Origin of the sequence: Paraburkholderia sp. A1RI-2L (assembly GCF_048957375.1) — a bacterium.
Classification (GTDB): domain Bacteria; phylum Pseudomonadota; class Gammaproteobacteria; order Burkholderiales; family Burkholderiaceae; genus Paraburkholderia.
Genome location: NZ_JARBTA010000002.1, coordinates 858,596 through 973,938, shown reverse-complemented (window position 1 = coordinate 973,938; position 115,343 = coordinate 858,596). Strand labels below are relative to the sequence as shown.

Here is a 115,343-nt window from a genome sequence, read left to right as displayed (position 1 = left end):
AGAGTATGGCCGAGGCCCCTCCCGCACCGCCGACCTATCCCCCATTTCCCTGCGCCCGCTCATCCTCCTACCGCTTCACGGCAGCAAAAGGCCGCGAAAATTTCACTTCAATTACACAGAGATTACAATAATGCATCGCTAAATCCCCGCCCCCGCCCCGATGATCCGCTCCAGGAAACCGCCGCGCGACCCGCACGCCACGGCGACCCGCCATCCGATGCTGTCGCCGAAGCTGCCCGCGTGGCGCTCCAAGTTCATCGTGTTCGTGCTGTTCGCGGCCTTCGCCGCGCTTGCCGGCCGCGCGCTCTGGGTCCAGATCGTCAACCACGACTTCTACGTGAAGCAGGGGCAAAAGCGCTATCAGCGCACGCTCGAGCTCGACGCCATGCGCGGGCGCATCGTCGACCGCCACGGCGCGCTGCTCGCCGTGAGCCTCGAAACCTTCGAGATCTGGGCCAATCCCAAGCTGCTTGATGAAGCCGCCTACGCGCCGCTCGCGAAGCTGCTCGACATGCCGCTCGCCGAACTGCGCCGGCGCCTGCCGCACGAGCGCTCGTTCGTGCTGCTCAAGCGCCAGGTCGACGCCGAGACCGCCGCTCATATCGACGAAATGGCCACCGGCGGCATCACGCTGATTGCCGACTCGAAGCGCTTCTATCCCGAGGGCGAATCGGCGGCGCACGTGGTAGGTTTCACCGACATCGAGGACCAGGGCCAGGAAGGCGTCGAGCTCGCGGCCAACGCGCGCCTGCGCGGCACGCCCGGCCAGCGCGAGGTGATCCGCGACCGGCTCGGCCGCGTGGTTTCGGAGCCGAGCGAGCGCGTGCTGCCGAAAAACGGCGACACGGTGCAGCTCACCGTCGACCGCCGCATCCAGCAGCTCGCCTATGCGCAGTTGAAGGCGGCCGTTGCGAAGCATCACGCGGAAGCCGGCAGCGTCGTGGTGCTCGACGCGCAGAACGGCGAGATTCTCGCGCTCGCCAACTGGCCGTCGTTCGATCCCAACAATCGCGCGCGCCTCACGGGGCGCCAGTTGCGCAACCGCGCAGTGATCGACACATTCGAGCCGGGCTCGACCATCAAGCCGCTCGTCGCGGCGCTTTCGATGGATCTGCACAAGGTCAACGCCAATACGATCATCGATACAACGCCTGGCACGTATCGCATCGGTCCGGCCGTGATTCACGACACCTCGAACCATGGCCGCATCACGGTGGCGCAAGCGATCCAGATGTCGAGCAACATCGCGCTCGCGAAGATGGCGCTGAACCTGCCCGCGCAGACCATCTGGAGCAAGTATCAGGACTACGGCCTCGGCATGCGGCCCGAAGTGACGTTCCCCGGCGCAGCCGCAGGCCGCGTGCGGCCCTGGGCGCGCTGGCGGCCGATCGAGCAGGCGACCATGGCTTACGGCTACGGCCTCTCGACTTCGCTCCTGCAGATCGCGCAGGTCTACACCGCGTTTGCCGGCGACGGCACGATGTACCCCGCGAAGCTGCTGAGCGGCGAGCCTGGCTCGCCGGGCGCCGCGCCGCGCGCCGTGACGACGCCCGCCACGGCGGCGTCGATGCGCAAGATGCTGGAAATGGCCACGAGCGAAGGCGGCACCGGCCGCGCGGCCAATGTCGAGGGCTACCGGATCGGCGGCAAGACCGGCACCGCGCGCAAGCAGGTCGGCGCGGGTTATGCGAAGAACCGCTATCGCGCGCTGTTCGTCGGCATGGCGCCGATGAGCGCGCCGCGCGTGGTCGTCGCGGTGATGATCGACGATCCCGCAGGCGGCTCGTTCTACGGCGGCACGGTGGCGGGGCCCGTGTTCTCGGGCGTCATGCAGGGCACGCTGCAATTGCTGGGCGTTCCGCCGGACGCGTGATCGCCGTCGGCGGTCGCGCTTGTCAGGCGCGCTTGTCAGGCGCGCTTGCCGGGTGCGCGTCACCGAGCCCGGCAAAGCCGCGCCCGGTCGCTTCAGGCGGTGCGGCTACCGCTCGCCGCCACTCAAATCTGGTCGCGCCCAAACGCGCGCAACGCGCCGAGATCCACCACATCCACGCGGTTATACGAAAGCGTGACGAGCCCCTCTCGCTCGAGCGTCTGCAACGCCTGATTGACGCGCTGCCGCGACGCCCCCGCGAGCATGCCGATCTCCTCCTGCGAAATCTCCAGCGCGTGGCCGGTTTCCGGATACAGGTCGGGGTTGAACATCTGCGCGAGCGCCTGGGCCACGCGCGCGTCGACGTCGAGCAGCCGGCTATTCTGGATCAATGCGATGAACTCGCCCATGCGGTTGTTCAACTGATGAATCACGAAACGGTTGAACGGCAGGCTGCTGTCCATGAGCCGATGAAACGTGTCCGCCGTCACCGCCATCACGAGCGAGGGCTGCAGTGCGATCACGTCGTACTTGCGCGGCTCACGCTTGATCACGCTGCCCTCGCCGAACCAGCCGCCATGCGGCACGCCCGAGAAGGTGCAGCCGCGCCCCGACGCATTGAAGATCGCAAGCTTCACGAGCCCGCTGCTCACGCCCAGCCAGTATGCGGACGGCGCTTCGCGAGCAGCCACGATCGCGCCCGCGGCCCATGCCTGCGCGTGCGAGGTGTCGAGCACCCATGCGCGGTGCTCGGGCGCGAGCGTGCGAAACCATGCGCAGCGCTCGAACAGCGCCGCGAGCTGGACCGCATTGCGCGCGTCGATCCTGACCGGGTCGATCCTGACCGGGTCGCTCCGGCCTGCAGCAGACGTGGCAAGGGTGTCCTTAGGCGGAATGGGGTCCGGGGGGATAATGGGCTGCGTCATCGCGCTTACCTGAATTACCTGGAGGTCGGTCATCGGTGGCGCGGGGAAGGCATGCTCTGTCGCGCCGGCGACAGACTCCCCCGCACCGTCCTGCTACGGTAGCGCGAATCATACCGACAAACCAGCCGATAAACCGGAAACAGGCCCGCGCTCCGGGCCCTGTATGGATCGCATCAGGAGACAGCACCATGTCGCACCCGTACGAGGAAGGGCTCGCGCAACGCGAAGCCAATTACGTCCCGCTCACACCGATCGACTTCATTGCGCGCGCCGCCGAGGTCTATGGCGACCGTCTCGCCATGGTCCACGGCAACGTGCGCCGCAACTGGCGCGACACTTACGCGCGCACGCGGCGTCTCGCGAGCGCGCTCGAACGTTCGGGCGTCGCGCGCGGCGACACCGTCGCGGTACTGCTCCCCAACATCCCCGCCATGGTCGAGGCGCACTTCGGCGTACCGATGGCGGGCGCCGTGCTCAACACGCTCAACACGCGGCTCGATATCGCAACCATGCTGTTCATGCTGCGCCATGGCGAGGCGAAGGTGCTTATCGTCGATACCGAGTTCGCCACGCTCGCGCAACGCGCGGCGCTCGAATTTCCGGCGCTGAAGATCATCACCGTGGCCGATGTCGCGCCTGCGGACCCCGAGCATTTTCCACGCGGCATCGACTACGAGGCCTTTCTCGATCAGGGCGACCCCGAGTTCGCCTGGCAACTGCCGGCGAACGAGTGGGACGCCATCGCGCTGAACTACACCTCGGGCACCACCGGCGACCCGAAGGGCGTGGTCTATCACCACCGCGGGGCGTATCTGAATGCGGTGAGCAATATCCTCGAGTGGGATATGCCCAAGCACGCCGTGTATCTGTGGACGCTGCCGCTCTTTCATTGCAACGGCTGGTGCTTCGCGTGGACCGTGGCGGCGCGCGCGGGCGTGAACGTGTGCCTGCGCAAGTTCGACGCGAAGCTCGTATTCGAGCTGATCCGCTCCGAAGCGGTCACCCACTATTGCGGCGCGCCCATCGTCCAGGGTGCGCTCGCCGACGCCCCCGCCGAATACCGCGAGGGCATCACTCACACGGTGCGCACGATGGTGGCGGGCGCGCCGCCCGCACCCGCCGTGATCGCGAAGATGAAGACCATCGGCATCGAGCTCACGCACGTGTACGGGCTCACCGAAGTCTACGGTCCGGCTTCGGTGTGCGCGACACAGGAGAGCTGGAAAGCGCTGCCCGAAGACGAACAGGCGCGGCTCGCCGCGCGCCAGGGCGTGCGCTATCACCTGCAAAGCGGCATCAGCGTGCGCAATCCCGAAACGATGGACCCCGTGCCGAACGACGGCGAAACGCTCGGCGAAATCATGTTTCGCGGCAACATCTGCATGAAGGGCTATCTGAAGAACGAGCGCGCGACGGAAGAAGCGTTTCGCGGCGGCTGGTTCCATACCGGCGATCTCGGCGTGATGACCCCCGACGGCTATGTGCGCATCACCGACCGCAGCAAGGACATCATCATCTCGGGCGGCGAGAATATTTCGAGCATCGAGGTGGAAGACACGCTGTATCGCCATCCCGCGGTCGCGCTCGCGGCGGTCGTGGCGATGCCCGACGCGAAGTGGGGCGAAGTGCCGTGCGCATTCGTCGAACTGCGGGAAGGTGCGAGCGCAACGACCGAGGAGATCATCGCGCATTGCAGGCTCTTTCTCGCGGCTTACAAGGTTCCGCGCGTCGTGAAGTTCGGCGAGTTGCCGCGCACCGCAACGGGCAAGATCCAGAAATACGAATTGCGCGCGCAGGTGGGGTCGAAAAGCGCAATCGATATGAAGAAATAGTCCACGGCAACCGGCGGGCTTCGTGCGCCCGCCTTGCCGTCTTTATGTTACGGCTCTTGACAACCGCGTCCGTGAAATTGCTTTGGCAATCTTCAGAAACCCGCGGTAATCCGTTACGCATCAAGAGCCGATTATAAAACGCGCAGTTTTCGTGCGGCAGACCGCTCGAAATGAAACATTACAAGTGCTCACGTATTCATCGCCTTGTCCCCTATAAGCTGGGCTTCATGTCGAATGCAACGCAATGCATGACGACGTACCCAAAAAGGAGGAACGCATATGAATACGACGCGCTGGAAAACCCCCGCCCGAGTTCTCGCCGCCGCGCTGCTCGCAGGCGGTGCGCTGATGAGCGCATCGAGCGCCTTTGCCCAATACGCGCCGCATCATGATGGGCCGCGCATGGTGCCGGTGGATGCGCGAGTGTCGATCGGCTGGCACGAAGACCGTTACTGGGACGGCCACCGCTACTGGGAACGCGACGCGTGGATGCACCATCATCCGCACGACCCTGGCCCTCCGGGCTGGCATGGCGACCGTCACGAGATGCGTTACGACGATCATCGCCCGCCCCCGCCGCCGCGCTACTGATTTGATCGACGCGGAACCTGACACCCGCCCCGCATCATATTCCCCGCCATTTAATTCGACATGCGAATTAACTTAAGCGGATCTGCGCCGAAAGCCTCGCGACAGTAACGACGCGTAATGTGAGCGCGTTGCTTCGCACGCAGCCGGTAGGTAACGTTATGGGGCGTTTCGTTTCCAGGAGCGCACGGTGTATTCTCATTACCCCGGCCGTTCGCGGCTGGGGCTCTTTTTGCCCCGGCTTCAATCGATAAGCTTGTTCAAGGTGGCAAATTCGATCAGCGCCGCCAGCGACGAAACACCGAGCTTGTCGAGCACGCGCGTCTTGTAGGTGCTGACCGTCTTGTCGGAGAGCCCGAGCCGCGCCGCCACGCCCTTGTTGCTCATGCCGCGCGCGAGATATTGCAGCACTTCCACTTCGCGCGGCGAGAGCCCGTTGAGCGCCACATCGCGGCCGCCGCCGCAACTGCCTGCCGGAAAGCAGTCGTACCCGAGCAGCACCGCCTTCACCACGCCGCACAACTCCTCCACGCCACGGCTCTTGCTCACGTAACCGTTCGCGCCCGCGATGCGGGTGTGATTCGCCATGACCTGCTCGGGCTTCGCGGAGAGCACGAGAACGCGCGTGGCGGATTGCCGGGCGCGGATGCCGCGAATGACCGAAAGCCCGTCCAGTTTCGGCAATTCGAGATCGAGGATGACGAGATCAGGCTGCAATTCCTGCACGATGCGCAAACCTTCTTCCCCGTCGCTGCACTCGCCCACCAGTTCATATTCGGTGTGCAAAACGTTTGCAAGCATCTTGAGGACGATGGGGTGATCGTCGATAACCACGATGCGCTTCATTTTTTCTTCCATTTTTAGGGGCGTGATCGGATGCACCTTTCGGTACGAGAATGACAGCCTGAATGACCACCCCACCTTTGTGTATAGGAAAGGTCTGAAAGGACGTCGCCCGACTGACAATCGTTAACCCGCATCGCGCGCATTTGAATCTAACTAACGCGTGAATTAGACTGGACCAATGAATCCACGTCGCTCGATGCCGGCCTCGCCTCCCTCGCCTCCCTCGCCCGCCACGGCCGGAAGCCGCAAGCCTCGCGGGCGCCGCCGCGCCGACACCGACCTCGACGTGCGCGAGCGGCTGCTGGCCTGCGCGACGCAACTCTTCGCCGAACAAGGCATTGCCGCTACGACCATGGCGCAAATCGCCGCCGCGGCGGGCGTCACGTCGGCCATGGTTCACTACTACTTCACCAATCGGGAAAAGCTGCTCGACGCCGTCGTCGAAGAGCGCATCGCGCGCTCCATTGCCTATGTGTGGGGCAGCGCGGATAGCGAAGCCGCAGCCGACCCGCACGCGCTCGTACAGGAACTCGTCGCAAGGCTCTTCGAAGTCACCGAGCACCTGCCGTGGCTGCCGCCGCTATGGCTGCGCGAAATCGTCAACGAAGGCGGCCTGTTGCGCGAGCGCATGCTCAAGCGCCTGCCCGTCGAACAACTGCAACGATTCGTCATGCATATCGGTTCCGCGCAGCGCGAGGGCACCGTGAACCCGGCGCTGGAAGCGCCGCTGCTGTTCATGTCGATCCTCGCGCTCGTCATGCTGCCGCTCGCGACCGCGAGGCTCTGGCAAAACACGCGCGGCCTGCCAAAGGTCGAGCGCGAAGCGCTGCGCCGCCATGTCACCGCGCTGCTCGCGGGCGCCATGCGGGTGCCCGCGAATGCTGCTGGAAATACCACAGGAAGTGCGCCATGAGCGGACAGATCGAACCTGCGCGCGCCTCGCGCTGCAACCGCTTGCCGCTTCGCGCAGCCATCGTCGGCCTTGTTGGCCTCGTTGGCCTGGGCGCTCTCGGTGCGTGCTCGCGCCACGAAGCGCCGGTCTGGCAAGGCTACGTCGAAGGTGAATATGTTTATCTCGCGTCCTCGCAATCGGGCACGCTCGCGAAGCTCGCCGTGCAGCGCGGCCAGGCCGTCGCTGCCTCGGCGCCCGTATTCGCGCTCGAAGCCGTCGACGAAACTGCTGCGCGCGATGAAGCGCGCCACCGCCTCGCCGCCGCGCAGGCGCAGCTCGACGATCTGCAAACCGGCAAGCGTCCGCCCGAAGTGCGCGTGACCGAAGCGCAGCTCGCCCAGGCCGAGGCCACCGCGCGCAAGGCGGCGCTCCAGCTCGCGCGCGATGAGGCGCAGTTGCGCGCAGGCGGCATCTCGCAGGCGCAGCTCGACGACTCGCGCGCGCAGGCCGCATCGAGCGCCGCGCAGGTGCGCGAGTTGCAGAATCAGGTGCGCGTCGCGAACCTGCCCGGGCGCGTGGCGCAGATCGCGGCGCAGGCCGCCGATGTCGAGGCGGCGCAGGCCACGCTCGCCCAGGCGCAGTGGAAGCTCGATCAGAAGCGCGTGACCGCGCCCGGCGCGGGGCTCGTTTACGACACGCTCTATCGCGTGGGCGAATGGGTGCAGGCCGGCAGCCCGGTCGTGCAGATGCTGCCGCCGCAAAACGTCAAGCTGCGCTTTTTCGTGCCCGAAACCGTGGTGGGCTCGCTCGCGCCGGGGCGCAAGATTCTCGTGCACTGCGATGGCTGCGCCGCCGACGTGCCCGCCACCATCACCTGGGTTTCGAACGCCGCCGAGTACACGCCGCCCGTCATCTACAGCAACGAGCAACGCGCGAAGCTCGTGTTCATGATCGAGGCGCATCCGGCCACGCAAGACGCCGCGAAGCTCCATCCGGGCCAGCCGGTGGAGGTGCGGCTGCAATGAGCACAACCAGCGCAACGGGCGCGGACACGGGCGACGGGCCGCGCTACGCCATCGACGTGCGCAATCTCAACAAGCATTTCGGCGACAAGCACGTGGTCAACGACGTCTCGCTGCGCGTCGCGCGGGGTGAGATCTTCGGCTTTCTCGGGCCCAACGGCAGCGGCAAGACCACCTCGATCCGCCTCATGTGCGGCCTGCTCACGCCCGATTCGGGCTCGGGCACCTGCCTCGGCTACGACATCGTGCGCGAGAGCGAAGAGATCAAGCGGCGCGTGGGCTACATGACGCAGCGCTTCTCGTACTGGGACGATCTGACGATCCGCGAGAATCTCGACTTCGTCGCGCGCATCTACCGCATGCCGCGGCGGCGCGAATGCGTCGACCGCGCGATCGAATCGCTCGGCCTCGAAAGCCGCGCGAACCAGCTCACCGGCGCGCTCTCGGGCGGCTGGAAGCAGCGTCTCGCGCTTGCCGCCTGCATGCTGCACGAGCCGCGGCTGCTGCTGCTCGACGAACCCACGGCAGGGGTCGATCCCAACGCGCGGCGCGACTTCTGGGAAGAACTGCACCGCCTCGCCGCGCGCGGCATCTCCGTGCTCGTGAGCACGCACTACATGGACGAAGCCGAGCGCTGCCACAAGCTCGCGTATATCGCGTACGGAAAGCTGCTCGCGCAGGGTACCGCCGCCGAAGTGATCGCCTCGCAAGACCTCGAAACGTGGGCGATTCACGGCGATCAGCTCACTGCGCTCTCGACGCAATTGCGCACCATGCCGGGCGTCGATCAAACGGTGGTGTTCGGCTCCGTGCTGCACGCGAGCGGCCGCGACCGCGCGGCGCTCGCGGCCTCGATCGAGCACGTGAGCGCCGGCACATCGTTGCGTGCACAACGTATTGAAACCGGTTTGGAGGATGTCTTTATCCATCTGATGAGCCAGACGCGCGACAACTACGGAGGCAAGGCCTGATGCTGAAGCTGAACCTCGCATTCTCCGTGTCGCGCTGGTGGAGCATCGTGCTCAAGGAGTTCCTGCAGCTCAAGCGCGACCGCGTGACCTTCGCGATGATCGTCGGCTTGCCGATCATGCAGCTCACGCTGTTCGGCTATGCGATCAACACCGATCCGAAGCACTTGCCGACCGCCATCGTGGTGGCCGAAGACAGCCCTTTCTCGCGCAGCTTCGTGGCAGGCATGAAGAATTCGGCTTACTTCGACGTGGTCGAGACGCTGCCCGACGAGGCCTCCGCGCGGCATGCGCTCGCGCGCGGCAGCGTGCAGTTCGTGCTGAGCATTCCCGTGGATTTTTCGCGGCGCCTGCTGCGCGGCGAGCGGCCCTCGCTGCTAGTGGAAGCGGACGCCACCGATCCCACCGCCATCACCACTGCGCTGGCCGCGTTGCCCGGCCTCATCGCCCCCGTGGCCGCGAAGGACCTGACCGGCCCGCTCGCGCACCTGAACGGCGCGCCCGCTGCCTTCGACGTGCAGGTCCACCGCCTCTACAACCCCGAGGGCATCACGCAATACAACGTCGTGCCAGGCCTCATGGGCGTGATCCTCACGCTGACGATGGTGATGATGACCGGTCTCGCCATCACGCGCGAACGCGAACGGGGCACGATGGAAAACCTGCTCGCCATGCCCGTGCTGCCCATCGAGGTGATGACGGGCAAGATCGTCCCGTACGTGGCGATCGGCCTCGTGCAGGCGACCATCATCGTGCTCGCCGCGCGCTTCGTGTTCGACGTGCCATTCGAGGGCGGTCTCGTGGCGCTCTATCTCTCGGCGCTGCTGTTCATCGCAGCGAATCTCACGGTGGGCATCACGCTCTCGTCGCTCGCGCAGAACCAGTTGCAGGCCATGCAGCTCGCCGTGTTCTACTTCCTGCCGAACCTGCTGCTCTCAGGCTTCATGTTTCCCTTTGCGGGCATGCCACGCTGGGCGCAATGGATCGGCAACCTGCTGCCGCTCACCTACTTCAACCGGCTCGTGCGCGGCATTCTGCTCAAGGGCAACGGCTGGGCTGACTTGTGGCCTTCCGTGTGGCCGCTCGCCGTGTTCGCGGCAGTCGTGATGGCGATCGCGGTGCGCTTCTACCGGCGCACGCTGGACTAGGAGCGCGATGATGAAACGCCATACTCCAACGCCCTTGTCATCGCCCTTGTTATTGCCCTTGTCATCGCTTTTGTCACTGCTGCTGGCAGCCGCACTCGCGGGCTGCACGGTCGGCCCTGACTTTCACGCTCCCGCCGCACCGCAGGAGCCCGACTACACGCGCACGCCGCTGGCCGCCGCCACGGCCGGCGCGCCGGGACCCGGCGGTGCCGCGCAAACTTTCGCAGCCACCGAACACGCGCCGCGCGCCTGGTGGAAGCAATTCGGCAGCCCCGCGCTCGACAGTCTCGTGGACGAAGCGCTGCACGCCAGCCCGACGCTCGATTCCGCACGCGCGAAGCTCGTCGAGGCGCGCGAGAATTACAACGCGCAAGCGGGCGCGGCGCTGTATCCGGCCGTCGACCTGAAGCTCTCCGGCACGCGCCAGAAGATCAATCTAGCTGCCTTCGGCATCACCCAGGTGGCGAGTCCGGCACCGTTCACGCTTTACAACGCCTCGGTCAGCGTCTCGTATGTGTTCGACCTGTTCGGCGCCAACCGCCGCGCACTCGAAGCCACGCTCGCGCAAGTCAATTATCAGGAATACGAACTTGAGGCGGCACAGCTCACCGTGGCGGGCAATGTGGTGGCCACGGCAATCCGGCGGGCCGCGCTGCGTAGCGAAATCGACCTCACGCAGCGATTGATCGTCGCGCAAACGCGGCAATTATCGATCATGGAAGCACGACTCGCGGCCGGCGGCGTCGCGCGGCTCGACGTGCACAGCCAGCGCACTGTGCTCGCGCAAACGCGCGCAACACTTGCGCCGCTCACCACGCAGCTGGCCCAGACCGATCATCTGCTCGCGATCCTGCTAGGCGTGGGGCCATCGAGTTCGGCCTTCGCGCCGCAACTCGACGCGCTCACCCTCGACGCGTTGCCGCTGCCCGAAACGCTCGCGCTCACGTTGCCTTCCACGCTCGCACGCGAGCGCCCCGACATTCGCGCATCCGAGGCGCTATTGCATCACGCCAGTGCGAACGTGGGCGTGGCGACAGCCAACCTGTTTCCACAGATTTCGATTTCGGCGGGCGCGGGCTCGGAACGCACGCGCATCGAAGACGTGATAACGGGGCTCAACATCTGGAACGTGGGGCTTGGCCTCACGCAGCCGATCTTTCATGGCGGCGAGTTGCGCGCGAAGCGGCGTGCGGCGCAAGCCGCCTATGAGGCCGCGTTCGCGGACTATAAGCAGACGGTGCTGCAAGCGCTCCAGCAAGTCGCCGACACGCTGCACGCGCTGCAGGACGACGCGCTGGAACTGCAAACCCGCGACGACGCCGCGCACGAAGCGCAAGCCAGCGCCTCGATCGCGCATGATCGCTACGCTGCGGGCGGCGTGAGCGAATTCGATCTGATCGACGCGCAACGCCAGGCGCTGCAAACCGCGCTCGATCGCACGCGTGCGCAGGCCACGCGGCTCACGGATACGGCAGCGCTCTATCAGGCGCTGGGCGGCGCGGCGCTGCCCGATGAGGCCGCGCGTTAGTGCTGGCGCGAAAAGAGCTCTTCGTGGATTTGCGGGGGAAAGCGGTTGCGGACGGGCTGGGGTCGGCCATGACGCGCCCTTCACCTGAAACTCAGCAGACATCCCAGTGTCGGTTGCGCTTTGTACACGGCCGGTCAGTACGCGGCTCTGATACGAATTTAGGGGAACGTTGCGCAATTCACCTTTTCGACCCCGCCACAGCAAGTGCGGTGCCGCCCTAAGCTTGTGTCTGTCCCCACCTTATGTCTAACCTATGCGCCTTACCAGGCAACGGTGCGCAGCCCGACAGGCCGCATCGCTCGGGCTGCACAACCGACCGCCGGGTGAAACAGTTACAAGATAAGTATTGACGCTGGCAGCACCCAGCGGGTACTGTGCCCGCTGAAGTTCAAGAAGTTCGACTGCTGTTCATCAATTGCTCGCTCCTCTGCGGTATTCGTTGTCCTCTCCCTCCTTGAAGCTTCACCCACTCTTTAACAGAGTAATTCTTCGTAGTTTTCCTCAAGGATTTTTTATGGATACCGGTACCGTTAAGTGGTTCAACGACAGCAAAGGCTTTGGCTTCATCACGCCGGATAAGGGCGGCGACGACCTGTTCGCTCATTTCTCCGAAATCAGGGGTGACGGATTCAAGACGCTGGCTGAAAATCAGAAGGTGAGCTTCGAAACGAAGCGAGGCCCGAAGGGTCTGCAAGCGGCTAACATCAAGCCGATGTAAAGTTTGAAGGGCCCGGTCTCCCGCGATGGACGCCGGGTTACAGCGACATACTCGCGGAGCTTGGTCTCCTGAATCCGGCGCGATTGCGCTTAGCTGCACCTGTTCATTCAGCAGCTCGCCAAGCCCCATACGCCTCGTTGTTGATCATTCTCCCCTCAGGCTTCAACGCCATTTTTTGCTTTCCGACTTCATCAGATTCAGCTCGCCATGGCTTTGAATCGGCGTGCCCCTGCATATTTCACACGGCATGCGCGCACTCGAACATCATTAAAATTAAAATGCGTAATAACCAAATTCAACAATACAACGGCTATGCCGTCCAACCCTCGGCGCATCGTTTGCCCGACGGTAGTTTTTCATCCAACCTGCTGCTCGAGCGCATCAATAGCGCGCGCGCCGAAGGCCGCTACCAGTTTTATTCGCTCGATTACTTCGCGAGTGAAGAGCAGGCGCTGCAGCACTCGACACGCTGGGCGCACAACTGGGTCGACACGCGCGGTTAAGGGCGACACGGTTTCGCCGCATTTCGCCGTCGTTGACACGGTGCCAAGCGAACGTCGGCTGCGATACGGCGCTATGCGCATACCCGCAGTCGATCCAGGCTACCGGCTCGTAACAGTAGCGGGGGCAGGAAAACATTCACTGTACAAATCGGGCAATGGGTGTAGGATGAAAGCGTTGATTGACCCACAGCCCCTCTCTGCGCCTCTCCAGTCACCCTTTCCAACGGAATCGGGCCGCTCATTCATCACAGGCCGAACAACGCGGCCGATCATGTGAAGACTGAACTCAGTCGCTCACGCCCTTTTCCCGATTCGTCGCGTGTTGACGCGGCCTCAGAGGTATTTCATGACAACCGGATTCCGTCTCTACCGTGGACTGGAAGTTTATCCACTCGTCTATCCGCATCGTGCCACCGAGCCCGGCAATGGGCATAACTACGACGAAGGATTCGACGCTGCCGTGCGTATCCAGGCGCCGGGAAGCTCAGGGGAAGCGCCCCGCAGCCGCGTATTCCGGCTTGTGGTGACAAAGCCCTTCCAGAGCGCCGGAGACGCGCGGCGTGCTTCGACTGCCTATGCGGAACACCTCATCGATACGTGTTCCCAAGACACGAACATCCTTGATCTGGTGTTGTGATTCGCACCTCGCTACAGGCCCTGTTGAACGCGTGACACATCCCATCCATCCACGCGAAGCTGGCGCAACGATCCTGGTCGCGCGGCAACCAAACAAGGAAAGACAGTGCGCTTCAATTCGACGCGATTCATTATCGACCCGACGCCACGCAGGGCCGACGGCGAATACATGGCCCATGCCCGCATCAGCACCAGCCGTGCGGACGGGAGCAAGTACGACATTCATCTAAGTGGTGATCTCGCGGGCTTCGACATGCGCGAGGACGCCATTGCCTATGCGAAAAAATGGGCGCAGGAATGGTTGGACGTGCGCTTTGGCTGAAAGGAAACAAGGCAGCAAACTCCGTCGCGCACGTCCGGACGATTCACGGCGCGAACTCACAACCAGGAAGACAATTGACTACTGTAACCCCCAAACTGAACGAACCGGTGGAAGTCGCGCTGCGCCGCTTCCGACGCTCGATCGAGAGCACCGGCTTGATAAAGGAACTGCGGGCCAGAACGGCTTATGAAACACCGACTGCGAAACGCAAACGAAAGAAGGCCGCCGCTGTAGCCCGACTCAGAAAACAGATCAAACGGTCATTGCCACCGAGGAAGCTGTACTGAGCCAAAGTTGTCGTGCAGGCAAGCGAGCGGCGGCCCTGCTCCAGGAGCAGTCGTTGGCAGCGCTGCACACGAATGACGGCAGCGGGTCGAACAGAGCCTGGTCCGGAAATCCACGAAGCCCCCACTAAAAAAGCGGCGCATGCGCCGCTTTGCACTTCAGGCCACAATCAGGCCACCTCAAGCCGCCTCAAGCCTTCACCGCGCGCGCCGCATTCCTGCCGCGCAGCCATTCGAGCGCCAGCAACAGACCGGTCGAAAACACGATCAGGATCGTTGCGAGCGCAGCGATCGTCGGGCTGATGTTCTCGCGAATGCCCGTGAACATCTGGCGCGGCAGAGTCGTCTGATCGGCGCCCGCAAGAAAGAGCGTCACCACCACCTCGTCGAACGACGTCGCGAATGCGAACAGCGCGCCCGAAATCACGCCGGGCGCGATCACGGGCAGCGTGATGCGGAAGAACGTCGAAACGGGATTCGCACCGAGCGAAAGACTCGCGCGCACGAGGTTGTAATTGAAGCCCTGCAACGTGGCCGACACCGTCGTCACCACGAACGGCACGCCCAGCGACGCATGCGCGAGAATCAGGCCCAGATAGGTATTGGCGAGCCCGAGCGGCGCGAAAAACAGATACATGCCCACGCCCACCACCACCACGGGCACGATCATCGGCGAGATGAGCACGGCCATCAGCACGGCCTTGCCGCGAAAATCCGCCTTCGTGATGCCGATGGCCGCAAGCGTGCCGAGCACCGTCGCCACCAGCGTCGCCGCAGGCCCGACGATGAAGCTGTTCTTCGCGGCCATACGCCACTCGTCGGACATCACGAGGTTCTGATACCAGCGCATCGACCAGCCCGGAATCGGGTAGACGAGAAACGTGCTCGACGAAAACGACAGCGGCACGATTGCGAGCACCGGCAGGATCAGATAGAGCAGCGTGAGCACGGCGAGCCCGCGCAGCGTGAAATACCATACGCGTTCGATGGCCGAGGTATGCGGCGCAAACAGAGGCTTGGCGAATTTCATGTCGGTTGCCTCCGTTAGCCGAGGCTCAGTTGCGTGCGCGTGAAGCGCCCATAGACGAAATACAGCACGGTGGTCGCCGCGAGCAGGAGCGCGCCGAGCGAGCATGCCATGCCCCAGTTGATCGACACGTTCGTGAAGTACGCCACGTAATAGCTCACCATCTGGTCGGCGGGACCGCCGAGCAGCGCCGGCGTGATGTAGTAGCCGATCGAGAGGATGAAGACCAGCAGCACACCCGCGCCGATGCCCGGATAGGTCTGCGGCACGTACACGCGCCAGAACGCCGCGAACGGATGGCTGCCGAGCGAAACCGCCGCACGCTGGTAGGTGGGCGGGATCGACTTCATCACGCTATAGAGCGGCAGCACCATGAAGGGCAGCAGAATGTGCGTCATGGAGATGTACACCCCCACGCGATTGAAGAGCAGCGTGAGCGGTGTGGATATGATGCCGGTGCCGATCAGCGCCTTGTTGACAAGTCCTTCGCTCTGCAGAATGACGATCCACGCAGCCACGCGCACGAGAATCGATGTCCAGAACGGAATCAGCACGAGGATCATCACGAGATTGGCGCGCCGCTCGGGCAGCGTCGAAATCCAGTACGCGAGCGGATAGCCGAGCGCGAGCGTAAACAGCGTCACGAACACGCTGATCACGAAGGTGCGGCCGAACACGGCGAGATAGATCTGCTGGTCGGGGTCGGCGGGAACGATGCTGCCGAACGCATCCTGCTTGTGATCGAGCGAGGCCAGCAGATAGAACGGCGAGTAGCGGCCACTGTTCTTCGCAATGGCCTGCCAGTACGTCACGTCGTTCCAGCGGTCGTCGAGCTCGACGATTTTGGCGCGCGTTTGCGCTGGCGTGAGCTTGAGCGGATGGCCGTCGTCGTCGGCGAGCGGCATGGCGCGCGCCGTCTTCGCCACGAGCGAGCGATAGCCCGCGATCTCGACGTTCAGGCGGCGGGCGAGCGCGCCCATGGCGTCGCCGTCCTGCACCGCCGTGAGATCTTGCGTGAGTGCCGCGTAGGCCGCGTCGGGCGGTGCGCTCTTGCGGTCCCAGCTGCTCAGCGCCGCAACGGTATGCGGCAGCGCGGTCGCCACCTCGGGATTCTGCACGGCGCGCGTGAGCAGCGCCGCGATCGGCACGACGAAAATCAGCAGCAAGAAGATCGCCAGCGGCGCAATCAGCAAGAGCGCCATCGTGCGCTTTCTGGCCTGCGCGAGGCGCAGTTCGTGCTTCAGGCGCGCAACCGGCTCGCTTGCGTCTGCTGCGCTGCTGCTTGCGCTGTTGCGTGATTCATCGGCTGCGTGTTTCGCGGTCGTCATGGATGTCAACTCAGTCTCCTGCGGTCACCCCGGAAGCGCTCGCCCCGAGGCGCCATACCACACGCACCGCCCCTGCATGGGACGGCGCGTGCGGCCTGCCTCCGTTATCGCCTCGTCCTGGCTTACTTCGCGGCCCAAGAGCCGAAGCGCTGCTCGAGTTCGTCGCCGTGGTCGGTCCAGAACGTGAGGTTCTCCTGGATCGCGGTCTTGCCGTTCTTCGGCGAATTCGGCAGGTTTTCGAGCGTCTTTTCGTCGAGTGCCTTGATCGCCGCTGCGTTCACCGGACCGTAGGCGATGTGCTTCGCATAGTCCTGCTGCGGCTTCGACGACAGCGTGTACGCGATGTACTGCATGGCCTGCGCCTTGTTCGGCGAGCCCTTCGGAATCGCCCAGTAATCGAGGTCGTAAATGCTGCCGTTCCACACGACCTTGAGGTTCTTGCCTTCGCGCTGCGCGGCATCGATGCGCCCGTTATAGGCCGTCGACATCACCACGTCGCCCGCCACGAGGAACTGCGGCGGCTGCGCGCCCGCTTCCCACCACTGAATGTTGGGCTTGAGTTCGTCGAGCTTCTTGAACGCGCGATCCTGGCCGGCCTTCGTCGCGAGCACCTTGTAGACGTCCTGCGGCGCCACGCCGTCGGCCATCAGCGCGAATTCGAGGTTGTAGCGCGCGCCCTTGCGCATGCCGCGCTTGCCCGGGAATTTCTTCACGTCCCAAAAATCGGCCCAGCTTGCGGGTGCCGTCTTCAGCTTGTCGGCGTTATAGGCGAGCGCCGTGGACCACACGAAAAAGCCCGCGCCGCACGGCTGCACCGCCGCCTTCAGGTAATCGGCCTTGTTGCCGAGCTTCGCCCAGTCGAGCTTCTCGTAGAGGCCTTCGTCGCAGCCGCGCGCGATGTCGCCGGTCTCCACTTCGACCACGTCCCAGTTCACATGCTTCGCCTCGACCATGGCCTTGACCTTGGCCTGCTCGCCGTTGTACTCGACCACCGTGACCTTGTTGCCGGTCTGCGTCTGGAACGGCTCGTTGAAGGCCGCCTTCTGCGCATCGCCGTTCGCGCCGCCGAAATTCACGACCGTGAGTTCCGCGGCGTGCGCCACGCCACACGAGAGTGCGAACGCGGCCGCCGCCGCTGCAACGCGCAAATTGCCGATTTGCTTCATGGTGTAGTCCCCTTCTCCTGGATGGTTTGTTTTCGCGCGCTTCGGCGCTACCTGCGGTGGATGCTTCGTGCCGTCACGCGAAGATGCGCAGATGCTCCGGCGCGAACTCGAGCGCGACCGGCTGGCCGGGCGCGAAGGCTTCGAGCGCCTCGGTGCCGAGCGGCACCTTCACGAAGCACTCGTCCTGGTGAGGCAGACCGCAGCGCATGCGCACGTGGTCGCCGAAATAGATGAGGCTGCGCGCCTCGCCCGCGAGCGCGTTCGCGCCGTTGCCGCCGGCTTGGGACGAGAGCTTCATGCGTTCGGGCCGGATGCAGGCGACCGCATCCGCGCCCGCCTGCGCGCCCGCCACGTTGCGGCCTTTCAGGCGCGTGCCGTCGGCGAGATGGATTTCGCAGAATTCGCCTTCCACCGCGGCGATCTTGCCGCGCAGCCGGTTGCTGTCGCCGATGAAGTTCGCCACGAACTCGTTGCACGGCGATTCGTAGAGGCGGTCCACGGTATCGAGCTGCTGCACGATGCCCTTGTCGAACACCGCCACGCGGTCGGACATCGTGAGCGCCTCCCCCTGGTCGTGCGTGACGTAGACGAACGTGACGCCGAGCTTTTCATGGAGCGACTTCAGTTCGTATTGCATATGTTCGCGCAGCTGCTTGTCGAGCGCGCCGAGCGGCTCGTCCATGAGCACGAGCTTCGGCTGGAACACGAGCGCGCGGGCCAGCGCGATGCGCTGCTGCTGGCCGCCCGAGAGTTGGGCGGGATAGCGCTTGGCGAAGCCCTCCATGCGCACCATCTTGAGCGCATCGTTCACGCGCGCGGCGCGCTCGGCCATGGGCACCTTGCGCACGCCGAGCGGATACGCCACGTTCTGCTCGACGGTCATGTGCGGAAACAGCGCGTAGTTCTGAAACACCATGCCGATGTCGCGCTTGTGCGGCGGCACGTTGTTGAGCAGCTTGCCTTCGAGGCGGATCTCGCCGCCAGTGGGAAATTCGAAGCCCGCCAGCATCATCAGGCAGGTGGTCTTGCCGGAGCCGGACGGCCCGAGCAGCGTCAAAAACTCGCCGTGGTAGATGTCCAGATCGAGTTGCTTGACCACCAGCGTCTCGCCGTCGTACGTCTTGCGCACGCCCCGAAAGCTGACGATCGCCTCCGATGTCTTCATCGTCTTGTCTCCTATGTCGACCGGAGTGAATGCTTCAGCACTTCCGGCGCGGCTCAATTTATTCTCACACGAAAAAAATTAGCCGAATCTGACGTCGGATTACTATAGACGCTCAAGGCTCTATTGAATGGAGCCATTTCATTATTATCGATGGAACCACTTTTGCCATGGTCATCCTGTCCGACTGGCTCGCAGCACAACTCGACAAAGCCTCGGCTGAGCCGGTCTACCGCCAGTTGCTGCAACTGATGCAGCAGGCCATCCTGACCGGCCGGCTGGCGCCCGGCACGAAGCTGCCCAGCTCGCGCCTGCTCGCGGGCGACCTCGGCATCGCGCGCAACACGGTGCTGCACGTCTACGACCAACTGAGCGCAGAAGGCTACGTGCTTTCGAGCACCGGCAGCGGCACCTACGTCGCGGACACGCGCCCCGACACGGCCGCCGTGGGCGCGCGCCCTGGCACCCCGCTGCGCGATGACCGCGCCGCGCCGGAGCCCGGCCCGCGCGGCGACATGTCGATGCGCGGGAAGCGTCTCATCGACGAGGCCGGCGTCTCGGCCCGGCAATGGGGCGCGTTCATGCCTGGCGTGCCGGACGTGGCCGAGTTTCCCTCGCGCACCTGGAGCCGCCTGCAATCGCGGCTCTGGAAATCGGTGAACCCGGAGCTGCTCACCTATGCGCCGGGTGGCGGCTATCGGCCCTTGCGCCGCGCACTCTCCGACTACTTGCGCGTGGCGCGTTCGGTGCGCTGCTCGCCCGACCAGATCATCATCACGACCGGCATTCATCAGTCGATTGATCTTGCGGTGCGCCTGCTCGCCGACATCGGCGACCGCGCCTGGGTGGAGGAGCCGTGCTACTGGGGCGCGCGCAGCGTGCTGCAAGCCTCGGGCATCAAGCTCGCGCCGATTCCTGTGGATAACGAAGGACTTAATCCGCGTGAATCGGACCTGCGCCATCCGCCGCGCATCGCGCTCGTCACGCCATCGCACCAGTACCCGCTCGGCATGGTGATGAGCCTCGCGCGCCGCCGCACGCTGCTCGAATACGCGCGCCAGCACAAGGTGTGGATCATCGAGGACGACTACGACAGCGAGTTCCGCTACGGCAGCCGGCCGCTTGCCTCGCTGCAGGGGCTCGACGAATCGGACCGGGTGATCTATGTGGGCAGCCTCGGCAAGCTGCTGTTTCCGGGCTTGCGCGTGGGCTATATGGTCGTGCCCGAGCGGCTCGTGGAGGTGTTCCGCACCGGGGTGTCCGAGCTCTATCGGGAAGGCCAACTGATCCAGCAAGCCGTGCTCGCCGAATTCATCATGGACGGCTATCTCACCTCGCACGTGCGCCGCATGCGCACGCTCTACGGTGAGCGGCGGCAACTGCTGATCGACGCCGTGACGCAGCGCTTCGGCGACGCGCTGCCCGTCATGGGCGACGAAGCGGGGCTGCACTTCGTGCTGGGTCTGCCCGATCATTGCGACGACCGCGTGGTGACCGCGGCTTCGTATGAGGCAGGCGTGATCGTGCGGCCGCTAGCGTCGTATTACCTCGGCAAGCAGCAACGCAAAGGATTGCTAACAGGTTATGCGTGTGTGGCGCAGGAGCATATCGCGCCGGCGTTCGCCACGCTCGCGCGCGTGATCGAGGAACATGCGTTCGGTGCGAAGAGCAGGCCGCGCGCGCGCACGCGCGCGGCGTGACAAGCACCTGCGGGGCATGGAAAACACGCCCCGCATGCGGGCCCTCATTTCAGCCCGAAATCCACGCGCGTGGTCGCGCCCTTGTCGTTGATGCCCTTTGCGTCAAGCTTGGGCGCCACCACGAACACGCGGCTCGAGTCGACCTTGCCTTCGAAGTACTGCTGCACGGCCTGCGCGCGCCGTTGCGCGAGGTCGCGCAGCGTGACGTCGTCCACCGGCGCGTGCTCGGCGAGCGCCTGCTTCATGTCGTCGACGGGCAGCGTCTTCGTGAAGCCCACCATGTTGCGCGGCTTCTTGAAGTCGGCGTCCTTATAGGCCTTGGTGAGGTATTTCTCGTACTCCTTCGGATCGACCTGCACCTGCGAGATATCCACGCTCTCGCCATTGCCCACGGTGTCCTTCACCTTCTGCCTGCGCACGAGGCGGTCCACATACTTCTCGCGCAGCGCGGGCGTGTCCACGGCCGGGTCGACGCGGCCGATCAGGTCGATCTTGATCGAGGGTTTGTCGTCGAGCGCCTTCGCGATCGTGTCGAGCTTCTTGTTGTCGGCGTCGGAGAGCCTGGCCGAGCCCGGCTCGAATTCCACATAGCCGAGCTCTTCTCCGCCGCCGCCGAACGCGTTGGCGAGCAGCGAGAACGGCGCGGTCACGGCCTTCGCGATCAGGTTGAGCACCGCACGCCAGATCAGGCCGCCGAGGCTGAACTCGGGGTTCGAGAGCGAGCCCGACACCGGAATGTTCACGTCGATCTCGCCGCGCCGGTTCTTGAGCAGCGAAATCGCCAGACGCACGGGCAGCTTGGTGGCGGTGTCGTTCTCGACGTGGTCGCCGAACGTGAGCTGGTCGATAAACAAATGGTTGTTCGCCGTGAGCTGGTCGTTCGAGAGCTGGTAATGCAAGTCGACGTTGAGCTTGCCCTTCGTGATCGGATAGCCCGCGTACTTGGCCGAATACGGCGTGAGATTGGTGAGCTCGACGTCGTGGGCGCTCGCGGTGATGTCGAGCTCGGGCTTCGCGATGAGCGGATTCACCGAGCCCTTGATGACGATCGGTCCGTTCGCCGCGAGCTTGGCCGACACGTCGACGGGCGCGGAAGTGGTCGACTCGGTGCCGAACGCGCCCACCGTGCCCTGGATCTGCACGAGGTTGGCGCTGTAGTTCGGCTTGATGAAGTTGTCGGTATAGGTCACGCGGCCGTTTTGCAGCACGAGCTCGCCGAAATGCAGGCGCACCGGATGCTTGGGCGGCTGCGCTGCGGTGACCGTCGCGGATGCGGGTACCGGCGCGGAGGCCGACGCGGGCGCCGAAGCGGCTGCACCCGGCGCGCTGGCCGCCTCGGGCGACAGCGGCACTGGCTCGTGGCCGCTCGTGTCGCGCGTGAGCGACTGCGCCTGGCCGCTCTCGTGCGCCACCACGTCGTTGAGATTGAGCTTGCCTTGCGCGTCGAGCAGCACGCGCCCGTAGAAGCCGCTGAAGGTCACGCGGCTCGCGTCCACGTCGGTGCCGCGCGCGTCGTCGTAGCTCGCCTTCAGGTTCGAAAGCGCGAGCGAGCGCCAGCCCGCGAACGGGTCGGAGGTCGCCTTGTCGAGCATGCGCACGTCCACCAGCGCCGCGTCGCCGCGGTAGTTCGCCTTGAGCGCCTTGCCCTGCTCCACGGCAAGCTGCCCCTTCATGTTGAGCAGCGCGCTCGCGATCACCGCGTTGAGCTGGCTGCTGAAGTACGGCTCGAACGCGGCGGCATCGAGCCGGTTCGCGTCGATCTTGAACTTCGCCGTGAGCGGCGTGGGGTTCAGGTCGCCGTTGAGCGCGAGCGTGCCCTTCTTGTTGACGGTCGCCTTCAGGTCGATGGGCAGCGCGTGCTTCATGTCGTCGCTGATTTGCTGGACCTTGAGGTCGAGCGGTGCGACGGCGAGCGTGACCGGACGCGGCGTCGTGCTGTCCGTGAAGTTGATCGAGCCGCCGCTCACGTTCAGCGCATCGATCTTGTAGCGCCACGCCGGACCTTCCTTCACCGACTTCTGCGCCGCGCGAATCGCCGTGCGCTCGGGCGCGGCCTGGCGTCCTTGCGCAAGCTCCAGCAGATCGATCTTGCCGTCCTTCTTGCGCTCGACGTTGACGGCGAGACCGCTCGTATCCACCGATGCGATCTGCGCGGTGCGCGCCGCGAGATCGACCGCGCTCACCTGCACCGTGCCCTTCGCGAGCGCCACGATCGGCGCCTTCGAGCCGCGCGCGGCAAGCTTGAGCGCCTCCAGACCCAGCGTGCTCGCCTCCACCTTCACGGCGGCCGGCTCCTTCGCCCAGTCGGCCTTGATGGTCGAGTCGAGGCTCAGCTTGCCGTCGAGGATCTGCGCCGCGCTCACGCCGTCGAGATAGGGCTGCACTTGCGGCAGCGTCACGTCGTGCAGGGCGATCTTCGCGCCGGCGGTCTTCGCGGCAAGGCCGAAGCTGCCCGAGGCCTGAGCCGTGCCGCCGTCCCCCGCGCGCAGCGCAAGCGTGTAAGCAGCGGGCGTCTTCGCCACGGTCGAGAAGTTCGTGAGCGTCGCGGCGACGTTGCCAAGATCGAGTTCCACCGGCTTCGACGCCGCTTCATCGTGCACATGCACCGTGCCGTCCACGATCGCGAACTGGCGGATCGACAGATCGAGCGGCGGCGCCTTGGCCGCTGCCGCAGGCTCGGCCCGTGCGCCCGACGCCGCGGGCGGGGCCGCCGCGACGGCGCTCGCGGCGCCTTTCTGCTCGCCCTTCTCAGGAGACTGCGCAGGAGACTGCACAGGAGACTTCGCGGCGGCCTGCGCCGTGGCTTGGTCCCTGGCAGCCGCGGCCTTCGCCGCTGGTGCGCCCACGAGCTTCTCGACGCTGAGCACGCCCGCCTTGTCGCGCGCGATCCAGGCGTTGGGCGCGTCGATGCGAATCGCGTCGAAGCGATAGACGTTGCTGAACGGCTCGAGCGACGCTGCCGCCACATGCAGGCTGCGCGCGCCGAACAGCGGCGCGTTGGCGTTGTCGGTGGCGTCAATGTCGGCGAGATCGGTGGTTCCGGAAACACGCAGCGTGGGCTTCTCGCCCGACATCACGAAATCGAGCTTGAGGTTGGTGGAGAGCTTGCCGCTCTTGAGCGTCACCGGCAGTTTGGCGGGCGCATAAGTGAGCAGCCTGGGCAGATCGAGATCGGCGAGACGCAGTTCGACCTCGGACTCGCGCGACGCGGCGAACGGCTTGGTCTTGCCGTCGATGGCGAGCGTGCTGTCGCCGTCGATGCGCGCGCGCAGCATCGGCTGGACGAAGATATCTGTCTTCGAAGGCAGCGTGGCGATGAACGGAATGCCGAGCGACCAGCGGTCGATCACGTGCTTTTCATTGAGCAGGCGATCGTCGAAAGTGATCTGGCCGTTCTCGACGTGGATGTTCGACACCGCGAATTGCGCGCGCTTGCTGCTGGGCTTTTCGGCAGGCTTCGAGAACTTCTCGATGAGGTCGGAGAAGTTGAAGCGCTGCGCGTCGAGCCGCACGATGGTCGCGCGCGGCGAGTCGAGCCGCACTTCGTCGACGATGGGCGCCGCGCGGAAGATCGACGACCACGACGCCTGCACGACGAGCTTTTCGACATCGAAGAAGTTGCCCTGGCCGCCGCGCTCGCCGATGTGCACGCGGTCCGCCTCGAGCCGCAGCGTGTACGGATTGAGTCCGATACGCGCGATCGAGACGGGCCGGTCGAGCTGCTTGCTCAACTGTTGTTCGGCAATGTGCCGGATCAGCGGCGGCGCAGCGAAGAAACCGAGCAGGCCGAACACCGCGAGAAAGATCGCGATGCCGGTGAAGATGCGCCGTGTGCGCGGGGCGCGCGCCACGGCGCGCACCGATTGCAATGAAGTCGTCAGCGATGCTTTGTTGAGGCTTGCCATGCTTGCTGGCCAATGGCGCGGCGAAGAGCCCGCCGCGGATAGTGAAGAGAGTGAAACCGGACGGAATGCCGGAGAGTCCGACAGCCGGAAGTATAGGTCCGATGATGCTTCGCGCGTCGACAAAACGTCGGAAGGATGCGGAGCTGGCAGCCGCGCGGCGCGCGCCGGCGCGGCTGCTCAGTGAAGGGACGGCGGTCCGCCGCGCTGGCGCGCGCGCTGCCGCCGTTATTGCTGCTATTGCTGCCCTGGCCGCTTACCGGCGCTCGACTGCCGGCGGCTGCCAGGAGCCGTCCGTGGCCTGGGGCTTCGGCGCGTACATGCGCAGCACGAGGCGGAAGTCGCCCTTGGGCACCGGCACCCAGTTGGCGCCGCCGCGCGGCCGCTCCGCACTCACCTGCACGTCGAGCGAGCCATCGCGGTTGCGCCGCGCGCCGTTGCGGTCGCCAAACGCGACGCGCACGGACGCGTCGCTGTCGAGCGCGCCCTCGGGCGTATAGGCCGTGATCGACCAGAAGCCGCGCACCGGCGGCAACTGCTTCGCGCTGAAATGGATCACGTAACGGTTCGCACCGTTCAGCGTGTGGCCGTCGCTGTCCTGGGTCACGCGGGCGCGCACTTCGTCGCGGCTCGTGGGCAGGCCCGGCGACGCGTAGGCCGCGTAGGCGCGCAGCGCGTAATCGGTGCCGTAGTTGCCCGCATCGTCGCCCACCCACAGCCAGCCGTTGCCGGCGAGCAGATTCGAAGGCGGCGTGGCGACGCGCGCACGGCCGTCGGCGAAACCGGTGCTCACGCCGGCGGCATCCTTCGTGCCGGACGGCAACTGCACCGGATCGCCGGGATGCACGCCGATGTCGCCGAGAATCTTGAGCGCGTGCGGGTCCTCGGGCGCCGGCGCGTTGTCTTGCAGCGCGAGCGCGAGGCGGCTGAAGAAGCCGGCGGCGTCGAGCGCCCCGATCTGGGCGGCCGGCGTGCCCGCCGCCACCGGGTCGCCGGCCAGGCCCGCGCCGGTTTGCGCGTCCGCCTGCGCGACGCGCTTGCCGCTGCCGCTCCATGCGGAGAGCGGCGCCACGTGGATGCCGCGCTGCACGCGGCGCGCGGTTGCAAGATCGCCGCCGCCACGCGTCTCGATGCGCGCGAGGAACCAGACGTAGCGCGTGGTCACGTCCACGCGTTTCGCACGCGCGGGCAGCGCGCCCTTCCAGCCCGCCGGCACGAACGCAATCGTTTGCGCCTTCAGACCGTTCACGCGCTCATTGCCTTTCGCCGCCGTCGACCAGAGCACGTTGCTCCACATGTCGAGCGCGCGCGCATCTGCATAGCGGCCGTGCGTGTCGGGCAGCGCGACGAGCACGGGCTCGCGGCTCACGTCGAGCCAGCCCGACGAAGCCAGCGTGTCGAGATTGGGTTCGGGCGGTGTCGTGGCGCCAACCGGCGGCAGCGATTGCGCGTGGCGCAGCGTATTCGGCGCGGCCTGGCCGGGCGCATTTCCGGTGGCGGCCTCGCGCGAGATGTCCATCAGCACGAGCGGATAACCGAACACATAGGAGTCGGACACCTCGTCCTTGACCCAGCCATTGCCCTCCGGCCCGGCGCCCTGGGGCGCCGACGCACACCCGGCAATGAAGGCGACACCGGCTAGCGCGGTACAAGCGCGGAACAAGGGAAGAGTGCAGCGTATTTTTTTCATTTCTTGATTATGTGCGAAGCGGACGGTCCATGAATTGACGTCAACCGGCGTCTGACGCTGCGCGCCGGCCCCCCCGGGCCGCAATCCGATGCGCGCAGCATGGTGCCCATGCCGGCGAGTCGTATCGTATCGCCCGCATCCGCCCCTGAACAGTCTGCCGGTTGGAATTCTGCTTTGCCGCGAGTATTGCCCTTGACCTTCCCATCATGGGAACGTAGATACTGCATAAGGTCGAATACTTATCGCGTTTGCGCGTCATCACCATGAACGATCCCCTCGTCGCAGAAACCGGCGAGCGTGCCGGGCACCGCGTGGCCGAGCTCGAAATCCGCGGCATGACTTGCGCCTCGTGCGCCATGCGCGTCGAGAAGGCGCTCGCGAAGGTGCCGGGCGTGATGCGCGCGTCGGTCAATCTCGCCACCGAAAAGGCCACCGTCGAAGCCAGTGCCGATGCGGGTGGACACCCGCCTGAGGCGCTCTTGCCTCAACTCGTGGCGGCCGTGGAAAAGGCTGGCTATGAAGCCGAGCCCGTCGTGGACGCCAGCACCGGAGCCGCGTACGCCGAGACGAGCGCGGCACCTACCGCGAGTTTCGCCATCGGCGGCATGACCTGCGCGGCCTGCGCCAATCGCGTGGAAAAGGCGCTCGCGAAGGTGCCCGGCGTAGCCGGCGCGACCGTCAACCTCGCGACCGAGAACGCCACGGTGCGGCTCGACGCGCCGCTCGACGGGGGCATGCGCGAGCGCCTCGTCGCCGCTGTGCAGAAGGCCGGCTACGAGGCCACGCCGCTCGTCGAAGACGCACCCGCCGCCGCGACCGCCGGTTCCATCGCAACACACGCCGCAACAGGCCCGAGCGCAACCGGCGCTGCCCCTTCGCCCAGCAGTTCCTCGCGCGCCGCCGCAGCCGAGGCCGCCGCGCGCCGCGAGCTGCGCGAGGTGCTGATCGCCGCCGCGCTCACCGCGCCGCTCGTCGTGCCGATGTTCGGCCACTGGCTCGGCTGGCACTGGATGCTGCCGGCCGCCGCGCAGCTCGTGCTCGCCTCCATCGTCCAGTTCGGCTTCGGCGCGCGCTTCTACCGCGCCGCCTGGAAGGCCGTGCGCGCGGGCGCCGGCAACATGGACCTGCTGGTGGCGCTCGGCACCACCGCGGCGTGGGGCGTGAGCGTCTACGCGATGCTCGCGCACCCCGGCGACGCCGCGCATCTGTACTTCGAGGCCTCGGCGGTCGTCATCACGCTGGTGCGCTTCGGCAAGTGGCTCGAAGCACGCGCCAAGCGCCAGACCACCGACGCCATCCGCGCGCTCAACGCGCTGCGCCCCGAGCGCGCGCGCATCCGCGAAAACGGCGTGGAGCGCGAGGTGCCCCTCGCGCAAGTGCGCGTGGGCGCCGTGGTCGTGGTGCGGCCAGGCGAGCGCGTCCCGACCGACGGCGTCGTGCTCGAAGGCCGCAGCCATGTCGACGAATCGCTCATCACTGGCGAAAGCCTGCCCGTGCCGAAGGCCCCCGAGGACCGTCTCACGGCCGGCTCGATCAACGGCGAAGGGCTGATGGCCGTGCGCACCACCGCCATCGGCGCGGAAACCACGCTCGCGCGCATCATCCGCCTCGTGGAAAGCGCCCAGGCCGAGAAGGCGCCGATCCAGCGTCTCGTCGACCGCGTGAGCGCCGTATTCGTGCCCGCGATCCTCGTGATTGCGGCGATCACGCTGGGCGGCTGGCTGCTCGCGGGCGCGAGCGCCGAAACCGCGATCCTCAACGCGGTGGCCGTGCTCGTGATCGCCTGCCCTTGCGCGCTCGGGCTCGCCACTCCGGCCGCGATCATGGCCGGCACCGGCGTGGCGGCGCGCCACGGTGTGCTGATCAAGGACGCCGAAGCGCTGGAAACGGCGCACGACGTGAGCGTCGTGGCCTTCGACAAGACCGGCACGCTCACACTCGGCCAGCCCTCGCTCACCGCGTTCGAAACGGCCGGCGAAATCGCCCGCGCCGAGGCGCTCATGCTGGCCGCCGCCGTGCAGCAGCACAGCGATCATCCGCTCGCGAAGGCCGTGGTGAAGGCATTCAGCGCGGAATCCGCGGGTGCTGGGGGAGCTTCGGGCGCGCCCCTGCCCGCCGCCGTGCATGCGCGCGCGGTGCCGGGACGCGGCGTGGAAGCCGAAGTGAACGGCCGCTATCTGGCGATCGGCAGCGCGCGCTGGCTCGCGGAGCTCGAACTCGCCGTGCCGCCCGCGCTCGCGGCGCGCGCGCAGGCGCTCGAATCCGAAGGCAATACGGTGTCCTGGTTGTTGGGCGAACCCGCGCATTCAGCGGACCGCGCCGGCGCGCCGCCCGCGTCGAGCCGCGTGGTGCTCGCGCTGCTCGCCTTTGGCGATACCGTGAAGCCCACGGCGCGCGCCGCCGTGGCGCGCCTGAAATCGATGGGCATCCGCAGTGTGCTCGTGACTGGCGACAACGCGGGCAGCGCGCGCGCGGTGGCGGCGCAGCTCGGCATCGACGAGATCCACGCGCAGGTGCTGCCCGACGACAAGGCGCGCACGATTCGCGACCTGAAGATCCGCACGAGCGCGGTGGTCGCGATGGCGGGCGACGGCATCAACGACGCGCCCGCGCTGGCCGCCGCCGACATCGGCATCGCCATGGCCACCGGCACCGACGTCGCCATGCATGCGGCGGGCGTCACGCTCATGCGCGGCGACCCTGCGCTCGTGGCCGCCGCCATCGACATCTCGCGGCGCACCTGGCGCAAGATCCAGCAGAACCTGTTCTGGGCGTTCTTCTACAACCTGATCGGGATTCCGCTCGCGGCGCTCGGGCTTCTGAACCCCATGCTCGCGGGCGCCGCGATGGCGTTTTCGAGCGTGAGCGTCGTGACCAATGCGCTGCTGCTGCGCACGTGGCGCGAGCGCCGCGAGACGGACTAAACGCTGCGCGGCACCCGGGCGCGGGTCTCAGTGCGCCTGGCTGCGCAGCGCCTTTGCGGCCGCCACCATGTTGGTCAGCGCGGGAATCACTTCGGCCCACTGGCGCGTCTTCAGGCCGCAATCGGGGTTCACCCACAGCCGCTGCGCCGGAATGCGTTCGGCCGCCTTGTGCATCAGCTTCACGATGTGCTCCTGCGTCGGGATGTTCGGCGAGTGAATGTCGTACACGCCCGGTCCGATTTCGTTCGGATACTTGAAGTGGTCGAACGCGTCGAGCAGCTCCATGTCCGAGCGCGAGGTCTCGATCGTGATGACGTCGGCATCCATATCGGCGATCGACGCGATGATGTCGTTGAACTCCGAATAGCACATGTGCGTGTGGATCTGCGTTTCGTCGGCCACGCCGTTCGCGGTGATGCGGAACGATTCCACCGCCCAGCGTAGATACTCGCCCCATTGCGCGCGGCGCAGCGGCAAACCTTCGCGCAAGGCGGCTTCGTCGATCTGGATCACGCGCACGCCGGCCTTTTCGAGGTCGAGCACTTCACCGCGGATCGCCAGCGCGAGCTGGTAGCACGACACCGAACGCGGCTGGTCGTCACGCACGAACGACCAGTTCAGGATCGTCACCGGACCCGTGAGCATGCCCTTCATCGGCTTGTTCGTGAGCGATTGCGCGTAGGCGATCCACTCGACCGTCATTGCCCTGGGGCGGCTGATGTCGCCGAACAGGATGGGCGGCTTCACGCAGCGCGAACCGTACGACTGCACCCAGCCGAACTGGCTGAACGCGTAGCCGTCGAGCTGCTCGCCGAAGTATTCGACCATGTCGTTGCGCTCGGCTTCGCCATGCACCAGCACGTCGAGCCCCAGCGCTTCCTGCTCGCGCACGCTGCGCTCGATCTCCTTGCGCATCGCGGCGAAATAGCCTGCGTCGTCGAGTGCGCCGCGCTTGTACTGGCTGCGCGCCTGGCGGATTTCTCCGGTCTGCGGGAACGAGCCGATCGTCGTGGTCGGGAACGCGGGCAACTCGAGCAGCGCGGCCTGCTTCGCGGCGCGCTCGGCATACACGTGCTGCCGATTGCCGAAATTGGCGTCGATGCGCGCGATCGCCGCCTTCACCGCCGGGTTGTTCACACGCGGCGACCGGCGGCGAGCGTCGATCGCGGCGGCGTTGGCGGCAAGTTCTGCGGCCACGGCGCTGCGGCCTTCGTTGAGCGCCGTCGCCAGCACCTTCACTTCGTCGAGCTTTTGCAGCGCGAAAGCGAGCCACGAGCGGATCTCGGCGTCGAGCTCGTCCTCGCTCGCGAGATCGACCGGCACGTGCAGCAGCGAGCACGACGGCGCGATCCAGAGCCGCTCGCCCAGTTGCTGCGCGAGCGGCGCGAGCCATTCGAGCGCGGCGTTCAGGTCGGTCTTCCAGATGTTGCGGCCGTTGATCGCGCCCACCGACAGCACGCTCTGCGCCGGCAGCTTCTGCGCGGCCAGCGCGACTTCGGCACGGGCATTGATCGCGTCGATGTGCAGGCCGTCCACCGGGAGCTTGCACGCGAGGTCGAGGTTCTCCTGTAGTTGACCGAAATATGTCGCGAGCAGCAGCTTGACGCTGCGCTCTTCGAAGCCCTCGTAGGCCGTCACGAACGCCTCGCGCCACGCCGGCTCGAGTTCGGTCACGAGCACCGGCTCGTCGATCTGCACCCACTCGACCTCCATCACCTTGAAGTAGTCGAGCAGCGCGCGGTAGACGGGCATGATGCGCGGCAGCAGCGCGAGCTTGTCCGAGTCGTCCTTCGCCTTGCCCAGCCACAGGTAGGTCAGCGGGCCGATGATGACCGGCTTGGCCTTCACGCCCTGCGCCTGCGCTTCGCGCAGTTGCCCGGAGAGGCGCGAAAAGTCGAGATTGAACTGCGTGTCGGCCGTGAACTCGGGGACGATGTAGTGGTAGTTGGTGTCGAACCACTTCGTCATTTCGCCAGCGGCCACGCCGCCGCAGCATCCCGCGTGCTCTTGCGCGCCGGCTGCCGAGCGGCCGCGCGCGACGCGGAAATAGTTGTCGAGCTTGTCGCCGTGAAAGCCCTGCACGCGCTCCGGCAGGTTACCGAGCATGAAGCTCATGTCGAGCACCTGGTCGTAGAAGGCGAAGTCCCCAACCGGTACGAGGTCGAGCGCCTGCTGGCTGGCCCAGTGGCGCGCGCGCAATTCGGCGCCCAGCGCCTTCAGCTCATCGCGCGAGGACTCGCCCTTCCAGTATTTTTCGAGGCCGAATTTCAGCTCGCGTTTTGCGCCGATGCGCGGAAAGCCGAGGTTATGTGTCGTGACCATTTGCGCTGCCATCCGATGAAAAGTGCAGAGAAATTGCAGAAGTGGCAGCGATGATAGGGCTTACAGACGATGAAGAAAAATGGCATTATTTCATTCATCCATTAGTTTTTTTCATCTGAATCCCTATCATCGCTTTCCATGCTCGAGCGCGTCCATCTCGTCATCGTCCGCGAAGTCGCCCGCCAGGGCTCGCTCACCGCAGCCGCGGAGTCGCTTTTCCTCACGCAGTCGGCGTTGAGCCATACGGTCAAGAAAATCGAGCAGCAGCTCGGCACGCCGATCTGGGACCGCGAAGGCCGCAGTCTGCGGCTGACCCAGGCAGGGCGCTATCTGCTGTCGCTCGCTGAGCGGCTGCTGCCGCAATTCGAGCTTGCCGAAGAACGCATGAAGCAATATGCGGCGGGCGAGCGCGGCACGCTGCGCATCGGCATGGAATGCGCGCCGTGCTACCAGTGGCTGCTCAAGGTCGTATCGCCGTATCTGGCGCGCTGGCCCGATGTGGACGTGGATGTGAAGCAGCGGTTTCAGTTTGGCGGCATCGGCGCGCTGATCGGCTATGACATCGACGTGCTGGTCACGCCCGACCCGCTCAACCGTCCGGGGCTGCGTTTCGAGCCGGTGTTCGACTACGAGCAGGTGCTGGTGGTCGCGGAAAATCATCGGCTGGCGCGCGAGCGCCATGTGAAGCCCGAACAGCTGGTTGACGAGACGCTCATCACCTATCCCGTGGAGACCGATCGCCTCGACATCTACAACCAGTTCCTGCGCCCCGCGGGCATCGTGCCGCGCCGGCACAAGACGATCGAGACCACCGACATCATGCTGCAGATGGTCGCGAGCCAGCGCGGCGTGGCGGCGCTGCCGAGATGGCTCGCCGAGGAGTACGCGGACCGCATGCCGCTCGCGATCGTGAAGCTCGGCAAGCAGGGCATCGCCAAGCAAATTTTCCTCGGCACGCGCGAAGGCGATGCCGTGGTCGACTACCTGAGCTCATTCGTCGAATTCGCGCGCGAGTGGAACTGGCAGGCGCCGCGCGTGCGGGGCCAGTGACAGCGGGTCAGGCGCGCCGGCCTCATGCGAAAGCGCTTCGCGCGGCTTCAGCGCGCACGAGCGGCAAGGCGCGCAATCATCCGCTCCGCCATGGCGCGGTCGATGACTTCGAATGACCGGCTCGAGCGCTCATAGGCATACATGTTGCCCGTCGCGATGTCGAACCACCAGCCGCTCAACACGAGCGCCCCGGCCGTGACCTGCTGGCGCACAATCGGATAGGTCATCAGATGCTCGAGCTGCACGAGCACGTTCAGTTGGGATAACTGATCGTGTGGTTTCAGCCTGCCATCGAGCGGCCCCTCCTGTTCGAGGCGAAACGCGGCATTGTTGGCGTGGCACAGCCATTTATCGAGGTTCGGCGATTTCACCTTGGCGTTGCGCGAATACACGGATTTCATCGCGCCGCACTCGGAATGCCCGCAGACGACGATATTCGCGACTTTCAGCACCAGCACGGCGTACTCGATCGCGCTCGCCTCGGAAAGGTCGCCGGTCGAGACTCCATCCGCAGTCGCCGGCGGTATCAGGTTGCCGACGTTGCGCATCGTAAACAAATCGCCCGGATGCGTCGAAGCAAGCAGGTCCGGCACGACCCGGCTGTCGGAACACGTGACGAAGAGCGCATCGGGAGTCTGCGCGAGCGCCAGTTTGTTGAACTGCTCCGCGTAATGGGGCAGCATTTTCTCGCGGAACTCGACAATACCCAGAATGAGTTTGCGCATGGCTTGTCTCCAGACGCGCTAGCGACCTGCTATCGAAGCTATCGAGGCTGCCGAGCCACCGAGGCCTTGCGAGTCGGGAATGCGCGCCAGCGCCACGTCCTCGGGAAACTCCTGCTTCGACAAGATCGCGCGATCGAGCAATGCCAGTTCGACATACAACGCGTCATGACGATGCTCCGGCAAACTCTGGATGAGGTTTTCGATCGCCGCGCGCAGACGCCGCGCAATCTGAATGCTGCCCGCGCCGCACTGCCGTATCTCGCGAAAACTGATATGCACGAAATCTTCCCAGTTAGGCGTGCGCAAGATCACGCGCACCTGCCCCGACCCGTCCACGATTTCTTCGATGCGCAGCGACCGTTTTCCGACCAGCCGCAATAGCCGGTGCAGCTGGTCGATCGCCAGGACCGCCGTGGTTGGATCGTTGATCGCCGCCGACAGCGCCTTCAGCGCAATATCGACCAGGATACGAAAGGCGAACATGGGATCCTGCTCCATCGTGCGCTCCGTCCCGAAGGCGACCAGAGTGCGCAACCTGTTGTCATCGATTGCGCCCGCATTCCCGTACACATAAAACAGCGGCTCTTCGACCGCGACGAAATCGCCGACTTGAGGCGCCACTTCAATAACCGTGTTGGTGCGGCGCGCCTCGGCCACGAGCATTTTCAGGTTCACGGCCAGAACGATGCCGGACTTGCCCTGCCAACGCACGACGCGATCAGGGTCGGCTCGCACGGCATCGCGCTCGGGCGCGGCCACGAGGCCGCTGGACGGTGCGGGATAGACGCCGTCGACAACCGCGAGCCCTTGCTCGCCAACGCGAGCCACGAGACTGACCGGACGCAGGAATTTCGCGGCGTAGTCGATCAGGAAAAGAAACGCGACCACGGAAGCAAAGCCGAATAGCGCAGCGATGAACACCTGGAACTGATGCACTTCCTCCTCGCCCATCCAGCCCGCCGTTCTGTTGGCGAACAGCAAGGTGAAAACGAACAGCCCCGAAATGCCGCGGATGATGTTATCGCGGAGCAGCGTCGTGGCGATGATGCGCGGCGTGTATTGCCCGCCGGCTACCTGGATGGCGACGAGCAGCGAACCGAACGTAAACACCAGAAACGCCAGGTCCGCGGAAACGATGTCGCCGAGCAAGGACCGGGCTCCCGTCATGGACAGCCCGAAAAAGCCCGTTTCCGGATCGAGAATCCCTTGCCGGATCATCCATCGTCCGAGCATTTCGGTCAGCGGCTTCACCACGGCATAGATCGCCACGGCGATAAGCGGCACGGTCCACAGCGAGGACCTGACGTAGCTCTTCAAGCTGTATCGGCGATTCCAGCCCATGCCTGCTCTCCCCTGAGCATTCACGTTGCAGCGCACATCGGTCGAGTATCGCGGTCGGCGTGAAAACCGGTCGCGGACCACGACGGCGCCGTGGGGTCACGTCCCCGCAGGCTCGCGTGCGGTCAGCGCGGTTTCCGAAAAATCCACTTCCCGCATCAGCTTGCTCAACGTCTCGTCATTGATCTCGTGGGCGTTGCGCAATTCCAGCAGCGCAGTGCGCTCGGCACGTATTGCCGCCAGGCTGATTTGCATTTCCAGCGCTTCCACGCGGCGCATTTCGTCAGCGGAATTGCCTTCCCGGGTGAGCGTGGCAAGCCTCCGGCGATACAGGCCCATCACGCGTGCAGTCGCATCGGCGGCAAAAGCCGTCGACGACTCGCCCGTGTCCGCGGTGACGCTTCGATGAAGATCGTCGATGGCGCGCATTGCCGCTTGCGCGGCGACTTTGCGCGCGTGCTGCTCTTCGTGCGCATGCGCATCGTGTCCGTGGCCCGCACCGTGCAACAACTTCGGCAACGCGAACACCGCGACCAGCAGCGACGTCAGGATCACGCCGGAAGCGATAACGATGACCAGGTCGCGTCCCGGCAACGGCTCCCCGCTGGACAACGCAACCGGAATCGACAGCACCCCGGCGAGCGTCAGCGCGCCGCGCACCCCGGCGACCGTCATGATCGTGACGGTGCGCAGCCCCGGCGCCGCGTTGATCACGCCGTGCCTCGCGGCACCACGGCTGGCGAACCATTGCAGCAGCCAGACCCACGCGAAGCGCATGGCATAGAGCGCGAGCGTGACGGCCAGGACATAACCGATCAGCCGCCACACGGCGCCATTGCCGGTCTCGTGAGCATCGAGCAGCGCCCCGCCGATGATGTGTGGAAACTGCAGCCCCAGCAGGATGAACACCATGCCGTTGAAAACGAATTCGACCATGGCCCAGGTGTTGTTCGCGCTCACGCGTGCCGATACCGAGCTGGCGCTGGTGAGGGTCACGTAGTTCATCATCATCCCGGCGGCCACCGCCGCGAGAATGCCGGAGCAATGAAAATGTTCGGCGAACAGATAGGCGGCGAACGGGATCAGCAACGTCAGCACCACGCCGGACGCCGGGTCGCCCCCGCGAGTCACGTTGCGCAGGCGCCGTATCACGATGGCGAACGACCAGCTCACCGCAGCGCCTAGCGCGAGGCCGCCAGCGGCGATGATCAGGAAGCTGATCGAAGCTTCGCGCAGCGAGAACACGCCGGTCAACGCGGCCGCGATCGCGAACTTCAGTGCGACGAGGCCGGAGGCGTCATTCATCAGCGCTTCGCCCTCGAGAATATGCATCAGCTGCGCCGGAATGCGGTTCTTGCCGGCAATGCCCGCCAGCGCGACGGCGTCGGTCGGCGACAGCACCGCGGCGAGCGCAAACGCAACAGGGAGCGAAACGGCCGGCACGATCGCATGCACGAAGTAGCCGACCACGAGCACCGTCATGAACACCAGACCGAATGCCAGCGCCAGGATCGAACGGCGCCGCATGAAGAACTCGCGTTTCGGCGTGCGCCAGCCGTCCGCGAAGAGCAGCGGCGGAATGAAGAGCAGCAGGAACAGTTGAGGATCGAAGGTGACGGACAGACCGAACACCGGCCAGGCCAGGAAGGCGCCGATGGCGATCTGGACGAGCGGCAACGGCACCACGCCGTGTAGAAGCCGCACGACGACGCCCGAGACGGCGACCGCGAAGAGCAGGATCAAAACCGTGAAAACGATGTCCATCGGCGTCGTCAGCTTGAGAGTTTGAACGTGCTTGAACGGTCGGGTCGGCGCAGGAAGGGTCAACCGCCCAGCTTGATGATGGCGATCGTCAGCACAATGCCAAGCGCGATCATGGCGAAGCCGGCTTTCATCGCCCCTGCGCCGGCCGAGCGCCCCAGTGCCACGCCGGCGAAGAAAAGCATCGCGAGTGTGAGCACGCGTGAGGCGATGAGCGCCGTCGTCACGTCCTTGACGACGAGAAATGGCACCGCGACCGGAAACGTTCCGAGAACAACGAGAATAAAGATGCCCAGCGCGCCGATGAAATCATCCAGGACGAAATTGGCCCGGGACGGCAGCGTCGGGGCAGCGGCGAAGCGCGCGCGGAGGTGCTCGAGATCGGCATCGTCGACGAATTGCCCGAGCTTCCCGGGCAATGCATCGCGCAACGCCCGTACCGCGACTGCCGGGTCTTGCTCGCGCTTGACGGTCTGCGCCAGTTTCAGGCGCTGCCCTCGATCGACGAGCGTGCGCACGAGGTACATCACGGCATCGGCGAGACCCCACGCCAGATTGCATCCGAGCGCAGCGAAGAACATCTTGTGCCCTTCATCCACGCCCGCGGTCACCGCCTTGACGGCACCAACGAACGTCAGCGCCATGAACAGACCAAAGCATATTTCGCAGACCCGGTCGACCGTGTTGAGAATCGGTTGGCGCCGTTCAGGTTCAGCGTGTCCGGCCGGCATAATCGTGCTCATAGGGCCTCGGCTCAAGGTAAGGAACGAGACGTCGCGATCACTATCAACTGGGGCTGCTGGTACGAGCAGTATACGAAAAGAGCTGACAGCCCGGTTCCCTTATTTTGTCGGTTGGTGCGCGCCCGAGCAGCGCTGATGTTCGCAAGCAACCATGCAAAAAGCCGAACGGCGCGTCATGCGCCGTCCGGCTTTTTGCTGATCGGCCCGCGCGGGGCGTTACTGCACGATGGTCGCGCTCTGCACCAGCGACTTCACGAGCTTTGCGGCGCCCGCATCCATCGATTCCGCGATCATCTGGCGGCGGATCTGATCCTTCACGGTGTCGAACGACGGCACGCTCATGGCGCGCTTGTCTTCGAGCCTGACGACCACCCACGCCTGGCCCGATTGCAGCGGCTGCTGCACCACCCCGCCCACCGGCAACTTCGCGAGCGCGCGCGCCACTTCCACCGGCACGCCGCGCGTCTTGCCCTCGACCACCGGCGTCTTGAAGCTCACCCACGGCATTTCGCCGCCGTTTTCCTTCGAGGGGACGATGCTGAACTGGCGCGCGAGCGCATCGAACGGCTTGCCCGCCTTCGCCTGCGCAATCACGCCCTTGGCCACGGCCCGGTCGGCCAGCACGATGTATTGCGGCTTGTACTCGTACTTGCCGAGCTCGGCGTTCACGCTGGTGTAGCGCGCCCGGATCTCGCGCTCGGTCGGCTCTTTCACATGCACGTTGTCCTGCAGCCAGGACTGGATCTCGACGTCCACCTTCTGGGCGTCGCTCGCCTGCTGCACCTCGGGGCGCTGGTCGTAGTGGGCGCGCGCCGCCTGCTGGCGCACCACTTCGCGGATGATCAACTGCTGCTTGAGCGCCGCGCGCAACTGGGGCGTGTCGACGTCGTTGCCGCGGCTCACGGCCGTGCTCACCGCGCTGTCCAGCGCGGACTGCGGAATCGCCACGCCGTTGACCACGGCGATCGCTCCGGCAGGCACGCCCGTGGAGGTCGATGCAGCCGCTGGTGCAGGCGCCGGCGCGGACGCGGGCACGGATGCCGGCGCGAGCGAGAGCGCCGGCGGCGGCGCGGGTGTCGTGACGACGTCGGAAGGAAGCGGCTGGGCCTGCACGAGGCGGGGCAGCGCCGCGCCCAGCGCGGCCAGGACGAAAGCGCTCTTGCGCAGCGTGCGGATCAGGGGGGACATGCGGGACATCTCGATTCACTCCAATGGGTCAGGCCGACTGGCCCGCCGCGCATTATCGCCTGCTTGAGCCAAAAAGCCGAAACGCCGCAATCTAGCGGATGTTTCGACAGGAGACCGTCAATTCTTGTCAAAATCGCGGTTAGACAAACCCGACTTTGACGCAACTCAGCACAAAAATCGGCCTGCTTCGTGGCCGCTACGACAATTCGTTTCAAGATCAATGCCTTGGCGCGCATGCGGACAGGTTGTCCACAGCCCTTTCCACGAAATCTGGGGATAACCGTCCGCGCCCAAGTGCTTGTGCGGGGTCCATCGCTGAGTTGCTGCACGGCGGCGGGGACAATGAGACGCTGCTACCGTGCGCCGTCGCTGCTGGCCGACAAGCCGCAGATTCGCCGTATTCAGGATTGCCATGACCCGATTCACTCGTCCGCACGCGTTCGCTGCCACGCGCACGCGGCAACCATCGCAGGCCGAACGGCCGATGCCGATCGGCCTGCCCGCCCGCATCGTCTGCGCGGAGGGCCTGGCCGCCCAGGCCGTGACGCGTCACGGCGCCTGCGCCATCGATCTAGCGCGCACCGGCTCGCTGCCGGCCGGCGCCTGGGTGCTCGCGTTTCGCGGCGTGGCGCGCGCGGTCATCGACGCCGAACGCGCCCGCGACATCGACGTGGCGCTCGATGCGCTCGAAGCCATCGCCAGCGGCGAGCTCGACGACGTGCATGCGCCGCTGGGGCTCGTGCATTACTTCACGGCCGTGAACCGGGACGGCGGCGCTAACCGTTCCATTCAGAAGCGCGGTCGGGAACGGTAAGCGCCGCGCGCCGGATCAGTTGCCCTGCTGCGGCGTCGGCGGAGTGTATTGCGCGCCCGCGCTGTTGCCGGCCGCGGAATCGTCGGGCGTGGGCGTCGGCGCGAGCATCGGCTCTTGCGGCGGATACGGCGCCTGCTGGGGCGCCTGCTGGGGCGTCTGCTCCTGATGCGCGGGCTGCGCCACCGAAGCGCCACCGCTACCGGAGGCCCCCAGCACCGGCGGCTGGCCGAACATGCGCGCGATATCCGGCGGCACGGCAGGCGCCGACGCGCCCGATGCCGCGGCCGTCGCCCCCGACGCCGCTGCCGCGCCCGCCGGCGCGACGCCGCTCGAAGGCGGCACTTCGGTCGGTTCGGCGGGCGCCGGCGTCGGCGCGACAACCGGCCCGCCCGCTCGCGACGCCGGTGCATGGGCCGGCGCGCGCGGTGCAACGGCGGGCGTCTTCGAAGCGAACAGGCCGTCCATCCACGTCTTGAGCCGGTCGCGGAAAGTCTCGAACGCGCCGGGCTGGACTTCGGTGTCAAAGCGCGCGCGCGGATCGACGATGCGCGCCCGCAGCGCGCGCTGGAAGAAGTCGCCGACGATCGGCAGCGCGCTGCGCGCGCCCTCGGACTGAAGCGTGACGCGCCCGTCGTCGAAGCCCACCCATGCGCCCGCCACGAGCTGCGGGTCCATCAGGATGAACCAGCCGTCTGCGTTGTCCTGGGTCGTGCCGGTCTTTCCCGCTACGTCGGCGCGAATGCCAAAGCGCGTGCGGATGCTCGCGCCCGTGCCGCGATTCACGACGTCGCGCATCGTGTCGAGCAGCGTGCGGTCCGCCGAGGGCGACAGCGCGCGCTCGGGCGAGGCGCTCGCGAATTCGGCGAGCACTTCGCCCTTGCTGTCCTCGATGCGCGTGACCATGCGGGGCTCGAGGTACTCGCCATCGTTGGCGATGGTGCTGTATGCCGACACCATCTCCTTCAAGGTGACTGGGCTCGTGCCGAGCGCGAGCGACGGCACCGGCTTCAGCTCGCTGTCGCGCACGCCCATCGCGCGCGCGAGGCGCGCGACCTTGTCCGGGCCCACCGCCTGCATCACCTGCGCCGTGATGCGGTTGCGCGAGAACGCGAGCGCATCGCGCAGCGTCATCGGTTTGTTGCTGGGCGGCACGTCGTCGTTCGGACGCCAGATCTCGCCGCCTTCGAGCGGCATTTCCACGGCCTGGTCGACGATCGTGTCGGTGGGCTTGGCGCCATCGGCGAATGCCGCGCCATAGACGAACGCCTTGAACGTCGAGCCCGGCTGCCGGCGCGCCTGCTGCACGTGATCGAACGGCTCGCCGGCGAAATCGCGGCTGCCCACCCACGCCTTGATCTGCCCGTTGCGCGGGTCGATCGCGAGAAAGCCCGCCTGCACCGTGGTCTTGTCCTTGCACAGCCCGCGCATGAAGGTGCGGTCGGTGGCGAGCTTCTTGAGCGCGTCTTCGTCGCTTGCTCCGCCGTCACGCGCGCTCTTGTAATCCGGCGTCTCGCGCATGAAGGTCTTGAACACGTCGTTGCCCGTGGTGCAGCCATCGCGCCCGCTCCATGCGACGTTCGCGCTGCCCTGCAACTGATTGGCGTGCTGCTTGAGCGCGGCGGTGGCCATCGCCTGCAGACGCGAATCGATGGTTGTGCGCACAACCAGACCATCGGAATAGATGTTGTAGTCGTTGCGGTCGGCCCACGCGATCAGCCATTTGCGCAGTTGCTGCGCGAAATGCGGCGCGGGGCCGGGCGGCTCGGTTTGCCGCTCGAAGTCCAGACGCAGCGGCTTCTTCGAGAGCGTCGCGTACTGCGCGTCGGTGAGCTTGCCGTACTTCACCATCTGGCCGAGCACGGTGTTGCGCCGCGCGAGCGCGCGCTCGGGATTGATCACCGGGTTGTAGTAGGCGTTGCCCTTGAGCATGCCGGTGAGCGTCGCGGCCTGCAGCACGGTCAGCTGATCGGCGGAAACGCCGAAGTAGGTGCGCGCCGCCATCTCGATGCCGAACGCGTTGTAGAGGAACGGCACCGTGTTCAGATAGGTTTCGAGAATCTGCGGCTTGCTATAGACGGCCTCGATCTTGAACGCGGTGATCGCCTCCTTGATCTTGCGCGTGAGCGTGGGCGCGCGGCCGATCTCGTCGGGATAGAGATTGCGCGCAAGCTGCTGCGTGATGGTCGAACCGCCCTGGCGGTCCCCCGAGAACGTATGCAGCGCCGCGCCCGCCGTGCGCTTGAAGTCGATGCCGTGGTGCTCGTAGAAGCGGTGGTCCTCGGTCGAGATCAGCGCATCGACCATATGCGGCGAGATCTGCGAAAGCGGTACCCATTCCCGGTTCGAGGGCTTGAATTCGGCGAGCAGCTTGCCGTCGGCGGAAAGAATCCGCGCGGGCTGGTCCACCCGCGCCTTGCGGATGTCGCCGATGCCGGGCGTGAACGGAATCAGCACCAGCACGTAGAGCATGAGCGCCGCGGGCAGCGCGCCGATAGCGATGAGGATGCCGCGCCGGGTGGGATGGCGCAGATGATGTAGCCCCCTGCCGAGCCACGGGCGCGCGAGCGCGCACAGGCGCGACGCGAGGGGCTTCAGGCGGGAGGACCATTGCTCGGCTTGAGCGCGGATGAACGACACGGAACGCTTCACGCGGGGCTTCAGGATCGGCTGGCAAAGCGTGCATCGTACCAAAACTGCCGGGCATGGCTTCTATCGCGCCGATGGCCGCCCGAACCACGCCCTGCCGCAAGTCAAGACGCAATTCATGACACGGCGATGAAATATTCCTTCCAGCGCGTGGAAGAATCTTCTCCAGTCACAGCCGATTTTCCGGCGGCCGCCGATCCCTACACTCCTGACGCTGCTTGCCGGCCTTCGCCCGCAGCAGGCCTTTTCCAAACGCTACGAGAACACCGCATCAGGAGCATCACACGTGAAAAAGAACGCCCTCCCGCTCGCCCCCGCATTGACCACCGCCGTTGCCACCGCCGTCGTAGTCGCCGGCGCGCTCGCCCCTGGCGTCGCGCAAGCGCAAAGCTCGGTCACGCTTTACGGCCTGATCGACGCCGGCATCATGTACACCAACAACGTGGCCAGCTCGGGCGGCAAGGCCGGCAGCGCGCTCTGGCAGGCGACGAGCGGCAACGTCAACGGCAGCCGCTTCGGCCTGCGCGGCAGCGAGGACCTCGGCGGCGGCCTGCGCACCGTGTTCTTGCTCGAAAACGGATTCAACGTGCAGAACGGCAAGCTCGGCCAGGACAACCGCATGTTCGGCCGCCAGGCCTGGGTGGGACTGGCGAGCGACCGGTTCGGCACGCTCACGCTGGGCCGCCAATATGACGAGCTCGTCGACTTCGTCGCGCCGCTCTCGGCCACGGCGGGCACCTTCGGCGACACGGGCTTCGCGCATCCGTTCGACAACGACAACCTCAACCACTCGCTGCGCATCAACAACGCCGTCAAGTACACGAGCAACAGCTATGGCGGCTTCAAGTTCGGCGCGCTGTACGCGTTCTCGAACCAGCCCGACTTCGCGGCCAATCGCGCCTACAGCTTCGGTGCGAGCTATAACAACGGCCCGCTCGCCTTGGCCGCCGGCTATCTGCAGTTGAACGGCACGCAAGGCGCGAACGCGAGCAGCCCGGGCGCGGTGGACCTCGCCGAGTCGGCGGCCAACGGCAAGGGCGGCTTCTCGCTCGGCGCGCAGCGGCTGCGCTCCTTCGGCGGCGGCCTGAATTACAGCTTCGGTCCGGCCACGGCGGGCTTCGTGTTCACGCGCAGCGAATATGCGGGCACGAACGCGTTCGGCTCGCACGGCGGCGACATGAGCTTCAACAACTATGAAGTGAACGGCAAGTATCAGCTGAATCCGGCCTGGAGCCTCGGCCTCGCCTATACCTACACGGACGGCCACGTGGACCGCACGAGCTGGGGCGCCGATCCGAAGTGGCAACAGGTGAATGCGCAGGTGGTGTATCGCCTCTCGAAGCGCACCGACCTCTACGGCGAAGCGATGTACCAGCACGCCACGGGCCACAACTACGTGGCGTTCATCAACACGGCGGGCGGTGCTTCGTCGACGGCGAACCAGGTGGTGGGCACGGTGGGGCTGCGCGCGCGCTTCTGACGACGCGCGGCGCTAACCGAGGACGAGCGACAGCGCGATCGAGATCCAGACGGCGCACGCGCCCGTCAGGAAGCAGCGGCGCGCGAGCAGAAAGCGCGACTCGTCGCCGGGCTTCGCGGGTGAGGTGGCGAGCCAGGGCACGCTGCCGAGACAAGCGAAGCCCACCAACGCGAGCACGACGATCACGCGGTCGCCGAAGCGCCACGGCACGGGCTCATGCAGACCCCAGTAGCCAAGAAAGATCATGCCGATGGAAAACATCGTCGATGCGGCCGAGCTGAGCGCCACGACCGATCCGGTCGGAGATTGCATGGACTGTCTCCTCTCGCGCGTCGCGCGCCATGTGGGTCGCCGTGCCGGTCGCTGTGCAGATCATTCGCAGGCGACTTGCGGGCCATTATCGGCGCGCAAGCCGGCAGCGGCAACGCGGCCGCGAGCGTCATGCAATCAGGCCGTGGGCCGCACCATCTGGAACATCTCGCCGATCTGCGCGTAGTCCGCGCGATAGCCCGCGCGCATGATGGGCTGCGCGGCATGGGTGTCGAACAGCCCGTCCTTCAGGTACTGCTGCTGGATATGCACGCCCACGACCTGGCCGAGCGCGAGCCAGTTGTTCATGGGCGACCCGTCGAGCGCATTGAGCCGCACGATCTGCAGCAGCTTGCATTCGAGCGCGGCCGGCGCCTCGGCCACGTGCGGCACCGCCACGTTGCGGCCCGGCGCGGGCGTGAGACCTGCCAGCGCGAACTCGTCGACATCGGCGGCGACGGGGGCGGAACTCTGGTTCATCTGCGCGGCCAGCGGGCGCGACGCAAGATTCCAGACGAACTCGCCTGTCGCCTCGATATTGACGATGCTGTCCTTGCGGCCTTCGCTGCAAAAACCGATCACCGCCGGCGACGTGGCGAACGCGCCGAAGAAGCTATACGGCGCGAGGTTCAGCACGCCCTCCGCGGAACGGCTCGAGATCCAGCCGATCAGGCGCGGCGCGACGATCGCCTTGAATGGATCGTGCGGCAGGCCGTGGCCGGTGGCGGGATCGTAGAAGTAAGTGTCGGACATGGTGAGCGATGGTGGTTCTTGCGGCTCACAATATCGCACGGGACGATAAAAAGCGCTGACGCGAAATGAGCGAGTTATCCACAATTTCCGTGGAAAACCGTGGGGATAACTTGTCCCCCGACAGCACGCCGGCCGCATTGACTGTCACAGTATTCGCGCCACATTTCCCGATATGCGCGTTCGATACCGGCAGCGAATCGTGGCGCGTCCATGAGCGCCGATGCCTCCATACGGGTTCGCAACGTCCCGCGCAGGGCCGCGAGTCGAGGCAGATCGCGTGCGAATGCGTGCGCCGCGCGCACAAATTCGTCGTCGGTATAGGCAACGAGTTCGGGCAGCCCAAGATTTCCGGCGACGCTCTTGCCGCCTCGGCTTATGGCAGAGCGTCCCGCACGCGTGACGACCGGCACACCCATCCAGAACGCATCCAGACTCGTGGTGTGGCCATTATAGGGAAACGAATCGAGCGCGAGATCGATACGATGATAGGTTTCCAGATAAGCGCGGCGAGGCTGTCGAGCGATGAAAGACACGCGTGAAGGATCCATGCCGTGTGCAACATATCTTGCCGTCAACTGAGACCGCGGCACGCCGCGGGGCTCCAGGACGAGCAATCGGGATTCGGGCACAGCGGCAAGTGCACCCGCCCATAGACCCAGAGCATGATCGCTCACCTTGGCTGGATTGTTCAGGCAGCCGAACGTGAACGGCTCGCCGTTCGCGGCAGGCAGGCTGTTGACAGCCAAGCCCTCCGTCAGAGGGTCATAGCACCAGAACGTTCGCGGCAGGCGAATCGTTCGTTCGGAATACAAATCGTCTCGGCCAGGCTCGTCGACAGGATCGAGCCAACAGTCCGATAAACGATAGTCCATCGCGGGACTACCTGTTGTCCCCGGATAAGCAAGCCACGCAACCTGAACCGGAGCCGGACGCCGCGCAAACAAAAGACGCCGGCTGCCCTCCATGTGCATGGTCAAATCAACGAGGATGTCGACACGGTCGGCGCGAATTTGCTGTGCGAGTGTTGCGTCGTCTAATGCGCGCACATCGCGCCAGACGTCTGCAAGACCACGAATTGATGCAGTCACATGATCGGGCTCCGCGACACTCGAGTAGCAAAAGATTTCAAAATCCGCGTGATTGTGATTGGACAATAGCGGAATCGTGAAAAGAGATTGGCAATGCGAATCAAAATCGCCGGAAACATAGCCAACACGCAATCGCCGATTGGGCGCCGGGTTGTTCAAGTGCTCCCGCTCGCACACGAAGACCGGCGCCTCATGCTGCGCGGCAAACCGGGAGCACTCGCGCATCAGCACCTCCGGGCAATCGCTCAAAAAAGGGAGCGCGAAAATCAGGTTTGCGTGCGCGACAATATTGTCCGGGTCACACTCCAGCGAGCGGCGCAAAGCCGCTACCGATTCCTCTGCGGCCCCCATCGCAAGAAATACATTCCCAAGAACGGCGTGAGCATTGGCAATTTCCGGATTGAGGTTTGTCGCTTCACGCAGTGCGGTCAAGGCTTCAGCCGGATCGTCGAACGATAACAAGTGCCCAAGCTGATACCATGCGTTCGCATGATCCGGCTTTAGTGCCACGGTATGTCGAAGCACTCGAATGGCTTCATCTGCGCGCGCCGGGCCAAGCAAAACACCGAGGTTATAGTTCGCACTTACGAGATTCGGGTTGAGTGCGATGGCTCTGCGCGCAGCGCTTTCAGCTTCGGCACGGTTCGTCCTGGAGAGGATGTGGGCGAGGTTGGACCATGCCACCGCGAAATTCGGATCTATCTCCACAGCCAGCATCAGGGCGTCCCTCGCCTCCCGCCAGTGGGACTCCGGCAACAGGCATGCAAGCGCATTCCACGCAGGTGCGAAGGTCGGATCCAGTTCAACTGCACGGCGCAGTGCGTTTTGAGCTGCTTCCGGTTCGGTGTTTTCGAGCAAGGTCCCCAGGTTGAACCATGCCTGCACGAATTCAGGGCGCAACGCAATTGCCTGCTCATATGACGCTCGCGCCTCCCCGGGCCGGGACGCGCGCAGCAGATTTCCAAGATTGTTGTGCGCCTCCGCGAGTGACGGCGCGAGATAGATCGCCTGACGCAGATGCGCTTCCGCCCGTTCGGCCTCTTGCGGTCCAAAAGTATTCGACAAATAGAAATGTGCGGCAGCGAATGTTGGATCCAGCTTTGTCGCGTGAAGAAGGGTTAAACGTGCATCTTCGGTACGCCCCTGCGCGAGTAGCGCATTTGCGAATTCCAGTGCCTCCGACGCGCTAGTACTGCGTGCAAGCGCATCACTCAAGACTGCTTTCGCCTGGCTGGCACACCCCAAGGAAAATTCGATGAGACTAAGCAGATAGCGGGGCTGGGCACAGTCAGGCGAAGCGAGGATCGCCATATGGCAATGCCTTTGCGCATCGCGAACGAAACCCGCACGCCATGCGGCGAATGCAGCGTCATACATGCGGCGTCTCTCCTCTATAACGCGAAGACCTTAAAGTCGCCTGCGTGCGATTGGTCTGCATGCCATTTTCGGGGGGCGTGATATCCCCCCAAAAACATGCTACATCTCAAATTAACCGAGTCATACTTAATGATGTGAGGAAGCAAACACAGTCGTTTCAACCGGCGTCTGGATTGTCGCCGTTGATGTGAGGCCTGCGCTGTTGACCGAGTAGGCGGCCATTGCCGACACGAGCTGATTCGCCTGATTGCTCGATATCAATTCTCCGCCAAGACCGGCTTTAACATTGGCGATAGTAACGACGTTCCCGTTCCCAAGCCCGATTACGGCATTGCCATTCTGGACCGAGAATGACGACGCGTTCATGGAAATACTTCCGCTTGCATCCTCCTTTACGAAGAATCCGCCGGCGGCCTGTATTGTCTCCGCACCATTTGCAGAGTTAAACGATACGCTGTTGTTGCTGCCACTGATGTTGACCGCGTCCCCAGATCCAAGGACGATCTGATTTCCATCACCCACGTTTATTGTATTGCCAGCACCCTTTGAGTCATCGATTGTCCATTTCGATCCCATTGAAACCGTATTCCCGGAGCCCGATACCGCGACCGTTCCCATCCCGATCCCGCGATCGTAGACCGAGTTGTTACTCCCGGAAACCGAGACGGAGTTGTGCGCTTCGACTGAATTATTGCTTCCGGAAACGCTTGCGGTAGCATTCGTGGCCACAAAAGCGTAGCCGCCATTCATGTTGATTTTTGAATTTACCCCTGCGGTCACATGCGAATTGATTCCAACGGTTATTGTGTCGTTATGCCCGTTGCCTGAGAGAGTATGACCGCCGCCGCCATCTCCATCGACGACAAGACTATTGGCCCCGGCAGAAATGACGTTATTCGATCCCGAGATGACAATTTCGGCGCCATTGGCCGAAGATCCTAGTACCGTGTTTCCATCTCCCACGATACGAATGAAGCCCTGAGTACCGTACGGCACACCGGCACCGCTCTCCAGGAACACCAGATCCGATGAGCCATAGAGGTTCATACCTGCACCGCTTTGGACATCAAAAGTCGTATTGTCGAGTGTGTACGATTCGGCGTTTCCAGTTACAGAAATATAAGACGTGCTCATTAGCATCTCCTGTTATGCGAGCTTAAAATTTCCGGACCGAGTCACCTCGGACCAGGCTAAATGGAAGCATTGCCACACAGGGTTCTGCTTCTCAAATTCAAGTAATTGATTCGCACTGCAACTTTAAATCCATCCACAAGACGATCCCTATTGGAGATCTCCTCGACCCAGTGTTCCCAGCTTCGCTGCCAGATCCACTCTGGCGTGGTCCCAGTCAGCAAGCGCCTGCACACGTTGCTGTTTCGCATTCGCCAGCGCCGCCTGCGTATTCATCAATTCGAGAATGTTCCCAACGCCTGCGTCATAGCGATGCTTTGCCGCCTCCCATGAACGCTCAGCAATCGCCAGCAAGTTCGCACTGTTCTGCGCATTCTGCGTCGCGCCCATGAGCGTCTGGTAACTGCTCCATACGTCGAGCGCGACCTGACGCTTCGCTTCGTCTACCATATCCCGTTGCCGGTCGGCCTGCGCCTTTGCCTGATCGACCTGGTAATGTCGCCCGAACCCTTCGAACAGCGGTATGCTTAGTTGCACGCCGATATAAGCATCGTGCCCCATGGCAGGAAACGTCGGCGCCCCCACCCCCAGGTTCTGCGGCTCGTTGTTCCGGTTGTATTTCACCACCAGGCTGATGCTCGGCAAACCCTGTGCGCGTGTCTGTGAGACCTTCGCAAGTGCAGCCTCGTACTGCGCTTGTGCCGCTCGCACCGAGGGATGCGACGCTTGCACGTCGCGGATCATCTGTGCCACTGGCTCGCTGAACGCTTTACCAACCCGGACGTTTTCCGTCACTGGCGGCACCTCCAGCGGCATATCCGGCGTGAAGCTCATGTCAGCGGCCAGTGTGCCCAGCGCAATCTGCGCGTCGCCTTTCGCCCTCGTCAGGCTGAATACCGCCTGCTCGTGCTGAGTCTGCGCCTGCAGGACGTCGGTGATTGGCACGACGCCCCTGTCTGCGCGCTCCTGCGCGGCCACCATACTCTGACGCGTCATCTCTTCCACGTCACGCGCCGCTTGCAGCCGTCCCATTGCAGTCTGGGCTAAATAGTAATCCTTAGCAGCTTGCTCAAAAAAAATCAGCAATGTGGCATCTTGCGTCGCACGCGCGGCTTCCAGCAGCGCACTCGCGCTCTTCAGCCCTCCCTTGCGACCGCCGAAATCATAGAGCAGCCAGCTCAAGCTAACACTTTCCGCATGTACCGTCGAGTTAATATCCGAACTCAGTTGCGGGTAGTTGTCGACACGGGTCACCGAACTCTCACGCACGCCTTGCAGATTCGCGGTGATCGTCGGCAGGTAGGCAGCACGCGCCACGCCGACGCCAGCCGCCTGTGCCTTTACGGCCGCCCAGGCGGCGCGGGTCTTCGGGTTGTTACACAGCGTGCGTTCGACGACCTCGGCAAGCCGTAGCGGATTGCCAGGCGCCGAACCGAACACGCATTCCGTCACGATCGCTCCCCCGGCCGAGGCGGAGATGCCCTGTTCCACGCGCAGCGCGTCAAGCGCATAGGCACGACTACCCAACGTCATCAAGACCGCAAGCACCATGGCGTTTCGCCGCGATTTCACATCAGCGTTCACGCATGCTCTCCCGTGCCGTCTGCATCAGCGGGTCCAGAAAGTACCCGATCACGCTGCGCCTCCCGGTGCGGATATCCGCCGTGACCGTCATGCCCGGCGTGAGGGTAATCCAACGGTTGTCGACGTGGATGCGGTCCGTCGCCAGCCGTATGCGCACGGGAAACGTCAGCCCGAACTTCTTGTCCTGTACCGCGTCGTTCGAAACCTCGGTGATGGTGCCGCTCATGTATCCATAGCGTGTATACGGAAACGCGTCGATCTTCACCGACGCCAACTGGCCCACCTCGACGAAACCCACGTCGCGGTTTTGCAACCTTGCTTCCACCTCGAGCGCATCGTCCGGCACGATTTCCATGATCGGCTGCGCGGTGGTCACCACTCCGCCCAGCGTGTGCATAGATAATTGCTGCACGGTGCCGGCCACCGGCGCCGTCAGGCTCATGAGCGCCTGGCGTGTCTGCGCCTTTGTCTCGTCGTCACGCCCCTGGGCGACGAGTTGCGTGGCCTTCTCCAGTTCGTCGAGTTGATTACGACGGAACTTCGAAGCCGTGGCGTCGACCTGCGCACGCTGCGCGGCAATAGCCGCCACGAGTTCGTTCGCATGGCTGCGCTGCGCGGCCAGTTCGTTTTCCTTGTCAAGCGCCTGCTGCTCCCTGTCGAGGTAGTCATTGCGTGCAACGTACTTTTTGGCCACCAGCCCGCGATATGAATCGGCCTGCTGCCGTGCCAGTGGCGCTGTTGCGGCAAGCTTCGCAATCTCCGCGCGCACGCGCTCCAGTTGCGCCAGGCGTTGTAAAAGTTCTGCCTTCTCGCTCTCGTACTGGTTGCAATACTCGAGCCACGCACCTTCCGCATGACGTTGAGCATCCTGCATTTGCGCATCTGACGCGTCGCCGACGTTCGCCACGACAGGCGGCTTGTTGTTCTGCTGCGCATTGAGCAGCGCGTTGGCGCGCGCCGCCGCGAATTCCGCCACGAGCCTCGACATATGGGCCTTGTCTGCATCGGCGGCCGTCTGCGTCGTGTCGAGTTTCATCAATAGATCGCCCGCCACCACGCGCTGGCCGTCCTTCACGCGGATTTCGCGCACCACCCCCGTAATCGCAGGCTGGATAGTCTTCACACGCGCATTCGGGACAAACTTGCCGTTTGCGGTTACCACGATATCGAGCTGTCCAAATAGTCCGATCAACAATGCGATGAAGGTAAGCAGAGTCAGTATTCGCATGGCCCAGTGCGGCGCCGGGTGCACGGGCGATTCGACAAGTTCAAGCTCGGCTGGCAGGAAGGCCAGTTGATCAGCGTCTCTCTCGGGGCCTTCGAGCTGCGCGCGGATATGCCAGACTTCGCGAAGTACTGCCGCATAGCGGCGTACGAGATCCGCGAATGTCTGAAATTTCAACGGCCTCATGCCAAGGAATCCTGCATGGCTACGAGGCGCGCATAATAGCCACCGTGTCTCAGCAAACCCTCATGATCGCCCTGTTCCACGATCTTGCCGTGATCCATCGCGAGAATGCGATTCGCGTCGCGCACGGCGGAGAGCCGGTGCGCGATAATGACGACCGTGCGTCCCGCACAGATCGTCTTCATGTTCTCGCGGATAACGCGCTCCGTTTCGAAATCGAGGGCGCTCGTGGCCTCATCAAAGATAAGAATCCGCGGATTGGTCAGCAAAGCTCGCGCGATCGCGATGCGCTGGCGTTGCCCCCCCGAAAGATTGCTGCCGTGCTCACCCACCACCGTGTCATAACCTTCAGGTAGTTCGCAGATGAAGCCATGTGCGCCCGCGAGCTCCGCCGCATGAATCACCGCTTCGAGTGGCACGCCAGGATCGCTCAGCGCAATGTTCTCGCGCACCGACCGGTTAAAGAGCAGGTTCTCCTGAAGCACGACGCCAATTTGCCGACGCAACCACCCAGGATCGGCAAGCGCAAGATCCTGCCCGTCGATACGTACGACACCCTGCTCTGGAATGTGGAGTCTCTGCAGCAGCTTGGTGAGCGTGCTCTTTCCCGACCCCGAACGTCCCACGATGCCGATCACCTGTCCCGCGCTAATGCTGAACGACACGCCATCGAGCACGACGGGGCCGTCCGGACGATAGCGGAAACGGATGTTGTCGAACTGTACATCGCCGCGAATGGCCGGCAGCGCCTGGCGTGTCTGCGCAACCTCGGTGCGTGTATTGAGAATGTCGCCGAGCCGCATCATCGAAATGCTGATTTGCTGAAAATCCTGCCACAGTTGCGCCAGTCGCAGTACGGGGGCGCTCACTCGCTGCGACATCATATTGAAGGCGACGAGTTCTCCCACGGAGAGCCGTCCGTCGATCACGAGCCGCGCGCCGATAAACAGCGTGCCGAGCGTGACGAGCTTGCCGACGAGCTGGATGAGTTGCTGGCCAACATTGCTGAGTTGATTCACGCGGAAACCGGCACTCACGTACGCCGCGAGCTGCGATTCCCATCGACGGATGAACTGTGGCTCGACGGCCATGGCCTTCACCGTCTCCATACCCGAGACTGACTCGACTAGAAAGGATTGGCTGTCTGCGCCGCGTGCGAACTTCTCATTCAGGCGCACGCGGAAGGCGGGCACCAGTAGTGCGGAAACGATGCCGTATACCGGCAGCGATGCCACAACGAGCAGCGTGAGCCAGCCGCTGTAAATGCACATCACACCGATGAAGACGAACGAAAAGGCAATGTCGATGATGACCGTGAGCGCCTGGCCGGTAAGGAAGTTGCGGATGTTCTCGAGTTCGCGCACGCGCGCCACCGTGTCTCCCACACGGCGCGCCCCGAAATAGCCCAACGGCAGCGCAACGAGATGGCGGAACAGGCGCGCGCCCAACTCGACATCGATGCGGTTGGTGGTATGCGCAAAAACATAGTTGCGCAGTCCCGCAAGCAAGACCTCGAACACCGAAGCAACAAGCGATGTCATGCACACGACGTTCAGCGTGCTGTAGGTACGGTTCACGAGCACCTTGTCCATGACGACCTGAAACATCAGCGGCGAGACGAGGCCGAACAGTTGCAGCACAAGCGAGACGCCAAGCGTTTCAAGCAACAAATGCCGGTAACGGACGATAGCGGGGATGAACCACGAGAAGTCGAAGCGCGCGAGATCGCCTGCAAGAGAGGCCCGGGAAGCAAAAAGCACCATCTGGCCGGTACTGCGCGCGACGATTTCGTCGAGCGGTTTGATGACGGGCGCGACGCCATCCGACTCGAGCACGAGTGCGGTCTTCCCGTCGGTCTTCGCGAGGATGAAATGATGACCCTCTCTATCGAGCACGAGCGCGGGTAGCGGAGTGACTTCCAGCCTGGCGCGATCCAGCGCGACGATGCGCGCCTTCAGGCCGAGACTCCGGGCGGCGAGCACGAGGTCCTTCTCGCTGAATTGCTTCGTCGTAATGGCGGCGGCATGTTTGAGCCTGGCCGGATCAGCTGCGATGTTGTGAAAGCGGGCAATAGTTACGAGGGCGGATAGCCCGGAATCGGTGAAGGCCACTGCTTCTAATCCTGATTATTCAGATGTCAGGGAAAGCGCCAGACATCGGGATAATATTATCTTGTTCAGGATATTTCCTTGAGTGCGCTCAAGGTGAGTCCCATCCGTGGTGTATCCCTCGCGCGCGGCGACACGATAAGTGCAATACCGGCCAGCGCGTCGCCTGTTCCCTGAATGCCATCTGGTACCGGGTCTCCCGCGTGCTCAAGTGCCGGCGCACGCAAGATTTGTCCACAGTTTTTGTTGAAAGCCCTGTGGACAAGCTCTGGGAGATCCACCCAAGTGCCTGCCTCAAAAGGAAAAACCTGTGGTGCGCGTCGCCGCAAGGCAGGTCGCACGGCTCCCTCGGCACATCCGGCCACTCGGGCAACGGCGACGAAACATTATTCGCCCGCGCCGTGCACAGCTTGTGTGCCACGCGCTCAGGCCCAAACGCAACAAAGCCGGCTCTCTCGCGAGAACCGGCTTCGTTCGATCCAGCCATGGCAGGAGCGATGTATTCAGAACGGCGCGCACTGCGGCGCTCGTCCTGCTCGCTCCTAGCGCAGCGAGGTTAGTCGCGCGGCAGGTGGAAAGGCTTGTAGTGCGAGCGACGGATGCGTTCTGCTTCGCGATGACGCGCTGCATACGAGTATTCGGCATCCATCGGCAGGTACGGCGACGCGAAGAGATCGTTCACCTTTTGAAGAATTGCAAGGATAAAGCTCATGGCGACTCCCGGTTAGACATGAATCTAGGGTTTTCCCTAGGAATGGAATGATTATAGGGTTTTCCCTAGCCAAACGCCAGCGCAGTGCAACAAGAAATCTGCGGCGTCGGGTCGCGGCCTGGCAGCAGGCTATCCTGCGTTGCATCAACACAACACATGAATAGCCTGCAATTCCGGGGGCAAAGCGAGGTGGAAGGGCGTGACGGTCAGCTTTTTGACGCCGTCTGACGGGTGGACGGCTGCGAGTGAGTCCTGGACGATTTGCTGCCCGTCGTATGCGTGGCGGGCTTTTCTGCCGATTTCGGCGTTTTGGCGGAGCGCGCGGTACGGCGCGGCGGCGTCGGGCTTTGCGGCTCCCGGGCTGCGCCCGTCGCGGCAGTCGCCGGCGCCGTTGCCGCCGCAACGGCCACAGCCGGCGCGGCGGCGGTCAATGCAGCGAGGCGCGACGCCATATTGTCGAGCGCGGCCTGCTGGTTCTGCATAAGCAGGTCCAGACGCTGTTGCTGCGCGGTCGCGTCGGCCGAGAGGCTGGCGAGCAGCAACGTCTGGGCGATCGCAACGCCGGTCGTCACCACGAGCGCGGCAACGGCGGCCGTCAACATCCATTTTGTTCTGCGCGTCTGGGCCGCCGCTTGCGCCGCTTGCGCCGTCACCGCCGCGACGATCTCGGCGGGCAGCGCCGCCGTGGCGTGCTCGGGTGCCTGGCTATGGACCGCCGCGCCAACGTCCGCGGCATGCACCGCCGCAATCATGCGCGCCGTGTTGCCCGTGGCGCTGGTCGGCGCGTAGGAGTGGCCGCTTGCGAACACGCCGGCCAGGGGGTCGGGCGATGGCTCGGGCAGCTTCGGCGCAGCCGTCGCTGCGGACTGCGGCGGCGTGCCAGCCTGGGCAGCCGCCAAAGCGACGATGGCCGCAATCGCCTCACCCTGCTCCTGCGGCTCCGGCTGGCCGGATGCCGGAGCCGCCGAGGCTTGCGTGCCTGCTGGCTCATGTGGCTCCGGTGCATCAATCCCGGCAGCGACAGCGGGCTCCAGCGCCTCGTCCTGCGCGCGGACCGTTACCGGGTCGCCCGAATCGTCAGGGTTGCCGTCGGCGCTCGCTGCATCCGCCGACGGCTCGGCCGCCGCAGGTGCCGCGCGCCGCGCCAGCGCAGCTTCACTGTCCTGCGCCGCGCCGGCCGCCTGGAGTTCGGTCGCCGGCTCAGGGTCCTTATCGAAAAGATCGAGCATCGGCGCGCCTGCTGGGGCGTGCGCCGGCTGCGCGGCGTCGGCGTCGGTGAAAGGCGTCGGCGAGCGACGCCGGGACGACGCGCTGCGTGCGGCGCGTCCGGTATTCGGGGATGCGTGTTCTACGTGTTCGGCCATGGATCGACGATGAGACTCGCTTCAGGTGAACTCGCGTCGCACGTCGGTCACGCCTGGCCGCAGCGTGACCGCCGCGTTTCGCTCCTTGGGCGCGCCCCTGAAACCCCAAAACCGCGCGCCACTGGTCACGCATCTTAGCCGCAAACGTTAAACCTGAGAGCCCCCTCGAATGCGAACCATGGATGACGCATCAACCTTGTCCGTCATCCTCGCGAAACTCCTTGACGACGGACAGACGCCGCAATGCTGTGCAGATCGCCTCGTACTCCATCGACGAGACGCGGTTCAGCACGATCATCACCTCGTCGAGCTCGGGCGAGTCGTCGCTCTGCTGCACCACGAACTGCTTCACGCGTGGGCTGGACGTGCCCAGCGCGTCGTGCAGCGAATGGAACGTGAGCGCGCCGCGATCGACGAGCAGCGAGATGCGCCGGCGCTGCCGAAACGTGATGAAGCGCCGCTCGAGCGGTTTGATGCCCGCGAGAATGATGAGAATGATGATGGTGGCCGCGATCGCCGCCGTATAGAGACCGCCGCCCACGGCAAGGCCGATGGCCGCCACCGACCACAGGCTCGCGGCCGTCGTCAGGCCACGCACGATCTCGCCGCGCAGCAGGATCGAGCCGGCGCCCAGAAAGCCGATGCCGGAGACCACCTGGGCGGCCATCCGCGACGGATCGAGCACGACGTGCTCGCCGCCGAGCGCATCGGCAAAGCCGAACGCGGAGACGATCATGATGAGCGACGATCCCACGCATACGAGCATGTGCGTGCGCAACCCCGCCGCCCACGACAGACGTTCGCGCTCGAAGCCAATCACGCTGCCAAGCGCGGCGGCCAGCACCAGCCGCGAAATGAGTTCCCAGTTGCCGAGCATCGCTCTCGCTCTCCTTGCTTTCGTGGATTTGCGCCGCTTGCGCAGGCCACCCGGTGGCTGGAATTGCCGCAGCCAGACGCGCCGACGCCACTCCGCCATGCCCTGCGTCAAGCGCAACGCGCCGCCGCATGCTTGCATCGTACGCCCCATGACAGAGATGGATTGGCCCCAGCGTACAATCGCAGGCACCCTGTTTTCCTCGTGCCGGCGCCCATGCGCCCATGTCACTCATGAACGCTCTCACCGGCGCAGCGAGCCTGCGCGATCATTTCGACCGCACGATCCTGGCGTTGTGGCGCGGCCCCGGCTTCAACGCGGCGCTGCGCCTGGCGCACGAGGCGCTCGACGCGTCGGGCACGACGCCGCTGCCCGACGTGCGCTATCGCGCGATGGCCTGCGCCCGCCAGCTTTTCGTGTTCTCGCAGGCCGGCGAGGCCGCGCATGCGCACACGCTCTACGCGTCGCTGTGCCGTACCTTCGCCGATCGCACGCACGGCGGATGGTTCTACAGCGTCGATGCCCAGGGCGCGCCGCTCGACACCACGAAGGATCTCTACACGCACGCGTTCGTGGTGTTCGCGTGCGCGGCATATGGCCAGCGTCTTGGCGTGCCGGAAGCGCTCGACACGGCGCGCGAAACATCGGCGCTGATCGTCGATCGCTTCAAGGCGCGCGACGGCTTGCTCAACGCCACGCTCGATGCGTCGTTTGCGAGCGTCACGAGCGGACCGCTGCAAAATCCGCTGATGCATCTGACCGAAGCGTGGCTCGCGGCCCGCGAGGCAACCGGCGATGCCGCTTTCGACGCGGCCATCACCACCCTCGCCGAAGCTGTGGCGCGCAATTTCCTCCACGCGCCCACCGGCTGCATCGCCGAATTGCCGCTCGGTGCGCAGGACAATCGGCTCGAACCCGGACATCAATTCGAGTGGTTCTGGCTCGTGCAGCAGGCAGGCGCGCAGCGGCTCGGCGCGTCGGGGCTTCAGGAGGCGCTCGCGCGCGCGTTCGCGTTCGCCGTGAAGCACGGCGTGGACCCGGCGACGGGCGCTGTGGCCGCATCCCTCGACGAACAGGGTCGCGTGATCGACGCCACGCAGCGCATCTGGGCGCAGACCGAATATCTGCGCGCGCTCGCCACACATGGCGATACCGTTGTGCGCGCAACTTTGGACGCGCAGACCGGCAAGTTCGCGCAGCGCTTTCTCACGCCGCAAGGCTGGGTGGAGTGCCGAAGCGCGGCCGGGGAAGTCGCTCGCGCGGACATGCCCTCAACCACGCCGTATCACCTGTTGACGGCGTATCGCGCGCTGCCCTGACGCGCTGGGAATTCGCCAGTCCTCGTCGGGCCTGGCGAGATTACGGTCATTTTTCACAACAATCCAGGCGCAGCGGCCGACGATTCACCTTGAACCGCCGCACGGCACTTCCTACAGTGGTTAGGAAACTACGTGGGCGTGGCCCCTGGGGAATCCGAAGATGACCGATCTGGTGGATCGCGCGCGCGGCGCGCTTCATGCGCAACCGTTCAGCATGCTGCTTGGCACCGAGCTCATGAACGTCGGGACCAACGAGTTGACGCTGCGGCTGCCCGTGCGCGACGAGCTCAAGCAGCAGCACGGTTTCGTGCACGGCGGGGTGATCAGCTATCTCGCCGACAACGCCCTCACCTTCGCGGGCGCGCTGGCGCTGGGCCCCCGCGTGGTGACGGGCGAGTACAAGATCAATTACCTGCGGCCCGCGATGTCCGGCACGCTGATCGCGCGGGCGCGCGTGGTCCACGCGGGGCGCCAGCAGGCCACCTGCCAGTGCAGCGTGTTCGTGATGGAAAACGGCGACGAGCGGCTCGTGGCGCTCGCGCAGGGCACGGTCAGCCGGATGGGCGAGGCAGGGGGCACGCCCGACGCGCAAGCGTGACATATTGGATAAAAAACGGCCGCGCGATGAATGCGCGGCCGTTTTACTTATGCGGCAAGGGTCGAAAGACCGCGCTCAGTCCGCCGCGCGCGTCTTCTGCGTCTGCACGCCGAGCCCTTCGACGCCCAGGCGCACGGTCTGGCCCGGTTTCAGGTACACCGGCTCGGGCTTCACACCCATGCCCACGCCCGGCGGCGTGCCCGTGGAAATCACATCACCCGGCTGCAAGCTCATGCACTGCGAAAGATACGACACCAGCTTCGCAACCGTGAAGACCATCGTGCGGGTGCTGCCGTTCTGGTAGCGGTGGCCGTCCACTTCGAGCCACATCGAGAGATTCTGCGGATCGGCCACCTCGTCGCGCGTGACGAGCCACGGGCCGATCGGGCCGAAGGTGTCGAAGCCCTTGCCCTTGTCCCACTGGCCGCCGCGTTCGATCTGCCATTCGCGCTCGGACACGTCGTTGATCACGCAGTAGCCCGCCACGTAGTTCAGCGCATCGGCCTCGCTCACGTTCTTGGCAGGCTTGCCGATCACCACGCCCAGCTCGACCTCCCAATCGGTTTTCTTCGAGCCGCGCGGGATTTCGATGTCGTCGTTCGGTCCGACGATGCAGCTCGTCCACTTGTTGAACACCACCGGCTCGCTCGGCACCGGCATGCCCGATTCGGCGGCGTGATCGGCGTAATTCAGACCGATGGCCACCATCTTGCCGATATGGCCCACGCAGGGCCCGAGGCGCGGGTTGCCCTCCACGAGCGGCAGCGTTTCCGGGTCGATCGTGCGCAGTTGCGCGAGGCCCGCGTCGGAAAGCACATCGCCTGCGATGTCGGCAACGGCGCCCGAGAGCGCGCGGATACGGCCCTCGGCATCGAGGAGGCCCGGCTTTTCGTGACCCTTGGGGCCATAGCGAAGCAATTTCATTGTCTCTATTCCTTGTCTGTCTTGTGCAATACGTACGGCACGTGCAGTACGTCCGTCGGCAATCATCGCATGGACAAGGGCCTGTTCCCACTAGCAACAGGCCCTGACTAGTTAGACCACCCGCCATCGATCACATGCGTCTGTCCGGTCGTGAACGCCGACTCGTCCGACGCGAGATAAAGCGCGAGCGCCGCGATCTCGTCGGCGGTGCCCACGCGCCCCATCGGCTGCCGCGCGACGAAGGCCGCGCGCGCGGCGTCCACGCTCGTGTGCTGCGCCACCGCTTGCGCGGCAATGCGCTCTTCGAGCGAGGGCGAGGCCACGGTGCCGGGGCAGATCGCGTTGCAGCGGATGCCGCGCGTCACGAAGTCGGCGGCCACGGCCTTGGTCAACCCTATCACAGCCGCCTTGGACGCGCCGTACACGAAACGGTTGGGCACGCCCTTCACGCTCGACGCCGCCGACGACATATTGATGATCGAGCCGCCGCCCGCCTCCAGCATCGCGGGCAGGAAGGCGCGGATGGTCCGGTACATCGCCTTGACGTTGAGGTCGAACGCGAAATCCCAGTCTTCCTCGCTCGCTTCGAGAATCGAGCCAGCGTGCACGAAGCCCGCGCAGTTGAACAGCACGTCGATTGCGCCTAGCTCGCGCGCGAGCACCGCGATGGCCGCGCCGTCGCGCACATCGAGCTTGCGCGCCTCGACCGGCAGGGACGCGAGCGCGTCGATGCGAATGTCGGTCGCGATCACGCGCGCGCCCTCGCGTGCGAACCGTTCCGCGGCGGCGTAGCCGATGCCCTGGCCAGCCGCGGTGATCAAGGCCGTCTTGCCGGCCAGTCTTTGTGCCACTTGTACCATCGCCACTCCTGTTGATTCGAATTGGCTTGACGTGTCTGGAACCGCGTTCAGACCCGTGTTTAGAACCGGTAAAACGCCGTCGCATTGCCGCCGAACACGGCGGCGCGCTCGCGTTCGCCCAGGTGCGCGAACTGGCGCTGGGCACTCGCGTGCCAGCGTTCGTAGTCGCCGTTGAGATTGAGCACGGGCCAGTCGCTGCCCCACATGAGCCGCTGCGCGCCGAAGCTCGCAAGCAGATGCTCGATCCACGGGCTCAGCGTGGCGTCGCTCCAGTCGGGCGCGGCCTCGGTCGCGAGCCCCGACACCTTGCAATAAACCTGCGGAAAGCGCGCGAGCCGCGCGATGGCGTGCGACCACGCATCGAAACCCGGGGCGCCCTCCGCACCCTCGCGGATGGGCGGCTTCGCGCCATGATCGATCACCACGCGCAGCGCGCGATGACGCGCGAGGAACGTTTCGAGCGCGCGTGCGTGGCGCGTGAAGATCAGCGCATCGAATGCGAGGTCGTGGGCGATCAGGGCCTCGACGGCGCGCACCGTGTCGGCTGCCGCGATCCAGTCGTCGTCGGGCAGGTCCTGCAGCATCGGGCGCACGGCGCGCAGCTTCGGCTCGCGCGCGAGCTCGGCAATCAGCTCCGGGGCCAGCGGGTCGTCGAGCGGCACCCAGCCCACCACGGCAGCGATCGAATCGTCGTGGCGCGCCAGATCGAGCAGATACCAGGTTTCGTCGACGGTGGCTGCGGCCTGCACGAGCACCGTGCGCGCGACGCCGCAGCGCGCGCGCAGCGGCGCGAGGTCGGCGGGGCCGAATGGGCGATAGAGCTCGGCCAGCGCGGGCGTGAGCCAGCCGTAGTCGCCGCGCGCGGGGTCCCAGTAGTGCTGATGCGCGTCGATCCGCGCGATTGCGGTTGAGCTGGTCATGGGATGGGCGCTTTCAGGGCAAGGGCAGCGGCGCGCGCCCATCGACGAGTCCCTCGTCGCGCAACGCGCGCCAGAGCCCGGGCGGCAGCTTCGTTGCGAACGACACCACGTTCTCGCGCAATTCCGCCGCGCTGCGCGCGCCGGTGAGCACCGTCGCCACAGCCGGATGCGCGTAGGGAAATTGCAGCGCCGCCGCCGCGAGCGACACGTCATGCGCGCGGCAGACCGCTTCGAGACGCGCGACGCGCTCGATCACCTCGGGCGGCGCATCGCCGTAATTGAACTTGCGCTCGCCCGCGAGGCCGCGCGCGAGAATGCCCGAATTGAACGCGCCGCCCAGCAGGATGCTCACGCCGCGCTCGGCGCAAGCGGGCAGCAGATCATCGAGCGGCCCCTGTTCGAGCAGCGTGTAGCGGCCCGCCAGCAGTGCGCAATCGATCTGGAACTCGCGGATCGCATCGAGCACCGCTTCGCGCTCGTTCACGCCGAGGCCGATGGCCTTCACCGCACCCGCCGCGCGCAGTTCGTCCAACGCGCGAAAGCCGCCCCCGTCGGTGAGTTGCCGCCAGTAGTGCGCGTTGCGCTCGCCGTGCGTGAGGCGGCCGATGTCGTGCACGAGCAGGATGTCGATATCGACGATGCCCAGGCGCTGCTGGCTATCTTCGAACGAGCGCAGGATGCCTTCGCGCGTGTAATCGTAAGTGGCCTCGAACGGCAGCGGATTCTGCCAGCCTTCGCTGCCGTCGTAACGATGCGTGCGCGGCACGAAGCGGCGGCCCACCTTGGTCGACAGCACGTATTCACCGCGCGGATAGCGCCGCAACGCATCGCCGAGCCGATGCTCGGCCTTCGTGTGGCCATAGTGCGGCGCGGTGTCGAAGAAACGCATGCCGGCATCCCAGGCGGCATCGACAGTGGCCTGCGCCTGTGCATCGGTGAGATCGCGGTACAGGCCGCCGAGCGGCGCGGTGCCCAGACTCAGCGCGCTCACTTCGAGCGCGGTGCGCCCGATGCGGCGGCGCTGCGCGACCTGCGGGCGGTGCTGATCGTGCTGATGATGCGGGTGCGGCTCCTGCGCCATGCGGAGTATCTCCTCGTTGCGGTGAAGGGTGCGATGAAGCGTTGGCGTCAGTGCGAAGCGACCACCGGCACCGCCACGCGCGCACTCGCGGGCAGGCACGCGGGACCGGTCGGCTCGAAGGTCTTGTACGTGAGAATGAACTCCTGATGGCCGAGCATCTCCGATTTCGAGCGCACCCCGCGCGATACCGCGAGCGTGACATCGAACACTTCGCGGCCCACTTCGTCGAGCGTGCCGCGGCCTTCGAGTATCCGGCCCGCGTCGACGTCCATGTCGCCCGAGAGATTGCGATAAGTCTGCGGATTCGCACAGACCTTGACGACGGGCGATAGCGCCGACCCCACCACGGAACCGCGCCCCGTCGTAAACAGGATGATATGCGCGCCGCACGCGATCAGCTCCGCGATCTCCGCGTTATCGCTGATATTCGGGAATCCGAATCGTGGCTCTCCATCTGGCACGACGTCGAGCAGATAGAGCCCGCCAGTGGGCGGCACATCGCCCGGCTTCACAATGCCGACGATGGGCGACGCGCCGCTCTTCGCATACGCGCCCAGCGACTTTTCCTCCTGGGTGGTCAGCCCGCCATCCGCGTTGCCCACGGCAAACGAGCCGTGGCCGAGAATCGAGTAATAGCGCGCGGCCTTCGCCACCGAGGCGACGATCGCGTCGCCCAGTTCGGGGCGCGCCGCCCGATTCTTCATGTGATACTCGCAGCCCACCAGCTCGCCGGTTTCTTCGAACACGCACGCCGCGCCCGCCGCGACCAGATGATCGAACGCGCGTCCCACCGCCGGATTCGCGGTAATGCCGCTCGTGCTGTCCGAGCCGCCGCAGATCGTGCCCACCACGAGCTCGTCGAGCCGCATCGGCACCTTGTGCTGCTGCGCGAGCTGGGCGCGCGCCCCGCGCACCCAGTCCACGCCGTATTGAATCGTACTGCGCGTGCCCCCCTTCTCCTGAATCGTGAGCACTTCTACGGGACGTCCGCTCGCGCGCACCTGATCCACGAGATAGTGCTTGTTCATGCTCTCGCAACCGAGGGAGACGAACAGCACCGCGCCCACGTTCGGATGCGTGGTGAGCCGCGTCATCATCTTTTCGGCGTAACGGTTCGGAAAGCAGCCCGGAAAGCCGATCAGATGCACCGGCGGCTCGGTGTGCGCGCCCGGATCGTCGAATCCATCGAGTGGCTCGCGAAACTGCGCGACGATCTCGCGCGCCACGTGATGCGCACACTCGACCAGATACGCCACCGCAACCACATTGCGGATACCCTTGCGTCCGTCGCTGCGCGGCCACCCTTCGAGTACGGGTTCGGCCGTAGGTCCTGCTTTGGCGTAGAGTTGGGATTCGGTCATGGCATTCATCGGCATCAGTGCGATCGGTGCGATCGGTGCAATCAGTGCGATACGAACTCGTGGCCCGTGTCGTGCGTGTAAGTCGGCAGATAGTCGCTTTCGAGGTTGTGCGTGTGCAGATGCTCGCCGCGCGCCACGTTTGTCGTCACATGGCCGATCGGCGCGCCATAGCGCAGCACTTTCTGGTCCTTCGCCAGCGCGTGGCGCGCCACCTTGTGCCCGAGGTCGATCGTCTTTGCGAGCGTCACGCGCTCGCCTTCGATCTCCAGCGTTTCGCCCGCTGGCAGGCGCGCCGCCGCGATCAAACAGTTGTCTTCCGGTACGAGCAGGATCAGACGCGCATCGGTATGCGGTGCACCGCTGTTCACGATAGAACTCAAGTCTCGCCTCCGCCGTTCAGTTCTGGTCGCCGCCCGCGAGCCGCGCCACCATCAGCGAGCCGAGAATGATCGCGCCGTAAATCGCCTGAATCCAGAACGACGGCACCTGGGCAAGCGTGAGCAGGTTCTGCACCACGCCGAGCAGCAGCACGCCCGAGAGCGCACCGAACATGGTGCCTTTGCCGCCATCGAGCGAAATGCCGCCGATCACGGCCGCCGCGAACACCGTGAAGATCATGCCGTTGCCCTGATTCGCGTTGATCGCGCCCACGTAGCCGGTCACGATCAGCCCGCCCAGCGCCGCCAGAATGCTGCCGAGCACGAACACGCCCCACGTGATGCGCTCCACGCGGATGCCCGCGGCGCGCGCGGCGTCAGGATTGCCGCCGATCGCATAGAGCGCGCGGCCCACGCGGTGGTAGCGCAGCATGAACGCGGCAAACGCGAAGGCGGCGGCCGCGAGCCAGACCGAGAGCGGCAAGCCGAGCACGATGGTGGTGGCGAGCGCGAAGAACGAGTTCGGCATGTCGAACAGGGTACCGCCCTTGGTCGCGCCCACCAGCATGCCGCGCAGCACGATGAGCATGGCCAGCGTGACGATGAACGCATTCAGGCGCAGCCGCACGACCAGAAAGCCATTGACGAAGCCGACCAGCGCACCCACGACCACGATCGCAAGGAGTCCTGCAAAGGCGGGCCATTGTGTGCCGAAGCCCGCCGATGCCGCCGGCATCACGAGCATCGCCCCCACGGCGGGCGCGATGCCCACCGTCGATTCGAGCGAGAGATCGAACTTGCCCGTGAGCACGATCAGCGATTCGGCGAGCACGACGAGCGCGAGCGCCGCCGAAGCCCCCAGCACGCTGATGAGATTCGCCCTGGTGAGAAAGCTCGGGCTCACGAAGCCGCCGATCACGATGAGCAGCAACAGCGCGGGCACCAGCGCGAGTTCGCGCAGGCGCGCGAACTCGATGCGCCTGCGCGCGCCGCGTCCCGCCGAGGCGCCCTGGGCCGCATCGGGCTGCACTGCCGCATAGGCCGGCGCGGATACCCCACCCGCCGGTAGACCACCCGCAGTTGCACCACCATTAACGCTATGCTTCATGAAGATCGACTCCTTCAATCGATGCAATCAGTTCGTGGTCCTGCCAGCCCGCGGCGAATTCCGCTACCACGCTGCCGCGAAACATCACGAGCACGCGATCGCAGGTGCGCAGATCGTCGAGTTCGCTCGACACCACGAGCACGGCCTTGCCTTCGTCGCGCACGCGGTCCACGACGGAGAGCAGCGCCTCCTTCGATTTCACGTCCACGCCCGCTGTGGGGTCGATCAGCACCAGCACTTGCGGCGTGCTCGCGAGCGCGCGCGCCATCACCACCTTCTGCTGATTGCCGCCCGAGAGCCCCGAGACCACGTGGTCGGGCCCCTGCGCGACAATGCCGAGCGCCTCGATCATGCGCTGGCCCACATGGTTCTTCTTCGCCGGCGAGGCGAAGCCGAGGCGCCCGAGCAGGCCCGCAATCGTCATCGACGCGTTCTCGGCCACCGATTGCGTGAGCACGAGCCCTTCGTGATGGCGGTCCTTCGGCACGCAGCCCACGCCTTGCGCGAGCGCGGCGGGCACGTCGCCGGGCTTCAGAGGCGCGCCGTTCACGCGAATCTCGCCCGCCTGCTGGCCGGCCAGCCCCGCAACGGCTTCTCCCACGCTCGTGCGCCCGCTGCTGGTCGCGCCCGTGATGCCCACGACTTCGCCGCGCTTCACCTGGAAAGACACGTCGCGGTAATCGCCGCCCGAAATGCCGCGCACGTCGAGCGCGATCTTCGCGTCGGCGGGCAAAGCCGCGCGCGCGGCCGCATCGGCCACGTTCAGGCCGCCGTGCTCGCCCGTCATCGCCTCGATCAGGCGCTCGCGCGGCAACTCTGCCACCGGCGCGCTGACGATATGGCGCGCGTCGCGCAGCACCGTCACCGCCTGGCAGATTTCATACACCTCCTGCAGATGGTGCGAGATGAAGAGAAACGTCACGCCCTCGCGCTGCAATTCGTCGATGCGGCGAAAGAGCCGCTTGATCTCGTCGCCGTCGAGCTGCGCCGTAGGTTCGTCGAGAATGATGAAGCGCGCGCCATACGAGAGCGCCCGCGCGATCTCGACAAGCTGGCGCGCTTCCACCGTGAGATCGCCCGCGCGCGCGTCCTCGCGCACGTCGATGCGCCAGTGATCGAGCAGCGCGCGTGCGTCGCGGCGCATGGTGGTCCAGTCGATCACGCCGCGCCTGAGCGGCTGGCGATTGATGAACAGATTCTCCGCAACGGTGAGATCGCGGATGATCGTCGAGTGCTGATACACGCACGCGACGCGCTCGCGCCACGCATCGCGGTCGGCGATGGGCGGCGCGGGTTCGCCGTTGAAGCGCACGGCGCCCTCGTCGGGCTTGCGCAGACCCGTGAGGATCGAAACGAGCGTCGACTTGCCGGCGCCGTTGCGGCCCACGAGCGCGTGCGACTCGCCTGCCATCACGCGCAGGCTCACGTTCGCGAGCGCTGCCGTGGAGCCGAAGCGCCTGGTCACGCCGCTCGCCTCCACCACCGGCGGCAGCCCGGCGGCCGCCGCGGGCTGCATCGCAAAGGCCGCTGGATGCAGTGCGCCGCCTCGCGGCAGCGCACCCGCTTGCTCCAAGCTCGAACCGTTGCTCATCCGGTCGCTCGTTTCATCGCTCATTTGATGGTATTGCCCCACAGATTCTTGTCGTCGACGTTCTGCTTCGTCACCAGCGGCGCCGGCAACTGGTCTTCGAGAATGCCGGGCTGCAACTGGATGATCGTGCTGTCGTGATCGGTCTTGCCCGGCTTGAAGGTCTTGCCCTCCAGCGCCGCCTTGATGTAGTAGAGGCCGTACTTCGCATAGAGATCGGCGGGCTGCGAAACGGTGGCATCGATCTCGCCCTTGCGGATTGCTTCGTATTCCTGCGGAATGCCGTCATTGGAGACGATCACGATATGCTTCGGCTCGCCTGCGGGAAACAGCAGCTGCTTGCGGCGCAGCGTCTGCAGCGTGGGCGAGAGATAAACGCCGCCCGCCTGCATGTAGATGCCCTTGACGTCGGGATTCGCGGTGAGCAGGCTGTCGAGCGCGCTGGCTGCCACGTCGCCCTTCCAGCCCGCCGGAATCTCCAGCAGCGACAGATTCGGATAGTTCTTCAGGCACGCGCGGAACGCCTCCGAGCGGTCGCGCCCGTTCACGGAAGCGAGATCGCCCATGATCTGCACGACCTTGCCCGACTTCACGTGTTCGCCGATGTACTTGCACGCTTTCTCGCCGTAGGCGCGATTGTCGGCGCGCACGACCATGGCGACGGCGCCTTGCGTGGGCGCGACATCCACGGCCACCACTTTCACGTTCTTCTGCGCGGCGCTCGCCAGCGCGCGGCTGATGGCCGCCGAATCGATCGGCCCCACCACAATGCCCTTCGCACCCAGATTGATCATGTTGTTCATGTCGGTGATCTGCTGCGCGGGGTCGTTGTTCGAGTTGACGGGCGCGAGAACATCGACGCCCATCTGCTTCGCGTACGTGCCCAGATAGTTGTTGTACGACTGCCAGAAGGGCGAGGTCAGCAGCGGCAGGCCGAGGCCCACCTTGCCCGCTTCGACGGCCTGCGCCGAGGCGGGCGCGCCTAGCGCGGCAGCGCAGGCCGCCACGGCGCACAACGTCTTCGCTGCGCGCGAGAAAGCGCGTGCCTTGCGGGTTTCAGTGAAGCAGCGGGCCTCGAATAGCCCGGATGCGAACGCCATGTCTGTCTCCTTGTCCATTCTGTCGTTGTAGACCTAATCCAAGAGCACGCCGCTGGCATATGTTCACCAGTGAACCTATTATTCATATACGCACGATCCAAGGTCAAGGAATGTGCAATGCAGCAAAGGTCCGGAATTTCCCTGGGCTGCTCAGGATTTGGGACGAGATAAAAAAGCAAGGAAAAAAATGAATACGAACGCACGCAAACCGCGAACCGATGCGCTGCCGGGCGAGCCGGAGCTGGACGAGAAAGACGACGGTGACCGCTATCGCGCGCCCGCGCTGGACAAAGGGCTCGACATTCTCGAACTTCTCGCCGAGCAGCGCGGCGGCTTGACGCGCGCGGAGATCACGAAGGCGCTGGGGCGTAACGCGAGCGAGATTTACCGGATGCTTGAGCGGCTGGTAGCGCGCCAGTACGTGATGCGCTCGGAGGCCGGCGACCGCTACGCGCTGAGCCTCAAGCTGTTTGCGCTAGCGCACCGGCATCCGCCGATGGAGCGGCTGATCGCCGAGGCACTGCCGCTCATGCAGCGCTTCGCCAACGCCGCGGAGCAGTCGTGCCACCTCGCGGTGTACGACCGCGGCAACCTGCTCGTGATCGCGCAGGTGGACGGCCCGGGCACGTGGGGCATCGCGGTGCGGCTGGGCGCGCGCGTGGGTCTCGTCGACACGAATTCGGGACGCACGATCCTCGCGTACCAAAGCGCGGAGCAGCGCGCACACATGCTCGCTGAGCATACGAAGGTGAAGGGCGAAGTCCCCATCGACCATGCCGCGCTCGAAGCGGTCTGCGAGCAGATCCGCGGCGCGGGCTTCTCGCGCAAGGACAGCCAGCAGATTTTTGGCGTGACGGACGTGACGTTTCCGGTGCTCGGGCCGTCGGGGCAGGCCATCGCGGCGCTTACCTGCCCGTTCCTCAAGCGCATCGACGAATACGTCGCGCCCTCGCTCGACGAGGCCACCCGGATGCTGGGCGAGACGGTGCAGACGCTGTCGATGTTTCGGGAGGGAGAGGGGTAAGGGCGTTCACGCCCCCACAACCACCGCCCCGTCCCCGCCGTTCGCCTCGCGCTCGACGATTGCCGCGAACAGCCGCTCCAGATCGCGCGTGAACCGCGCCGTATCGAAGAGCGGCGCATCGGTCTTCGCCGCCGCGAGCCGCTTGCGGATCTGCGCATGCCAGGCCGGATCGCTCGCGAGCGCGAGCGCGATCTGGAAATACCCGTCGAGGTCGCGCGCGACCAGTTCGTCCAGCCCGACCGCATGCAGCAAGCTCGCGCCCACGCGCCCCGCGAACAGCGCGCCCAGCGCCGACACCATCGGCACGCCCGCCCACAACGCGTCGCTGCCGGTCGTGTGCGAGCCGGTCGGCAGGGTGTCGAGCGCGAGGTCCGCGAGTTGCAGCCGCGCGAGATGCGCCTCTTGCGGCACGCGCTTCGCAAAAATCACGCGCGCGCGCTCCACGCCTTTCTCTTCGAAGAACGCATGCAGATTCGTGCGCGCCATCTCGCTGCCGGGGTCGAGCTGCCATAGCACGCTGCCGGGTGTTGCCGCGAGCAGGCGGCACCAGACCGACGCCACCCACGCATTGAGCTTGAAGGTCTGATTGAAGCTGCAGAACACGAAGCCGCGCTCGGGCAAGCCCGCCGCGGCGCGCGTGGGCCGCGGCGCGCACTGGCGCCGGTGATCGTTGGGCTGATAGCAATGCGGCATCAGCGCGAGCGTCTCGCTATAGAACGATGCGGCGGCGGGCGGCGTCACCACCGCGTCGCCGATCACGTAGTCGGCCAGGCGCGGCGCGCCGAGCGAGCCCGGATAGCCGAGCCAGCTCACGATGGTGGGCGCGGGCCGCAGCGCCGTGATGCCGAGCCGCGTGCCGGTCGTATAGCCCTTCAGGTCGACGAGCACATGAATGCCGTCGGTCGCGATCTTCGCGGCCGCCCGCGCATCGGTGAGCGCGCCGATTTCGTGCAGCGTGGCGGGCAGCGCCGCGAGCCGCTCGCGCCACGCGGCATCGGGCGCGGCGTCGCCATACGAATACAGATGAATGTCGAAGCGCGTAGCGTCGTGCAATTCGAGCACGCCCGCGAGCAGGCGCAGCGTGGCGTGATCGTGGAAATCGGCGGAGAGATAGCCGATGCGCAGGCGCGCGCCCGCCTCGAAGGCCGCCAGCGCGTCGGCCAGCCCCGCGCCGCGCTCGACGAGCGGCAACGCGGCCAGTTCGCCGCGCCAGCGCGACTGCGCGAAGGCCCGCCCGGCCTCGCGGTGCAGCGCCGGCGTGAGCGCCGGGATGCCCAGCAGTCCCCACGGCGTGAGATTCTCCACCGCGCCCGCGGCAACCATCTCCAGAGCGGCCCGGTCGATCTTGTCCAGGTCGCGCCAGTGCGCCACGCGCCGCCGCACGTATTGCGCCGACTCCCATCGCCCGCCCCGGCAATAGGCTTCATCGGCCTCTTCCAGGCGGTCGAGACGCTCCAGCAAGCCGCCATAGCATTGCCAGAAGTGCATCGACTTCGGATCGACTTCGAGCGCGCGCCTGAAGCTCGCTTCGGCAGCCTCGTATTGGCCGGCGTCCTGTTGCAGAACCGCCAGGTTGCCGTGCGCGAAGGCATAACCGGGATCGATCTCGATGGCCGCGCGATACGCGGCTTCGGCATGCTCGAAGTCGTTGTGCTTCTTGAGCAGGTTGCCCACGTTGTTGAACATGCGCGCCTCGCGCACGCCCAGATTGATGGCCGCGAAGTACGCGTTGATGGCCTCGGTGTCACGGCCTTGCCAGAGCAGCGTCCATGCGAGGTCGCGATGCAGCGCGCCGCTCTCGCGCAGCGCCAGCGCCTTGCGGATCGCCTGCTCGCCGTCGGCATAGCGCGCCTGGCGAGCGAGCGCCACGCCAAGCTGATGCCATGCGTCGGCGTGCTGCGGATCCTGCGCCAGGATTTCACGAAAAAGGGTCTCGGCGAGCGAGTGCTGTTCGGCGTTCAGACGGTCGATGCCGCGCTTGAGCAAGGCGGCCGAACGCGGCGACGGAGTCGGTGTGGAGATTTTCATCACGCCATCGTAGGAAGCGTGATGGGGTGGGAACATCAGAGCGTTCCTGGTTTGCCGTGGCGCACGGCGGCGTCTTGCGCACGCGCTGAATCCTGGTTCGCAAGTGGAAGCCCGGCGCGCAAAACGGTTAGAATGGCGGCCCTCTCAAAAAACCCGTCCGGTGTGCGCCACGTGCGCCGGACGCGCATGCACACCTCATGGCGAAACTTCTGACCGATCAAGAATTCCAGCGTTTTTCCGAGCTTCAGCAGAAACAGGCCAGCTTCACGATTTCGAGCGACGAAGCCGACGAATTGCGCGATATCGTCGCGCGCGCACAGCAAAAGCGCGACGACCGCGCGAACGCGATGAAGACCGTCGAAACCGCGATCGCGCAGTTCGAGATCACGCCCGACGAGCTGTTCTCGGCCGAGCAGATCGCCGAAGCCGCACGCAACTTCGGTCTGATCCCGGCCACGCGCAAGGAGCGCGTGCTGCCGCCCGCGCTGACCTTCAACGGCAAGACGCATCAGTGGACCACGCGCGCGCTGCCCGAGGAAATCCGCACGCCGCTGTTCGAGGCGTTCCAGGGCGGCCAGTCGGTCAAGGCCTTCATCGCCACACCGAAGGACGCCGCGCGCTGTGCCGCGACCATTGCGCGTCTGGAAAAGGAAACCGGCGCGCAATACGCGGCGGGCTGGCTCGAAGAGCTCTCGGTCACGCGCGCGCAAGTGGACGACGCACTCGCGAAAATCGCCGCCTGAGTTTGGCCGCAACCTGACGGCGGCCCGGCGGCTGCGCGGCCTGCTCACGCCGCGCAGTCCCTCATCGCCGGAGCACGCCGCCAGGGCGCACCACATCAATCCAGCGGCATCCTGAACCCCACTACCCCCGGGTCCTCCGTGGGCGTCACCGTAAAGCCGCACGCGCGCGCGAGCCCGATCATCGGCGCATTCTCGCGCAGCGCCTCACCCAGCAGCCAGTGCGTGCCGCGCGAGCGCACGTAGGCGATCATGCGCGTGAGCAGCAGGCGGCCCAGGCCGCCCCGCTTCAGATTGGACTGGACGGCCACGGCAAACTCGGCGGTCTCGTTGTCGGGGTCGGCCACCGCCCGCGCCACGCCGAGCGTGCGCGGCTTGCCGTCCTCGCCCTCGACGGTCGCGATCAGCGCCATCTCGCGGTCGTAGTCAATCTGCGTCATGCGCGCGAGCTGCGTGTGATCGAAGCTGCGCACCGCCGAGAAAAAGCGCAGGCGCAAGTCGTCGGGCGTCATCGTGTCGATGAAGGCGCGATGCATCTCCTCGTCCTCGGGCCGGATCGGCCGGATCGTCAGGCGCTCGCCGTGCCAGTCGAGCGTCTCTTCGAGCCGGCGCGGATACGGCATGATCGCGAAGCGGCTGCGCTTTTCCGCGAGTGTGAGCCGCGGCGCGACCAGCATCACCGCATGCGGCAGCACGCGCAGCGTCAACTGCATCGCAACGATCTCACGCACCTCGCACACCACCTGCGAAAGCCCGGTCAGCGCTTCGAGCGTCGGCTCGGGCGCGGCACGGCGCGCATAGGGCGACTGCTCGACGATGTCGCGCGAAAGCACGGGATTCAGCGGCGGCAGGCTGTAGACGCGCAGCGGCGGCGAGAAGCCGTCGGGCGACGGCGCCTCGAAATGGAACACCGGGCCGAAGTTCTCGTCGTCGCGAAACTCCACGCTCACGTCGACGACAGCCTCGGCCGACGACTGCTCCGCGCTGTCCAGCGTCCGCAGCCCGAACGCGCCCAGCAACTGCACCGCCTGCGCGCCTTCGAGCGTGGTGCGCCCCGCCGCCAGCGCCGCGCGCGCCACGCCCTGCGCGGCCTCGATGGCCGCCGCGCCTTGCGCGGGCATGCTCTCGGGCGTCTGCATCAGGAGCTCGCGCCCGAGCCGGTAATCGACAAGACGCGCGAACGCCCGCGCCAACCGGCGCGGCGTGGTATGCACGGGAATGCCGTGCGCATGCAGCGCGTCGCGCGTTGTGTCGTCCACGCCGCCGAAGAAGCACGCGAGCATGCCGCGATATGCAAAGCGCTGGTTTTCGATGAGCGTGCGCGCGACCTCGGCCACGGGCGCGCTGTGCGTGGGCGCATGCACGACGAACGCGGTACCGGTCGAGCGCTGCGAAGCGAGCGCTTGCAGCGCGAGGCCGAAGTGCTCCGGTTTGGCCGTGTCGCCGAGCACGAGCGGATTGCCGGCCTGGGTGCGCGGCAGCGCCGCTTCCAGCGCCGTCTCGAGCGCGGCGCGCGCTTCGTCGTTCCAGCGCGCGAGCGTGTCGCCGGCCTTCATGAACGCGTCGCGCGCGAGCGTGGCCACGCCGCGATCGCTCGTGATGAGCGTGGCCGTGTCGCTCGCGGCCACGCGGCCCACGCCCAGGGTTTCGATTTCGTCGAGCAGGTCGTCGAGCGTATCCACACGCACGATGCCCGCGCGCCGGAACGCCGCCGTGTAGAGCGCGTCGCCGGGATCGTCGCGGCCGCTGCGCAGCGCGAGCACCGGCTTGTTGCGCGCCGCCGCGCGGGCCGCCGACATGAACTTGCGCGCCGCGGCGATGCTGTCCACTTCGAGCAGGATTGCGCGCGTGGACGGATCGCTCGCGAGATAGTCGAGCACGTCGCCGACATCGACATCGGCTTCATCGCCGAGCGCCACTACGTGCGAGAAGCCGAGCCCGCGCGGGCCGGCCCAGCGCAGCACGGCATTGGTGAGCGCGTTGGACTGCGAGACCCATGCCACGCCGCCGGTGCGCGCGACCGTGGCGGCCGCGCCGAGCTGCGCATTGAGCGCCGGCGTGAGCGCGCCGAGCGTGCCGGGCCCGAGAATGCGCAGCAGATGCGGGCGCGCCGCCGCGAGCGCGTGGCGCAGGTCGGCGCGGTCTTCCTCGGTGCGCACTTCGCCCACGATGATGGCCGCGCGCGTGCCCATGCCGCCGAGGCGATGCACGAGCGCCGGCCACGTGGCGGGCCGCGTGCAGATGAGCGCGACGGTGGGCGCCTCGGGCAAGTCGCCGGCATCGGCCAGCACGGGCTTGCCGTCGAAGCTGGCCAGCTCGCCCGCGTGGCGCGGATTGACGGGCCACAGCGGGCCGGCGAAGCCGCCTTCGATGAGACGCTGCCACACCATCTGGCCGATGCTGCCCGGTCGCTGCGAAGCGCCGATCACCGCTACCGATTTCGGCTGGAATATCGCATCGAGATTGCGTACGGTCACTGCTCCTCCTCGCTGTGCGCTCGCTATCCGCTCAGGATAGGCGAACTGCTCCCGCGCTGCGCGCATTTCGCCACCTGAACGGGCCGCCAAAGCACGCCTTCGCGAGACGCTTTCAGCGTAGAATGCGCGACGCCGCCGCAATTTTCCGGCGCAGCACCCGAGGGCCTGTTCGCGCCAACAACAAGCTCTAACGCCCGCGATGCAAGTCGATCTTCTCACCCTTTATTCCCTCGCAATCGGAACGCTTTTCGCCAGCGCCGGCATGACGCTCTGGGAGCACCGCGCGCATCCGGAGCGCAGCAGGGAACTGAAAATCCTTGCCGGCGGCTATGCCACGCTCGGCGTCGGCGTCGCGCTCGCCATCTGGCGGCACGCCTTGCCTGGCGCGTGGGGCGGCGCCATCAGCAATCTGGTCATCGTGACCGGCTATCTGCAGATCGCGCATGGGCTCGCCGTCATGAGCGGGCGGCAATACCGCACGGCCTCCGCAGTCATCCTCGCCCTGCTCGCGCTCGCGTGGACCATTGCGGGCGCACGCGGCCAGGACGCCATGTGGCTCTACTACAGCGCGATTCCGATTTCCCTGGCCTGCGCCATGGCGACGCGCGAGCTGCTGCGCAACGACGGCCTCGAATGGGCGCAGGCGCGCCGCATCGCCGTGATCGTGACGGGCGTTCACGCGGTGCTCTACGCGTTTCGCGCGTGCGTGCTGCCGTGGCTCGCGGCGTGCTACGGGCAAGCCCTGCTGCCGCTCTTCAGCAAGATCACGATGTACGAAGGTGTGCTGTACTCGGTCGTGCTGCCGATGACGCTGCTGCGCCTCGTGCGCGACGAAACACACAGCCGGCTCGTGCAGGAATCCCGGACGGACTATCTGACCCGGCTCGGCAACCGCCGCTGGTTCTTCGAGGAAGGCACGCGCGTGCTGAGCCGCGCGGGGACGCGCGAACGCGTGGCGCTGCTGGCATTCGACCTCGACCGCTTCAAGGCGATCAACGACCGCTACGGCCACCAGGCCGGCGACGCCGTGCTGAAGACCTTCGCCGACGTCGCGCGCGCCGAGATGGGGCCGGACGCGGTGCTCGCGCGCATCGGCGGCGAGGAGTTCGCGGCCTTGCTCGCGGGCCGCGACAGCGAGCGGGCCGGGATGATCGGCGAGCGCATCGCGCAGCGTTTCGCGCAAACGGCTGCGCACGCCGATGACGGCAGAAGCGTGCGCGCGACGGTCAGCATCGGGCTCGCGCTGAGCAACGCGCAACAAGGCATGCGATCGGACACGCAAGCGGGCATGCAAGCGCACAACGCGCCGGCCGCGCTCGCCAGCCTGCTATCGGCCGCCGACGCGGCGCTCTATGGCGCGAAGGCGCTCGGCGGCAACCGGCTGGAGGTGGCGCAGCGCGCCGAGCGTTCCCAGAACGCTTGAAGTGCGGCCCGCAAAAAATTCGGGCCGCACGAAGCGGCCCGCTCGGGATGCATCCATGGCCGCGGAAGGCCACGGCAACACTTACATGTTCTTGCGGAACGGCGCGCCCGAATGCTCGCGCAACTCGTTGAACACGATCTTCGGCCACGCCTTTTGCGCGACTTCGATTTCGGAGACGTGCGAGGCGAGATACGTGGGCGCGTTCGATGCGTCGTAGGCCATGCGCGCCTCGTACGAATCGGTGAAGCGGCGCAGCTCGTTGGCGTCGTCGCAGGTGACCCAGCGCGAGAGGCGATAGCGCGCGGGCATGATGCGCACGTCCACCTTGTATTCCGCCGAAAGGCGATGCGAGACCACTTCGAACTGCAACTGGCCCACCGCGCCCAGGATCGTCGCGCCGCCGTGCAGCGGACGGAACACCTGGATCGCGCCCTCTTCGCCGAGCTGCTTGAGCGCTTCGCCCAGTTGCTTCGCGCGCATCGGGTCGACCACTTCGATGGTCTGGAAGATTTCCGGCGCGAAGAACGGCAGGCCCGTGAACTGCAGGTCTTCGCCTTCGGTGAGCGTGTCGCCGAGGCTCAGCGTGCCGTGATTAGGAATGCCGATGATGTCGCCAGGGTACGCCTCGGCCACGGTCTCCCGGCGCTGCGAGAGAAAGCTCACCACGTTGTTCGCGCGGAAGGTCTTGTTGTTGCGCGTGACCTTCAGCTGCATGCCGCGCTCGAAACGGCCCGAGCACACGCGGATGAACGCCACGCGGTCGCGGTGCGCGAGGTCCATGTTGGCCTGCACCTTGAACACCACGCCCGTGAACTTGGGCTCCTCGGGCGAGACCGGACGCTGCACGGCCATGCGCGGCGATGGCGGCGGCGCGAGGTCGACGAGCGCGTCGAGAATTTCCTTCACGCCGAAGTTGTTGATCGCCGAGCCGAACAGCACCGGCGACTGCTCGCCCGCGAGGAAGGCGTCGCGATCGAACGTGGGCGTCGCGCCCGTGATCAGCTCGACTTCTTCCTTGGTGCGCTTCCAGTGGTAGCCGAAGCGCGCTTCGCCTTCTTCGTCGCTGATGTGCTGCAGCGTCTCCACCGCGCCGCCCAGCGATTGCTCGCCGGCGCGGAACACGCGCACCTGGTCGCGCTGAATGTCGTAGACGCCCTGAAATTCCTTGCCCATGCCGATGGGCCAGGTGAACGGCACCGCGGCCACGCCGAGGTGCTGCTCGATTTCGTCGAGCAGGTCGAGCGGCTCGCGCACTTCGCGGTCGAGCTTGTTGATGAACGTGAGAATCGGCGTCTTGCGGCTGCGGCAGACTTCGAGCAGCTTGAGCGTTTGCGCTTCCACGCCGTTCGCGCCGTCGATCACCATCACGGCCGCGTCCACCGCCGTGAGCACGCGGTAGGTGTCTTCCGAGAAGTCCTCGTGGCCCGGCGTGTCGAGCAGGTTGATGACGGCGTCGCCGTACTCGAACTGCATGACCGAGCTCGCGACCGAAATGCCGCGCTGCTTTTCGATCTCCATCCAGTCGGACGTCGCGAAGCGGCCGCTCTTCTTGCCCTTCACGGTACCGGCGATCTGGATCGCGCCCGAAAATAGCAGCAGCTTTTCGGTGAGCGTGGTCTTGCCCGCGTCCGGGTGAGAAATGACCGCGAACGTGCGGCGGCGTCTGAGTTCGGCTACTGACATGGATGGAGGGGTATCGCTGATGAAATCGGGCAACCAGCCGCGCGGCGGGAGTTGCGTATGTGGCCAACCGGTGTGCGCGGCGGAAGGCGCCGGGGACGAATGATACACGGCATTACCGCACACGACTAAAGTTAACGGCGGCACGCGGCCAGATCGCCACGCGCGCGAACGGGAAACGCCCGCCGGAGCGCGGCCAGCGGCGCGCCTGAGGTGAGATTTTGCGGGAGTGGCGGGATGTGCCCTGGGGGATGGCGCCGCGCGAGCGCACGGCAGATCGGCCATGCGCCGCGCAAAGGTGAGGTTTTACGGGAGCCCGCTCGCAGCCCCCTTGAAAGCCGCTCGAACCCTGTTTACTCGCTGATCAGAAAGCGGTCGCGATTCTTCACGCCCGCCAGCCAGCCGGGCGCGCGGCCGCGGCCGCTCCAGGTCTCGCCGGTTTTCGGGTTCTTGTAGCGCGCGGGCAGCGGCTTCTTGCGCGCGCTCGCGGGACGCGAGCTGGAGAAACCGAGTTCTTCCGCTGTGATGTCGTACTCCGCGATCTTTGCCTTGATTTCGGCAATCGCTTGCTCAACTTCCTTTTCGCGCGCCGCCGCGACTTCCTTGTGCAGCTTTTCGAGTTGGGCAGTCAGTTGCTTGTAGCTCGCCATGAACATTGATCTCCAGTTCAGTCACACAAGCGTATTGTGACCGCTCCGGCGTCAAAGAGTGCCGAATTACGGGGTTTTTTCGTCGGCGCGAGCCAATTTATTGCGATTCTTTACACACGCTCCGCACTCCGGCGACGTATCGGCCTAACGAACCGTTTCGTGTGACGAACTCTCTTTTACGCGCATCTCCAACTCGCCCAGCGCCTGCGCGAGGCGCTTCACACGCTGCATCTGCGACGGCACCAGCGCCGCGTTCGACACCGATTCGATGCGGTTGCGCCAATAGGAAAGCGGAATACGATCGTGGCCTGAAAGCCGAGCAATGACCTGCTCGAGATGCTCGATGTCCTTTTCAAGTTGATGATGATTCATTGTTCCCCCCGGAATACTGTCTTCTGGCAGACACTTGCCATGGCGTCTGCATACACAATGTCCATAACGAAAGGCATATGATCCGCTGCATTACATCAATACCGCCGGGTTATTCGCCAGTCGTCCCATTCACTTTTCTGCCTTTAATACTCCTTTTTGCTGTCGCATTCCTGTCGCCGTTTTTTCACGGCGTGGAGATTTCAGCGCGACTTGCCATCAGAGAATAAGATCGGCAGGACGGCCCATCGGTTGGCTAGCGCACGGAAAACAACGCTCGCCTCGGCCACATTGGCGGCTATTAGCCATCGAACGAAACATCGAACGAACCGAAGATTAACGGCGGCAATCGCGCCTGTATATTCCACATTTGTGCAGAAACTATGCGCGCCGCATTTTTCGCGGCAACGAGCCATCCCGGATTTTTGATAACGAGAACTGTGTGAATCCGAGCGATTTTCAGCACGACAGCCTGCTGCACGCGATTTACGCAACAATCGAGCACCCTTCTGAATGGCAGGATTTTTGCGCGCAATTCAGGAAATCGATTGGCGTGGTCTCGGTTCATCTTTGCGTATTCGATCGTCAGCGCGAATTCTTTTCATGGGCCGACGGTTTCAGCGTGCAGGAAACGGAGCCGCTGGAACTCATCCGCCCGCTTTATCGCTACGATGCCCGACTCGAATGGCTGCGCGCGTTCCCTCCTGGAAAATGGCTGCACTACGGTGCGGATTCAAACAGCGGCGACGGCCACCCGGTTTTCGAGCGGGACCTGTGCGCAGTCGGCGGAGGCTTCGTGTCCATTTGCAAACTGATCGACAACGGCACGCTCACGGCCATGATCGCTTGCCGGAGCGGACAGGACGTCGCGCTGCCGGCGCACGTGCGCGCGCTGCTCGAGCGGCTGGCGCCCCATCTGGTGCGCGCGCTGCGCCTGGGCGTGCGCCGCCTGCTACCCGACGCCGACGCGCTCACCGGTCACGTACGGCCGCCCGCGATGCTCGTGAATGCGAACGGCGAAATCCTGCACAGCAACGAAGCGGCGCAACGGCTGCTGCGCGCCACCTCGCTCGTGCGCATACGCGGCAAGCGGCTGGTGTTCGCCGCGCCGTATCAGGCGCGCTTTCTGGAGGACATGGCGATCAGCGAGGCGCGGCTGAAAAGCCGCGTGAGCGGCGCGCGGGCCACCGCGGCCCGCTTTCGCGCGTTGCGCATCGTGGGCGCGGCCGAAGCCGCAGACGGCGAGCGCAGCCGCGCCGCGCCGCTGCCGGGCGGCCCGGAAGTGCTGTATGCGTTCTACAACGTGGTCACGGCGGGCGAGATGCCCGGGATACGCGCGATGGCGGCCCTCACGTTCTACCATCCGCGCTCGGCGCCGGCGGTGGACGAGCAGGTGCTGGCCTCGGCCTTCGAGCTCTCGCCCGCCGAGTGCCGGATCGTGCATCTGCTGGTGGACGGGCTCACGCCGAAGGAAATTGCCGCCCAGGTGAGCGTTCAATACGACACGGTGCGCAAGCAACTACAGTCGATCTTCCTGAAGACCGCCACGCGGCGCCAGCCCGACCTGCTGCGCCTGCTGATGAACCTGCCCGCGCGCAGCCGCAGCACAGGCGCGGCCGGCAGCGCTTGAGGGCGGCCGAGGATTCTTGAAACCGCCGCAAAAACGGCGCACAAGGCGGGCGAGTGCCCGTTACTTCGCCTGGCAAGCGAATACGAGGGTGTACGTGTCGCCGCTTCTGGACGTGTCGACGGTGTCGTAGCTGGCGCCCCCGCAGCGCTGGCGCGCCTGCTGGCTGCACGAATCGTGGTCGCCAGCGGCGGCGCACTGCACCGGAATCGTCGGGCGGCCATCCGAAAGGAACAGCGGCGGACCGCTGCTGCAAGCCGACAGCGCCGCGAGCAACGCACAGACACCCGCCGTGGACGACAGCCTGCAAAAGCGGGACAACAACGAACCGGAACGAATCATGGGGTACCCCGAAGGCCTTCTAGTTTTTCGACGTTGCGATTGTGCCATGCCGGACGGCGCGTGAGCGGCGTGAACCGCGTGCCGGCCGGTCGCACGGTCAACGGGCCGGCGGCAAGGTCTTGTAGGGCGGCCGCGCATGCGGATCGGCGCGCAGGCGCACGAACACCTGTTCGACGTCGGGAATCGCCACGAGGCCGCGCTCCAGCGCCGCCCGATCGAAGGCTGCCGGAGCGCAGCCTTCGGCGTAGACGAAGCGCCGCTGCACCGTGATCCACACGCTCGTGCCATTGAGCGACGCGGCGTCCCCGAACTTCTCGCGAATCGCCGTGGCGATATCGGCATCGTAGAGATAGGCGTTCGGCTTCGTGCACTTGTGCGCGAGCCAGCAGGTGGTGCCGCGCTCCACGCGGTAGTGAGCGTCGTCGTCGGCTTCGGCCTTCGTCATGCGCGGGCCGAGCGGCTGCGGGCACGCGCCCGGCGCACTCGAGAGCGCGAAGAACGGATCGTTGTACCAGTTCCGGATTTCGCCGGGATCGACGGTCAACGCGCTCGCTCCGCTTGCCGGTGCCACGCCCGATGCCGCGCCGGGCGCCGCAACTGCCGGCGCAACGATCTGCGCGATAACCACGGCGAACGCGGCCGCCCATGCGCTCCGTTGCGCGTGACGGCGTGGCCACCCTTCCAGCCTTGCCTCGATTTCCCGCATCTTCACCTCCTTCCGGGCCTCGCGCGCGGTGAACACCCGCTCGCGTCAAACCTGGAGCGCGCAGTCTGCCAAGCCATAACGGGGTGTTTCGGTACAATCGCTGCGCCGCACCATGCACCCGCCCACGCAATAAAAACGCAGTAAAACACGGACTGCGATCGACCGCGAAGCATGGATCACAGGAGACGTCATGTCGTTCGTTATCGTTCTAGCCGCCCTCGCCTTTCTCATGCTCGCCGCCTACCGCGGCTACAGCGTCATCCTCTTCGCACCGGTGGCCGCCCTCGGCGCCGTTTTGCTCACCGATCCCGCCGCCGTCGCCCCCGTGTTCTCGGGCATCTTCATGGAGAAGATGGTGGGCTTCGTGAAGCTCTACTTCCCCGTATTCCTGCTGGGCGCGGTGTTCGGCAAGGTGATCGAGCTTTCAGGCTACTCCGAGGCGATCGTTCACGCAGCCATCCGCTACATCGGCCGCTCGCGCGCGAACGCCGTGATCGTGGCCGTGTGCGCGCTGCTCACCTACGGCGGCGTGTCGCTCTTCGTGGTGGTGTTCGCGGTCTATCCGTTCGCCGCCGAGCTCTATCGCCAAAGCGACATTCCCAAGCGCCTCATGCCAGGCGCCATCGCGCTGGGTGCGTTCTCGTTCACGATGGACTCGCTGCCCGGCACGCCGCAGATCCAGAACATCATCCCCACCACGTTCTTCAAGACCACGGCGTGGGCCGCGCCGGCGCTCGGCATCATCGGCTCGCTGTTCATCATCGTGGTCGGCCTCGCGTATCTCGAGTGGCGCCGCCGCAGCGCGGTGGCAAAGGGCGAAGGCTACGGCATGTCGCTCGTGAACGAGCCCGACCGCGTGCAGACCGATCATCTGCCCAACCCGCTGCTCGCCATCACGCCGCTCGTGCTCGTGGGCGTGTCGAACTTCTTCCTGACGCGCTGGATTCCGGGCTGGTACGGCGACACCTACACGATCACATCCGACATGCTGCCCGGCATTCACGCGCCCGTGACCACGACGGTCAAGCAACTGGTCGGCATCTGGTCGGTCGAGGGCGCGCTGCTGCTCGGCATTGCGTTCGTTGTCGTCACAGCGTTCTCGCGCGTGAAGGAACGTTTCGCTACCGGCACGAAGGCCGCGGTCGCGGGCGCGCTGCTCGCCTCGCTCAATACGGCTTCGGAGTACGGCTTCGGCGGCGTGATCGCAGCGCTGCCCGGCTTCCTCGTGGTGAGCGACGCGCTCAAGAGCATTCCGAATCCGCTCGTGAACGCGGCCGTCTCGGTAAGCTCGCTGGCCGGCATTACCGGCTCGGCTTCGGGCGGCATGAGCATCGCGCTCGCCGCGATGTCCGATCTCTTCATCAAGGGCGCGCAGGCCGCGAATATTCCGCTCGACGTGCTGCATCGCGTGGTGGCGATGGCCAGCGGCGGCATGGATACGCTGCCGCACAATGGCGCGGTCATCACGCTGCTCGCAGTGACGGGGCTCACGCACCGCGAATCGTATCGCGACATTTTCGCGGTCACGGTCATCAAGACAATGGCCGTGTTTTTCGTGATCGCGGTTTATTACGCGACCGGGCTGGTCTGATAGCGATGCCAGGCTACTGTCTGCGATCGAGCTGATAGAACCAGGTCAGCACATCGTCGACAAGGGGCGCGACTGTGAGTGCGACGAGCGCGCCGGCGAGCGGAACGGTCGATACGTAGCCCACATGCTTGAAGCCGATGGCGCCGGTCAGGCCGCCCACGAAGAACGACGCGAGCATCGTGCCGTGAATCCGCAGCTTCGTGCGATTGGCGATGACCGCATGGGCATCCGCAGCGGCCGTCGACCGGTTCCAGTAAAAGAGCTTGCCCAGTTCGATGCCCAGGTCGGTCACGATGCCGGTCATGTGCGTCGTGCGAATCTCCGCGCCCGACAACTTCGTGATCATCGCGTTCTGCAGCCCCATGATGAAGCACAGCAGAATGACCGTGACAGGAACAAAAAAAGCTTCCCATAGCGCGAGGTGACTGCCGAGCAAGCCGAACAGGAGGAGCAGCGCGGCTTCGACCAGTAGCGGAAGGACATACTGGCTTTGCAGACTGCGCCGCCGCCCCCAGTTGACGAGCACCGCCGAACACGCTGCCCCGAGAAGAAACGACGCCAGTGAGCCGATACCGGCGAGCACGAGCCGGATGTCCCCGAGCGCCGCCTGGTCCGCGATTGCCGATACGATGCCGCTCATGTGCGACGTGTATTGCTTGACCGCGAGGAACCCGCCGGCGTTGGTTGCGCCGGCAACAAAGGCCAGCGAAAAACCGAGTTGCCGGTTCGCGTCCGCACTGCGGTGTTTTCCCGTCAGGCTTCGAAAGTACTGCGCAGGCATCGAATCTTCACTCAATCATTGGGAACGGCGGCAGGAACAGGTTCATCAGCCTTCGAACACCGATCGCGAGACGCCAGGACTGTGGTCGAATTCCCAATGCGCGTGACCCTGCGGTTGCCAGATCAATTGCCCGGAATCCAGGTCTTCCCCGCCTTTCAGGCGCCGGGCAACTGAGGACAGTTTCAGGTCATCCGCCCACGCGTACGAGATGGCGCGATCCAGCAGGACGCGCGCGGACGGTAAGCGATATCGGCTCTTCCACGCAAAAACAACAAAATTGCTGTCGTCCGCGCATCGGACCACCGCATACGAGGAACCGAACACGGCCTTCATCAGATCGACGCAGATGGCCAGCGCCGGCTCGTCATCGGTAAAGTTGACGACGAGGACACCCGTATCCGCCAGCCGTTCGCGACAGGCGCAGAAGAACGCGATATCCGCGCACTGGCTCGAAATGCCCCCCGCCACGTAGGCGTCAACCAGAATGACGTCCTTCGCAACGCCCCCATTCCTGACGTAGTCCGCACCATCGGCGCAAACCACCCTGAAGCGCGCATCGTCCGCCGGAATCCTGAAGACGTCGCGCAGCGATATGACTTCGGGGTTGATCTCGACCACGGTGATATCGACGGCAGGCAAGTGCCGATAGCAATACTTCGCCAACGATCCCCCACCCAGCCCGATCATGCAGATGCGCTGAGGGTCGGGCTTTAGCAGCAGGAATCCCATCATCGTGCGCGTATAGCCGAGCGCGAGCCGGTCCGGCGCACGAAGCGACATGCAACTCTGGGTGGCAAGATAATCGAAGTGCAACGATATCGCGTGCTGCGTTTCCAGCACAAACGGCCGCCTGTCGCTCAACGGCGTCGAACGGAATTCGAGGAATGCATCACTTGATGTCTGGTCGCCGTCCATTCTCGATCTACCCTGGTAGTCAAACATGCGCATGAAACTGCCGGCATCCGTCCGGGTGCCCGGTGGCGCTCGTCGCATTATAATGTAACGCACATTTCATTATCCGTGGATTATAATCGTATGGCTGCCGCCTTTCATCGAGCCCCGAGCGGGTTGATCCGGCACCATCCGCGATTCGACATGGCACGACGCTTCGAAGGCGGCATCGCTTGCGCTGCTGCCCCGGCACTCTCCGACCTTTGGAAAAACAATGAGCGACTGCGATATGCCCGATTCCCAGCCCGTTTGCGTATCCGCGTCCGCGGCATGGGCGCTGGAGCGACTCTCTGAAGTTCGCTATGGGAGAGACGCGCCAGCGCTCGGCTGGTCGGTCTCGCGGGAACTGATCAGCGCCGGCTTCATCACCTTCCCGTCGGGTGGGCGCTCCGGTGTTTCGATCACAGCGGCAGGCCGGGCTTACCTGAAAAGTCAGAAATAATTCCTGATGCCGTTTTCAGGGCGCGGAGGGGATAGCGGAAAGATCCGGGCTTGACGTCCTGAATCAGCGCGCGAGCGCCTCTTCCCGCTCGTTCACGCGCAGCGCGTCTTCGAGACGTTTTACACGGCGCAGGTGGTCGTCGATGCAGGCGGATGCGCTCACTTGCCGGGTTCGCCCGAGCCACCATTCGAGCGGCAATGCCCGCGTTACCGGCCGCAAGCGGAGCACCGCCTCCAGGTGCCGTAATTCGGCTTCGACAAAGGCTTTACCTTATTCCGGCCGCCTGCGGAGCACACCGCTTGACGAAGCCGCCGTCGTGAGAGAATCAATCATTTTTCAGATCGATCGCGCTGCCGGCGATGTCGCGCGCCATGGGCGACCTGAAATAATCCATCGGAAGTAATCGACTCGAAAGGCGGACAAGGCATGAGCAAGCAAGGCTTCACCACGGGCATCGTTCACGGCGACAGAATCGGCGGCACCGAGCATGGCGGCGTGCGGCAGCCGATTCATACGTCCGTGCAATACGGTTTCGAGCGCGTCGAGGACCTGATCGGCGTGTTCCAGGGCACGAAAAAGGGCGGCTTCAACTACGCGCGCCAGGGCACCCCCACGACGGCAGCGCTCGAACGCAAGATCACGAATCTGGAAGAAGGCGCGGGCACGATCTGCTTCAGCACCGGCATGGCGGCGATCACGGCCACGTTTCTCACGCTCCTGCGCGCGGGCGATCATCTGATCTCCAGCCGTTACGTGTTCGGCAACACCAACAGCCTGTTCGGCACCTTACGCACGCTCGGAGTCGAAGTCACGACCGTCGACGCCTGTGACGCGCAAAACGTCCGTGACGCGATCCGCCCCAATACGCGCATGGTGTTCGTCGAAACCATCGCGAATCCGGGCACGCAGATTCCCGACCTCGAGGGCATCGGCGATGCGTGCCCCGAGCACGGCCTCGCATATGTCGTCGACAACACGATCACCTCGCCGGCCCTGTTCAAGCCGAAAGCGGTGGGCGCGAGCCTCGTCATCAATTCGCTGACGAAGACGATCGCGGGCCACGGCGCGGCGCTCGGCGGTGCGGTGACCGACACGGGCCTGTTCGACTGGAGCGCGTATCCGAACATCGCCGACGATTATCGGCGTTCGCCCGCGAAGGAGCAGGGGCTGTTGCAGATTCGCAAGAAGGGCCTGCGCGACATGGGCGCGGCGTTGTCGTCCGAGCAGGCGCATTCGATCGCGATGGGCGCGGAAACGCTCGCGCTGCGCGTGAAACAGAGCAGCGACAACGCGCTCGCGCTCGCGCAGTTCCTGGAAGGGCACAAGGCCATCGGCAAGGTGTTTTATCCGGGCCTGAAGAGCCACCCGCAATACGAGATCGCGCAAAAGCTGTTCAAGGGCGCGTCGTGGCTGCTGTCGTTCGAATTGCTGAACGCGGAGCGCATGATCGACGTGGTCAATGCGCTCCAGTTGCCGATCAAGGCAACCGGACTCGCCGACACGCGCACGCTGATCATTCCCGTTGCGCCGACGATCTTCTTCGAAGCGGGTGCGGAAACACGCAAGGCAATGGGCATTTCCGACGGTATGCTACGGCTTTCGGCCGGCATCGAGGACATCGATGATCTGATCGCGGACTTTGAGCAGGCGTTGAAGCTCGCGGCGTAACGCCGGCGTGTCTGTCAAAGCAAGGTCAGATTACCCGGCGGATTGAATCTATCGATATGCCGGAATGGCGCAACCAGAGCGTATGCGCAGGCGAAAAAACGGAGGGTTTCCCCTCCGTTTTTTTTAAGCTTCATGGCCCGCTCTGACCACGTCTTCATCGCTCGCCTGCGCAAGCGCACGCGCTTGCCCGACATAAGGCTCGATATCCATGTTGTCATAGCCAATGAAATGGCTCTTCTTCACGATCCGATAACCAAGCCACATCAACACAAACAGCGGAATCCCGATATACGTGGCCAGCACGCTCACCCAATCGATTTTATTGGCCATGAACGCCTGGTAGTCCTGCCCTAGCATGACGACCAGACAAACCGCGAATGCGAATATCGGCCCGATGGGAAACCACTTCGACCGGTACGGCAGCTGATCGAGCGAAAAGCCTTGCGCGACGAACCCCTTGCGGAATCGATAATGGCTGATGGCAATGCCCAGCCATGCGATGAAGCCCGTCATGCCCGAGGTGTTGAGCAGCCACATGTAGACCGTTTTGTCGCCGTACATCGATGAAAGAAAGCACAGCGCCCCCACGGCCGTGGTGGCATATAGCGCATTCCTCGGCACGCCGCTCGCTGAAAGCTTCGCGAACAGCCTGGGCGCGCGGCCTTCGACAGCGAGGTTATAGAGCATGCGCGTGGACGCATACATGCCCGAATTGCCCGCCGACAGCACGGCGGTCAGGATGACCGCATTCATGACGCCCGCCGAAACCGCGAGGCCCGCGCGGCGAAACACGAGCGTGAACGGGCTCACGCCAATATCGGTCACATCGGATTTCAGGAGATTCGGGTCGGTATGCGGAATCAGCAAGCCGATCACGAAAATGGCGAGCACGTAAAACAACAGAATGCGCCAGAACACCTGGCGCACCGCGCGCGGGATATTCTTGCCCGGGTTCTCCGATTCGCCCGCCGCCACGCCAATCAATTCGGTGCCCTGAAACGAGAAGCCCGCGATCATGGTGACGCCCAGCAAGGCCGGCAGGCCGCCCGTGAACGGTCCGTCATCGAGCGTGAAGTTGCCCCAGACATGGTCGGCGCCGCCCTTCAGGATGCCGATGATCATCAGCAGTCCAATGCCGATGAAGGCGATTACCGTGATCACCTTGATCAGCGAGAACCAGTATTCGGCCTCGCCGAAGCCCCGCACCGAAAGCGCGTTGAGCAGGAACATCACGCAGAGGAACGCGGCGCTCCACCAGACGCCTGGCACGTGGGGAAACCAGTAGCCCATCACCAGTTGCGACGCAACCAGTTCGACGGCAATGGTCACGGCCCAGTTGTACCAATAGTTCCAGCCCAGTGCGAAGCCGAAACCCTCGTCGACGAACTTCGCGCCGTAGGTCGCGAACGAACCCGAGACCGGCATGAACGCGGCCATTTCGCCGAGGCTCGTCATCAGGAAATAGACCATCAGGCCGATCACCAGATACGCGGCCATGGCGCCGCCGGGTCCGGCCTGGGAAATGGAGGCGCCTGAAGCGACGAACAGACCGGTGCCGATCGATCCACCGATCGCGATCATGGTCAGGTGGCGGGCTTTGAGACTGCGGTGCAGGGAGGGGGTGGAGTCCCCAGAGCTGGAAAGACGCTCTGAAGCGCGATGCGGATCCGAATCCATAAAAATTCTGACTTCTTCTTAACGACGGTTGGGTAATTTGACCGCGATTCTATAGCAGTCGCCGCCCGGAGCGGCGCAAACACTCCGGACACCGAATCTGCATGGCATTTTCGCGAGCCATTTCCCGGGGAGAGGCGCGCGAAATATTCGGCCCTGCCCCAAAGGCTTCAATGCGATCCGTGCAAGCCCCTCAAACCTTCACGCTTTCCCGCCTATGTGCGGGCGCAACGCCGCCAGCCAGCACACCACCGCCACCGCGCCGGCATCGGGCGAGCCGATCGCCCGCTCGCCCAGATAGCTCGCGCGGCCCACGCGCGGGTGCATATGCGCCGTGGCCTGCGCGCCGTGCTCGGCGGCAGCCACCGCGGCCGCCCAGGCGCGCTGCGACGTCTGACCCTCCTTAAGCGCCTCTTCGAACGCCTCCAGGGCCGGAATCAGCGCGTCGAGCATCGTACGGTCGCCGGCCTTCGCGCCGCCTAGTTCGCTGATTGCCGCGATCGCGCCGCGAAACGCCTGCGCCCACTCGTGCGGCGTGGGCTCCGGCGTATCGGCGAGATGACGCGACGCGCGCAGCAGCGCCGTCGAGTAGAACGGCCCCGAACTGCCCGCAATCGCCCGGCGCATGCTCGCGCCAAGCGACGCCAGCGCCTGCGGCGCGGTGCCGAGCGCGTGGACCGGCGTGGCGGCCACCGCGTCGGCGGCGCGCCGCATGCTCGCGCCCAGATCGCCGTCGCCCGCGAGCGCGTCGAGCTCGGTCAGGCGCGCCTCGTTCTCGGTCAGCGCCAGCGCGACCGCGTCGAGCGCCGCCTTGAGCCGCGCCGCCCACGCCGCGCGCGAAGCGTCGAGCGGCGGTGCTATGGATTCCTCATGATTGACGCCCGAGGTGTCGAGGCGGATGGTCGGGTTCACACAGCCCTTGCCGGGCCAGGCATGCGCATCGGTGTGCGCATCGAGCAAGGCGAGCCTGCTGTCGTCCACGCGCAGCAGCGAGATCGAGCAGCCCGGCATGTTCAGGGCCGAGAGAAAGGTGCCGGCCCACGCGCGCTCCACGCGCACTTCGCGGCAGCGCAGGTCCGCCACGGCCGCGCGCAGCACGATGTCGAGTTCCATCCGCGGCGTGGCCCCCAGGCCGTTGACGAGCAGCACCACGCGTTCGCCGCGCGTGATGGCGAGATCGTCGAGGATATTGACGAGCAGCGCCTCGGTGAGGGCGTCGGCCGGCAGCGGCACGCTGCGCTCCACGCCTTTTTCGCCATGAATGCCCAAACCGATTTCGATTTCGTCGTCGCCGAGGCTGAAGCTGGACGCCTCCGCGCCCGGCAGCGTGCAGCCGTCCAACGCTACGCCCATGGTGCCCAGATTGGCGGCCGCGTCGCGCGCGATCGCCGCCACCACTTCGAGCGGCGCGCCACGCGCGGCCGCCGCGCCCGCGATCTTGTGGATCAGCACGGTGCCGGCAATGCCGCGTCGCTGATGACGCTCGGCGTGGCCGCGCAGCGCGACGTCGTCGGCGACCGTCACCACTTCCACGGGGATGCCCTCGGCGCGCGCGAGCTCGGCGGCAAGACCGAAATTGAGCCGGTCGCCGGTGTAGTTCTTGACGATGAGCAGCGCCCCCCGCGCGCCCGCCGTCGCGCGGATCGCCGCGAGCACTGCGTCGGTGGGCGGCGAGGTGAACACCTCGCCGCATACGGCCGCGCTCAGCATGCCCGCGCCCACATAGCCGCCGTGCGCGGGCTCGTGGCCGCTGCCGCCGCCCGAGATCAGCGCGACCGGGCGTGCATGGGATTCGGGAATGTCGCGGCGAATGAGCACGTTCTCCTCGCCGAGGATAACGACATTCGGTGCCTGCAGCGCGATGCCTTCGAGCATTTCGCGCACGACGTCGGAAGGGTGATTGACGAGTTTCTTCATGACGCCCCTGATGAATGCGGTTGAACATTCCGGTCGGCAGGCGCTCCTGTGCCAGGCATTCCTGTGGCAGGCATTCCTGTGGCAGGCGCCTGTGGCATTCCCGCTGGCGAGCCCACCTTGGCGCTGTTCAGTGTACGCCGCTCGTCATTACGGTGTCCGCAAGCCGTTTTCAACAATTTGCGAAAAGCGCTTGCAAGCCTGCGGGAGTGTCTCTATAATTCGCGCTCTCAACAGGCTCGTAGCTCAGTTGGTTAGAGCACCACCTTGACATGGTGGGGGTCGTTGGTTCGAATCCAATCGAGCCTACCAACGAATATGCAGTACATGATGTGAAGTAATGCTGCGCCTTCGGTTTGGCCGCATGCAATGACAATGACGCACTCCTTCGCGGGACTGCGTCATTTTCTTTTGTGGTTTTTATTTGCGCATCAATCGAGCGCCTTGTCGTTCGGATGCGCGAACAGATCCTTCATCTGCTGCGAAAGCGGATACTCGAGGTTCATGCCGTTGGGCGGGATCGGCTGCGTGAACCACTTCGCGTAGAGCTTCGCCATGTCTCCCGAGGTCTGCATCTTCGCGACCGTGTCGTCCACCAGCGCCTTGAATTGCGGATCGTCGCGGCGGAACATGCACGCATAGTTCTCCGAAACGGGCGGCGTGCCCACAACCACGTAATCGCCCGGGTTCTTGGCCTTCGCGCGCTCGCCATAGATCAGCGGCTCGTCCATCACGAACGCCACCGCGCGCCCCGTCGTCACGTTGAGGAACGATTCGGCGTGGTCCTTCGCGCTGATGATCGTCATGTTCATGTGCTTTTCTTCGTTCATCTTGCGCAGCAGGCGCTCGTCAGACGTGCCCGCCGTGGTCGCTACCGTCTTGCCCGCCAGATCGGGGAAGTCCTTCACGCCCGAATCCTTGCGCGTAATGAAGCGAATGCCGTAAAGAAAAATGCTGTTGGAAAACGCGGCCTGATTCTGGCGCTCGAACGTATTCGTAGTCGAGCCGCATTCGATGTCGATGGTGCCGTTCTGCACGAGCGGGATGCGGTTTTGCGAGGTGATCGGAATCGTCTTCACTCGCAGGTTCGGCATATTGATCTTTTGCTTGATCGCATCGACGATCTTCAGCGCGATTTCCTGCGAATAGCCAATCACGTTCTGGTTCTGGTCATAGTACGAGAACGGAATCGACGACTCGCGCGTGCCGAGCGTGATCACGCCGCTGTCGCGCACCTTCTTGAGCGTGCCCGCGAGTTCATCGGCGTGGGCCACGCCCGCGAGCGTCGTGAATGCCAGCGTCATCGATGCGATCAGTTTGATTTTGTTCATCGTGCTCGTCTCCCGACTCGTCAAAGTGAAGATGTGGCCTCGCAGTGAATGCGCGGTTCGTGGTGCTCCGATGTGATCCGTGGTGGCTCAGCGGCCCGGCGCGAATGCGTCGCCGTCGAGCGCCAGTTCGCGCTGCGCGAGCAAGTCGGCCATCAATTGCGCGCTCCCGCACGCGAGCGTGAAGCCCAGCGCGCCATGTCCGGTGTTCATCCATAGATTGCGGAAATGCGTGGCGCCAATCAGTGGCTTGCTGTCAGGCGTGGCGGGACGCATGCCGGTCCACGTCTGGATCGCGCTGTAGTCGCCGGCCGCGGGAAAGGTCTCGCGCGCCTGGTGCGCGAGCAGCGCGATGCGCTCGTGGTCCGCGTGCGCGCTCATACCCGTGAGATCGACCATGCCCGCGATGCGCAAGCGTTCGCCCAGCGGCGCGTACACCACCTTGTGATGCGCATCCGTGACCGAGACGCGCGGCGCGCCCCGCGCGCTCGCATTGGGCAGCGTGAGGCTGTAACCCTTGAGCGGATACACAGGCACGCTCACGCCGAGCGAGGCCAGCATCGGCTGGCTCTGGAAGCCGAGGCACACCACGAACGCATCCGCTTCGATGTCTCCCGCCGAGGTCACCGCCACCTGCACGCGCAAGCCTTTGGTACGGAGTCCGGAGAATTCGGTCGCGAGACGAAAATCCACCCCGTGGCGCTGGGCAGCGCGCGCAAGACCGCGCGTGAAGCTGTCGCAATCGCCGGCTTCCTCGCCCGGCGTGTGAATGCCGCCCGCAATCTCGCCGCCGATGTGCGCGAGGGCGGGCTCGAGCGCGACGCACGCCGCGCCGTCGAGCGCATGCTGCTCGCAGCCGAGTTGCGCCTGATAGCGGGCCTGGCCGCGCGCGCCCTCGAAGGCGTCGCGGTCGCGATACACCACGAGCTTGCCGTTGCGCACGTAGTCGAACGCGAGCGCCTCGCGCGCGACGATCTCGTGCATGAGCCGCTGGCTCAAAAAGCCGAGACCGAGCAGCTCCGCCGTGGTGGCACGGCTGCGCGCGCGCGTGCAGGCGCGCAGGAACGCTAGGCACCAGCGCCATTGGCGCGGGTCCAGGCGCGGCACGAAACGCAGCGCGGCTTCGCGCGAAAGCAGCCATTGCGGCAGCTTCGGCAGCACCGAAGGGTCCGCGAGCGGCGCCACATAGCTGTAGCTCAGTTGGCCGCCATTGGCGTGGCTGGTCTCCCGCGCCACGTCCGGGTGACGCTCCACCAGCGTCACCCGATGTCCGTCACGGGCGAGAAAATAGGCCGTCGTCACGCCGATCACGCCGCCGCCCAGCACACAGATTCGCATGTCCCGAAGTTCTCGTTCGTTCTCGTTCCGGCAGTTTCTCCAGCCAAAAACAGGAACTCAATGGCGAATTGCGCAAGCGGCGTGACCCGGGTCAGTCGGTTAGATGTTCAGGCGCGTGACCTTGGTGCCTGCGAGCGAGACGTCGGCCATCAGGCCCGCGTTGGTCAAGACGAACACTTCGACCGGGTGCGTAGCCGTGTTGGTGTCGACCACGCCGTTCGCCCCCACCGTGACGAGCGCAACCGAGGCATCGGCGCCCGCCGCCCAGCCGTCCGTGGCGCGGAATTTGGCAAGCGCGTCCTCGGTCATGAAGCAGAAAATGATGGCCTTCGACTGCGCGCCGGCCTGGAAGCCCAGCGATCCGGACACCGTGTTGTAGTAGCCCGTCGTGGCGCCGCCCACGCGCAGCGCGCCCTCGCCGTACTGCGCACCGACGATGAAACCGGCCTGCAGCACCGACGGGAACACGAGCACGCCACGCGACTTCGCAACGAGTTCATGCGATCCTTTCACGGTGGAATAGAGCTTCGTCAAGGTGTTGTCGACGCCCGCGTCGATCGACTGGCGCTTCGACATATTGGTCGCGGCGTTCGAGGTGCCACCCGGCGTGGTGGTACAGCCCGCAAGCGCGAAACCGCCGAGCGCGGCGGCGGTTGAAAGCATGAAAGTGCGTCGTTGCATATCGTTTCCCCTACACGAATGAGAGCGTGTCGAGGTCTGCAGCATGCCGCGTGCCTGCCCCGGAGCGGGCACGCGGCAGCTGCTCGTACAACTGGCCCGGCAGCGCGTGCCAATGCCATGCAACGGCCGGTCAAGGCGTGGTGGACTGCCAGGACGAATCGGGATCGAAGCTCTTGAGGGCGGCGGCGGTGCGCGCGCCGTTGGGCCCCAGGTCCTTTTGATAAAGCTTGCCGTCCTGATTGACGATAAAGCTCATCACGCCCGTCTTGCCGTAATGCGCCGGCCACGCCACGAGCGCGAAGCCGTTGGCCAGCTGGCCGTTCGCCATGTAGCTGCGCGCCCCGCCCTCCGCATGGGCGCCCTGCGCCGTGAGAATGCGGAAGTGGTAGCCGTGATAGCCCTCCTGCGGCGTGATTTTCGAGTCGCGCGTCATGACTTCGGCCAGCGGGCCGAGCGGGCTTTCCTCGCCCTGCTCGACGGGCCAGTAAAGGCCGTCATGCGTGCCGGGCGTGCTCACGAGGCGCTGCGCATAGTGCTGTGTGAGCTTGCGGTAGTCCTTCTGCGCGTCGACATAAGCGAGCGAGCTGAGCATGGCCGCGCGCTCGTTGCGGCCGATGCGCCGCGTGAGCATTTCGCTCGCGCCCTCGCGCGGGTCGAAGCGCCAGCCGCTGGCGTTCTGCACGATCGGGATGGGCAGCGTCCAGCCGCTGTCGCCCACCGCCAGGTGAGCGCTTGCCTTGCCCGCCACGGGGGTGGCGTCGGGCACGATCTGATGGCCCTTCGACCACGCGCCGAGGAAGTCGTAGATGTCTTCCTCGCCGATTTCCCTGGTGGGGATGAACTGCTCGAAATTGTTGCCGAGCACGTGCTTCATCGCGTCCTGATCATTGCTGGCCAGCGCGTTGCTGAATGCCTCCGCCGCCGCGTCGGGCGTGGCGTAGACGGCCTGCGCCGAAGCTACACCGGCGCCGGGCAGGGCCAGCAAAGCGGGCGCGGCGAACAGCGCGAACGCCACCGCCGCGGTGAGCCGGGCGAGCCCGGCAGGCCTTGCGTCGCGCGATGCATGTTGCGACGCAAGACGTGCGTGTTTGCGGATCATCGCAAGACTCCTATAGAGATTCAACGGCGGAAGTGCCCGCCACCACCGCCACCGCCAAGCCGGCCACCGCCGCCTCCGCCGCCAAAGTTGTGGGCACCGCCGCCGCCATTGAAGCCGCCGCCACCGCCGCCCCGGTTCTGGTACGACGCCCGGCTTTGCTGGCCGCGCTGCATGTCGGCGCGAGCCGCATTGCCGTCGCCGGCGCCGCGCAGGGCGTTGCTGCGATTGGCGTTTTCCGAGCGATTGGCGAGATCGGCGCGATTGGCGTTCTGCGTGGCGCCCGAGAGATTGCCGTGGCTGCCGTTGCGCGTCGCGCCAGAAAGGTTGCCGTTGCCGTTGCGCGTGGCGCCCGAGAGGTTGCCGTGATTGCCGTTGCCATTGGGCCGGCCGCCTTGCTGAATGCCTTGCAGACGCTGGCTCGCACTGCCGCTCATGTTCTGCCCGGTTCGGTTTTGCAGGGTTTGCATGGCCTGCGAACGCGACTGGTCATAACCGCGGAACTGGTTGTTGCGCTGGCCGCCGTTGAAGTTGTTGCGCTGGCCGTTGAAGCTCTGGTTGCGACGCTCGACGTTGTTGTTGCGGTTCCAGTTGGCCGTGCTGCGATTCGAGTCGATGCGGTTGTTGACGTTGATGTTGTTGTAGCGGTTCACGTTGATGTTGACATCGTGCGAGCCCCAGCCGAAGCCGCCCCACAGCGAGTTCGCCACCGCGATGCCCGCGCCGAACGCCAGCCCCGTCATGAAGCCCGTGGCGATCGCATAGCCCGGGGGCGGCGGCATGTACACGGGCGGATAGGCGGGATACGGCCACGTGCCGTACACCACGGTCGGGTTATACGTGGGCACGTACACCACTTCCGGATTGGCAGGCTCGATCACGATGGTTTGCGTGGTCGACGTGCCCGAGGCCGGCTGCACGATCACCTTCTGCTGCTCGGTGGTCTTGAGGTTGCCCGCTTGTTGCGCCTGCAAGCGCAGGCGCTGTACGGAGTCCATCACGTCGCCCGGCTGCGCAAGGAACGCGCTGCCGATCTGCTCGACCCAGTCAGGCTTGGAATCCATGGTGGCGAGCACCTGCGGGAAGGCCACGAGCGACTGCACGCTCGGGTCCCAGGGCTGCGAGGAGACGGCCTTCACGGCGTCGTCGCCCTTCAGGTTCGGGTTGGCTTTGGACCACGCGGCGGCAGCCTGCACGTCTGCCGGAAAGGTGGCAGCCATGAGCACCTGCGCGAGCAGCGCGTCAGGATAAAGCGCGACGGGCGCCGTGAGCGAGTCGAGTTGCTGGTTCGACAAATGTTGCGCCGCGCTTTGTTGCGCGATGGCGGCAGTCGGCCCAGTCGGGCCGACGAAAAGCGGTGCGGCCGCGAGCGCGGCGCACATGAGCCAGACAGCGCACTGGCGTACACCGGACGATTTCACGAATCGTTCCTCCTCGTTGCGGATAACTCTTTCAGGTGCCCGAAATGGAGAGCCTGCCTGCGGTGCGGATTAAAATTTTAATCGAAGCACCGCGATCTTGATTTTTGACGCGACGTCTTGCGGCGCAGTGGCAATCAAAAATATAGGGGTATGACTAATTGTGTCAACCACGAGTTCGTCAGCGAACGATTCGTTTCCGGAATTGCATCAATTACATTGAATGACATGAATTCAGGAACAATTACGCAGCCCGGAATTCCTCCTTCATTCAATGCCTTGCACCTTCAGCCTGCCGGGCTCCGGGTGCCAGATGCATGCGCACGAAGCCAACGTGCTCGCGCAGAACGTAGAAAGCATCGGCATAGGCGAGCGGCATGCGCAATGTATTGAGCGCGCGCTCGATTTCGTCGAGCTCCGCAATGAGCGCGCGCCGCTCTTCGTCGCTCGAATGCTTGAGCGCATCGCGCTCGATCGCGATGAGCGCGCCGTAGTAGCGGTAAATGCGCGAGCGTACGCGCCAGCGATACAGCGCGGGGATCGCCCGCAGCGCCGGAAACACCAGCACGGCAAGCGGCAGCAGCAGCACGAGCAAACGGTCGGCCACGCTGGCGAGCCAGAACGGCAGCGTGCGATAAAGAAAGCTCTTGCCCGATTTGTAATAGCGCGCGGCGTCTTCGCTAATGCGGAAATCGTGCGCGATGGGGCTCGGAAATTCGCCCGCGCGCTGCAGCAGCCCGGGCACGCCGTTGACCTCGCCCGCGGCTTCGACGATGAGGTCCGAGATGGCCGGATGCAAAGTGTTGCGCGCAACGATCTCCACTGTCGGCCCAATCAGATGCACGGTTTGCGGCGGCATGCGGCGGCGCAGGTCGAGCACGCCGGGCGGCAAGTCGATGCTGTCGAGATACGGAAAGAGCCGTGTATAGGCCGCCGATTCGTCGAAGCTCATCACCGAAATGCCGGGTATGCCGAGCAGGCGCCGCATGAGTTCGCGCGTGGTGGAGTCGCCGCTCAGCATGGCGGCCTCCACACGGTTCGAGACCAGCGCGGTGGCGGCGTCCATGCCGTCGAGCGGCAGGAAGGTGGAGTCGCCGCCCGGCTCCATGCCGTTCGCGGCCAGCAGCTTCAGCGAGAGCTCGCGCGTGCCGCTGCCCACGCGGCCGATGGCGATGCGCTTGCCGTCGAGCTGGGAAAGCTGCGTGAGCCCCGAGCCGCGATAAAACACCACGATGGGCAGATACGCGACGCTGCCGAGCGACACGAGCGGGCGCGTGTCGAGCCCATCGGCCACACCGCCCTGCACGAACGCGAGGTCGACCTTCGACTTGGGATCGAGCAGGCGCTGCAGGTTCTGCACCGAGCCGTCCGACTCCACCACCTCGAGCGTGACGCCGTTGCGCGCGAGGATCTTGCGGTACGCCTGCGCCGTCTGCATGAACGAGCTGTCGCGCGGACCCGCGCTGATGGTGACGGTACGCGGCGGCGAGGGATCGACGAGCCACACGAACACCGCGACCACCACGGCGCAAAACAACGCGATCGGCAGTGACGTGAGCGCGAGATCGCGCCACGCCGGATGCGACGGGTCGCGCATGAAATGCGGCAAAGGCGGTCGATGTCGTTTCATGGAAACCGGCGGCTATGCGTCGAATTGAGCAAGCTTCATCATGCCATCTCGCGCCGGAGCGCAACGCTGGTATTTGCGAGAATCTGCCGAGGTGCAGATCGACGTGCAGATGAGAACCCATGAAGCGGCGCAGGTCCATTGAAAGCAACGTAAGCGCCACCGCACGCTCATCGCGCTCATCGCGCTCATCGCGCTACTGCGCCGTGTGGCCGAAGAACTCGGTGGCGTGGTCGATGAACGCGCGCACTTTCGCGGGCAGCAGCGTGCGCGACGCATAGGCGAGGCGCAGTTCGATCTGCGCATCGACGACGGGAAAGTCGTCGAGCAGCGTGACGAGCCGCCCCGTCGCCACTTCGCTCTGCACGAGCCCGCGCGGCAGCGTGCCGATGCCGAACCCCTCCAGCACCATCGCGAGATTGAAGTCGGGATTGTTCGAGGCGACTTCGTACTTCATGCGCACGGTCACCTCCTTTTCGCCATCGCGGAACGTCAGCGACGGCTTGCGCAGCGAAGGCGGCATCGGCACGAACGTGTGCGCTTCGAGGTCCGAGGGAAGGCGCGGCGTCGAGTGTGCCGCGAGGTACCCGGGCGTGGCGACGAGCGCGAGCGGAATGCGCTCGAGCAGCTTCGTCACCGTGCCTTCGCTGTTGAGCATGAACGGCAGCACGAGCCCGAGATCGTAGCCGTCCGCGACCAGATCGACGGGGCGCTCGGTCAGCATTACGTCGAGCGTCACGTTGGGATGCGCGCGCTTGAAGCTGGAAATGAGCGGCACGAGCCGGTGCACCATGGCCGAGGTGTGCGCGACGAGGCGCAGCACGCCGTTGGCCTCGCGCGTCTGCTCGGTCGCGCCGGCCTCCAGCGCGTCGAGGTCGTCGAGCACGCGGCAGCAGCCGTCGTAGAAGCGCTCGGCGGCTTCGGTAAGCGAGACCGCGCGCGTGGTGCGATGAAAGAGCCGGCTGCCCAGACGCTTTTCCAGCCGCGCGATCGCGCGCGAGACAGCGGGGGTGGCGATCCCGTGCATATCCGCGGCGCGCGTGAAGTTGCGCGCCTCCACCACGGAACGAAAGATTCGCAGAGTGTCGATATAGTCCATGGCGTTAGCGCCAATGATGGCGAACAGGATAAAGAAAGATCCGGCGCGGCGGCGTGAAGCCGCGCGTCACGGCGCAGCTGCGCCGAAGACTTCCGCGCAGAACGCGCGGCCGTCTTCGGAAAGGCTCGCGCTGCCGGTGCCGTCCTCGGCGAGCGTCGTCACGGCCAGGCCGCCGTCCACGAGGCCGGTGAGATGGCGGCGCAAACCGCTCATCGGCACGCCGGCCTGCTTCGAAAGCTTCGCGAGCGACCACGCGCGCCCGGGCGTTTCGCATTGCGCGCGCCACAGTTGCTCGAGGATGGCCACCAGCGCCGGATCGATCTCGTCGCCGCTGTCTTTATCGCCTTGTTCACGCTCGCCGCTTGCGTCGCTCATCGTGTCTCCTCATGCCATTCGCGCGACCAGCTCGCCGAGCGTCTTCAATGCCGCCTCGGTCTGCGCGGTCCACGGATAGCTGTAGTTCAGCCGAATGTAATGGTGAAAGTCATTGCGCATCGAAAACATGTAACCCGGCCCGATCGTGATGCCCTGCGCGAGCGCGGCGCGATACAGCCGCATCGAATCCACGCGCGGCGGCAGCTCGACCCACAGCACGTAGCCGCCCTGCGGGTCGGTGGTGCGCGTGCCGGCGGGAAAGAACCGCTCGATCATCGCACGCATGAGCCGCGCCTGCTCGCGATAGAAGCGGCGCAGCCGGCGCAGATGGCGGTCGTAGCCGTCGTGGCGCAGATAGTCGGCGAGCGCGACCTGCGGCACCGAGGGCGTCGTGAGCGTATTGAGGAACTTGAGCTTTTCCACCTGGGCACGATAGCGCCCCGGCAGCGCCCAGCCGATCCGGTAGGATGCCGAAAGACTTTTTGAAAACGACGCGCAATGCAGTACCAGCCCGCGCGAGTCGAACTGCTTGAGCGACGATGGCCGCGTCGGCCCGAAATACAGCTCCTGATACACGTCGTTCTCGATCACGGGCAGGTCGTGCGCCTCGGCCAGCGCCACGAGCCGCCGCAGGTTCGCCTCGGGCATGCGAAAGCCCAGCGGATTCTGGAAATTCGGCATCACCATGCACGCGGCCACCTTCTTGCGCGCGAGCACGCGCTCGAGCGCATCGAGGTCGATGCCGGTGTCGGGATGCGTGCTCACTTCGATCGCTCGCATGCCAAGGCGCTCGATCGCGTGCAGCATCGCGTAGTACGTGGGCGACTCGACCGCCACCGTGTCGCCCGGCTTCGCCACCGCCTGCAAGCTCAGGTTGATGGCCTCGGTCGCGCCCACCGTGACGACGATTTCGTCGGGATCCACGTCCGCGCCGTTTTCCGCGTAGCGGCGCGCGATCTGGCGGATCAGTTCGGGATTGCCGGGCGGCAGGTCGTCGATCAGGTTCCAGCTCGCGTGGCGCCGCGCGATCGCATTCGCGTACTGGTTGATGCGCCGCCACGGAAACAGCGCCGGGTCCGGATACGGCGAGCCGAGCGGCACCGCGTCCTGCGCGACGATGCTGCGCAGCGTGGCGAGCACGAGGCGGCTCACGTCGACCGGCGCGGGCGCGGCGTTGGGCGCGGGCTCCATCGGCACCTTCTCCGCGCCCGCGCGGCGCAGCTTCGCGCCCGGAGACGTTCCCTGAACAGTCTCTCGCGCGGTCCCATGAGCGGCCCCCTCGCCTGCGCGCGCAGGTGACCCATCGCGCGCCACAGGCCGCGCCTTCACGAAGAACCCCGACTGCGGCCGCGATTCGATCACGCCCCGACTCTCCAGCAACGCATAGGCGTGCACCACGGTCTTGATGCTCACGCCGTGTTGAACACTCGCGCGCCGCACCGAAGGAATGCGCTCGCCCGCGGCGAACACGCCACGGCGCACGCCGGCTTCGATATCGTCGGCGAGCTGTTCATAGCGGGGAACGGTGGCCGGGGCGGGCGTGGCAGTCACGGGCGGCAGTTGGCGCAAAGGTGGGCGATTCGGAGAGTCTATGACAAATCGCCGCAACTGTACCCCTTGCCTTTTCGTTTTTCTGTGATCACCGCGCACACAGGAACACAGTACGCTTCGCACATCGGGCTGTGCACCCGCACCGCCCCGGCCAGATCCGATCCAGACGCACCATGAAAAAGCCGCAAGCCCGCATCGAGCCCTACCACCATCCCGCCGCCGGCTGGGGTGCGCTCAAGCAAGTCGCCATCAACCTCATCAAGGAGAAGGTGACGGGCGGCAACTACCGGACCCTGCTCAAGCAGAACCAGCCCGACGGCTTCGACTGCCCCGGCTGCGCGTGGCCCGACCGCGAGCACGCCTCCACCTTCGAGTTCTGCGAGAACGGCGTGAAAGCCGTGGCCGCCGAAGCCACCAGCAAGCGCGCGACGCCGCAACTGTTCGCGGAGCACACCGTGACCGAGCTGATGGCGCAGTCCGACTACGAACTCGAACAGCATGGCCGCCTGACCGATCCGCTCGTCTACGACGCCAATACGGACCGCTATGTGCCGATCGCCTGGGACAATGCATTCCGGCTCATCGCGAAGCACCTCCACGCGCTCGACGACCCGAACCGCGCCGCCTTCTACACCTCGGGCCGCGCGAGCAACGAAGCCGCGTTCCTCTATCAGTTGTTCGTGCGCATGTACGGCACCAACAACTTCCCCGACTGCTCGAACATGTGCCACGAAGCCACCAGCCGCGGCCTGCCGGGCACGGTGGGCATCGGCAAGGGCACGGTCACGCTCGACGACTTCGAGCACGCCGACACGCTGCTGATCTTCGGCCAGAATCCGGCCACGAATCACCCGCGCATGCTGGGCGAGCTGCGCGACTGCGCGAAGCGCGGCGCCACCATCGTCTCGATCAACCCGCTCAAGGAGCGCGGCCTCGAGCGCTTCGCGAGCCCGCAGCACGCGCTCGACATGCTCTCGCCATCGGGCGTGCAGATCAGCTCGGTGTTCATCCGCCCACGCTTGGGCGGCGACTTCGCGCTCATCAAGGGCGTGGCCAAGCGCACGCTCGAACTCGACGACGCCGCGTGCGCAACCGGCACGGCGCGCGTGCTCGACGTGGATTTCCTGGCCGAACATACCGTGGGCTTCGAAGCCTTCGCAGCCGACTTGCGGGCCGAGTCGTGGGACGCCATCGTCACCGAATCGGGCGTGCCGCTCGACGAGGTGTTCAAGCTCGCGGACATCTACGCGAAAGGCCGCGCCACCATCGCGACCTGGGGCATGGGCATCACGCAGCACAAGAACTCGCTCGCGACCGTGCAGCTGCTCTCGAACCTCATGATGATGCGCGGGAACATCGGGCGGCGCGGCGCGGGCCTGTGCCCCGTGCGCGGCCATTCGAACGTGCAGGGCGACCGCACGGTGGGCATCGAGGAAAAGCCCACCCAGGCGTTTCTCGACCGCCTCGGCGCGGCCTACGATTTCGAGCCGCCGCGCGAGCACGGCTACGACGTGGTGGAAACGATCCAAGCGATGCTCGAAGGCCGCGTGAAGGTGTTCATCGGTTTGGGCGGCAACTTCTCGATCGCCACGCCCGATACGCCGCGCACGTGGGACGCGATGCGTTCGTGCGCGCTCACGGTGCACGTGACCACCAAGCTCAACCGCAGCCACCTCGTGCACGGCAAGGACGCGCTGATTCTGCCCACGCTCGGCCGCACCGAGATCGACATGCAAAACGGCGTGCCGCAAGGCGTGAGCGTCGAAGATTCGATGAGCATGGTGCACATCTCGTACGGCATGAACCGGCCCGCTTCGCAGAATCTCCTCTCGGAAATCGCCATCGTCGCGCGCATGGCGCACGCCACGCTCGGCAGCGAGAAAGTGGACTGGCTCGGCCTGGCCGCCGATTACTCGAAGATCCGCGACGGCATCGAAAAAGTCCTGGACGGCTTCGAGAACTACAACGAGCGCCTGAAGCAGGCCGGCGGCTTCCATCTGGGGGTGGCCTCGCGCGACCGCGTCTGGATGACCGAAAGCGGCAAGGCGCAGTTCGTGGTGCACGCGATTGCGCTCGACACGCCCATCCATCGCGCCCGCGCCGCGCACGGCCAGCAGTTGATGACGCTGATGACCACGCGCTCGCACGACCAGTACAACACCACGATCTATGGTCTCGACGACCGCTATCGCGGCGTCTACGGACAGCGCCGCGTGCTGTTCGCAAACCGCGAGGACCTGACGATGCTCGGCTTCGCGCCGGGTCAGCGCGTGGACATCACGAGCGTGTGGGACGACGGCGTGCAACGCCGCGTCGAAGACTTCCTGCTCGTGGAATACGACATTCCGCGCGGCTGCCTGGGCGCGTACTATCCGGAAACGAACCCGCTCGTGCCGCTTGCGTCGGTTGCCGATGGCGCGGGCACGCCGACTTCGAAGTCGATTCCGGTGTTGCTGAGCCCTGCAAAGGCGAGCGCACTCGCGGCGTGATTGCCGCTTGCCTCGCGCGGCTTCAGCCCGCCAGCTTGCGGAACGTCTCCAGCACCGCATCGCCCTTGAACGGCTTCACGATCCAGCCGCGCACGCCCGCCGCCTTGCCACGCTCCTTCATGGCCGGGCTGCTTTCGGTCGTCAGCATGACGACATTGACCGCGGCGTTGCCCAGTTCGCCGCGGATCTTCTCGACCATCGTCAGGCCGTCCATGTTCGGCATGTTCACGTCGCTCACCACGAGCTTCACGGCCGGATTCGCGCGCAGCTTGGCGAGGCCGTCCTTGCCGTCCACGGCCGTATCCACGTCCAGGCCGTTCTTGCGCAGGAAGCCCGCGACTTCGTCGCGCACCGTGCCCGAATCGTCCACCACCAGAATCTTCGCCATCTTGTTGTGTTCCTTTGCGCCCGAGCGGCGCGCTATGCATGAGGGTTCTTTCGTCAAAACAGTTCGAGTTCGCCGGCGTTCTCGTGCGCCGCGCTCAACTGGTCCTGGGCGGCCACGAAATCGAGAGGCGAATGGGCGCAGACGCACAGCGTCGCCCCCAACTGCACGGCGCCATCGATCGTAAGCGCGTAGGACTTCACGTAATCGGGCTTCAGCTCGCGCAGATGCTGCATGCACTGGCTGTCGAGCGCGTACGGCGTGGACATGCCGAGGTCCGGGAAATGCTCGAGCAGATGCTGATTCATCGCCCCGCAGCACAGATTGCCGAACTCCATGAACGCGTCCACCAGCGCGCCTTGCGCGCCGCCCAGATAATACGCGCGCGTTGCTTCGTCATCCTTGATATGCAGAAGCAGCAGCAGGCGAAACTGCATCGACGCAATCGTGAGCAGCACCGCATGCTCGCCCCGGGCATGCTCGTCCGGCGCCATTGCGATCTCGCACGCATGCAGGGGATCCGCCACGAGGCGCGTGCGCGCCGCCGCGAAGAAAATCTGCTCGAAGCTTTCCTGCGCCTGCGGGCCGATCATGCGGGCACCTCATCGGGCGCTTCCTGGAGCTCGGCGTGCAACTGTTGCGCAAGCGACTCCACGCTCGCAAGCGAGGCCGCGATCATCTTGCCGCCCGCCTGAATGTCCTGGAACGTCGCGGTCGTGACAAGGTCGTTGCGGTGCAGGCTCTCGCGGTAGTTCCTGGAAAGCTCCTGCGAACGCGTGGCAAGCGCGCGCACCTCGCCCGCGACGATCGAAAAGCCCCGCCCTGCCGCGCCCGCGCGCGCCGCCTCGATGGATGCGTTCAGCGAGACGATCAGCACATGGCTCACGATCGACGAGAGCACCTGATTCTTCTCGTGCATGTCGCGGTTCTGCGCCATCAGCGAGATCATTTGCTCGTGCCAGCGCTCGAAGACCGTCGACATCTGCTTCAGGCGGACGGTCTCCGCGGTGATGCGTTCGATGCGCTGCCGCGCTTCGGCGCTGCGCGCGCGTTCGCTCCCGAGCGCCGACTCCATCGCTTCGCTCACCCACTTGCGTTGCGCGAGGTCCGCACGCAGCGACTCGACCTGCGCGGCCAGCGCCTCATGCTCCTGCGCGGCGCTTTCCCGTGCCGCTCGCACGCGCGCCTCGGCCTGCGCAAGCGCGTCTTCATGCCGGGTGAACTGCAGTCTTTCGGCGTCGCGCCACTGCGCGCGCGCGCGCCAATGAAGTCCCGCCGCGCACAGCGCCGCCAACGCGAGGCCCGCGGCCCCGCCCATCAGATACGGTAAAAGCACGGTGCCTCCAGTTACGCCGGCAAGGCTTCGTGCGATGCGGCCGGCTCGCCCGCGTACACGACGGCGCATGCTCGCGGCAAATACACCAGCGTTTCGAAATGCCGATAATCGGCGCCTTGCCGGTTGTCGGTGAAGCGCAGCTCGATGCGTCCGCCCTCGCGCTCCAGAAAATTGCGGACCGCATCCATGCCCACGCCGCGCCCCGACACCTCGGTCACGCGATGCGCCGTGGAAAAGCCCGCACGGAAGATGAACGCCGCCACGGTCTCGTCGCTGACTGGCTCGTCGGCATCGAGCCAGCCGCGCTCCACGGCGACGGCACGAACACGCGCGAGCGCAAGACCCCGGCCATCGTCGGCGAGCACAATGCGCAGCACACCGTCCGCGACGCTCAACGCGACGTCGATGCGCCCCGCCTCGTCCTTGCCCTGCGCGCGGCGCTGCGCCGGCATCTCGATACCGTGATCGAGCGAATTGCGCAGCAAATGCGTGAAGACGTCGCTCACGGTGCCGACCGCATCGTTATGCAGCCTGTAGCCGCCATCGTCGATGCAGACATGCGGCGCAACCTTGCCCAGTTCCTGCGCCAGCGAAGGCAGCGATTCGAGTACGCCGGCGAGCGCTTGCTCCACGCTCTGCGTGCCGATGCGGCCCAGCACGCAGCGCAACGCCGTGCGCATGGCACGCAGCGAATCGAGGTCGTGTTCGTTCGCGCTGTCCAGCAGGCGCAAGCTTGCATCGATCTGCTCGCGCCCGAAGCCGCTCACAGCGCCCTTTCGGCCGCGCGCGCCCACACCGCGCCCGAGGCTCACTTCGTTGAGCGTCGCGTAATGGTCGACGGCCTCGCGCACGCGCTGCAGGTCGTCGATGAGCGCCTGCTGGTCCCAGGCGTGACTCGCAGCGTCGCGGCGCAGCGCGTCGTAACGCTGCTCCACTTCATGCACGACGCCCGTGAGATGCTGGAGGCTGTACGTGCGCGCGTTGCCCTTCACCGTGTGCATGTTGCGAAACAGCGCGGCCACCGCATCCATGTTGGCGCAATCGTGCTGGCGAATGATGCGCTCGTTCTCGTGGATAAAACCCTTCGAGCTCTCCACGAAGCGATGAAACTTCTCTTCGCTAACCGAAAGAATTTCGCCGATCATCTGCAAGCGGCGCTTCTGCTCGCCGGCCTGCGCCGCCAGTTCGCGCAACTCGGTGACGTCGCGCACGCACAGCATGAGGCGCACGACCACGTCGCGTTCGTCGGTGATCGCGGACCAGCTCAGGTCGAGCACCTTCTTGCGGCCATCGGGCATGGTGCGCGTGATTTCGTTCACGAGCAAATGCTGGTTGAACGCGAAATTCACGTCGTCCTCGCCAAGGCACGCATGCACGGCGGCGTCGATCTGAGCAAGCGTGTCGGCGTCGAGATCCGAGTGCGAGAACACGAGTTCCATGAGCGAGCGCCCCGCGATTTCGCGGGTTTCGAAAATCGCTTCGAGGTAGGCCGAGTACTCGTCGTGCACGCTGGCGCCTTCCACTACCGTAAGAATGCCCTGCTGCATGTTCTGCAACATCGCCTGAATGTCGGCGGTCTTGCGCTCGAGCTGCGCGGCGTTGTGCTGAATCTTCTCGATCATGCCGTTGAACGCGACGATCGAGCGGCCGATCTCGTCCATGCGTCCCACGGGCACGCGGCGCGTGAAATCCTGGCTCGATGCAATCTCGCTCATCATTTCCTGCATGCGCGAAAGCGGCCGCGTAATCTGCCGATACAACAGCGCGCCAATCAGCGTGAGCAGCAGCACCGCGCCGCCCGTGACGCCCGCAATGGCGCTCGTGGTGGTGTCGAGCATGCCGTTGAGCGTCTGGATGGCCGCGTCCTTCTGGCGGTTTTTCTCCACGCGCAGCGTGGTGACGATGCCTTCGAGCTCGTCGCGATACTGCGCAACGTTGGCGAAGAGATACGCCTGCGCGAGCTCGCCCTTGCCCGCGGCCTTCATGTTCGCCGTTTCTTCGATGGCGTTGAAGTAGTTCGCGAGGCTTTCGCGCGCCTGCGCGACGAGCCCGTCCTGCGCATGGCTTGCGGCGGCCTGGCGCTGCACGTCGAGCGCGGCGCCCAGCGCGGCCTTCTTTTTCTCGAGTTCGTCCTGCGCCAGTTGGGCAGTAGTCGCGTCGGGCGCGTAGACGAGCGTCATCGTCGCGAGTTGCACGTCTTTCACGAGCGAAACGAGATCGGCGGAAGCCAGCGCGCTGGGTACGACGCCCTGTGTGACCTGATGGACGTCGGTGGCGCTGCGGCGCGTCTGATAGACCGCGTAGCCGCCAATGGCGGACAACGCGACGAACATCAGCACGATGAGTAGCGTGATGCGGTGGCGAATGGTCATGTCGAAATCCCCGGGCCTTGCGCCGTGCCGGACGCGCTATGACTGCGCGACTCGTGGCACGTGAGGCCAATTTATTCGGAGGGCATTATCGGCGCTTATATATGACGAAATGATGAATGGACTTGCCGCCCGGCGACTCGCGCGCCCGCGCGGCTGCGTTAAGATGCGGAATCGACTCGCGCCGCATCGCCTCCGAGGCCCACCGTGCCACAACCGACCGACTCCACACCCATCTTCTGGCGCGACCCGGCCCTTCCGTTCATCGAAGTCCGCGCCATTGCCGACGGCCGCAAGCTGCGCTACGGCCGCCATGCGCACGACACGTTCTCGATCGGCGCGGTAACCGGCGGGCGCAGCACCTATCTGAATGGCAACACGCTCGAGCGCGTGCATGCTGGCGCCGTGGTCATCGTCAACCAGAACGTTGTGCACGCATGCAATCCTGCCGCCGACGAGGCATGGTCCTATCGCATGTTCCATCTCGACGTGGGCTGGCTCGCGAAGCTCCAGCATGCGCAGGGCTTCGGCACGCTGGCGCAATTCGTTCCGTTCGCGCAGACGCTCACGTGGCGCGCCGATCTGTTCGCAGGGCTCGATGCGCTCTACGGCGTGCTCGTGAATCCGCACGAAGACGCGCTGCGCAAGGAATGCGCCGTCACGCAGTACTTCACCGCGCTCCAGCAGGCGCTCAATCCCGCGCCGCCCGAAAGCACGCCGCGCGAGCCCAACCCGCGCCTCGCGCGTGCCGCCGAGTTCATCGACGGCAACTACACGCGCACGCTCAAGCTCGAAGACATCTGCACGGCGGCGAACTTGTCGCCTTCGTATTTGATCCGCGCGTTTCGCGAGCAATACGGCATGACACCGCACGCGTACGTGGTGAACCGGCGCATCGAGTTCTGCCGCGCGCAATTGCGGCGCGGCCATGCCATCGCCGACGTCGCCGCCGCCGCCGGCTTCGCCGATCAAGCCCACCTTCAGCGCGCCTTCCGCCAGTTCGTGGCGGCCACGCCGGGGCAATATCGCGGCTGATATCCGGGCCGTTCATTCGAGCAGCAGCCACAGCGCGCTCGCCGCGAGCAACAGCGCCATCGTGCGGTTCACGAAGCGCACGCGCGCCGGTTCGCGCAGCGCCTGTCGCAGCGACGCGCCAGCCCACGCCCAGCACGCAATCGACGCATAGCACACCACGAAGTAGATCGCTGCGAACTGCCACACGATAGCGTTCCCGCCCGAGGCCGCAAATGCGCCCATGCCGGCAACGCAGGCGAGCCACGCCTTCGGGTTGAGCCACTGCATCGCCGCGCCCGTCATGAGCGACGGGCCGCGCGCGGCGCCCGGCGCGTCGATGCGCCCATCGTCGATGGCGAGTTTGTACGCGACGTACAGCAGAAACGCCACGCCCGCCCATTCGATCGCGCGCGCGAGGAATGGCCACTGCGCAAGCAACTCGCGCAGGCCGAGTCCGATCAGCAACAACAGCAGCGCAAAGCCCACCGTCGCGCCGGTCACGTGGCGCAAGCTCGCGCGCAATCCGTAGCGCGCGCCCGCGCCCAGCGCGACGACATTGACGGGCCCAGGGGTGATCGACGTAGCCAGCGCGAAAGCGGCCATGGAAAGTGCAGTGCTCACGTTTCTCCTCGTTACGCCCAGCGGCGATGATTCACCGTCGAGCGTACGAGGCGCGCAAGCGCCTGTATTGAAGAAAATTGCCTCAATTGCGGGAGGGGTGACTTCAGGTGGTCATGGCGGCCCCGTCTCCCGGGCGCGCGCGGCAATGCGCTCACGCAGCAGGCGCGGCGGATAGATATCGTGGAAGCCCCTCATGCTTTCGCAGCAAAATCCAACGTCCGGTTTAATCGCTGTATCGGTAATGCCTTTGTCGGAAATCAATTGATCGCGAATATCCCGGCATCTTATGCGCCATGAATTGAACGATTAACCAATTTTAAGAATTTTCGTGTATCGAGCGAAAAGCAGCCCTCCCAGGATAGGCAATCACGGCGGCGCCAGTCGTAGTTCTCATCGCAGCGCCGTTCCATCCTGAGAGGCGCTGACAAATGAAAGACGCAGTAACCGGGCGCGGCGTCGCGCGCCTGGGCGACACCACAAACCACGGCGGCAATGTAATTGTGTCCGCAACGAACTTCGCGCACAACGACGTGTGCTTGGCCTTCATCGGCGACCAGACTGCTTGCGGCACGGACTATGTAGAACCCGATAGCAGCCATCCTGAGGCGCTCCGGAAGCTTCCACACGCCAACATCAAACACGCCTACGAAATTCTCACGCCCGAGCAACGCGCGCGCGATCCGTATGGAAATCCGGGAGCATCGAAATGACGAACCGGTTCGAACACACCGTCGCGCAACTCGACCGGGCCTCGTCAGCCCATCAGGACCAGTCAATTCCTCGCGTCTCGCGCACGGGCTCAGGTGCGGGCAAGCTGCGCGATACCAATGGCAGTAGCGGTCATCACCGCAGAGGCCAGCCCCGCACATGGGCCCGCGAAGAGATTGCGTTGCTGGGAACGATACCCGATGCGGAGGTCGCCGCACGCATCGGAACCAATGCGTCGACCGTGAACCGGAAGAGGCTGGAACTCGGCATTCCATCGGTACGGGATCGTTCGTCGCACGAATGGAGCGCCGCAGAGATCGCGCTGCTCGGCAAGCTTTGCGACAGCGAAGTGGCAAGGCGTATTGGCGTGACACCATCGGTTGTCGGAGCGAAGCGGCGCACGCTCCAGATCCAGTCCATTCGCGGCGAGACTCATCACCGCCTCGAGTGGACGCCGGAACAGGTCGCCCTGCTTGGCACGATGCCAGACGCCGAACTGGCAAGCCGCCTGGGCGTCTGCCTGCTTACCGTGTTCAACGCGCGAAAGAAGCGCGGCATTCCGGCGGCGCTCAGGCAACGTGGAAGGCTCGGCTGCACGGACGCGCAGCGCAGGCTGCTCGGGACGATGCCCGATGCGAGCGTTGCGCAGTTGCTGGGCGTCACGCATTCGACGGTGTGGTCGTGGCGGCGCGAGCTGGGTATTCCATCGTGGAAAAGGCAGAAGGGAGCCGATCAGGCAGGGCGAAGGACGCAAGCGAAACCGTTCAATCAACTCGTTGCGCAACTCTCCGATCAAGCGAGCGTCGCAGTTGATGTTTCCCACGCTCCAGGCGGCCGGCGATATGGACCGGGCGTTCGGGAGACGAGCAGGGATCGTCAATGGACACAGGACGAAATTGCGCTGCTCGGGACCATGACAGACGCTCAGGCCGCGAGGCGAATCGGCGGCATTTCCCCGGGCACCGTACAAAAGAAGCGGCAGTCCTTGGGCATTCCCCCCGCCACGCCCGCGCACCGTCCGTGGACGCCGGGGCAGATCGCCAGGCTCGGCGTGCTCTCGGATGCTGAACTGGCGCAGCTCGTGGGCCGTTCGACCCGGGCCGTCAACCACATGCGCAACAAGCTCGGTGTCCCCTCGGCGCGCGAGCAGGGCCACGTCGGCGCGCACATGTGGACGCGTGAACATCTCGCGATGCTGGGCACGCTGCCTGACCGCGAGGTTGGCGCATTGGTCGGTTTGAGCGCCTACACCGTCCGCCAGAAGCGGCGCAGTCTGCGTATCCCGGCCGCAAGGCCTCGCGATAGTTGGCGCAACGAAGATATCGCGCTGCTTGGCACGATGCCCGATGCCGATGTAGCACAGCAGCTTGGTGTAAAGCCGCATGTGGTCACCCGCAAGCGTCACGTGCTGGGCATCGCTTCGACACGCCCGCAGCATGTGTGGACCGATGAACAGATCGCCCTGCTCGGCACGATGCCTGATGCTGAAATAGCGAAGCGTCTGGGTCTGTCGAATACCGCCGTACACAAGAAGCGCAATCAACTCGGCATTGCACGCGCGCACCACGCATGGGCTGACGATGAACTCCTCCTGCTTGGCACCATGTCCGACGCGAGCGTCGCCAGGCTCGTCGGCGTCTGTATCAAATCGGTCAATAACCTGCGGCGCAGGCTTGGAATACCTTCGGCAAAGGCCAAAGGCATCAAGAGGAAATCGCAGGCGGTACGCCGCGCCAAATCAGACAAGATGGCAGCGCCGGTCCAGCGGCCCATGAAGCTAGCGGCATGACCGGCGAGCCTGCGCGGGGATCCAGGGCGCGCCGGCATGAGCCGGCCAATTGATCGGGGCGCTGATCGATGACGGCGATCCGGGGCTGTGCGGCGGCAGCGGAAGAACGGCTGGGGATGGCTGGAGAACGGCCGGATGAAACATTGAAGACACTGTCGCGGGGCCAGCTTCGGGATTGAATGCCGATCAAGCAAGCCCAATCCCCTAAAGATCGTAGGGGAAATGCCGTTAATCCTTGCATGTTGTCGGGCCATGAGTGGCCCTATTGCAAGGACCGCAAGAATCGCAAGGAACCCCATGCGCAACAACCAGCCCATCACGCAGCAGGAATTCGACTATCCCGCTTCGCAGATGCTCGTCTCGGCCACCGATCTCAAGGGCCGCATTCAGTATTGCAATCCCGCGTTCGTCTCGGTTTCCGGGTTCGCGAAGGAAGAATTGATCGGCAAGGCGCACAACGTCATCCGCCATCCCGACATGCCGCCCGAAGCGTTCGCGGACATGTGGCAGACCATCCGCTCCGGCCATCCCTGGACCGCGCTCGTGAAGAACCGCCGCAGGAACGGCGACCACTACTGGGTGCGCGCGAACGTGACGCCGGTCTCCGAGCAGGGCGCGGTGGTGGGTTATCTGAGCGTGCGCGTGAAGCCCAGCCGCGACGAGATCCGCGACGCCGAAGCACTCTACGCAAACATGCGCGAAGGACGTTTGCGTGGCGTGCGCCTGCGTCGCGGCGCGCTCGTGCGCACTGGCGTCCTCGGCGCGGCGCAATCGATCATGCGCCTGCCCGTGGCCACGCGCGTCGCCGCCGGCTATGCGCTCGTGCCCACCGCACTCGCCGCTGCGGGCTTCGGCGCCTGGCGAGGGCTGCCGCCCACGCCGTTCTGGTGCGCGTTCGGCGCGGCGGCGATATGCAGCCTCGCGGCCTGGCGGCTCGCCACGCGCCAGCTCGGTGGCCCGCTCGCGCAGATGTCGATGGCGTCCACGCGCATGGCGGCGGGCGACCTCACCGCCACGCTCGCGATTGCGTCGAAGGACGATCTCGGCAGCGTGCTTCAGGCGCTCAATCAACTGCAGGCCAATCTCACCGCCATCGTGTTCGACGTGCGCGCGCAGATTGCCGGCATGCTCGACGCCGCGCACGAAATCTCCTCCGGCAACCTCGACCTCTCGCGCCGCACCGAGCTGCAGGCCGCCTCGGTCGAAGAAACCGCCGCGACCATGGACCAGCTCACCACCACCGTGCAGGCCAACGCCGAGGCAAGCGCACGCGCACTCGATCTTGTGCGCGAGGCGCAGTCGGCCGCTGCCCAGGGCGGCTCGATCGCGAGCCGCATGGAGCACACGATGGCCGGCATCACCGATGCCTCGCAGCGCATCGCCGACATCACCGGCGTGATCGACGGCATCGCGTTCCAAACCAACATCCTCGCGCTCAATGCGGCCGTGGAGGCCGCGCGCGCGGGCGAGGCGGGCCGCTCGTTCGCTGTGGTCGCGGGCGAGGTGCGCATGCTCGCGCAGCGCTGCGCGGCCTCCGCGAAGGAAATCAAGCAGGTCGTGGACGCGAGCGTAAGCGAGATTGCCCAGGGCACGGAGCTGGTCGGCCACACGACCGCGCAAATGCGCGCCATCGACGAGGCCGTGAGCCGTGTCTCGGCCATCATCGTCGAGGTCGCCAACGCGAGCGGCGAGCAGGCCGAGGGCATTCATCAGGTTAACCAGGCGGTCGCGCATCTGGACAGCGCCACCCAGCAGAACGCCGCGCTCGTCGAGCAGGCGGCGGCCACGGCGCAGCGGCTCGCCGAGCAAGCCGACGTGCTCGACGAAGCCGTGCGTCTGTTTACGGTCGCGGGGACGCGATGAGAAAACCGCAGCCCGTCAGGATCCTTTCTGCATGCTCTCGACGGCCTTGTTGCGGACCTGCTGGGCATCGGTGATCAGCTTGTACGCGGCGTAGTACTTGTAGATGTTGCGCACGTAAGTCGTCGTTTCGATCCCGATCTTGTCCGCCACGACGATCTCCACGTTGTTGAACCACTTGTTCGGGTCGAGGCCGCGCTGCACGGCGAGCTTGCGCATCTTCGCAATGTTCCCCGGTCCCGCGTTGTAGCTCGCGAACGCGAACAGCGTGCGGTCGCTGCCGCTGAAATGCGCGTCCGGGAAATACTTCGCCATCAGCTCATTCATGTATTTCGCGCCGGCATGAATATTCGCGTCGGCAACCGAGATGCTGCCTACGCCCATCTGCTTTCCGGTCGCCGGCATCAACTGCATGATGCCGATCGCGCCCACATGGCTGCGCGCCTTCTGATTCAATTGCGATTCCTGGAACCCTTGCGCCGCAAGCATCAGCGGATCGAATTCGTATTGCGCACCGTACTTCTCGAACAGCGCGAGCGTCTGCTTGAATCGTTGCTGCTCGGCGTCGCCGCCGTTGTTGCGGATCTGCTTGATGCGTTTCATGTACTGCGCGAGGCGGTATTCGACCACGCTTTGCTTCTTCACGTAGCCCACATAGAAGTCGTTCAGCACCGCCTGCAATTGCGGGCTGTTCTTGCGGATCGCCCAGCCCGTGTAGCCCTCTCCGCTCACGGCGAGGTCGTCGCGCACCTTGATCTGCGGTAGCACCTGAGCCCACATACGCGCCTTCCAGTCGTCGACCACGATGATGGGCAGCAAGCCCGCGTTCACCATTTCCATGGCGTCTTCGTCTTCGAGCGCGTCGGGCAGCGGCATAATGCGGATCGGCGGCTTGCCCGCCTTGCGCAAGCGCTCGCTCAATTGGGTCAGGCTGCCGAAGTAGCTCGACGACTTGCGCACATAGACCTGCTTGCCGGAGAGGTCGTCCACTGACGCCAGCGCCGGCGCCCTGGGTCCCGTCACGACGAGTTCACGCATCGGCTTGCGGTCGCGGGGAGCGACGAAATCGACGCTCTTGAGGCGTTCGTTCGTGGCGGTCAGATTGCCCGCCGAAATATCGCCGAGACCGGCGTTCAGGTTCGTGAGCAACCGGTCGCGCGTGGTCGGGATCAGGTACACGGTCAGCGGCCGTTTCGCGAGCTGGGCCGCGTACTGGCGGTTGATATAGCGTTCGAAGTCGCGTGCGAGCTCGGCCGCGAGCCCGCGCTCGTGGCCCTTGTCGACGAAATAGAGCGTGCGGCTGTACGGCACGAGGAAGCGGATCATCCGCCGGTTCAGCATCTCGTCGAAGTCGCCGGTCCAGGGCTTGTTGGCGAGACTGAGCTTGCGCAGATCGCCCGCCGGCGCCGATGCTGCCGAAGCCGCTGCGGGGGACGCGGGCGCCGGCACCGATGCCGGCGCGGCGGTGGCGGGCGGGGCGGCCAACGCGCCACCCGGCAGCGCACACACGAGCCATACGAACGTCGAAGCGATCAGAGCGCGCTTGAAGATCTTCACGGCAGCCTCCCCATGGCTACACGGCGGCACGCCTCGCGCTGCCCCGTGACGGACGGTACGCGTTACACCGCTGGTGTATGGCACCCATAATAGTTTATGCCTAAACCCGAGCATGGACTGCTTGTCTGGAGCCATCGACGCAAGCGTTTCGTAATCTCATTGCTTGCTGTGATTAAGCTGATAGATCGGCATAAATCCCATCTCGACGGCACCCGCGCGAAGCCGCACTATAGACCCCGTCAGCGCCCAGGACCTGGGTACTGATCCGAGTAACAACGGCGTTTCAACGGCTCACCTGGCCTCTACCAGGTGAGCCGTTTTTTCTTGCCCGAATGGTTGCGGGAACGATCATCAGCCGGAAAGCCCGTAAAGCCGGTTTGCTTCATGCCCATGACAACGGATCATGCGGCAACACACGGCGCATGCACCGTTGCACAGCGCGCAAAAATCCGCATGCGGGCACGCGTGCGGGCCTGGACTCGCGTTACACTCACTGGCCGGGGGGTACGGCGGCCTGCTGTGTGCGCCCGCGCTCACTACGATGAGACGCCACGCAACCGACCCCGTACAATGGCTCGACCACACACGAGGACAACATCAATGCGCATGACTGGGTCTTCCGGAAACATGACCCTGCTCACCGAGCATGACGACTCGACCGGGCGCGAGACGCGCTCGTTGCGTCTCGAATCGGCGCCCGACGGCAAGAGCCTTTTGCTGATCGAAGTCGACGAACGCAAGCCGGGCGTCCATCGCGAAGTGCGTTATGAAATCACGCCTGCGGAACTGATCGCGGCCATCCGCGCGCAGGGCGCCGAGCTTCCAGGGGAATCACACAGCCGGTAATTCACGGCCGCTAGCCGGCCTCCATGCCGGCAGCCATTGAGCGAAGACGCCATCGCGGCGCCTTCGCTGGCGCACGCGCGTTCGCGCTGCGCGTCTTGCGCCACGCATCTTCACTATGCGCTTCATTCGCTTCGCCGCCCGCGCGGCAAGCTGCCCTCCCGCAATCCCCGCCGCGCCCATGTCCACGGGCAACAAATTCGCATTGGGCGTATGCTTTGGACCTTGCTTGCACGCTGTCGAAATGCGTCCATAATCGAAACGTTATTCTTCCAGTTCGCGCCCCTCCGTGCGGCGCTCCCGGGACAAGGAAGCCAGTCGATGCTACATGACCTCATCGCGCAGTACGGGCCTGCGCTCGTGTTCCTGAACGTGCTGGCCGGATCGCTCGGCCTGCCCGTGCCCGCGATGCCGGCGCTCGTGCTGTTCGGCGCCATGGCCGCCATGCATCCCGGGTCGATCGGCCAGCAGGTTGCGCCGGTGCTCGGGCTGTCCATCGTCGCCACGCTCATCGGCGACAGTGTCTGGTTTCTCGCCGGCCGGCTCTACGGCGGCAACACGCTCAAGACGCTCTGCAAGCTCTCGCTCTCGCGCGACACCTGCGTGAAGAAGACCGAGCGCTTCTTCGGCCGCTGGGGCGTGCGCGTGCTCGCCATCGCCAAGTTCGTGCCGGGCCTGTCGATCGTCTCCGTGCCGATGGCCGGCGCAATGGGCACGCCCTACCGCCAGTTCGTGGGCTTCGACGGCATTGGCGCGGCGCTCTGGTCGGGCACCGGTCT

Annotated in this window: 94 protein-coding genes, 1 tRNA gene and 1 pseudogene (1 of these 96 cut by a window edge); 35 read left to right on the top strand and 61 right to left on the bottom strand. The window is 65.2% G+C overall.

The features are described from left to right. The first annotated feature begins 160 nt into the window (after nucleotides 1-160). Nucleotides 161-1,873: a peptidoglycan D,D-transpeptidase FtsI family protein gene (locus tag PWP93_RS19220; RefSeq protein WP_421045541.1), complete on the top strand. Its 1,713-nt coding sequence runs from the start codon at nucleotides 161-163 to the stop codon at nucleotides 1,871-1,873. A gap of 122 nt (nucleotides 1,874-1,995) precedes the next feature. On the opposite strand, the gene PWP93_RS19215 is transcribed toward PWP93_RS19220, so the two are convergent. Next, nucleotides 1,996-2,796, bottom strand: coding sequence for a Crp/Fnr family transcriptional regulator (locus tag PWP93_RS19215; protein WP_421045540.1), 801 nt, complete (start codon nucleotides 2,794-2,796; stop codon nucleotides 1,996-1,998). Nucleotides 2,797-2,984: 188 nt separating this feature from the next. Here PWP93_RS19215 and PWP93_RS19210 point away from each other — a divergent pair, with 188 nt between their 5' ends. Both PWP93_RS19210 and PWP93_RS19205 read left to right on the top strand, forming a co-directional pair. Further along, on the top strand, nucleotides 2,985-4,628 hold the full coding sequence (locus PWP93_RS19210) for an acyl-CoA synthetase (protein ID WP_421045539.1): 1,644 nt from the start codon (nucleotides 2,985-2,987) through the stop codon (nucleotides 4,626-4,628). A 279-nt stretch (nucleotides 4,629-4,907) separates the two neighbouring features. Next, nucleotides 4,908-5,219 (top strand): hypothetical protein, encoded by a 312-nt coding sequence (locus tag PWP93_RS19205; protein ID WP_421026422.1) that lies wholly within the window; start codon nucleotides 4,908-4,910, stop codon nucleotides 5,217-5,219. 240 nt (nucleotides 5,220-5,459) lie between these two features. Here the strand turns inward: PWP93_RS19205 and PWP93_RS19200 are convergent, their stop codons facing one another. Beyond that, a complete protein-coding gene (locus PWP93_RS19200) occupies nucleotides 5,460-6,062 on the bottom strand; it encodes a response regulator transcription factor (protein ID WP_175196662.1) in 603 nt (200 codons plus the stop codon). Between the two features lie 196 nt (nucleotides 6,063-6,258). Here PWP93_RS19200 and PWP93_RS19195 point away from each other — a divergent pair, with 196 nt between their 5' ends. The 10 genes from PWP93_RS19195 (at nucleotide 6,259) to rpsU (ending at nucleotide 14,086) form a co-directional block, all read left to right on the top strand. Continuing rightward, nucleotides 6,259-6,975 carry a TetR/AcrR family transcriptional regulator gene (locus PWP93_RS19195; RefSeq protein WP_421027057.1) on the top strand — a complete coding sequence of 239 codons (717 nt, stop codon included), beginning with the start codon at nucleotides 6,259-6,261 and terminating at the stop codon, nucleotides 6,973-6,975. Beyond that, the gene (locus PWP93_RS19190) at nucleotides 6,972-7,979 is read left to right on the top strand and encodes an HlyD family secretion protein (protein ID WP_421026421.1); all 1,008 of its coding nucleotides are present in this window, start codon (nucleotides 6,972-6,974) and stop codon (nucleotides 7,977-7,979) included. The genes PWP93_RS19195 and PWP93_RS19190 overlap by 4 nt, the downstream gene beginning before the upstream one ends. After that, entirely contained in the window at nucleotides 7,976-8,947 is a 972-nt protein-coding gene (locus tag PWP93_RS19185) for an ABC transporter ATP-binding protein (protein WP_421045538.1), read from the top strand. The genes PWP93_RS19190 and PWP93_RS19185 overlap by 4 nt, the downstream gene beginning before the upstream one ends. Next, nucleotides 8,947-10,092: an ABC transporter permease gene (locus tag PWP93_RS19180; RefSeq protein WP_421026419.1), complete on the top strand. Its 1,146-nt coding sequence runs from the start codon at nucleotides 8,947-8,949 to the stop codon at nucleotides 10,090-10,092. Before PWP93_RS19185 ends, PWP93_RS19180 begins: the two co-directional genes overlap by 1 nt. 10 nt (nucleotides 10,093-10,102) lie before the next feature. Continuing rightward, entirely contained in the window at nucleotides 10,103-11,620 is a 1,518-nt protein-coding gene (locus PWP93_RS19175; protein WP_421045537.1) for an efflux transporter outer membrane subunit, read from the top strand. 514 nt (nucleotides 11,621-12,134) lie between these two features. Further along, complete coding sequence (locus PWP93_RS19170; RefSeq protein WP_421045536.1) at nucleotides 12,135-12,338, top strand: cold-shock protein; 204 nt, start codon at nucleotides 12,135-12,137, stop codon at nucleotides 12,336-12,338. A gap of 278 nt (nucleotides 12,339-12,616) precedes the next feature. Next, entirely contained in the window at nucleotides 12,617-12,841 is a 225-nt protein-coding gene (locus tag PWP93_RS19165) for a hypothetical protein (RefSeq protein WP_421045535.1), read from the top strand. A gap of 346 nt (nucleotides 12,842-13,187) precedes the next feature. Further along, entirely contained in the window at nucleotides 13,188-13,478 is a 291-nt protein-coding gene (locus PWP93_RS19160; RefSeq protein WP_421026415.1) for a hypothetical protein, read from the top strand. A 105-nt stretch (nucleotides 13,479-13,583) separates the two neighbouring features. Then, nucleotides 13,584-13,799 (top strand): hypothetical protein, encoded by a 216-nt coding sequence (locus PWP93_RS19155; protein ID WP_421026414.1) that lies wholly within the window; start codon nucleotides 13,584-13,586, stop codon nucleotides 13,797-13,799. Nucleotides 13,800-13,873: 74 nt separating this feature from the next. After that, complete coding sequence (gene rpsU, locus PWP93_RS19150; RefSeq protein ID WP_421026413.1) at nucleotides 13,874-14,086, top strand: 30S ribosomal protein S21; 213 nt, start codon at nucleotides 13,874-13,876, stop codon at nucleotides 14,084-14,086. 187 nt (nucleotides 14,087-14,273) lie between these two features. Here rpsU and PWP93_RS19145 read toward each other — a convergent pair whose 3' ends face one another. The 4 genes from PWP93_RS19145 to PWP93_RS19130 form a co-directional block, all read right to left on the bottom strand. Further along, nucleotides 14,274-15,113 (bottom strand): ABC transporter permease, encoded by an 840-nt coding sequence (locus tag PWP93_RS19145; RefSeq protein ID WP_421045534.1) that lies wholly within the window; start codon nucleotides 15,111-15,113, stop codon nucleotides 14,274-14,276. Between the two features lie 14 nt (nucleotides 15,114-15,127). Further along, entirely contained in the window at nucleotides 15,128-16,438 is a 1,311-nt protein-coding gene (locus PWP93_RS19140) for an ABC transporter permease (protein ID WP_421045533.1), read from the bottom strand. Between the two features lie 122 nt (nucleotides 16,439-16,560). Continuing rightward, complete coding sequence (locus tag PWP93_RS19135; protein ID WP_421026410.1) at nucleotides 16,561-17,604, bottom strand: ABC transporter substrate-binding protein; 1,044 nt, start codon at nucleotides 17,602-17,604, stop codon at nucleotides 16,561-16,563. 73 nt (nucleotides 17,605-17,677) lie between these two features. Next, nucleotides 17,678-18,769 carry an ABC transporter ATP-binding protein gene (locus PWP93_RS19130; protein ID WP_421026409.1) on the bottom strand — a complete coding sequence of 364 codons (1,092 nt, stop codon included), beginning with the start codon at nucleotides 18,767-18,769 and terminating at the stop codon, nucleotides 17,678-17,680. 167 nt (nucleotides 18,770-18,936) lie between these two features. Here PWP93_RS19130 and PWP93_RS19125 point away from each other — a divergent pair, with 167 nt between their 5' ends. Continuing rightward, complete coding sequence (locus PWP93_RS19125) at nucleotides 18,937-20,466, top strand: PLP-dependent aminotransferase family protein (protein WP_421045532.1); 1,530 nt, start codon at nucleotides 18,937-18,939, stop codon at nucleotides 20,464-20,466. Between the two features lie 44 nt (nucleotides 20,467-20,510). Here PWP93_RS19125 and PWP93_RS19120 read toward each other — a convergent pair whose 3' ends face one another. Together PWP93_RS19120 and PWP93_RS19115 are read right to left on the bottom strand one after the other, a co-directional pair. Beyond that, nucleotides 20,511-24,371 carry a DUF748 domain-containing protein gene (locus PWP93_RS19120; RefSeq protein WP_421045531.1) on the bottom strand — a complete coding sequence of 1,287 codons (3,861 nt, stop codon included), beginning with the start codon at nucleotides 24,369-24,371 and terminating at the stop codon, nucleotides 20,511-20,513. A 253-nt stretch (nucleotides 24,372-24,624) separates the two neighbouring features. Next, on the bottom strand, nucleotides 24,625-26,058 hold the full coding sequence (locus tag PWP93_RS19115) for a DUF1254 domain-containing protein (protein ID WP_421045530.1): 1,434 nt from the start codon (nucleotides 26,056-26,058) through the stop codon (nucleotides 24,625-24,627). Nucleotides 26,059-26,321: 263 nt separating this feature from the next. Between PWP93_RS19115 and PWP93_RS19110 the strand changes: the two genes are divergently transcribed. Beyond that, nucleotides 26,322-28,982 (top strand): heavy metal translocating P-type ATPase, encoded by a 2,661-nt coding sequence (locus PWP93_RS19110; protein WP_421045529.1) that lies wholly within the window; start codon nucleotides 26,322-26,324, stop codon nucleotides 28,980-28,982. A 27-nt stretch (nucleotides 28,983-29,009) separates the two neighbouring features. Here the strand turns inward: PWP93_RS19110 and metE are convergent, their stop codons facing one another. After that, nucleotides 29,010-31,304 (bottom strand): 5-methyltetrahydropteroyltriglutamate--homocysteine S-methyltransferase, encoded by a 2,295-nt coding sequence (gene metE, locus PWP93_RS19105; RefSeq protein ID WP_421045528.1) that lies wholly within the window; start codon nucleotides 31,302-31,304, stop codon nucleotides 29,010-29,012. Nucleotides 31,305-31,442: 138 nt separating this feature from the next. On the opposite strand from metE, the gene PWP93_RS19100 reads away from it, so the two are divergent. Further along, nucleotides 31,443-32,354 carry a LysR family transcriptional regulator gene (locus PWP93_RS19100; protein WP_421045527.1) on the top strand — a complete coding sequence of 304 codons (912 nt, stop codon included), beginning with the start codon at nucleotides 31,443-31,445 and terminating at the stop codon, nucleotides 32,352-32,354. 47 nt (nucleotides 32,355-32,401) lie between these two features. Here the strand turns inward: PWP93_RS19100 and PWP93_RS19095 are convergent, their stop codons facing one another. From PWP93_RS19095 to PWP93_RS19075, 5 genes are all read right to left on the bottom strand, one after another. Beyond that, nucleotides 32,402-33,079: a carbonic anhydrase gene (locus PWP93_RS19095; protein ID WP_421045526.1), complete on the bottom strand. Its 678-nt coding sequence runs from the start codon at nucleotides 33,077-33,079 to the stop codon at nucleotides 32,402-32,404. Between the two features lie 18 nt (nucleotides 33,080-33,097). Continuing rightward, the gene (locus PWP93_RS19090) at nucleotides 33,098-34,420 is read right to left on the bottom strand and encodes a DUF2254 domain-containing protein (protein ID WP_421045525.1); all 1,323 of its coding nucleotides are present in this window, start codon (nucleotides 34,418-34,420) and stop codon (nucleotides 33,098-33,100) included. A gap of 96 nt (nucleotides 34,421-34,516) precedes the next feature. Continuing rightward, the gene (locus tag PWP93_RS19085) at nucleotides 34,517-36,181 is read right to left on the bottom strand and encodes a Na+/H+ antiporter (RefSeq protein WP_421045524.1); all 1,665 of its coding nucleotides are present in this window, start codon (nucleotides 36,179-36,181) and stop codon (nucleotides 34,517-34,519) included. A gap of 59 nt (nucleotides 36,182-36,240) precedes the next feature. Further along, on the bottom strand, nucleotides 36,241-36,921 hold the full coding sequence (locus PWP93_RS19080) for a hypothetical protein (protein ID WP_421045523.1): 681 nt from the start codon (nucleotides 36,919-36,921) through the stop codon (nucleotides 36,241-36,243). Nucleotides 36,922-37,137: 216 nt separating this feature from the next. Continuing rightward, nucleotides 37,138-38,109 carry a peptidylprolyl isomerase gene (locus tag PWP93_RS19075; protein WP_421045522.1) on the bottom strand — a complete coding sequence of 324 codons (972 nt, stop codon included), beginning with the start codon at nucleotides 38,107-38,109 and terminating at the stop codon, nucleotides 37,138-37,140. A 412-nt stretch (nucleotides 38,110-38,521) separates the two neighbouring features. On the opposite strand from PWP93_RS19075, the gene PWP93_RS19070 reads away from it, so the two are divergent. Further along, the gene (locus tag PWP93_RS19070; RefSeq protein ID WP_421045521.1) at nucleotides 38,522-38,923 is read left to right on the top strand and encodes a HypC/HybG/HupF family hydrogenase formation chaperone; all 402 of its coding nucleotides are present in this window, start codon (nucleotides 38,522-38,524) and stop codon (nucleotides 38,921-38,923) included. A gap of 15 nt (nucleotides 38,924-38,938) precedes the next feature. Here the strand turns inward: PWP93_RS19070 and PWP93_RS19065 are convergent, their stop codons facing one another. Then, nucleotides 38,939-41,614, bottom strand: coding sequence for a penicillin-binding protein 1A (locus tag PWP93_RS19065; protein WP_421045520.1), 2,676 nt, complete (start codon nucleotides 41,612-41,614; stop codon nucleotides 38,939-38,941). Between the two features lie 274 nt (nucleotides 41,615-41,888). On the opposite strand from PWP93_RS19065, the gene PWP93_RS19060 reads away from it, so the two are divergent. Beyond that, nucleotides 41,889-43,049: a porin gene (locus PWP93_RS19060; protein WP_421027056.1), complete on the top strand. Its 1,161-nt coding sequence runs from the start codon at nucleotides 41,889-41,891 to the stop codon at nucleotides 43,047-43,049. Between the two features lie 12 nt (nucleotides 43,050-43,061). Here PWP93_RS19060 and PWP93_RS19055 read toward each other — a convergent pair whose 3' ends face one another. The 10 genes from PWP93_RS19055 to PWP93_RS19010 all read right to left on the bottom strand — a co-directional run bounded on the left by PWP93_RS19055 (nucleotide 43,062) and on the right by PWP93_RS19010 (nucleotide 55,760). Then, nucleotides 43,062-43,361 carry a hypothetical protein gene (locus tag PWP93_RS19055; protein WP_421045519.1) on the bottom strand — a complete coding sequence of 100 codons (300 nt, stop codon included), beginning with the start codon at nucleotides 43,359-43,361 and terminating at the stop codon, nucleotides 43,062-43,064. A 135-nt stretch (nucleotides 43,362-43,496) separates the two neighbouring features. Further along, nucleotides 43,497-44,111, bottom strand: a complete 615-nt coding sequence (locus PWP93_RS19050; protein ID WP_421045518.1) for a flavin reductase family protein — start codon at nucleotides 44,109-44,111, stop codon at nucleotides 43,497-43,499. 74 nt (nucleotides 44,112-44,185) lie between these two features. Continuing rightward, nucleotides 44,186-46,576 carry a tetratricopeptide repeat protein gene (locus PWP93_RS19045; protein ID WP_421045517.1) on the bottom strand — a complete coding sequence of 797 codons (2,391 nt, stop codon included), beginning with the start codon at nucleotides 46,574-46,576 and terminating at the stop codon, nucleotides 44,186-44,188. A gap of 126 nt (nucleotides 46,577-46,702) precedes the next feature. Then, nucleotides 46,703-47,710, bottom strand: coding sequence for a hypothetical protein (locus PWP93_RS19040; protein ID WP_421045516.1), 1,008 nt, complete (start codon nucleotides 47,708-47,710; stop codon nucleotides 46,703-46,705). Nucleotides 47,711-47,857: 147 nt separating this feature from the next. Continuing rightward, nucleotides 47,858-49,291, bottom strand: coding sequence for a TolC family protein (locus PWP93_RS19035; protein ID WP_421045515.1), 1,434 nt, complete (start codon nucleotides 49,289-49,291; stop codon nucleotides 47,858-47,860). Further along, nucleotides 49,281-50,702 carry an HlyD family type I secretion periplasmic adaptor subunit gene (locus tag PWP93_RS19030; protein ID WP_421045514.1) on the bottom strand — a complete coding sequence of 474 codons (1,422 nt, stop codon included), beginning with the start codon at nucleotides 50,700-50,702 and terminating at the stop codon, nucleotides 49,281-49,283. Before PWP93_RS19030 ends, PWP93_RS19035 begins: the two co-directional genes overlap by 11 nt. Then, nucleotides 50,699-52,810: a type I secretion system permease/ATPase gene (locus PWP93_RS19025; protein ID WP_421045513.1), complete on the bottom strand. Its 2,112-nt coding sequence runs from the start codon at nucleotides 52,808-52,810 to the stop codon at nucleotides 50,699-50,701. The genes PWP93_RS19030 and PWP93_RS19025 overlap by 4 nt, the downstream gene beginning before the upstream one ends. 553 nt (nucleotides 52,811-53,363) lie before the next feature. Further along, the gene (locus PWP93_RS19020) at nucleotides 53,364-53,519 is read right to left on the bottom strand and encodes a hypothetical protein (protein ID WP_167556505.1); all 156 of its coding nucleotides are present in this window, start codon (nucleotides 53,517-53,519) and stop codon (nucleotides 53,364-53,366) included. Between the two features lie 206 nt (nucleotides 53,520-53,725). After that, the gene (locus tag PWP93_RS19015) at nucleotides 53,726-54,748 is read right to left on the bottom strand and encodes a hypothetical protein (RefSeq protein WP_421045512.1); all 1,023 of its coding nucleotides are present in this window, start codon (nucleotides 54,746-54,748) and stop codon (nucleotides 53,726-53,728) included. A gap of 325 nt (nucleotides 54,749-55,073) precedes the next feature. Further along, the gene (locus PWP93_RS19010; RefSeq protein WP_421045511.1) at nucleotides 55,074-55,760 is read right to left on the bottom strand and encodes an MgtC/SapB family protein; all 687 of its coding nucleotides are present in this window, start codon (nucleotides 55,758-55,760) and stop codon (nucleotides 55,074-55,076) included. A 221-nt stretch (nucleotides 55,761-55,981) separates the two neighbouring features. Here PWP93_RS19010 and PWP93_RS19005 point away from each other — a divergent pair, with 221 nt between their 5' ends. After that, nucleotides 55,982-57,076 carry an AGE family epimerase/isomerase gene (locus tag PWP93_RS19005; RefSeq protein WP_421045510.1) on the top strand — a complete coding sequence of 365 codons (1,095 nt, stop codon included), beginning with the start codon at nucleotides 55,982-55,984 and terminating at the stop codon, nucleotides 57,074-57,076. Nucleotides 57,077-57,236: 160 nt separating this feature from the next. Further along, complete coding sequence (locus PWP93_RS19000; protein WP_421026380.1) at nucleotides 57,237-57,674, top strand: PaaI family thioesterase; 438 nt, start codon at nucleotides 57,237-57,239, stop codon at nucleotides 57,672-57,674. Nucleotides 57,675-57,749: 75 nt separating this feature from the next. Here PWP93_RS19000 and PWP93_RS18995 read toward each other — a convergent pair whose 3' ends face one another. The 9 genes from PWP93_RS18995 to PWP93_RS18955 form a co-directional block, all read right to left on the bottom strand. Then, entirely contained in the window at nucleotides 57,750-58,598 is an 849-nt protein-coding gene (locus PWP93_RS18995) for an ureidoglycolate lyase (RefSeq protein ID WP_421045509.1), read from the bottom strand. A gap of 107 nt (nucleotides 58,599-58,705) precedes the next feature. Then, nucleotides 58,706-59,449: an SDR family oxidoreductase gene (locus PWP93_RS18990; RefSeq protein ID WP_421046118.1), complete on the bottom strand. Its 744-nt coding sequence runs from the start codon at nucleotides 59,447-59,449 to the stop codon at nucleotides 58,706-58,708. 68 nt (nucleotides 59,450-59,517) lie between these two features. Continuing rightward, nucleotides 59,518-60,378: an amidohydrolase family protein gene (locus tag PWP93_RS18985; RefSeq protein WP_421045508.1), complete on the bottom strand. Its 861-nt coding sequence runs from the start codon at nucleotides 60,376-60,378 to the stop codon at nucleotides 59,518-59,520. A gap of 13 nt (nucleotides 60,379-60,391) precedes the next feature. Beyond that, nucleotides 60,392-61,459 (bottom strand): aldo/keto reductase, encoded by a 1,068-nt coding sequence (locus PWP93_RS18980; protein ID WP_421045507.1) that lies wholly within the window; start codon nucleotides 61,457-61,459, stop codon nucleotides 60,392-60,394. A 47-nt stretch (nucleotides 61,460-61,506) separates the two neighbouring features. Beyond that, nucleotides 61,507-62,820, bottom strand: coding sequence for a UxaA family hydrolase (locus PWP93_RS18975; protein ID WP_421045506.1), 1,314 nt, complete (start codon nucleotides 62,818-62,820; stop codon nucleotides 61,507-61,509). A gap of 41 nt (nucleotides 62,821-62,861) precedes the next feature. Beyond that, nucleotides 62,862-63,200, bottom strand: a complete 339-nt coding sequence (locus PWP93_RS18970) for a UxaA family hydrolase (protein ID WP_421045505.1) — start codon at nucleotides 63,198-63,200, stop codon at nucleotides 62,862-62,864. Between the two features lie 16 nt (nucleotides 63,201-63,216). After that, nucleotides 63,217-64,305: an ABC transporter permease gene (locus PWP93_RS18965; RefSeq protein WP_421026374.1), complete on the bottom strand. Its 1,089-nt coding sequence runs from the start codon at nucleotides 64,303-64,305 to the stop codon at nucleotides 63,217-63,219. Next, nucleotides 64,295-65,821 carry a sugar ABC transporter ATP-binding protein gene (locus PWP93_RS18960; protein WP_421046117.1) on the bottom strand — a complete coding sequence of 509 codons (1,527 nt, stop codon included), beginning with the start codon at nucleotides 65,819-65,821 and terminating at the stop codon, nucleotides 64,295-64,297. The genes PWP93_RS18965 and PWP93_RS18960 overlap by 11 nt, the downstream gene beginning before the upstream one ends. 95 nt (nucleotides 65,822-65,916) lie before the next feature. Further along, on the bottom strand, nucleotides 65,917-66,993 hold the full coding sequence (locus tag PWP93_RS18955) for a sugar ABC transporter substrate-binding protein (RefSeq protein ID WP_421045504.1): 1,077 nt from the start codon (nucleotides 66,991-66,993) through the stop codon (nucleotides 65,917-65,919). 187 nt (nucleotides 66,994-67,180) lie between these two features. Here PWP93_RS18955 and PWP93_RS18950 point away from each other — a divergent pair, with 187 nt between their 5' ends. After that, a complete protein-coding gene (locus tag PWP93_RS18950; protein ID WP_421026372.1) occupies nucleotides 67,181-68,017 on the top strand; it encodes an IclR family transcriptional regulator in 837 nt (278 codons plus the stop codon). A gap of 6 nt (nucleotides 68,018-68,023) precedes the next feature. Here the strand turns inward: PWP93_RS18950 and PWP93_RS18945 are convergent, their stop codons facing one another. Next, complete coding sequence (locus PWP93_RS18945; protein WP_421045503.1) at nucleotides 68,024-70,081, bottom strand: tetratricopeptide repeat protein; 2,058 nt, start codon at nucleotides 70,079-70,081, stop codon at nucleotides 68,024-68,026. 161 nt (nucleotides 70,082-70,242) lie between these two features. On the opposite strand from PWP93_RS18945, the gene PWP93_RS18940 reads away from it, so the two are divergent. Then, nucleotides 70,243-70,788, top strand: coding sequence for a hypothetical protein (locus PWP93_RS18940; RefSeq protein WP_421026370.1), 546 nt, complete (start codon nucleotides 70,243-70,245; stop codon nucleotides 70,786-70,788). A 95-nt stretch (nucleotides 70,789-70,883) separates the two neighbouring features. Here PWP93_RS18940 and PWP93_RS18935 read toward each other — a convergent pair whose 3' ends face one another. Further along, nucleotides 70,884-73,262, bottom strand: coding sequence for a GNAT family N-acetyltransferase (locus tag PWP93_RS18935; RefSeq protein ID WP_421045502.1), 2,379 nt, complete (start codon nucleotides 73,260-73,262; stop codon nucleotides 70,884-70,886). Nucleotides 73,263-73,461: 199 nt separating this feature from the next. Between PWP93_RS18935 and PWP93_RS18930 the strand changes: the two genes are divergently transcribed. Further along, nucleotides 73,462-74,685: a diguanylate cyclase domain-containing protein gene (locus PWP93_RS18930; protein WP_421045501.1), complete on the top strand. Its 1,224-nt coding sequence runs from the start codon at nucleotides 73,462-73,464 to the stop codon at nucleotides 74,683-74,685. A gap of 81 nt (nucleotides 74,686-74,766) precedes the next feature. Here the strand turns inward: PWP93_RS18930 and PWP93_RS18925 are convergent, their stop codons facing one another. From PWP93_RS18925 to PWP93_RS18915, 3 genes are all read right to left on the bottom strand, one after another. Beyond that, nucleotides 74,767-76,368 (bottom strand): peptide chain release factor 3, encoded by a 1,602-nt coding sequence (locus PWP93_RS18925; RefSeq protein ID WP_421026367.1) that lies wholly within the window; start codon nucleotides 76,366-76,368, stop codon nucleotides 74,767-74,769. A gap of 350 nt (nucleotides 76,369-76,718) precedes the next feature. Then, nucleotides 76,719-77,015: an H-NS family nucleoid-associated regulatory protein gene (locus PWP93_RS18920; protein ID WP_421026366.1), complete on the bottom strand. Its 297-nt coding sequence runs from the start codon at nucleotides 77,013-77,015 to the stop codon at nucleotides 76,719-76,721. A gap of 144 nt (nucleotides 77,016-77,159) precedes the next feature. Next, nucleotides 77,160-77,387, bottom strand: a complete 228-nt coding sequence (locus tag PWP93_RS18915) for a hypothetical protein (protein ID WP_421045500.1) — start codon at nucleotides 77,385-77,387, stop codon at nucleotides 77,160-77,162. Nucleotides 77,388-77,826: 439 nt separating this feature from the next. Between PWP93_RS18915 and PWP93_RS18910 the strand changes: the two genes are divergently transcribed. Continuing rightward, entirely contained in the window at nucleotides 77,827-79,014 is a 1,188-nt protein-coding gene (locus tag PWP93_RS18910) for a helix-turn-helix transcriptional regulator (RefSeq protein ID WP_421045499.1), read from the top strand. A gap of 60 nt (nucleotides 79,015-79,074) precedes the next feature. Here PWP93_RS18910 and PWP93_RS18905 read toward each other — a convergent pair whose 3' ends face one another. Then, on the bottom strand, nucleotides 79,075-79,353 hold the full coding sequence (locus PWP93_RS18905; RefSeq protein WP_421026363.1) for a hypothetical protein: 279 nt from the start codon (nucleotides 79,351-79,353) through the stop codon (nucleotides 79,075-79,077). Nucleotides 79,354-79,450: 97 nt separating this feature from the next. Continuing rightward, on the bottom strand, nucleotides 79,451-80,059 hold the full coding sequence (locus PWP93_RS18900; RefSeq protein WP_421045498.1) for a BON domain-containing protein: 609 nt from the start codon (nucleotides 80,057-80,059) through the stop codon (nucleotides 79,451-79,453). A gap of 190 nt (nucleotides 80,060-80,249) precedes the next feature. Here PWP93_RS18900 and PWP93_RS18895 point away from each other — a divergent pair, with 190 nt between their 5' ends. Next, nucleotides 80,250-81,650, top strand: a complete 1,401-nt coding sequence (locus tag PWP93_RS18895; protein ID WP_421045497.1) for a GntP family permease — start codon at nucleotides 80,250-80,252, stop codon at nucleotides 81,648-81,650. 13 nt (nucleotides 81,651-81,663) lie between these two features. On the opposite strand, the gene PWP93_RS18890 is transcribed toward PWP93_RS18895, so the two are convergent. Further along, nucleotides 81,664-82,431 (bottom strand): YoaK family protein, encoded by a 768-nt coding sequence (locus PWP93_RS18890; protein WP_421045496.1) that lies wholly within the window; start codon nucleotides 82,429-82,431, stop codon nucleotides 81,664-81,666. A gap of 45 nt (nucleotides 82,432-82,476) precedes the next feature. After that, on the bottom strand, nucleotides 82,477-83,346 hold the full coding sequence (locus PWP93_RS18885) for a spermidine synthase (protein WP_421045495.1): 870 nt from the start codon (nucleotides 83,344-83,346) through the stop codon (nucleotides 82,477-82,479). Nucleotides 83,347-83,611: 265 nt separating this feature from the next. On the opposite strand from PWP93_RS18885, the gene PWP93_RS18880 reads away from it, so the two are divergent. Continuing rightward, nucleotides 83,612-83,824 carry a hypothetical protein gene (locus PWP93_RS18880; protein ID WP_421027052.1) on the top strand — a complete coding sequence of 71 codons (213 nt, stop codon included), beginning with the start codon at nucleotides 83,612-83,614 and terminating at the stop codon, nucleotides 83,822-83,824. A gap of 426 nt (nucleotides 83,825-84,250) precedes the next feature. Next, nucleotides 84,251-85,492, top strand: a complete 1,242-nt coding sequence (locus PWP93_RS18875) for a cystathionine gamma-synthase family protein (RefSeq protein ID WP_421045494.1) — start codon at nucleotides 84,251-84,253, stop codon at nucleotides 85,490-85,492. A 123-nt stretch (nucleotides 85,493-85,615) separates the two neighbouring features. On the opposite strand, the gene PWP93_RS18870 is transcribed toward PWP93_RS18875, so the two are convergent. Further along, entirely contained in the window at nucleotides 85,616-87,169 is a 1,554-nt protein-coding gene (locus PWP93_RS18870; protein WP_421045493.1) for an amino acid permease, read from the bottom strand. A gap of 198 nt (nucleotides 87,170-87,367) precedes the next feature. Then, on the bottom strand, nucleotides 87,368-89,083 hold the full coding sequence (locus tag PWP93_RS18865) for a dihydroxyacetone kinase family protein (RefSeq protein ID WP_421045492.1): 1,716 nt from the start codon (nucleotides 89,081-89,083) through the stop codon (nucleotides 87,368-87,370). 232 nt (nucleotides 89,084-89,315) lie between these two features. On the opposite strand from PWP93_RS18865, the gene PWP93_RS18860 reads away from it, so the two are divergent. After that, nucleotides 89,316-89,392 (top strand) — tRNA-Val (locus PWP93_RS18860). A 119-nt stretch (nucleotides 89,393-89,511) separates the two neighbouring features. Here the strand turns inward: PWP93_RS18860 and PWP93_RS18855 are convergent. The 9 genes and pseudogenes from PWP93_RS18855 to PWP93_RS18815 form a co-directional block, all read right to left on the bottom strand. Continuing rightward, nucleotides 89,512-90,411 (bottom strand): glutamate/aspartate ABC transporter substrate-binding protein, encoded by a 900-nt coding sequence (locus tag PWP93_RS18855; protein ID WP_421045491.1) that lies wholly within the window; start codon nucleotides 90,409-90,411, stop codon nucleotides 89,512-89,514. An 87-nt stretch (nucleotides 90,412-90,498) separates the two neighbouring features. After that, nucleotides 90,499-91,758: pseudogene (locus PWP93_RS18850) on the bottom strand (D-amino acid dehydrogenase); the annotation flags it as partial. Between the two features lie 87 nt (nucleotides 91,759-91,845). After that, the gene (locus PWP93_RS18845) at nucleotides 91,846-92,427 is read right to left on the bottom strand and encodes a YSC84-related protein (protein WP_421026353.1); all 582 of its coding nucleotides are present in this window, start codon (nucleotides 92,425-92,427) and stop codon (nucleotides 91,846-91,848) included. A gap of 130 nt (nucleotides 92,428-92,557) precedes the next feature. Then, entirely contained in the window at nucleotides 92,558-93,526 is a 969-nt protein-coding gene (locus PWP93_RS18840) for a DUF2950 domain-containing protein (protein WP_421045490.1), read from the bottom strand. 20 nt (nucleotides 93,527-93,546) lie between these two features. Beyond that, on the bottom strand, nucleotides 93,547-94,905 hold the full coding sequence (locus PWP93_RS18835) for a DUF3300 domain-containing protein (RefSeq protein WP_421046116.1): 1,359 nt from the start codon (nucleotides 94,903-94,905) through the stop codon (nucleotides 93,547-93,549). A 307-nt stretch (nucleotides 94,906-95,212) separates the two neighbouring features. Further along, nucleotides 95,213-96,571 (bottom strand): TAXI family TRAP transporter solute-binding subunit, encoded by a 1,359-nt coding sequence (locus PWP93_RS18830; RefSeq protein ID WP_421045489.1) that lies wholly within the window; start codon nucleotides 96,569-96,571, stop codon nucleotides 95,213-95,215. 193 nt (nucleotides 96,572-96,764) lie between these two features. Continuing rightward, on the bottom strand, nucleotides 96,765-97,667 hold the full coding sequence (locus PWP93_RS18825; protein WP_421045488.1) for a LysR family transcriptional regulator: 903 nt from the start codon (nucleotides 97,665-97,667) through the stop codon (nucleotides 96,765-96,767). A 66-nt stretch (nucleotides 97,668-97,733) separates the two neighbouring features. Continuing rightward, nucleotides 97,734-98,042, bottom strand: a complete 309-nt coding sequence (locus tag PWP93_RS18820) for a helix-turn-helix domain-containing protein (RefSeq protein ID WP_421045487.1) — start codon at nucleotides 98,040-98,042, stop codon at nucleotides 97,734-97,736. A gap of 9 nt (nucleotides 98,043-98,051) precedes the next feature. Then, entirely contained in the window at nucleotides 98,052-99,593 is a 1,542-nt protein-coding gene (locus PWP93_RS18815) for a PLP-dependent aminotransferase family protein (protein WP_421045486.1), read from the bottom strand. Nucleotides 99,594-99,766: 173 nt separating this feature from the next. On the opposite strand from PWP93_RS18815, the gene PWP93_RS18810 reads away from it, so the two are divergent. Beyond that, nucleotides 99,767-102,082, top strand: a complete 2,316-nt coding sequence (locus PWP93_RS18810; protein WP_421045485.1) for an FdhF/YdeP family oxidoreductase — start codon at nucleotides 99,767-99,769, stop codon at nucleotides 102,080-102,082. A 22-nt stretch (nucleotides 102,083-102,104) separates the two neighbouring features. On the opposite strand, the gene PWP93_RS18805 is transcribed toward PWP93_RS18810, so the two are convergent. The 4 genes from PWP93_RS18805 to PWP93_RS18790 are packed head-to-tail and all read right to left on the bottom strand — an operon-like array spanning nucleotide 102,105 to nucleotide 106,175. Further along, complete coding sequence (locus PWP93_RS18805) at nucleotides 102,105-102,470, bottom strand: response regulator (protein WP_035530102.1); 366 nt, start codon at nucleotides 102,468-102,470, stop codon at nucleotides 102,105-102,107. A 53-nt stretch (nucleotides 102,471-102,523) separates the two neighbouring features. Beyond that, nucleotides 102,524-103,060 carry a hypothetical protein gene (locus PWP93_RS18800; protein ID WP_421026346.1) on the bottom strand — a complete coding sequence of 179 codons (537 nt, stop codon included), beginning with the start codon at nucleotides 103,058-103,060 and terminating at the stop codon, nucleotides 102,524-102,526. After that, the gene (locus tag PWP93_RS18795) at nucleotides 103,057-103,803 is read right to left on the bottom strand and encodes a methyl-accepting chemotaxis protein (RefSeq protein WP_421045484.1); all 747 of its coding nucleotides are present in this window, start codon (nucleotides 103,801-103,803) and stop codon (nucleotides 103,057-103,059) included. Before PWP93_RS18795 ends, PWP93_RS18800 begins: the two co-directional genes overlap by 4 nt. Nucleotides 103,804-103,814: 11 nt before the next feature. Continuing rightward, entirely contained in the window at nucleotides 103,815-106,175 is a 2,361-nt protein-coding gene (locus PWP93_RS18790; protein WP_421045483.1) for a HAMP domain-containing protein, read from the bottom strand. Between the two features lie 204 nt (nucleotides 106,176-106,379). On the opposite strand from PWP93_RS18790, the gene PWP93_RS18785 reads away from it, so the two are divergent. Further along, entirely contained in the window at nucleotides 106,380-107,207 is an 828-nt protein-coding gene (locus PWP93_RS18785) for a helix-turn-helix domain-containing protein (protein WP_421045482.1), read from the top strand. Nucleotides 107,208-107,219: 12 nt separating this feature from the next. Here PWP93_RS18785 and PWP93_RS18780 read toward each other — a convergent pair whose 3' ends face one another. After that, nucleotides 107,220-107,807, bottom strand: a complete 588-nt coding sequence (locus PWP93_RS18780) for a LysE family translocator (RefSeq protein WP_421026342.1) — start codon at nucleotides 107,805-107,807, stop codon at nucleotides 107,220-107,222. A 428-nt stretch (nucleotides 107,808-108,235) separates the two neighbouring features. Here PWP93_RS18780 and PWP93_RS18775 point away from each other — a divergent pair, with 428 nt between their 5' ends. Next, nucleotides 108,236-108,517: a hypothetical protein gene (locus PWP93_RS18775; RefSeq protein WP_421045481.1), complete on the top strand. Its 282-nt coding sequence runs from the start codon at nucleotides 108,236-108,238 to the stop codon at nucleotides 108,515-108,517. Between the two features lie 89 nt (nucleotides 108,518-108,606). On the opposite strand, the gene PWP93_RS18770 is transcribed toward PWP93_RS18775, so the two are convergent. After that, nucleotides 108,607-109,182: a hypothetical protein gene (locus PWP93_RS18770; protein WP_421045480.1), complete on the bottom strand. Its 576-nt coding sequence runs from the start codon at nucleotides 109,180-109,182 to the stop codon at nucleotides 108,607-108,609. Between PWP93_RS18770 and PWP93_RS18765 the strand changes: the two genes are divergently transcribed. Beyond that, complete coding sequence (locus PWP93_RS18765; RefSeq protein WP_421045479.1) at nucleotides 109,141-110,304, top strand: hypothetical protein; 1,164 nt, start codon at nucleotides 109,141-109,143, stop codon at nucleotides 110,302-110,304. The genes PWP93_RS18770 and PWP93_RS18765 overlap by 42 nt on opposite strands. A gap of 297 nt (nucleotides 110,305-110,601) precedes the next feature. Next, nucleotides 110,602-112,167, top strand: coding sequence for a methyl-accepting chemotaxis protein (locus PWP93_RS18760; RefSeq protein ID WP_421045478.1), 1,566 nt, complete (start codon nucleotides 110,602-110,604; stop codon nucleotides 112,165-112,167). Nucleotides 112,168-112,182: 15 nt separating this feature from the next. Here PWP93_RS18760 and PWP93_RS18755 read toward each other — a convergent pair whose 3' ends face one another. Next, nucleotides 112,183-113,721, bottom strand: coding sequence for a transglycosylase SLT domain-containing protein (locus PWP93_RS18755; RefSeq protein WP_421045477.1), 1,539 nt, complete (start codon nucleotides 113,719-113,721; stop codon nucleotides 112,183-112,185). Nucleotides 113,722-114,321: 600 nt separating this feature from the next. Between PWP93_RS18755 and PWP93_RS18750 the strand changes: the two genes are divergently transcribed. Both PWP93_RS18750 and PWP93_RS18745 read left to right on the top strand, forming a co-directional pair. Continuing rightward, entirely contained in the window at nucleotides 114,322-114,567 is a 246-nt protein-coding gene (locus tag PWP93_RS18750; protein ID WP_421026337.1) for a hypothetical protein, read from the top strand. Between the two features lie 318 nt (nucleotides 114,568-114,885). Next, a protein-coding gene (locus PWP93_RS18745) for a DedA family protein/thiosulfate sulfurtransferase GlpE (protein WP_421045476.1) crosses the window boundary here: on the top strand, nucleotides 114,886-115,343 show its 5' portion. It continues 532 nt past the right edge of the window; the window shows 458 of its 990 coding nt (coding positions 1-458); it begins with the start codon at nucleotides 114,886-114,888; its stop codon lies off the right edge, out of view.

Bases quoted from the DNA above. Each gene is read 5' to 3' on its own strand.
- PWP93_RS18765 (WP_421045479.1), top strand. From the start codon at position 109,141: ATGCCCGATGCGAGCGTTGCGCAGTTGCTGGGCGTCACGCATTCGACG.
- PWP93_RS19020 (WP_167556505.1), bottom strand. From the start codon at position 53,519: ATGAGCTTTATCCTTGCAATTCTTCAAAAGGTGAACGATCTCTTCGCG.
- PWP93_RS18820 (WP_421045487.1), bottom strand. From the start codon at position 98,042: ATGAGCGACGCAAGCGGCGAGCGTGAACAAGGCGATAAAGACAGCGGC.
- PWP93_RS19125 (WP_421045532.1), top strand. From the start codon at position 18,937: ATGGTCATCCTGTCCGACTGGCTCGCAGCACAACTCGACAAAGCCTCG.
- PWP93_RS18760 (WP_421045478.1), top strand. From the start codon at position 110,602: ATGCGCAACAACCAGCCCATCACGCAGCAGGAATTCGACTATCCCGCT.
- PWP93_RS19210 (WP_421045539.1), top strand. From the start codon at position 2,985: ATGTCGCACCCGTACGAGGAAGGGCTCGCGCAACGCGAAGCCAATTAC.
- PWP93_RS19185 (WP_421045538.1), top strand. From the start codon at position 7,976: ATGAGCACAACCAGCGCAACGGGCGCGGACACGGGCGACGGGCCGCGC.
- PWP93_RS18915 (WP_421045500.1), bottom strand. From the start codon at position 77,387: ATGAATCATCATCAACTTGAAAAGGACATCGAGCATCTCGAGCAGGTC.
- PWP93_RS18855 (WP_421045491.1), bottom strand. From the start codon at position 90,411: ATGAACAAAATCAAACTGATCGCATCGATGACGCTGGCATTCACGACG.
- PWP93_RS19070 (WP_421045521.1), top strand. From the start codon at position 38,522: ATGACCCGATTCACTCGTCCGCACGCGTTCGCTGCCACGCGCACGCGG.
- PWP93_RS19080 (WP_421045523.1), bottom strand. From the start codon at position 36,921: ATGAGCACGATTATGCCGGCCGGACACGCTGAACCTGAACGGCGCCAA.
- PWP93_RS19110 (WP_421045529.1), top strand. From the start codon at position 26,322: ATGAACGATCCCCTCGTCGCAGAAACCGGCGAGCGTGCCGGGCACCGC.
- PWP93_RS19145 (WP_421045534.1), bottom strand. From the start codon at position 15,113: ATGAAATTCGCCAAGCCTCTGTTTGCGCCGCATACCTCGGCCATCGAA.
- PWP93_RS19045 (WP_421045517.1), bottom strand. From the start codon at position 46,576: ATGTATGACGCTGCATTCGCCGCATGGCGTGCGGGTTTCGTTCGCGAT.
- PWP93_RS18775 (WP_421045481.1), top strand. From the start codon at position 108,236: ATGAAAGACGCAGTAACCGGGCGCGGCGTCGCGCGCCTGGGCGACACC.
- PWP93_RS19120 (WP_421045531.1), bottom strand. From the start codon at position 24,371: ATGGCAAGCCTCAACAAAGCATCGCTGACGACTTCATTGCAATCGGTG.
- PWP93_RS19175 (WP_421045537.1), top strand. From the start codon at position 10,103: ATGAAACGCCATACTCCAACGCCCTTGTCATCGCCCTTGTTATTGCCC.
- PWP93_RS18900 (WP_421045498.1), bottom strand. From the start codon at position 80,059: ATGCGGGAAATCGAGGCAAGGCTGGAAGGGTGGCCACGCCGTCACGCG.
- PWP93_RS19130 (WP_421026409.1), bottom strand. From the start codon at position 18,769: ATGAAGACATCGGAGGCGATCGTCAGCTTTCGGGGCGTGCGCAAGACG.
- PWP93_RS19055 (WP_421045519.1), bottom strand. From the start codon at position 43,361: ATGCAATCTCCGACCGGATCGGTCGTGGCGCTCAGCTCGGCCGCATCG.
- PWP93_RS18995 (WP_421045509.1), bottom strand. From the start codon at position 58,598: ATGAAATTGCTTCGCTATGGCCCCAAGGGTCACGAAAAGCCGGGCCTC.
- PWP93_RS18925 (WP_421026367.1), bottom strand. From the start codon at position 76,368: ATGTCAGTAGCCGAACTCAGACGCCGCCGCACGTTCGCGGTCATTTCT.
- PWP93_RS19165 (WP_421045535.1), top strand. From the start codon at position 12,617: ATGCGTAATAACCAAATTCAACAATACAACGGCTATGCCGTCCAACCC.
- PWP93_RS18975 (WP_421045506.1), bottom strand. From the start codon at position 62,820: ATGACCGAATCCCAACTCTACGCCAAAGCAGGACCTACGGCCGAACCC.
- PWP93_RS19000 (WP_421026380.1), top strand. From the start codon at position 57,237: ATGACCGATCTGGTGGATCGCGCGCGCGGCGCGCTTCATGCGCAACCG.
- PWP93_RS19090 (WP_421045525.1), bottom strand. From the start codon at position 34,420: ATGGGCTGGAATCGCCGATACAGCTTGAAGAGCTACGTCAGGTCCTCG.
- PWP93_RS18905 (WP_421026363.1), bottom strand. From the start codon at position 79,353: ATGATTCGTTCCGGTTCGTTGTTGTCCCGCTTTTGCAGGCTGTCGTCC.
- PWP93_RS19220 (WP_421045541.1), top strand. From the start codon at position 161: ATGATCCGCTCCAGGAAACCGCCGCGCGACCCGCACGCCACGGCGACC.
- PWP93_RS18800 (WP_421026346.1), bottom strand. From the start codon at position 103,060: ATGATCGGCCCGCAGGCGCAGGAAAGCTTCGAGCAGATTTTCTTCGCG.
- PWP93_RS19200 (WP_175196662.1), bottom strand. From the start codon at position 6,062: ATGAAGCGCATCGTGGTTATCGACGATCACCCCATCGTCCTCAAGATG.
- PWP93_RS18920 (WP_421026366.1), bottom strand. From the start codon at position 77,015: ATGGCGAGCTACAAGCAACTGACTGCCCAACTCGAAAAGCTGCACAAG.
- PWP93_RS19195 (WP_421027057.1), top strand. From the start codon at position 6,259: ATGCCGGCCTCGCCTCCCTCGCCTCCCTCGCCCGCCACGGCCGGAAGC.
- PWP93_RS18955 (WP_421045504.1), bottom strand. From the start codon at position 66,993: ATGGCGTTCGCATCCGGGCTATTCGAGGCCCGCTGCTTCACTGAAACC.
- PWP93_RS19115 (WP_421045530.1), bottom strand. From the start codon at position 26,058: ATGAAAAAAATACGCTGCACTCTTCCCTTGTTCCGCGCTTGTACCGCG.
- PWP93_RS18870 (WP_421045493.1), bottom strand. From the start codon at position 87,169: ATGGATTCGGATCCGCATCGCGCTTCAGAGCGTCTTTCCAGCTCTGGG.
- PWP93_RS18985 (WP_421045508.1), bottom strand. From the start codon at position 60,378: ATGACCAGCTCAACCGCAATCGCGCGGATCGACGCGCATCAGCACTAC.
- PWP93_RS18930 (WP_421045501.1), top strand. From the start codon at position 73,462: ATGCAAGTCGATCTTCTCACCCTTTATTCCCTCGCAATCGGAACGCTT.
- PWP93_RS18890 (WP_421045496.1), bottom strand. From the start codon at position 82,431: ATGCCTGCGCAGTACTTTCGAAGCCTGACGGGAAAACACCGCAGTGCG.
- PWP93_RS18790 (WP_421045483.1), bottom strand. From the start codon at position 106,175: ATGACCATTCGCCACCGCATCACGCTACTCATCGTGCTGATGTTCGTC.
- PWP93_RS18835 (WP_421046116.1), bottom strand. From the start codon at position 94,905: ATGTGCGCCGCGCTCGCGGCCGCACCGCTTTTCGTCGGCCCGACTGGG.
- PWP93_RS18880 (WP_421027052.1), top strand. From the start codon at position 83,612: ATGCCCGATTCCCAGCCCGTTTGCGTATCCGCGTCCGCGGCATGGGCG.
- PWP93_RS18875 (WP_421045494.1), top strand. From the start codon at position 84,251: ATGAGCAAGCAAGGCTTCACCACGGGCATCGTTCACGGCGACAGAATC.
- PWP93_RS18825 (WP_421045488.1), bottom strand. From the start codon at position 97,667: ATGGACTATATCGACACTCTGCGAATCTTTCGTTCCGTGGTGGAGGCG.
- PWP93_RS19205 (WP_421026422.1), top strand. From the start codon at position 4,908: ATGAATACGACGCGCTGGAAAACCCCCGCCCGAGTTCTCGCCGCCGCG.
- PWP93_RS18845 (WP_421026353.1), bottom strand. From the start codon at position 92,427: ATGCAACGACGCACTTTCATGCTTTCAACCGCCGCCGCGCTCGGCGGT.
- PWP93_RS19095 (WP_421045526.1), bottom strand. From the start codon at position 33,079: ATGCGCAAACTCATTCTGGGTATTGTCGAGTTCCGCGAGAAAATGCTG.
- PWP93_RS18810 (WP_421045485.1), top strand. From the start codon at position 99,767: ATGAAAAAGCCGCAAGCCCGCATCGAGCCCTACCACCATCCCGCCGCC.
- PWP93_RS19085 (WP_421045524.1), bottom strand. From the start codon at position 36,181: ATGGACATCGTTTTCACGGTTTTGATCCTGCTCTTCGCGGTCGCCGTC.
- PWP93_RS19215 (WP_421045540.1), bottom strand. From the start codon at position 2,796: ATGACGCAGCCCATTATCCCCCCGGACCCCATTCCGCCTAAGGACACC.
- PWP93_RS18885 (WP_421045495.1), bottom strand. From the start codon at position 83,346: ATGGACGGCGACCAGACATCAAGTGATGCATTCCTCGAATTCCGTTCG.
- PWP93_RS18980 (WP_421045507.1), bottom strand. From the start codon at position 61,459: ATGGCGCAGGAGCCGCACCCGCATCATCAGCACGATCAGCACCGCCCG.
- PWP93_RS18950 (WP_421026372.1), top strand. From the start codon at position 67,181: ATGAATACGAACGCACGCAAACCGCGAACCGATGCGCTGCCGGGCGAG.
- PWP93_RS18895 (WP_421045497.1), top strand. From the start codon at position 80,250: ATGTCGTTCGTTATCGTTCTAGCCGCCCTCGCCTTTCTCATGCTCGCC.
- PWP93_RS19075 (WP_421045522.1), bottom strand. From the start codon at position 38,109: ATGTCCCCCCTGATCCGCACGCTGCGCAAGAGCGCTTTCGTCCTGGCC.
- PWP93_RS18840 (WP_421045490.1), bottom strand. From the start codon at position 93,526: ATGATCCGCAAACACGCACGTCTTGCGTCGCAACATGCATCGCGCGAC.
- PWP93_RS18805 (WP_035530102.1), bottom strand. From the start codon at position 102,470: ATGGCGAAGATTCTGGTGGTGGACGATTCGGGCACGGTGCGCGACGAA.
- PWP93_RS19040 (WP_421045516.1), bottom strand. From the start codon at position 47,710: ATGAGCACGTCTTATATTTCTGTAACTGGAAACGCCGAATCGTACACA.
- PWP93_RS18830 (WP_421045489.1), bottom strand. From the start codon at position 96,571: ATGAAACGACATCGACCGCCTTTGCCGCATTTCATGCGCGACCCGTCG.
- PWP93_RS19140 (WP_421045533.1), bottom strand. From the start codon at position 16,438: ATGACGACCGCGAAACACGCAGCCGATGAATCACGCAACAGCGCAAGC.
- PWP93_RS18940 (WP_421026370.1), top strand. From the start codon at position 70,243: ATGGCGAAACTTCTGACCGATCAAGAATTCCAGCGTTTTTCCGAGCTT.
- PWP93_RS18945 (WP_421045503.1), bottom strand. From the start codon at position 70,081: ATGTTCCCACCCCATCACGCTTCCTACGATGGCGTGATGAAAATCTCC.
- PWP93_RS19050 (WP_421045518.1), bottom strand. From the start codon at position 44,111: ATGTCCGACACTTACTTCTACGATCCCGCCACCGGCCACGGCCTGCCG.
- PWP93_RS19160 (WP_421026415.1), top strand. From the start codon at position 13,188: ATGACAACCGGATTCCGTCTCTACCGTGGACTGGAAGTTTATCCACTC.
- PWP93_RS18865 (WP_421045492.1), bottom strand. From the start codon at position 89,083: ATGAAGAAACTCGTCAATCACCCTTCCGACGTCGTGCGCGAAATGCTC.
- metE (WP_421045528.1), bottom strand. From the start codon at position 31,304: ATGGTCACGACACATAACCTCGGCTTTCCGCGCATCGGCGCAAAACGC.
- PWP93_RS19005 (WP_421045510.1), top strand. From the start codon at position 55,982: ATGTCACTCATGAACGCTCTCACCGGCGCAGCGAGCCTGCGCGATCAT.
- PWP93_RS19030 (WP_421045514.1), bottom strand. From the start codon at position 50,702: ATGAGGCCGTTGAAATTTCAGACATTCGCGGATCTCGTACGCCGCTAT.
- PWP93_RS19015 (WP_421045512.1), bottom strand. From the start codon at position 54,748: ATGCTCGATCTTTTCGATAAGGACCCTGAGCCGGCGACCGAACTCCAG.
- PWP93_RS18770 (WP_421045480.1), bottom strand. From the start codon at position 109,182: ATGCGTGACGCCCAGCAACTGCGCAACGCTCGCATCGGGCATCGTCCC.
- PWP93_RS19170 (WP_421045536.1), top strand. From the start codon at position 12,135: ATGGATACCGGTACCGTTAAGTGGTTCAACGACAGCAAAGGCTTTGGC.
- PWP93_RS19010 (WP_421045511.1), bottom strand. From the start codon at position 55,760: ATGCTCGGCAACTGGGAACTCATTTCGCGGCTGGTGCTGGCCGCCGCG.
- PWP93_RS18960 (WP_421046117.1), bottom strand. From the start codon at position 65,821: ATGCAGCCCGCGGCGGCCGCCGGGCTGCCGCCGGTGGTGGAGGCGAGC.
- PWP93_RS18965 (WP_421026374.1), bottom strand. From the start codon at position 64,305: ATGAAGCATAGCGTTAATGGTGGTGCAACTGCGGGTGGTCTACCGGCG.
- PWP93_RS19100 (WP_421045527.1), top strand. From the start codon at position 31,443: ATGCTCGAGCGCGTCCATCTCGTCATCGTCCGCGAAGTCGCCCGCCAG.
- PWP93_RS19190 (WP_421026421.1), top strand. From the start codon at position 6,972: ATGAGCGGACAGATCGAACCTGCGCGCGCCTCGCGCTGCAACCGCTTG.
- PWP93_RS19135 (WP_421026410.1), bottom strand. From the start codon at position 17,604: ATGAAGCAAATCGGCAATTTGCGCGTTGCAGCGGCGGCGGCCGCGTTC.
- PWP93_RS18750 (WP_421026337.1), top strand. From the start codon at position 114,322: ATGCGCATGACTGGGTCTTCCGGAAACATGACCCTGCTCACCGAGCAT.
- PWP93_RS19180 (WP_421026419.1), top strand. From the start codon at position 8,947: ATGCTGAAGCTGAACCTCGCATTCTCCGTGTCGCGCTGGTGGAGCATC.